This is a genomic window from Pseudomonas sp. S3(2024) (assembly GCF_036861315.1).
Taxonomy (GTDB): domain Bacteria; phylum Pseudomonadota; class Gammaproteobacteria; order Pseudomonadales; family Pseudomonadaceae; genus Aquipseudomonas; species Aquipseudomonas putida_A.
This window is the reverse complement of the sequence record NZ_JAZAQQ010000002.1, coordinates 228911-344253: the sequence shown is the minus strand read 5'-3', so window position 1 is coordinate 344253 and position 115343 is coordinate 228911. Positions and strand designations below refer to the sequence as shown.

General features: G+C 60.5%; 93 protein-coding genes. 54 read left to right on the top strand and 39 right to left on the bottom strand.

Annotated features, from left to right (window positions below; genetic code table 11):
• The first annotated feature begins 51 nt into the window (after window positions 1-51).
• The gene (locus VLA07_RS06250; protein WP_225136145.1) at window positions 52-1569 is read left to right on the top strand and encodes an MDR family MFS transporter; all 1518 of its coding nucleotides are present in this window, start codon (window positions 52-54) and stop codon (window positions 1567-1569) included.
• A 125-nt stretch (window positions 1570-1694) separates the two neighbouring features.
• Here the strand turns inward: VLA07_RS06250 and VLA07_RS06245 are convergent, their stop codons facing one another.
• From VLA07_RS06245 to VLA07_RS06230, 4 genes are all read right to left on the bottom strand, one after another.
• Window positions 1695-2543 (bottom strand): cache domain-containing protein, encoded by an 849-nt coding sequence (locus tag VLA07_RS06245; protein ID WP_333988613.1) that lies wholly within the window; start codon window positions 2541-2543, stop codon window positions 1695-1697.
• A 234-nt stretch (window positions 2544-2777) separates the two neighbouring features.
• Window positions 2778-3632, bottom strand: a complete 855-nt coding sequence (locus VLA07_RS06240) for an ATPase (protein WP_096795122.1) — start codon at window positions 3630-3632, stop codon at window positions 2778-2780.
• A gap of 116 nt (window positions 3633-3748) precedes the next feature.
• Window positions 3749-4741 (bottom strand): NAD-dependent epimerase/dehydratase family protein, encoded by a 993-nt coding sequence (locus VLA07_RS06235; protein WP_098965333.1) that lies wholly within the window; start codon window positions 4739-4741, stop codon window positions 3749-3751.
• A gap of 53 nt (window positions 4742-4794) precedes the next feature.
• A complete protein-coding gene (locus tag VLA07_RS06230; protein ID WP_103367388.1) occupies window positions 4795-5688 on the bottom strand; it encodes a LysR family transcriptional regulator ArgP in 894 nt (297 codons plus the stop codon).
• A 96-nt stretch (window positions 5689-5784) separates the two neighbouring features.
• Here VLA07_RS06230 and VLA07_RS06225 point away from each other — a divergent pair, with 96 nt between their 5' ends.
• The 10 genes from VLA07_RS06225 (at window position 5785) to VLA07_RS06180 (ending at window position 19821) form a co-directional block, all read left to right on the top strand.
• The gene (locus VLA07_RS06225; protein WP_027612477.1) at window positions 5785-6186 is read left to right on the top strand and encodes an ACT domain-containing protein; all 402 of its coding nucleotides are present in this window, start codon (window positions 5785-5787) and stop codon (window positions 6184-6186) included.
• 5 nt (window positions 6187-6191) lie between these two features.
• Entirely contained in the window at window positions 6192-6794 is a 603-nt protein-coding gene (locus VLA07_RS06220) for a LysE/ArgO family amino acid transporter (RefSeq protein ID WP_027612476.1), read from the top strand.
• Window positions 6795-6970: 176 nt separating this feature from the next.
• Window positions 6971-7567 (top strand): superoxide dismutase, encoded by a 597-nt coding sequence (locus VLA07_RS06215; protein ID WP_003227660.1) that lies wholly within the window; start codon window positions 6971-6973, stop codon window positions 7565-7567.
• Between the two features lie 354 nt (window positions 7568-7921).
• On the top strand, window positions 7922-9973 hold the full coding sequence (locus VLA07_RS06210) for a putative bifunctional diguanylate cyclase/phosphodiesterase (RefSeq protein WP_096795124.1): 2052 nt from the start codon (window positions 7922-7924) through the stop codon (window positions 9971-9973).
• A 139-nt stretch (window positions 9974-10112) separates the two neighbouring features.
• Window positions 10113-11456, top strand: a complete 1344-nt coding sequence (locus VLA07_RS06205; protein WP_027612472.1) for an imelysin family protein — start codon at window positions 10113-10115, stop codon at window positions 11454-11456.
• A gap of 317 nt (window positions 11457-11773) precedes the next feature.
• The gene (locus VLA07_RS06200) at window positions 11774-13201 is read left to right on the top strand and encodes a di-heme oxidoreductase family protein (RefSeq protein ID WP_333988612.1); all 1428 of its coding nucleotides are present in this window, start codon (window positions 11774-11776) and stop codon (window positions 13199-13201) included.
• 26 nt (window positions 13202-13227) lie between these two features.
• Window positions 13228-14292 (top strand): imelysin family protein, encoded by a 1065-nt coding sequence (locus VLA07_RS06195; protein WP_134787218.1) that lies wholly within the window; start codon window positions 13228-13230, stop codon window positions 14290-14292.
• A gap of 14 nt (window positions 14293-14306) precedes the next feature.
• Window positions 14307-15407 carry a DUF1513 domain-containing protein gene (locus tag VLA07_RS06190; RefSeq protein ID WP_007964021.1) on the top strand — a complete coding sequence of 367 codons (1101 nt, stop codon included), beginning with the start codon at window positions 14307-14309 and terminating at the stop codon, window positions 15405-15407.
• 225 nt (window positions 15408-15632) lie between these two features.
• Entirely contained in the window at window positions 15633-16781 is a 1149-nt protein-coding gene (locus VLA07_RS06185) for an efflux RND transporter periplasmic adaptor subunit (protein WP_096795128.1), read from the top strand.
• 13 nt (window positions 16782-16794) lie between these two features.
• Window positions 16795-19821, top strand: coding sequence for a multidrug efflux RND transporter permease subunit (locus VLA07_RS06180; RefSeq protein WP_097086029.1), 3027 nt, complete (start codon window positions 16795-16797; stop codon window positions 19819-19821).
• A 774-nt stretch (window positions 19822-20595) separates the two neighbouring features.
• On the opposite strand, the gene VLA07_RS06175 is transcribed toward VLA07_RS06180, so the two are convergent.
• From VLA07_RS06175 to colR, 5 genes are all read right to left on the bottom strand, one after another.
• Entirely contained in the window at window positions 20596-20823 is a 228-nt protein-coding gene (locus VLA07_RS06175; protein ID WP_025111684.1) for a hypothetical protein, read from the bottom strand.
• Between the two features lie 2 nt (window positions 20824-20825).
• A complete protein-coding gene (locus VLA07_RS06170; RefSeq protein WP_330207968.1) occupies window positions 20826-21539 on the bottom strand; it encodes a lipopolysaccharide kinase InaA family protein in 714 nt (237 codons plus the stop codon).
• Between the two features lie 4 nt (window positions 21540-21543).
• Window positions 21544-22212 (bottom strand): class I SAM-dependent methyltransferase, encoded by a 669-nt coding sequence (locus tag VLA07_RS06165; protein WP_027612050.1) that lies wholly within the window; start codon window positions 22210-22212, stop codon window positions 21544-21546.
• Window positions 22213-22352: 140 nt separating this feature from the next.
• Complete coding sequence (locus tag VLA07_RS06160; protein WP_247268015.1) at window positions 22353-23636, bottom strand: sensor histidine kinase; 1284 nt, start codon at window positions 23634-23636, stop codon at window positions 22353-22355.
• Window positions 23626-24309 (bottom strand): two-component system response regulator ColR, encoded by a 684-nt coding sequence (colR, locus tag VLA07_RS06155; protein WP_041068401.1) that lies wholly within the window; start codon window positions 24307-24309, stop codon window positions 23626-23628. Before colR ends, VLA07_RS06160 begins: the two co-directional genes overlap by 11 nt.
• Before the next feature lie 203 nt (window positions 24310-24512).
• Here colR and VLA07_RS06150 point away from each other — a divergent pair, with 203 nt between their 5' ends.
• Entirely contained in the window at window positions 24513-26462 is a 1950-nt protein-coding gene (locus tag VLA07_RS06150) for an LTA synthase family protein (RefSeq protein WP_247268016.1), read from the top strand.
• 258 nt (window positions 26463-26720) lie between these two features.
• Here VLA07_RS06150 and groL read toward each other — a convergent pair whose 3' ends face one another.
• From groL to VLA07_RS06130, 4 genes are all read right to left on the bottom strand, one after another.
• The gene (groL, locus tag VLA07_RS06145) at window positions 26721-28367 is read right to left on the bottom strand and encodes a chaperonin GroEL (RefSeq protein WP_039765873.1); all 1647 of its coding nucleotides are present in this window, start codon (window positions 28365-28367) and stop codon (window positions 26721-26723) included.
• A 51-nt stretch (window positions 28368-28418) separates the two neighbouring features.
• Entirely contained in the window at window positions 28419-28712 is a 294-nt protein-coding gene (locus VLA07_RS06140) for a co-chaperone GroES (protein ID WP_007916610.1), read from the bottom strand.
• Window positions 28713-28970: 258 nt separating this feature from the next.
• The gene (locus tag VLA07_RS06135) at window positions 28971-29447 is read right to left on the bottom strand and encodes an FxsA family protein (RefSeq protein ID WP_096795133.1); all 477 of its coding nucleotides are present in this window, start codon (window positions 29445-29447) and stop codon (window positions 28971-28973) included.
• A gap of 65 nt (window positions 29448-29512) precedes the next feature.
• A complete protein-coding gene (locus tag VLA07_RS06130; RefSeq protein ID WP_096795134.1) occupies window positions 29513-30244 on the bottom strand; it encodes a HugZ family pyridoxamine 5'-phosphate oxidase in 732 nt (243 codons plus the stop codon).
• Between the two features lie 164 nt (window positions 30245-30408).
• Here VLA07_RS06130 and VLA07_RS06125 point away from each other — a divergent pair, with 164 nt between their 5' ends.
• Entirely contained in the window at window positions 30409-31167 is a 759-nt protein-coding gene (locus VLA07_RS06125) for an SDR family oxidoreductase (protein WP_333988611.1), read from the top strand.
• A 129-nt stretch (window positions 31168-31296) separates the two neighbouring features.
• Here the strand turns inward: VLA07_RS06125 and apbC are convergent, their stop codons facing one another.
• Window positions 31297-32391: an iron-sulfur cluster carrier protein ApbC gene (gene apbC / locus VLA07_RS06120; RefSeq protein WP_047599405.1), complete on the bottom strand. Its 1095-nt coding sequence runs from the start codon at window positions 32389-32391 to the stop codon at window positions 31297-31299.
• A 342-nt stretch (window positions 32392-32733) separates the two neighbouring features.
• Here apbC and metG point away from each other — a divergent pair, with 342 nt between their 5' ends.
• The 8 genes from metG (at window position 32734) to VLA07_RS06080 (ending at window position 39770) form a co-directional block, all read left to right on the top strand.
• Window positions 32734-34785 (top strand): methionine--tRNA ligase, encoded by a 2052-nt coding sequence (gene metG, locus VLA07_RS06115; RefSeq protein WP_102620754.1) that lies wholly within the window; start codon window positions 32734-32736, stop codon window positions 34783-34785.
• A 132-nt stretch (window positions 34786-34917) separates the two neighbouring features.
• A complete protein-coding gene (locus VLA07_RS06110) occupies window positions 34918-35487 on the top strand; it encodes an Rnf-Nqr domain containing protein (protein WP_097086036.1) in 570 nt (189 codons plus the stop codon).
• Window positions 35484-36698, top strand: coding sequence for an electron transport complex subunit RsxB (rsxB, locus tag VLA07_RS06105; protein WP_027612059.1), 1215 nt, complete (start codon window positions 35484-35486; stop codon window positions 36696-36698). The genes VLA07_RS06110 and rsxB overlap by 4 nt, the downstream gene beginning before the upstream one ends.
• Entirely contained in the window at window positions 36685-37668 is a 984-nt protein-coding gene (locus VLA07_RS06100; protein WP_333988610.1) for an RnfABCDGE type electron transport complex subunit D, read from the top strand. The genes rsxB and VLA07_RS06100 overlap by 14 nt, the downstream gene beginning before the upstream one ends.
• Complete coding sequence (locus VLA07_RS06095; RefSeq protein ID WP_333988609.1) at window positions 37665-38270, top strand: RnfABCDGE type electron transport complex subunit G; 606 nt, start codon at window positions 37665-37667, stop codon at window positions 38268-38270. Before VLA07_RS06100 ends, VLA07_RS06095 begins: the two co-directional genes overlap by 4 nt.
• Window positions 38267-38848, top strand: a complete 582-nt coding sequence (locus VLA07_RS06090; protein ID WP_027612062.1) for an Rnf-Nqr domain containing protein — start codon at window positions 38267-38269, stop codon at window positions 38846-38848. Before VLA07_RS06095 ends, VLA07_RS06090 begins: the two co-directional genes overlap by 4 nt.
• Complete coding sequence (nth, locus tag VLA07_RS06085) at window positions 38845-39483, top strand: endonuclease III (protein WP_333988608.1); 639 nt, start codon at window positions 38845-38847, stop codon at window positions 39481-39483. Before VLA07_RS06090 ends, nth begins: the two co-directional genes overlap by 4 nt.
• A gap of 107 nt (window positions 39484-39590) precedes the next feature.
• Complete coding sequence (locus VLA07_RS06080; protein ID WP_027612063.1) at window positions 39591-39770, top strand: PA3496 family putative envelope integrity protein; 180 nt, start codon at window positions 39591-39593, stop codon at window positions 39768-39770.
• 87 nt (window positions 39771-39857) lie between these two features.
• On the opposite strand, the gene VLA07_RS06075 is transcribed toward VLA07_RS06080, so the two are convergent.
• The gene (locus VLA07_RS06075) at window positions 39858-40484 is read right to left on the bottom strand and encodes a response regulator transcription factor (RefSeq protein WP_003227711.1); all 627 of its coding nucleotides are present in this window, start codon (window positions 40482-40484) and stop codon (window positions 39858-39860) included.
• A 505-nt stretch (window positions 40485-40989) separates the two neighbouring features.
• On the opposite strand from VLA07_RS06075, the gene VLA07_RS06070 reads away from it, so the two are divergent.
• On the top strand, window positions 40990-41697 hold the full coding sequence (locus tag VLA07_RS06070; protein WP_096795142.1) for a hypothetical protein: 708 nt from the start codon (window positions 40990-40992) through the stop codon (window positions 41695-41697).
• 150 nt (window positions 41698-41847) lie between these two features.
• Here the strand turns inward: VLA07_RS06070 and VLA07_RS06065 are convergent, their stop codons facing one another.
• Together VLA07_RS06065 and VLA07_RS06060 are read right to left on the bottom strand one after the other, a co-directional pair.
• Window positions 41848-43065 (bottom strand): argininosuccinate synthase, encoded by a 1218-nt coding sequence (locus VLA07_RS06065; RefSeq protein WP_027612065.1) that lies wholly within the window; start codon window positions 43063-43065, stop codon window positions 41848-41850.
• A 129-nt stretch (window positions 43066-43194) separates the two neighbouring features.
• Complete coding sequence (locus VLA07_RS06060; RefSeq protein ID WP_333988607.1) at window positions 43195-44103, bottom strand: flagellar protein MotY; 909 nt, start codon at window positions 44101-44103, stop codon at window positions 43195-43197.
• A 160-nt stretch (window positions 44104-44263) separates the two neighbouring features.
• On the opposite strand from VLA07_RS06060, the gene pyrC reads away from it, so the two are divergent.
• Complete coding sequence (pyrC, locus tag VLA07_RS06055) at window positions 44264-45310, top strand: dihydroorotase (protein WP_333988606.1); 1047 nt, start codon at window positions 44264-44266, stop codon at window positions 45308-45310.
• Entirely contained in the window at window positions 45307-45984 is a 678-nt protein-coding gene (gene rnt, locus VLA07_RS06050) for a ribonuclease T (RefSeq protein ID WP_007963973.1), read from the top strand. The genes pyrC and rnt overlap by 4 nt, the downstream gene beginning before the upstream one ends.
• Before the next feature lie 74 nt (window positions 45985-46058).
• Here the strand turns inward: rnt and VLA07_RS06045 are convergent, their stop codons facing one another.
• A complete protein-coding gene (locus VLA07_RS06045; RefSeq protein WP_007963972.1) occupies window positions 46059-46661 on the bottom strand; it encodes a peroxiredoxin in 603 nt (200 codons plus the stop codon).
• A 313-nt stretch (window positions 46662-46974) separates the two neighbouring features.
• Between VLA07_RS06045 and VLA07_RS06040 the strand changes: the two genes are divergently transcribed.
• Both VLA07_RS06040 and bfr read left to right on the top strand, forming a co-directional pair.
• Complete coding sequence (locus VLA07_RS06040; RefSeq protein WP_003227725.1) at window positions 46975-47193, top strand: bacterioferritin-associated ferredoxin; 219 nt, start codon at window positions 46975-46977, stop codon at window positions 47191-47193.
• 200 nt (window positions 47194-47393) lie between these two features.
• Window positions 47394-47867, top strand: a complete 474-nt coding sequence (gene bfr / locus VLA07_RS06035) for a bacterioferritin (protein WP_003227727.1) — start codon at window positions 47394-47396, stop codon at window positions 47865-47867.
• 132 nt (window positions 47868-47999) lie between these two features.
• On the opposite strand, the gene grxD is transcribed toward bfr, so the two are convergent.
• The 3 genes from grxD to VLA07_RS06020 all read right to left on the bottom strand — a co-directional run bounded on the left by grxD (window position 48000) and on the right by VLA07_RS06020 (window position 50969).
• Window positions 48000-48341: a Grx4 family monothiol glutaredoxin gene (grxD, locus tag VLA07_RS06030; RefSeq protein ID WP_003227729.1), complete on the bottom strand. Its 342-nt coding sequence runs from the start codon at window positions 48339-48341 to the stop codon at window positions 48000-48002.
• A gap of 97 nt (window positions 48342-48438) precedes the next feature.
• Window positions 48439-50544, bottom strand: a complete 2106-nt coding sequence (locus VLA07_RS06025; RefSeq protein ID WP_333988605.1) for a molybdopterin oxidoreductase family protein — start codon at window positions 50542-50544, stop codon at window positions 48439-48441.
• 134 nt (window positions 50545-50678) lie between these two features.
• A complete protein-coding gene (locus VLA07_RS06020; protein ID WP_027612069.1) occupies window positions 50679-50969 on the bottom strand; it encodes a hypothetical protein in 291 nt (96 codons plus the stop codon).
• Window positions 50970-51373: 404 nt separating this feature from the next.
• On the opposite strand from VLA07_RS06020, the gene argF reads away from it, so the two are divergent.
• Both argF and VLA07_RS06010 read left to right on the top strand, forming a co-directional pair.
• A complete protein-coding gene (argF, locus tag VLA07_RS06015) occupies window positions 51374-52294 on the top strand; it encodes an ornithine carbamoyltransferase (protein WP_333988604.1) in 921 nt (306 codons plus the stop codon).
• Window positions 52291-53400 carry an ABC transporter ATP-binding protein gene (locus VLA07_RS06010; protein ID WP_333988603.1) on the top strand — a complete coding sequence of 370 codons (1110 nt, stop codon included), beginning with the start codon at window positions 52291-52293 and terminating at the stop codon, window positions 53398-53400. Before argF ends, VLA07_RS06010 begins: the two co-directional genes overlap by 4 nt.
• 121 nt (window positions 53401-53521) lie before the next feature.
• Here the strand turns inward: VLA07_RS06010 and VLA07_RS06005 are convergent, their stop codons facing one another.
• The gene (locus tag VLA07_RS06005) at window positions 53522-54304 is read right to left on the bottom strand and encodes a PhzF family phenazine biosynthesis protein (protein WP_027612072.1); all 783 of its coding nucleotides are present in this window, start codon (window positions 54302-54304) and stop codon (window positions 53522-53524) included.
• A 95-nt stretch (window positions 54305-54399) separates the two neighbouring features.
• On the bottom strand, window positions 54400-54870 hold the full coding sequence (ybaK, locus tag VLA07_RS06000; RefSeq protein WP_003227741.1) for a Cys-tRNA(Pro) deacylase: 471 nt from the start codon (window positions 54868-54870) through the stop codon (window positions 54400-54402).
• Window positions 54871-55232: 362 nt separating this feature from the next.
• On the opposite strand from ybaK, the gene VLA07_RS05995 reads away from it, so the two are divergent.
• The 11 genes from VLA07_RS05995 to VLA07_RS05945 all read left to right on the top strand — a co-directional run bounded on the left by VLA07_RS05995 (window position 55233) and on the right by VLA07_RS05945 (window position 67916).
• Window positions 55233-56084 (top strand): MIP/aquaporin family protein, encoded by an 852-nt coding sequence (locus VLA07_RS05995; protein WP_027612073.1) that lies wholly within the window; start codon window positions 55233-55235, stop codon window positions 56082-56084.
• 77 nt (window positions 56085-56161) lie between these two features.
• Window positions 56162-57664 carry a glycerol kinase GlpK gene (gene glpK, locus VLA07_RS05990; protein WP_095136946.1) on the top strand — a complete coding sequence of 501 codons (1503 nt, stop codon included), beginning with the start codon at window positions 56162-56164 and terminating at the stop codon, window positions 57662-57664.
• A gap of 238 nt (window positions 57665-57902) precedes the next feature.
• Entirely contained in the window at window positions 57903-58658 is a 756-nt protein-coding gene (locus VLA07_RS05985) for a DeoR family transcriptional regulator (protein ID WP_333988602.1), read from the top strand.
• 322 nt (window positions 58659-58980) lie between these two features.
• Window positions 58981-60516 (top strand): glycerol-3-phosphate dehydrogenase, encoded by a 1536-nt coding sequence (glpD, locus tag VLA07_RS05980; RefSeq protein ID WP_097086058.1) that lies wholly within the window; start codon window positions 58981-58983, stop codon window positions 60514-60516.
• A 493-nt stretch (window positions 60517-61009) separates the two neighbouring features.
• Window positions 61010-61936 carry a glutamate/aspartate ABC transporter substrate-binding protein gene (locus VLA07_RS05975; RefSeq protein WP_115988990.1) on the top strand — a complete coding sequence of 309 codons (927 nt, stop codon included), beginning with the start codon at window positions 61010-61012 and terminating at the stop codon, window positions 61934-61936.
• 190 nt (window positions 61937-62126) lie between these two features.
• Complete coding sequence (locus tag VLA07_RS05970) at window positions 62127-62873, top strand: amino acid ABC transporter permease (protein WP_027612077.1); 747 nt, start codon at window positions 62127-62129, stop codon at window positions 62871-62873.
• The gene (locus tag VLA07_RS05965) at window positions 62873-63544 is read left to right on the top strand and encodes an amino acid ABC transporter permease (protein ID WP_007963949.1); all 672 of its coding nucleotides are present in this window, start codon (window positions 62873-62875) and stop codon (window positions 63542-63544) included. Before VLA07_RS05970 ends, VLA07_RS05965 begins: the two co-directional genes overlap by 1 nt.
• The gene (locus tag VLA07_RS05960) at window positions 63541-64275 is read left to right on the top strand and encodes an amino acid ABC transporter ATP-binding protein (RefSeq protein WP_007963947.1); all 735 of its coding nucleotides are present in this window, start codon (window positions 63541-63543) and stop codon (window positions 64273-64275) included. The genes VLA07_RS05965 and VLA07_RS05960 overlap by 4 nt, the downstream gene beginning before the upstream one ends.
• 76 nt (window positions 64276-64351) lie before the next feature.
• Window positions 64352-66253, top strand: a complete 1902-nt coding sequence (locus VLA07_RS05955) for a sensor histidine kinase (protein ID WP_097086060.1) — start codon at window positions 64352-64354, stop codon at window positions 66251-66253.
• Complete coding sequence (locus VLA07_RS05950) at window positions 66250-67578, top strand: sigma-54-dependent transcriptional regulator (RefSeq protein ID WP_027612079.1); 1329 nt, start codon at window positions 66250-66252, stop codon at window positions 67576-67578. Before VLA07_RS05955 ends, VLA07_RS05950 begins: the two co-directional genes overlap by 4 nt.
• A gap of 8 nt (window positions 67579-67586) precedes the next feature.
• Window positions 67587-67916 (top strand): GlpM family protein, encoded by a 330-nt coding sequence (locus tag VLA07_RS05945; protein ID WP_333989073.1) that lies wholly within the window; start codon window positions 67587-67589, stop codon window positions 67914-67916.
• Between the two features lie 178 nt (window positions 67917-68094).
• Here the strand turns inward: VLA07_RS05945 and VLA07_RS05940 are convergent, their stop codons facing one another.
• The gene (locus tag VLA07_RS05940; protein ID WP_027612081.1) at window positions 68095-69114 is read right to left on the bottom strand and encodes an alpha/beta fold hydrolase; all 1020 of its coding nucleotides are present in this window, start codon (window positions 69112-69114) and stop codon (window positions 68095-68097) included.
• A gap of 313 nt (window positions 69115-69427) precedes the next feature.
• Between VLA07_RS05940 and VLA07_RS05935 the strand changes: the two genes are divergently transcribed.
• Both VLA07_RS05935 and metR read left to right on the top strand, forming a co-directional pair.
• Window positions 69428-74593, top strand: a complete 5166-nt coding sequence (locus tag VLA07_RS05935) for a dermonecrotic toxin domain-containing protein (protein ID WP_333988601.1) — start codon at window positions 69428-69430, stop codon at window positions 74591-74593.
• Between the two features lie 120 nt (window positions 74594-74713).
• Window positions 74714-75631, top strand: a complete 918-nt coding sequence (gene metR, locus VLA07_RS05930) for a transcriptional regulator MetR (protein ID WP_007968856.1) — start codon at window positions 74714-74716, stop codon at window positions 75629-75631.
• 125 nt (window positions 75632-75756) lie between these two features.
• Here metR and VLA07_RS05925 read toward each other — a convergent pair whose 3' ends face one another.
• The 4 genes from VLA07_RS05925 to VLA07_RS05910 all read right to left on the bottom strand — a co-directional run bounded on the left by VLA07_RS05925 (window position 75757) and on the right by VLA07_RS05910 (window position 78782).
• Entirely contained in the window at window positions 75757-76254 is a 498-nt protein-coding gene (locus VLA07_RS05925; RefSeq protein ID WP_103367367.1) for a GNAT family N-acetyltransferase, read from the bottom strand.
• 2 nt (window positions 76255-76256) lie between these two features.
• Window positions 76257-76895 carry a LysE family translocator gene (locus tag VLA07_RS05920; RefSeq protein ID WP_333988600.1) on the bottom strand — a complete coding sequence of 213 codons (639 nt, stop codon included), beginning with the start codon at window positions 76893-76895 and terminating at the stop codon, window positions 76257-76259.
• 23 nt (window positions 76896-76918) lie between these two features.
• A complete protein-coding gene (locus VLA07_RS05915; RefSeq protein WP_223008030.1) occupies window positions 76919-77353 on the bottom strand; it encodes an NUDIX hydrolase in 435 nt (144 codons plus the stop codon).
• Window positions 77354-77420: 67 nt separating this feature from the next.
• The gene (locus VLA07_RS05910) at window positions 77421-78782 is read right to left on the bottom strand and encodes an HD domain-containing phosphohydrolase (protein WP_333988599.1); all 1362 of its coding nucleotides are present in this window, start codon (window positions 78780-78782) and stop codon (window positions 77421-77423) included.
• A 241-nt stretch (window positions 78783-79023) separates the two neighbouring features.
• On the opposite strand from VLA07_RS05910, the gene VLA07_RS05905 reads away from it, so the two are divergent.
• The 5 genes from VLA07_RS05905 to VLA07_RS05885 are packed head-to-tail and all read left to right on the top strand — an operon-like array spanning window position 79024 to window position 87364.
• Complete coding sequence (locus tag VLA07_RS05905; protein WP_333988598.1) at window positions 79024-81288, top strand: GGDEF/EAL domain-containing response regulator; 2265 nt, start codon at window positions 79024-79026, stop codon at window positions 81286-81288.
• Window positions 81285-83159 carry a putative bifunctional diguanylate cyclase/phosphodiesterase gene (locus VLA07_RS05900; protein ID WP_333988597.1) on the top strand — a complete coding sequence of 625 codons (1875 nt, stop codon included), beginning with the start codon at window positions 81285-81287 and terminating at the stop codon, window positions 83157-83159. Before VLA07_RS05905 ends, VLA07_RS05900 begins: the two co-directional genes overlap by 4 nt.
• A gap of 40 nt (window positions 83160-83199) precedes the next feature.
• Window positions 83200-84153: a cytochrome-c peroxidase gene (locus tag VLA07_RS05895; protein ID WP_333988596.1), complete on the top strand. Its 954-nt coding sequence runs from the start codon at window positions 83200-83202 to the stop codon at window positions 84151-84153.
• A complete protein-coding gene (locus tag VLA07_RS05890; RefSeq protein ID WP_333988595.1) occupies window positions 84150-85964 on the top strand; it encodes a DAHL domain-containing protein in 1815 nt (604 codons plus the stop codon). The genes VLA07_RS05895 and VLA07_RS05890 overlap by 4 nt, the downstream gene beginning before the upstream one ends.
• The gene (locus VLA07_RS05885) at window positions 85961-87364 is read left to right on the top strand and encodes an ATP-binding protein (RefSeq protein ID WP_183783970.1); all 1404 of its coding nucleotides are present in this window, start codon (window positions 85961-85963) and stop codon (window positions 87362-87364) included. Before VLA07_RS05890 ends, VLA07_RS05885 begins: the two co-directional genes overlap by 4 nt.
• 6 nt (window positions 87365-87370) lie before the next feature.
• On the opposite strand, the gene VLA07_RS05880 is transcribed toward VLA07_RS05885, so the two are convergent.
• A complete protein-coding gene (locus tag VLA07_RS05880; RefSeq protein ID WP_097086084.1) occupies window positions 87371-88696 on the bottom strand; it encodes an APC family permease in 1326 nt (441 codons plus the stop codon).
• Window positions 88697-88942: 246 nt separating this feature from the next.
• Entirely contained in the window at window positions 88943-89764 is an 822-nt protein-coding gene (locus tag VLA07_RS05875) for a carbon-nitrogen hydrolase family protein (RefSeq protein ID WP_333988594.1), read from the bottom strand.
• Between the two features lie 125 nt (window positions 89765-89889).
• Here VLA07_RS05875 and VLA07_RS05870 point away from each other — a divergent pair, with 125 nt between their 5' ends.
• A complete protein-coding gene (locus VLA07_RS05870) occupies window positions 89890-90690 on the top strand; it encodes a helix-turn-helix transcriptional regulator (RefSeq protein WP_027612094.1) in 801 nt (266 codons plus the stop codon).
• A gap of 241 nt (window positions 90691-90931) precedes the next feature.
• On the top strand, window positions 90932-92551 hold the full coding sequence (locus VLA07_RS05865) for an FMN-binding glutamate synthase family protein (RefSeq protein WP_333988593.1): 1620 nt from the start codon (window positions 90932-90934) through the stop codon (window positions 92549-92551).
• A 6-nt stretch (window positions 92552-92557) separates the two neighbouring features.
• Here the strand turns inward: VLA07_RS05865 and VLA07_RS05860 are convergent, their stop codons facing one another.
• Entirely contained in the window at window positions 92558-94045 is a 1488-nt protein-coding gene (locus VLA07_RS05860) for a glucosyltransferase domain-containing protein (protein ID WP_333988592.1), read from the bottom strand.
• Window positions 94046-94209: 164 nt separating this feature from the next.
• Window positions 94210-95628, bottom strand: coding sequence for an amino acid permease (locus tag VLA07_RS05855; protein WP_027612097.1), 1419 nt, complete (start codon window positions 95626-95628; stop codon window positions 94210-94212).
• A gap of 624 nt (window positions 95629-96252) precedes the next feature.
• On the opposite strand from VLA07_RS05855, the gene VLA07_RS05850 reads away from it, so the two are divergent.
• The 3 genes from VLA07_RS05850 to VLA07_RS05840 all read left to right on the top strand — a co-directional run bounded on the left by VLA07_RS05850 (window position 96253) and on the right by VLA07_RS05840 (window position 104971).
• Window positions 96253-96711: an REP-associated tyrosine transposase gene (locus VLA07_RS05850; RefSeq protein WP_027612098.1), complete on the top strand. Its 459-nt coding sequence runs from the start codon at window positions 96253-96255 to the stop codon at window positions 96709-96711.
• Window positions 96712-97008: 297 nt separating this feature from the next.
• Entirely contained in the window at window positions 97009-100122 is a 3114-nt protein-coding gene (locus tag VLA07_RS05845; RefSeq protein ID WP_333988591.1) for a transglycosylase domain-containing protein, read from the top strand.
• Window positions 100123-100288: 166 nt separating this feature from the next.
• Window positions 100289-104971, top strand: coding sequence for an NEL-type E3 ubiquitin ligase domain-containing protein (locus tag VLA07_RS05840; RefSeq protein ID WP_333988590.1), 4683 nt, complete (start codon window positions 100289-100291; stop codon window positions 104969-104971).
• A 48-nt stretch (window positions 104972-105019) separates the two neighbouring features.
• Here VLA07_RS05840 and VLA07_RS05835 read toward each other — a convergent pair whose 3' ends face one another.
• The 5 genes from VLA07_RS05835 to VLA07_RS05815 form a co-directional block, all read right to left on the bottom strand.
• The gene (locus VLA07_RS05835; RefSeq protein ID WP_333988589.1) at window positions 105020-105511 is read right to left on the bottom strand and encodes a CS1 type fimbrial major subunit; all 492 of its coding nucleotides are present in this window, start codon (window positions 105509-105511) and stop codon (window positions 105020-105022) included.
• Between the two features lies 1 nt (window position 105512).
• Window positions 105513-106271 (bottom strand): molecular chaperone, encoded by a 759-nt coding sequence (locus tag VLA07_RS05830; protein WP_333988588.1) that lies wholly within the window; start codon window positions 106269-106271, stop codon window positions 105513-105515.
• Window positions 106272-106330: 59 nt separating this feature from the next.
• Window positions 106331-107587, bottom strand: coding sequence for a hypothetical protein (locus VLA07_RS05825; RefSeq protein ID WP_333988587.1), 1257 nt, complete (start codon window positions 107585-107587; stop codon window positions 106331-106333).
• A gap of 28 nt (window positions 107588-107615) precedes the next feature.
• Window positions 107616-110138, bottom strand: coding sequence for a CS1-pili formation C-terminal domain-containing protein (locus VLA07_RS05820; RefSeq protein WP_333988586.1), 2523 nt, complete (start codon window positions 110136-110138; stop codon window positions 107616-107618).
• 105 nt (window positions 110139-110243) lie between these two features.
• Complete coding sequence (locus VLA07_RS05815; protein ID WP_178085222.1) at window positions 110244-110720, bottom strand: CS1 type fimbrial major subunit; 477 nt, start codon at window positions 110718-110720, stop codon at window positions 110244-110246.
• Window positions 110721-111235: 515 nt separating this feature from the next.
• Here VLA07_RS05815 and VLA07_RS05810 point away from each other — a divergent pair.
• Entirely contained in the window at window positions 111236-111817 is a 582-nt protein-coding gene (locus tag VLA07_RS05810) for a PadR family transcriptional regulator (protein ID WP_096795541.1), read from the top strand.
• Complete coding sequence (locus VLA07_RS05805; RefSeq protein ID WP_333988585.1) at window positions 111814-112599, top strand: siderophore-interacting protein; 786 nt, start codon at window positions 111814-111816, stop codon at window positions 112597-112599. Before VLA07_RS05810 ends, VLA07_RS05805 begins: the two co-directional genes overlap by 4 nt.
• A 106-nt stretch (window positions 112600-112705) precedes the next feature.
• On the opposite strand, the gene VLA07_RS05795 is transcribed toward VLA07_RS05805, so the two are convergent.
• Together VLA07_RS05795 and VLA07_RS05790 are read right to left on the bottom strand one after the other, a co-directional pair.
• On the bottom strand, window positions 112706-113344 hold the full coding sequence (locus tag VLA07_RS05795) for a Pr6Pr family membrane protein (protein ID WP_330207624.1): 639 nt from the start codon (window positions 113342-113344) through the stop codon (window positions 112706-112708).
• Window position 113345: 1 nt separating this feature from the next.
• On the bottom strand, window positions 113346-113576 hold the full coding sequence (locus tag VLA07_RS05790) for a VF530 family DNA-binding protein (RefSeq protein ID WP_003227831.1): 231 nt from the start codon (window positions 113574-113576) through the stop codon (window positions 113346-113348).
• A gap of 300 nt (window positions 113577-113876) precedes the next feature.
• Between VLA07_RS05790 and VLA07_RS05785 the strand changes: the two genes are divergently transcribed.
• A complete protein-coding gene (locus tag VLA07_RS05785; protein WP_333988584.1) occupies window positions 113877-115238 on the top strand; it encodes a carbohydrate porin in 1362 nt (453 codons plus the stop codon).
• The last annotated feature ends 105 nt before the right edge of the window (window positions 115239-115343 follow it).

Below are 115343 nucleotides of genomic sequence, written 5' to 3'. Positions count from 1 at the left end.
CCACCCGCGCGCAATGGCCGTGCGGGTCCATCACTGCCCGCAGGCTCGCCCGTGACCAATCTCAATCACCCTGAAACGCCCAAACCGGCCATTCGCAGCGTGCTGGTCGCGTTGATGATGGCGATTTTTCTCGGCGCGCTGGACCAGACCATCGTCGCCGTCTCGATGCCCGCCATCTCCGCACAGTTCAAGGACGTCAGCCTGCTGGCCTGGGTGATTTCCGGGTACATGGTGGCAATGACCGTGGCCGTGCCGATCTACGGCAAACTCGGCGATTTGTACGGGCGACGCAAACTGATGCTGTTCGGCATGGGCCTGTTCACCCTCGCCTCGCTGTTCTGCGGCATGGCGCAAAGCATGGAACAACTGGTGCTGGCGCGGATTCTCCAGGGCATCGGTGCCGGCGGGATGATTTCGGTCAGTCAGGCAATCATCGGCGACATCGTCCCGCCGCGCGAACGCGGGCGTTATCAGGGTTACTTCAGCAGCATGTACGCGGTGGCCAGCGTCGCCGGGCCAGTGCTCGGCGGCTACATGACCGAATACCTGTCGTGGCGCTGGGTGTTCCTGATCAATCTGCCACTGGGACTGGGCGCCTGGTGGGTTGCCAATCGCAATCTGCGCGGGCTGCCGATTCCGCAGCGCAAACCGATCATCGACTACCTCGGCACGCTGTTGATGATCATCGGTTTGACCGCCCTGCTGCTGGCCATCACCCAAGTCGGTCAGGGTCATTCGTGGCGCAGCAGTGAAGTGCTCGGTTTGTTCGCCTGCGCGGTGCTGGTGCTGGCGGTGTTCGTGTGGCATGAACGCCGGGCGCGTGAGCCGCTGCTGCCGATGCACTTGTTCACCAACCGCAACGCGTTGCTGTGCTGGTGCACGATTTTCTTCACCAGTTTTCAGGCAATCTCGCTGATCGTGTTGATGCCGCTGCGCTTCCAGAGCGTCACCGGCGCCGGGGCCGACGCGGCGGCGTTGCACTTGCTGCCGCTGGCGATGGGCCTGCCGATTGGCGCTTATTTCGCCGGACGCCGTACTTCGGTGACCGGTCGCTACAAACCACAGATTCTGACCGGCGCGCTGCTGATGCCGATCTCGATTCTCGGCATGGCGTTCAGCCCACCCGATGCGACGCTGGTCAGCAGCCTGTTCATGCTGCTCAGCGGGATTGCCGGCGGCATGCAGTTCCCGACTTCACTGGTGGGTACGCAGAACTCGGTGGAGCAACGCGACATCGGCGTCGCCACCAGCACCACCAATCTGTTCCGTTCGCTGGGCGGCGCAGTGGGTGTGGCGTTGATGTCGGCGCTGTTGCTGGCGTTGTTGCAGGATTCGAGTTTTGCCCATCTGGCGAGCAACTCGCTGCTCAGCGAGGGGCATTCGGGCAACGTGCTGCTCGACGGTTTGAACGCCGCACCGGGTGATGCGCAGAACGCCTTGCGCGCCGAGCTTTCGGTGACGTTCCGGCATCTGCTGTGGGTGAGTACGGCGGTGTCGCTGCTGGGGCTGGCGGCGGCGATTGCGATGCCGAACAAGTTGCTGCGCGGGCGCGAGCACGGCGCCAAATAACAGCAACACCTTAAAACCCTGTGGGAGGGGGCTTGCTCCCGAAAGCGGTGGATCAGCCAACATCTTTGTTGAATGACATACCGCTTTCGGGAGCAAGCCCCCTCCCACAGTAGCGAATGTTTCAATCAGGGGCTGTAGTAACCCACCGCCACCAGAAAATGCCCGACCTTCTTCAGGTAGGCATGCTTGTCCTCGACCTTGCCGGTCACCGGGTTTTTCCAGCGGTATTCGTATTCGCCGTCGTCCTGTTTGGCGATCAGCGCCAGAATCGGCTCGCCCACCGGTTTGCCTTCCGGGTCCTTGATCTTGCTGAAATCGGTGTTGATCAAGCGCAGGTTGGTTCCGTGGGCAACGTAGCGTTGGTTGTCCAGATCGACCACGAACACATACAGGTCATCCTGCAGATAACCGCCCTTGAGCGAGTTGATGGCCGTCAGGGTGCCCTTCTCGTTTTTTCCCAGATCGGTTGCAGCCTTGTCGAGAAGTGCCTTGGCCTGCTCGGCTGAAGCGCGCGGCAGGTAATAACCGACGGCCAGAATCCGCTGACCGATGCGCTGGTAATAAACATGTTTGCGCTCGACCTTGCCGTCCGCCCAGTTCTGCCAGCGGTATTCGGCCTGTTGAATGCCGTTGCCTTCCGGCACCAGCAAGGCGTCCTTGAAGGCCTTCTGCAAATCCGGCGCAAGCACTTCGCTGACGTCACGGCCGATCAAGGCTGAGGACGGCCCGCCGCTGGCGAGCATCACGCCTTTGGTGTCGACCACGAACACGTAGCGATCCTTGTCGACGAACTCGCCCTGACGGCTGAACGCGGCGAAGGCCTTGTCGCCATTGTCGTGGTAATAGGCCAGAGCCTTTTCCAGCAAAGCGATGGCAGCCTTGCTGTCGTCCTTTTGTGTAGTGGCGGCGTTGACCTGCCCCGTCCCCACAAAAAGCATCACCCCGAGCCACGCCACTTTATGCAAAAACCCCATAACGCATCCCTCGTTCTTGTTGGTGTTTCAAGAGCGTAGACGGATTGGGGTCGGACGGAGGTCGAAGATGAATCCAGAAGTTGCCGCATTCCCTGTGGCGAGGGAGCTTGCTCCCGCTCGGCTGCGAAGCAGTCGCAAAACCTGCAAATACGCTCTACCTGAACGAAAGCAGGGGAGCGCTTCGCACTCCAGCGGGAGCAAGCTCCCTCGCCACAAGATATCCTGACTCAGGCCCTATGGCCGGGCATTGATCTGCTGCTGCAGGTTCTGGATCTGCGCCTGCAGGGTGTTGAGGTTGCGGGTCATCTGCCCGCGGAATGCGTCGAACTCGGCGGTATTGCCGCCACCCTGCGCAGCGGCCGGGCGGTTGTCCTGCTCACTCTTGAGAACGACGATTTCCTGCTCCAGACGCTCGATCGCCGCGCTCGGATTGCCTTGCTTTTTCAGCGCGGTGATATCAGCGCCGAGGCTTTTCAGCTGCGCGTCATAACTCTTGAGCTGCGCATCGACCTTGCCGGTGTCGGCCGGGGCGCTCTTCAGGGTCGCCAGTTCGGCGCTCAAGGCTTTGACCTGAGCCTGCAACTGGGTATTGGCGTTCTGTTGTTCGGTGGTCTGCGCGGTCATCTGCGCCAGACGCTTGTCCAGATCGCTGGCCTGACCGACCACGCCTTGCTGCTGTTTGCTCTGATCCAGCAACTGGGTTTCCAGCTGTTTGATCTGCAGCTTCAACGCTTCGCTGTCGCTGTTGACGTTGCTCTGGCTGGCGACGACCTTGCCGGAAATGTCCTGCAGGCGCCCCGCCGCTTCCTCGCTGATGCGCGCAAAGCTTTCCTGGGTCGCGACCAATTGCTGCTCCATCAGCGAAATCTGCTGGAAGCTCCACCAGGCCAGACCGATGAAGGCGAAGAACAACGCGCCGACCAGTGCCCACAGCGGCCCGGTACTCGCAGCCTTGACCTTGACCACCGGCGGCGTGCGCGAGTGCACCGAGGTGCGAGCGGAGGGCGGAATGTCATCGTCGTCAAAGGTGTCGGCCCGCAGGCTCGGTACATCGTCGAAATCGTCGTTGGCATCGTTACGCATGGACATTGAGGCAACCTTTGTGGAACGCGGTGATGGCTAAATGCTGCGAAGTATAACCGCCGCAGCCGCAGGGATTGACCCTCAAGCGGCAGTGCGGTTCATTGCCGGCCGGGCTACTTGTATCAACGGATGTCCTGAGCTTTCCACCAGCCACAGAACTCGTCGAGGGCCGACCACAGGCTGACTTTCGGATCGTAGTCCAGATAATGCCGGGCGCGGCTGATGTCGAGGGTGAAATTTTTCTTCATGACTTGCATGCCCAACCGCGACAGGGTCGGCTCCGGGCGGCCCGGCCAGAGTTTGCACACGCCTTCGTTGAGCGCAGCAACGCTGTAGGCCAGACCGTACGAGCGGTATTTGCTGACCTGCGGCACTTCCATCTTGCGCATCACATAATTGACCACATCCCACAGCGGCACCGGCGCGCCATTGCTGATGTTGTAGGCCTTGCCCAACGCGGAACCGGCTGCCAGCAGACTACTGAGCAGCGCTTCGTTGAGGTTCTGCACGCTGGTGAAATCGACCTTGTTCAGGCCGTCGCCGATGATCGCCAGACGCCCCTTGCGCTGCATGTTCAGCAGGCGCGGGAAAATGCTCATGTCGCCGGCGCCAGTGACGAAACGCGGGCGCAGGGCGATGGTTTCCAGACCGAATTCCTGTGCGCCAAAGACCTTTTGCTCGGCCAGGTATTTGGTCGCCGCGTAGTGATGTTTGAAGCGCTTGGGCACTTGCTCTTCAGTCAGGCCGAGGTGATCGCGGCCATCGAAATAGATCGACGGCGACGACAGATGCACCAGCCGCCGCACGCGCTGCTTGAGGCAGGCTTCGACGACGTTTTCGGTGACCTGCACGTTGCCCTGATGAAAGTCCTGATAGCGCCCCCACAAGCCGACGGCGCCGGCGCAGTGCACCACGGCTTCGACGTCGGCGCAGAGGTCGCGCACCAGATCTGCATCGGTGAGATCGCCCGGGACGAACTCGGCGCCACGGCGCACCAGATGCTCGACGCTCTCGGCCCGGCGACCGTTGACCCGCACGTCCAGGCCCTGCTCCAAAGCGAAACGCGCAAAGCGTCCGCCAATGAAGCCGCTTGCGCCGGTGACCAGAATTTTCATGTAACGCTCCGATGTCTTTCGTTTACCTGATACGTCTGTCTTGACGCTGACCGTCAGCCCAAGGGCACCAGCCAGCGCGGTGAAGAACGTAGCAATTGCTCGGTCAGCAAGGCCAGCAGCTGACCGCCATTGCGCCAATGATGCCAGTACAACGGCACATCGATCGGTTTATCTGGCAACAGTTCGCGCAATACGCCGCGTTGCAGTTGATCGCGCACTTGCAGTTCCGGCACCAGGCCCCAACCAAACCCGGCTTCGGTCAGACGCACAAAACCTTCGGAGGACGGGCACAAATGATGCTCGAAACCACCATCGACACCGAGCGATGCGAGGTAGCGATGCTGGAGAAAATCGTCCGGGCCGAACACCAGCGCCGGGGTGCGCGGCAGCTGCTCGGCGCGCACCCCGTCGGGGAAATGCCGCTCGATAAACGCCGGACTGGCCAGCGCTCGATAGCGCATCGCCCCGAGCAACACGCTGCGCGCACCGGCCACCGGGCGTTCGCTGGCGCAGACACACGCCGCCACTTCCCCGGCCCGCATGCGCTTGAGGCCGACGGTCTGATCCTCCACCACCAGATCCAGCAATAAATGCTGCTCGGCGCAGAAATCGCCCACGGCTTCGGCCCACCAGGTGGCGAGGCTGTCGGCGTTGAGGGCGATGCGCAGACGCTCCGGCAGGCCTTCTTCGTCGAGCGCTGGCACCAGGGTCTGCAAGTCACGTTCGAGCAGGCGCACCTGCTGCACATGGTTGAGCAGCCGCCGGCCAATCTCGGTCGGCGATGGCGGCGTGCCGCGTACCAGCACCGGTTGGCCGACCCGCGCTTCCAGCAATTTGATCCGCTGGGAAATCGCCGATTGCGACAAGCCCAGCACCTGCGCAGCGCGCTCGAATCCAGCCTGCTCGACCACGGCGGCCAGAGCGGAAAGCAATTTGTAGTCGAACATCAGTTTTCCTAATGAGCGATCAGCACTATTGGTTTTTCTTATACCGTTTTCGACCGGAGAATAGCCAGCAAGCACTCTTTATCAAGGAACACGGCGATGGCTGGCGAAACCTCTCTCACGACGCTGCTGCGCAGCATGAGCCCGCAGCTCAATGCCGGCGAGTACGTGTTCTGCACCCTGCGTGACGGCCAGTTGCCGAGCGGTGTGGAGATTGTCGGCAGCTTCCGCGAGCAGGAAGGCCTGACCGTGATTCTGGAGCGCTCCCAGGCTGAACGTGCCGGGTTCGCTTTTGATTATGTGGCGGCGTGGATCACCCTCAATGTGCATTCGGCGCTCGAAGCCGTTGGCCTGACCGCCGCGTTCGCCAGCGCGCTGGGCAAGGCCGGAATCAGTTGCAACGTGATCGCCGGTTATTACCACGACCATTTGTTTGTCGGTCAGGCCGACGCCGAGCGTGCCATGCACGTGCTGCGCGATCTCGCAGCCAACGCGGAGTAAATCTTATGTGGCAAAGCTATGTGAACGGCCTGCTGGTGGCCTTGGGGCTGATCATGGCGATCGGCACCCAGAACGCTTTTGTGCTGGCGCAGAGTCTGCGCCGCGAACATCACCTGCCGGTGGCAGCGCTGTGTGTGGCGTGCGATGCGCTGCTGGTGGCAGCCGGGGTGTTTGGCTTGGCCACCGTGTTGGCGCAGAACCCGACATTGCTCGCGGTGGCACGCTGGGGCGGCGCGGTCTTTCTGATCTGGTATGGCAGCCAGGCACTGCGAAGGGCGTTCTCGAAACAGAGTCTGGATCAGGGTGAAAACCACACCGTACGCTCGTTGCGCGCGGTGATGCTCAGCGCGCTGGCGGTGACGCTGCTCAATCCGCACGTTTATCTCGATACGGTATTGCTGATCGGCTCGCTCGGTGCGCAACAGTCAGTGCCGGGCGCTTATGTCGTGGGCGCCGCGAGTGCGTCGCTGCTGTGGTTTTTCACCTTGGCGCTAGGTGCCGCGTGGCTTGCACCGTGGCTGGCTCGGCCGAGTACCTGGCGGATTCTTGATCTTCTGGTGGCAGTGATGATGTTCACCGTGGCGGGCCAATTGATTATCGCCAACTGATTTATTCCAAAAGGCTCTGGAACCTCTATCCCACACAGTTGTTGCGTGGTTAAGCCTTGACCCCGGTGCTATGATCCGAACCCTGCGCCGCAAAGAGTAAAAACTCGTCGGTGCATTTCTGGCCGCCCGTGATCGGCCTTGCGCTCACCGCAACAGACCTGATTAGGAGAATCATCATGGCTTTCGAATTGCCGCCGCTGCCTTACGCACACGATGCCCTGCAGCCGCACATTTCCAAGGAAACCCTGGAATTTCACCACGACAAGCACCACAACACCTATGTCGTGAACCTGAACAACCTGGTGCCAGGCACCGAGTTCGAAGGCAAGACCCTGGAAGAGATCGTCAAGACTTCCTCGGGCGGCATCTTCAACAACGCCGCTCAGGTCTGGAACCACACTTTCTACTGGAACTGCCTGGCGCCAAACGCCGGCGGTCAACCAACCGGCGCGCTGGCTGAAGCCATCAACGCGGCTTTCGGTTCGTTCGACAAGTTCAAGGAAGAGTTCAGCAAAACCTCTATCGGCACCTTCGGTTCCGGCTGGGGCTGGCTGGTGAAAAAGGCTGACGGTTCTCTGGCCCTGGCCAGCACCATCGGCGCCGGCAACCCGCTGACCAGCGGCGACACCCCGCTGCTGACCTGCGACGTCTGGGAACACGCTTACTACATCGACTACCGCAACCTGCGTCCGAAGTACGTTGAAGCGTTCTGGAACCTGGTCAACTGGAAGTTCGTCGCTGAGCAGTTCGAAGGCAAAACCTTCACCGCTTAAGCTGCGCGCCAGTCAAAAAACCCGGCTATGGCCGGGTTTTTTTATGCCCGAAGAATGCCGCACCGCATCGAATTCCATTCAGGCCGTTTTCCCACAACTAAAGCAGCCTTCGCCCTCTTGCCGCCGCGCCGTAGCGGGCTACCATCAAATCAGCGAAAATTTGTTCCTGACTGCTCAAGTTGAGGGTCGAAACTACCGACACAGTACAAATAGAGCTGAGGCTCCAGACAGCAGTATTTCGGTCAAGGCAACGGGCAAATGTTCCGAGGCTTGATTGTCCCTTTGACTGCCAACACGGGATTGCCAATACTCATGGCAACTTGACGCTACCCGCACGGAACAAGGAATAACCCTTTGAAGCTGGAACTCAAGAACAGCTTGTCGGTGAAGTTGCTCCGGGTCGTGCTCCTTTCGGCATTGATCGTCGGCGTGGTCTTGAGCTGCGCCCAGATCGTTTTCGATGCCTATAAAACCCGCCAGGCGGTGGCCGGCGACGCTCAGCGTATCCTCGACATGTTCCGTGATCCCTCGACTCAGGCGGTCTACAGCCTGGACCGGGAAATGGGCATGCAGGTGATCGAAGGCCTGTTCCAGGACGACGCCGTGCGCCAGGCTTCTATCGGCCATCCCAACGAGGCGATGCTCGCGCAGAAGTCCCGTGAGTTGCAGCACTCCAACAGCCGCTGGCTGACTGACTTGATTCTCGGTCAGGAACGCACCTTCACCACTCAATTGGTCGGTCGCGGCCCGTACAGCGAGTATTACGGCGACCTGAGCATCACCCTCGACACCGCCACCTATGGCGAGAGTTTCATTGTCAGTTCGGTGATCATTTTCATTTCCGGCGTCTTGCGCGCCCTGGCCATGGGCCTGGTGTTGTATCTGGTTTATCACTGGCTGCTGACCAAGCCGCTGTCGCGGATCATCGAGCACCTGACCGAAATCAATCCCGATCGCCCCAGCGAGCACAAGATTCCACAGCTCAAGGGTCACGAAAAGAATGAACTCGGCATCTGGATCAACACCGCCAACCAGTTGCTCGAATCGATAGAACGCAATACCCATCTGCGCCACGAAGCGGAAAACAGCCTGCTGCGCATGGCCCAGTACGACTTCCTCACCGGTCTGCCGAACCGCCAGCAATTGCAGCAGCAACTGGACAAGATTCTGGTCGACGCCGGCAAGCTGCAACGCCGGGTCGCGGTGTTGTGTGTGGGGCTGGATGATTTCAAAGGAATCAACGAGCAGTTCAGCTACCAGACCGGCGACCAGTTGCTGCTGGCGCTGGCCGACCGCCTGCGCGCCCACAGCGGTCGCCTCGGCGCCCTCGCCCGTCTGGGTGGCGACCAGTTCGCGCTGGTGCAGGCCGATATCGAACAGCCTTACGAAGCGGCAGAGCTGGCGCAGAGCATCCTCGATGATCTGGAAGCGGCGTTCGCCCTCGACCATCAGGAAATCCGCCTGCGCGCGACCATCGGCATCACCCTGTTCCCCGAGGACGGCGACAGCACCGAGAAGCTGTTGCAGAAGGCCGAGCAGACCATGACGCTGGCCAAGACCCGCTCGCGCAACCGCTATCAGTTCTACATCGCCAGTGTCGACAGCGAGATGCGTCGCCGTCGCGAACTGGAAAAAGACCTGCGCGATGCGCTGATTCGCGACCAGTTCTACCTCGTCTATCAGCCGCAGATCAGCTACCGCGATCACCGCGTGGTCGGGGTCGAAGCGCTGATTCGCTGGCAGCATCCGGAACACGGTCTGGTGCCGCCGGACCTGTTCATTCCGCTGGCCGAACAGAACGGCACGATCATCGCCATAGGCGAGTGGGTGCTGGATCAGGCCTGCAAGCAATTGCGCGAATGGCACGATCAGGGCTTTGTCGATCTGCGCATGGCGGTCAATCTGTCCACCGTGCAACTGCACCACGCCGAGTTGCCGCGAGTGGTCAACAACCTGCTGCAGATCTACCGCCTGCCGCCGCGCAGCCTGGAGCTGGAAGTCACCGAAACCGGCCTGATGGAAGACATCAGCACCGCCGCCCAGCATCTGCTGAGCCTGCGCCGCTCCGGCGCGCTGATCGCCATCGACGACTTCGGCACCGGCTACTCATCGCTGAGTTATCTGAAAAGCCTGCCGCTGGACAAGATCAAGATCGATAAGAGCTTCGTTCAGGATCTGCTGGATGACGACGATGATGCGACCATCGTTCGCGCGATCATCCAGCTGGGCAAGAGCCTGGGCATGCAGGTGATTGCCGAAGGCGTGGAAACCGCCGAGCAAGAGTCCTACATCATCTCCGAAGGCTGCCACGAAGGTCAGGGTTACCACTACAGCAAGCCGCTGCCTGCCCGGGAGCTGACGGCCTACCTCAAACAGGCGCAGCGCAGCAACGCGGCGATCCTTTGATGCCGCGCATAACAACCGGCTAAATAAGAAATATTTCCAGCCACAGCCCTTTACACATAATGCGAAAGATTTGCATTATGTCGCAGCTTTGCGCACCCCCGCGCCCTGTCCATTCCATTACCGAAGCAGGATGTTCGCCATGATTCGTATGCCTCTGGCTACCGCCAGTCTGCTGGCCATCGCTATTTCCCTCGCCGGTTGCGGCGAAGGCAAAGACAAGGCTGCCGCCCCGGCCGCGCCGACGCCGGCCGCCAGCACCGCCGCCGCTCCAGCACCTGCCGCTGCCGGTAAAGTCGATGAAGCCGCCGCCAAGGCTGTGGTCGCGCACTACGCCGACATGGTCTTCGCCGTCTACAGCGATGCCGAATCCACTGCGAAAACCCTGCAAACGGCGGTCGACGCGTTCCTCGCCAAACCGAACGCCGACACCCTGAAAGCCGCCAAGGCTGCCTGGGTCGCTGCGCGCGTGCCTTACCTGCAGAGCGAAGTGTTTCGCTTCGGCAACACCATCATCGACGACTGGGAAGGTCAGGTGAACGCGTGGCCGCTGGACGAAGGCCTGATCGACTATGTCGACAAATCCTACGAGCACGCGCTGGGTAACCCGGGTGCCACCGCCAACATCATCGCCAACACTGAAGTGCAGGTCGGCGAAGACAAGGTCGACGTGAAAGACATCACCCCGGAAAAACTCGCCAGCCTCAACGAGCTGGGCGGTTCCGAAGCCAACGTCGCCACCGGCTACCACGCCATCGAATTCCTGCTCTGGGGCCAGGACCTGAACGGCACCGGCCCGGGCGCCGGCAACCGTCCGGCGTCGGACTACCTGGAAGGCGCTGGCGCCACCGGCGGTCACAATGATCGTCGCCGTGCCTACCTCAAAGCCGTGACCCAACTGCTGGTCAGCGACCTGGAAGAAATGGTCGGCAACTGGAAGCCGAACGTGGCCGACAACTACCGCGCTACCCTGGAAGCCGAGCCGGCTGAAAGCGGCCTGCGCAAAATGCTCTTCGGCATGGGCAGTCTGTCCCTGGGCGAACTGGCGGGCGAGCGCATGAAGGTTTCCCTGGAGGCCAACTCCCCGGAAGACGAACAGGATTGCTTCAGCGACAACACCCACAACTCGCACTTCTACGATGCCAAAGGCATTCGTAACGTGTACCTGGGCGAGTACACCCGGGTTGATGGCACCAAGATGACCGGCGCCAGCCTGTCGTCGCTGGTGGCCAAGGCCGACCCGGCTGCCGACACCGCGCTGAAAGCCGATCTGGCCGCTACCGAAGCTAAAATCCAGGTCATGGTCGATCACGCCAACAAGGGTGAGCACTACGACCAGTTGATCGCTGCGGGCAACACCGCCGGCAACCAGATCGTGCGTGACGCCATCGCCGCACTGGTCAAGCAGACCGGCTCGATCGAAGCCGCCGCCGGCAAGCTGGGCATCAGCGACCTGAACCCGGACAACGCTGATCACGAATTCTGATCACGCGCGTTCGACTGAAAAAGGCGACCTGCGGGTCGCCTTTTTCATGCCTGCCGTACACAAAACCCTGCTCCATGGTGTGTTTGATATCAGGTACACCACCAAATCCTGTGGGAGCGAGCCTGCTCGCGAAGGCGTCATCTGGCGCAACATCGTCAGCGCGGCGGACACCGCTTTCGCGAGCAGGCTCGCTCCCACAGGGTTTGCATGAGTTTCAAGGCTTGCGCCATATCAAGCAAACGATAATTCCTCTTATTCAAACTCACTCGCCCTGTTAGACTTTGCGCCTTTGTTTTCGCCCGTCCGCAGGATGTCTGATGCCCTCGCTGCCGCTTCGCTTGTCCGCACTGTTTCTGGCCCTGGGCCTGAGTGCCTGCGATGACGCCCCGCGCTTTACCAAGGCTGAGCCGGGTGAAGCGCGTTCGGGCGGGGCGGCGACCGTGCGCAAGACCGATCAGAACGCATTCTCGCTACCTTCGGCCAATCTGCCGCCGTCGCGCCGGGTCGACTTCAGTGTCGGCAACAGCTTCTTCCGCAGTCCGTGGGTGATCGCCCCGTCAACCACCACCGCCCGCGATGGCCTCGGCCCGCTGTTCAACACCAACGCCTGCCAGAACTGCCACATCAAGGACGGTCGCGGACACCCGCCAGCGCCGGATGCGACGAACGCGGTGTCGATGCTGGTGCGCCTGTCGATCCCTGATTCGCCGGCCTATGCCAACGTCATCGAGCAACTCGGCGTGGTGCCGGAACCGGTCTACGGCGGCCAGTTCCAGGACATGGCCGTGCCCGGGGTCACGCCCGAAGGCAAGGTGCGCGTCGAGTACACCCCGGTGCCGATCCGTTTCAAGGACGGCACCGAAGTCGAGCTGCGCAAACCGGTTCTGCAATTCACTCAGTTGGGCTACGGCCCGATGCACCCGGACACGCGTTTCTCGGCCCGCGTCGCACCGCCGATGATCGGCCTCGGCCTGCTCGAAGCTATTCCCGAAGAAGCGATCCTCGCCAACGCCGCCGCGCAGGCCAAAGAGAACAACGGCATTAACGGCCGACCGAATCAGGTCTGGGATGACGCGCAGCAAAAAACTGTCATGGGTCGATTCGGCTGGAAAGCCGGACAACCGAATCTCAATCAGCAGAATGTCCACGCGTTTTCCGGAGACATGGGCCTGACCACCAGCCTGAGACCCTTCGATGACTGCACCGACGCGCAAACCGCGTGCAAGCAGGCGCCGAACGGCAATGGCCCGGACGGCGAGCCGGAAGTCAGCGACAACATCCTGCGTCTGGTGCTGTTCTACACACGCAACCTCGCAGTGCCGGCACGTCGTGGCGTCAACGACCAACAAGTGCTGGCCGGCAAGAATCTGTTCTTCCAGGCTGGCTGCCAGTCCTGCCACACACCGAAATACACCACCGCCGCCAACGCCGCCGAACCTGAACTGGCCAATCAAGTGATTCGCCCGTACAGCGACCTGCTGCTGCACGACATGGGCGACGGCCTGGCCGACAACCGCACTGAATTCCAGGCCTCCGGCCGCGACTGGCGCACCCCGCCGTTGTGGGGCATCGGTCTGACGCAGGCAGTCAGTGGCCACACTCAGTTTCTGCATGACGGCCGCGCCCGCAACCTGCTCGAAGCCGTGCTCTGGCATGGCGGCGAAGCGCAGCAGGCGCAGCAACAGGTTTTGTCTTTCAACGCCGAGCAGCGTGCTGCGCTGCTGGCGTTCTTGAACTCACTTTAAACACTTAAAAGAATCGGGAGCCCGACATGTTCCGTCCCAAGTTGTTGTTCACCAGCCTTGCCGCACTCGCCCTCGGCGCCTGTTCGCCGCAGGACCCGCAAGCAGTCACGTCGGCGGCCATCGCCAAATCGGTGATCCTGCCGACTTACACCCGCTGGGTCGAAGCCGACAAGCAACTGGCGGTCAGCGCCCTCGCCTACTGCCAAGGCAAGGAAACCCTGGAAACCGCCCGCGCCGACTTCCTGCACGCGCAGAAAGCCTGGGCCGAGCTGCAACCGCTGCTGATCGGCCCATTGGCCGAGGGCAACCGTTCGTGGCAGGTGCAGTTCTGGCCGGACAAGAAAAACCTCGTCGGCCGTCAGGTCGAGCAACTGGTGGTCGCCCAGCCGCAGATCGACGCCGCCGCTCTGGCCAAATCCAGCGTGGTGGTGCAGGGCCTGTCGGCTTACGAGTACATCCTGTTCGATGAAAAACCGGACGTCGCCAACGCTGATCAGAAGGCCAAATACTGCCCACTGCTGATCGCCATCGGCGAGCGCCAGAAGCAACTGGCCGAAGAGATTCTGCAGAGCTGGAACAACACCGACGGCATGCTCGCGCAAATGAGCAAATTCCCTAACCAACGCTACGCTGACTCCCACGAAGCAATCGCCGATCTGCTGCGTGTGCAAGTCACCGCCCTCGACACCTTGAAGAAAAAACTCGGCACGCCGATGGGCCGTCAGAGCAAAGGCGTGCCGCAACCGTTCCAGGCCGATGCGTGGCGCAGCCAGTCGTCGCTGACCGCGCTGGAAGCCAGCCTCGCTGCAGCCAAAACCGTCTGGGAAGGCGTCGACAACAAAGGCCTGCGCGGTCTGCTGCCGGCCGAGCAGAAACCGTTGGCGGACAAGATCGACGCCGCTTACGCCGCGTCGCTGAAACTGTTCGACAGCAGCCAGCGCTCGCTGACCGAAATGCTCCAGGACGACGCCGGTCGTCAACAACTCAACGATCTTTACGACAGCCTCAACGTCGTCCATCGCCTGCACGAAGGCGAACTGGCCAAGGCGCTGGGCATCCAACTGGGCTTCAACGCCAACGACGGTGACTGATGAGGGCAAGTGCCATGCTGCGACGCCAGGCTCTGACTTTAGGTAGTTTGCTGCTGGGAGCAGTGACACTGGGCGGCTGGACGCTGTTCAAGCGCAAGGATCAGAGCCCGTTGTTGCTCTCGGCGCGCGACGACACCGACGGCAAGCATTACGCCGTCGGTTATCGGCTGGACGGTACGCGGGTGTTCGCCACCGAGGTCGGCCAGCGCTGCCACGACATCATCAACCACCCGACGCTGCCGATCGCGCTGTTCGTCGCCCGCCGCCCGGGCACCGAGAGCTACCTGATCGATCTGCGCGACGGGACGTTGCTGCAAACCGTGACTTCGCAGCCGAACCGGCATTTCTACGGTCACGCCGTGGTGCACAAGGACGGCGAATACCTGTACGCCACCGAGAACGACACCACTGATCCGGGGCGTGGCCTGCTCGGGGTGTACAAGTTCGAAGGCGAGCGGCTGGTGCACAGCGGTGAGATTTCCACCCATGGCCTCGGCCCGCATCAGGTGTCGTGGATGCCCGATGGCGAAACCCTGGTGGTGGCCAACGGCGGGATCCGCACCGAGGCCGAAAGCCGCGTCGACATGAACCTCAACGCCATGGAACCGAGCCTGGTGCTGATGCAGCGCGATGGCACCCTGCTGAGCAAGGAAACCCTTGCCCAGCAGATGAACAGCGTGCGTCACTTGGGCATCGCCAGCGACGGCACCATCGTTGCCGGCCAGCAATTCATGGGCGCCTCGCATGAGCGCTCCGAGCTGTTGGCGATCAAGCGTCCGGGCCAGCCCTTCGTGGCATTTCCGGTGCCGGAGCATCAGTTGCAGTCGATGGGTCATTACACCGCCAGCGTCGCAGTGCACAGCGAACTGCGGCTGGTGGCGCTGACCGCGCCGCGCGGCAATCGCTTCTTCATCTGGGACCTGGACAGCGGCGAAGTGCGCCTCGACGCGCCGCTGCCCGATTGCGCCGGTGTTGGTGCGGTGAAGGATGGCTTCGTCGTGACCTCGGGTCAGGGCCGTTGCCGTTACTACGATTGCCGCCAGGATGAGCTGCTGGCCAAGCCGCTGGAATTGCCGGCGGGGCTCTGGGATAACCATCTGCACCTGATGGCCTGAATCAACGCTGTAACTGTGGCGAGGGAGCTTGCTCCCGCTGGGGCGCGAAGCGGACCCGCTTTTTCACTCAAAAGCATGGGACTGCTGCGCAGTCCAGCGGGAGCAAGCCCCCCCGCCACAGGGGTTTTATTCGTCCTCACTGTAATAACTGCCAGTTGGAATCCCCACCTGACTCGGAGTAATGTGCCCGCCTGTCTCACCTGATTTATCCAAGGAACTGGAAATATGCTGCGTCGCCGCATGCTGATCATGTTGGGTGTTGTCTTGCTGGTCGTCCTGGTATTGGGCGGGTACAAAGCCTTTTCGATCTACACCATGATCCAGGGCTTCTCCAAACCGAAACCGCCGATCAGCGTCGCCGTGGCCCGCGCCAGCGAACAGCCGTGGCAGATGCGTCTGCCCACCGTCGGCTCACTGAAGGCCTTGCAAGGCGTCGAGCTGAGTCTGGAAGTCGCCGGCACCGTCACCGAGCTCAAATTCGAATCCGGACAGAAGGTCAAGGCCGGGCAGCCACTGCTGCAACTCGACAGCGCGGTCGAGACCGCCCTGCTGGAAACCGCCAAGGCTGACCTGGGACTGGCGCAACTGGATTTCGGTCGTGGCAGTCAACTGGTCGATAGCCGCGCGATCTCCAAAGGCGAGTACGACCGTCTCTCCGCCGTGTTGCAAAAGAACAAGGCCACGGTCAATCAGCTCAACGCTTCGCTGGCGAAAAAACGCATCCTTGCGCCGTTCAGCGGCACCATCGGCATCCGTCAGGTGGATGTCGGCGACTACCTCGCCAGCGGCAGCAAAATCGCCACCCTGCAGGATCTGAGCAGCCTCTACGCCGATTTCTATGTGCCGGAGCAATCGGTGCCGAAACTAGCCATCGGGCAACCGGTGCAGATCGGTGTCGCAGCCTATCCTGGGCAGAACTTCCCCGGCGCCATCAGTGCGATCAACCCGATTGTCGAGAGCACCACACGCAATATTCTGGTGCGCGCGACCTTGGCCAACCCCGACGGCAAATTGCTGCCGGGGATGTTCGCCAGCCTCAACGTGTTGCTGCCCGACCCGCAGAAACACATCGTGGTACCGGAAAGCGCGATCACCTACACCCTCTACGGCAACTCGCTGTACGTGGTCGGGCAAAAGAAGGCCGAGGACGGCAGCGTCGAAAAAGACGACAAGGGCCAACCGGTACTGATCGCCGAACGTCGCTTCATCGAGACCGGTGAGCGCCGCGATGGTTTGGTGATGATCAACAAGGGCGTACAGAGCGGCGAACAAGTGGTAACTGCCGGCCAGATCAAACTGGACAACGGCGCACACATTGCCATCAGCGACGACAAGACCCTCGGCGAGCAGAACAGTCCGCCTCGCGCCGACTGATCAAGGAATCCCCATGGCCTTTACCGATCCGTTCATCCGCCGCCCGGTGCTCGCCACCGTGGTCAGCCTGCTGATTGTGCTGCTGGGTTTCCAGGCCTGGAGCAAGCTGCCGCTACGCCAGTACCCGCAAATGGAAAACGCTCTGATCACGGTGACCACCGCCTACCCCGGGGCCAACGCCGAAACCATTCAGGGTTACATCACCCAGCCGATGCAGCAGAGCCTGGCCAGCGCCGAAGGCATCGACTACATGACCTCGGTCAGCCGGCAGAACTTCTCGGTGATCTCGATCTACGCGCGCATCGGTTCCAACACCGACCGTTTGTTCACCGAACTGCTGGCCAAGGCCAACGAGGTCAAGAACAAGCTGCCACAGGACGCCGAAGACCCGGTGCTGAGCAAGGAATCGGCCGACGCCTCGGCGCTGATGTACATCAGTTTCTTCAGCAAGGACTTGAGCAACCCGCAGATCACCGACTACCTGTCGCGGGTGATCCAGCCGAAACTGGCGACCCTGCCGGGTATGGCCGAAGCGGAGATTCTCGGTAATCAGGTATTCGCCATGCGCCTGTGGCTCGACCCGGTGAAGCTCGCCGGTTTCGGCCTCAGCGCCAGCGACGTGACCAACGCGGTGCGCCAGTACAACTTCCTCTCCGCCGCTGGCGAGGTGAAGGGCGAATATGTGGTCACCAGCATCAACGCCAACACCGAACTGAAATCCGCCGAAGCCTTCGCGGCGATTCCGCTCAAGGTCAATGGCGACAGCCGCGTGCTGCTCAGCGATGTCGCGCGGGTCGAGATGGGCGCGGAAAACTACGACTCGATCAGCTCGTTCGGCGGCACGCCGTCGGTGTACATCGGCATCAAGGCCACACCGGGGGCCAACCCGCTGGACGTGATCAAGGAAGTACGCAAGCTGATGCCGGAGCTGGAAGCGCAGTTGCCGCCCAACCTCAAGAGCGAGATTGCCTACGACGCCACCCAGTTCATTCAGGCCTCGATCGACGAAGTGGTGAAAACCCTGTTTGAAGCGGTGCTGATCGTGATCGTCGTGGTGTTCCTGTTCCTCGGCGCGTTGCGCTCGGTGGTGATCCCGGTGGTGACCATCCCGCTGTCGATGATCGGCGTGATGTTCTTCATGCAGATGATGGGCTATTCGATCAACTTGCTGACCCTGCTGGCGATGGTGCTGGCCATCGGTCTGGTGGTAGATGACGCGATTGTGGTGGTGGAGAACATTCACCGACACATCGAGGAAGGCAAGACGCCGCTGGAAGCCGCACTGGAAGGTGCGCGGGAAATCGCCATGCCGGTGGTGTCGATGACCATCACCCTGGCGGCGGTGTATGCGCCGATCGGCTTCCTCACCGGGCTGACCGGGGCCTTGTTCAAGGAATTCGCCCTGACCCTGGCCGGTGCCGTGGTGATCTCCGGGATCGTCGCCCTGACCCTGTCGCCGATGATGTGCGCCCTGCTGTTGCGCCACGAAGAAAACCCCAGTGGCCTGGCGCACCGCCTCGACCGCATTTTCGACGGTCTCAAGCGCCGCTACCAGAGCATGCTCCACGGCACATTGAACACGCGGCCGGTGGTGCTGGTGTTCGCGGTGATCGTGTTGTGCCTGATCCCGGTGTTTCTCAAGTTCACCAAGTCGGAACTGGCGCCGGACGAGGATCAGGGCATCATCTTCATGATGGCCACGGCCCCCCAGCCGACCAACCTCGATTACCTGAGCACTTACACCGACGAATTCATCAAGATCTTCAAGGAGTTTCCGGAGTACTACTCCTCGTTCCAGATCAACGGCTACAACGGCGTGCAGGCGGGCATCGGTGGCTTCCTGCTCAAGCCGTGGAACGAGCGCAGCCGCACGCAGATGCAGATCCTGCCCGAGGTGCAAGGCAAACTGGCGAGTATCCCCGGCCTGCAGATTTTCGGTTTCAACCTGCCCTCCTTGCCCGGCACCGGTGAAGGTTTGCCGTTCGAATTCGTGGTCAATACCGCCAACGACTACGAATTGCTGCTGCAAGTGGCCGACCGGATCAAGAAACGTGCGATGGAGTCGGGCAAGTTCGCCTTCGTCGACCTCGACCTGGCGTTCGACAAGCCGGAAGTGGTGGTCGATATCGACCGTGCCAAAGCCGCGCAGATGGGCGTGTCGATGCAGGATCTGGGCGGCACCCTGGCGACGCTGCTGGGTGAGGCGGAAATCAACCGTTTCACCATCGAAGGCCGCAGCTACAAGGTGATTGCCCAGGTCGAGCGACCGTACCGCGAAAACCCCGGCTGGCTGAACAACTACTACGTGAAGAACACCCAGGGCGAGCTGCTGCCGCTGTCGACCCTGATCAAGGTCAGCGACCGGGCGCGACCGCGCCAGCTTAACCAGTTCCAGCAACTCAACGCGGCGAAGATTTCCGGATTCCCGTTAGTCAGCATGGGCGAGGCCATCGACACCGTGCTGCAGATCGCCCGGGAAGAAGCGCCAGCCGGGTTTGCCTTCGACTATGGCGGCGCCTCGCGCCAGTACGTGCAGGAAGGCAGCGCACTGTGGGTAACCTTCGCCCTGGCGCTGGCGATCATTTTCCTGGTGCTGGCGGCGCAGTTCGAGAGCTTCCGTGATCCGCTGGTGATTCTGGTGACGGTGCCGCTGTCGATCTGTGGTGCGTTGATTCCGCTGTTCCTTGGCTGGTCGAGCATGAACATCTACACCCAGGTCGGACTGGTGACCCTGATCGGGCTGATCAGCAAGCACGGGATCCTGATCGTCGAGTTCGCCAACCAGCTGCGCAAGGACAAGGGCCTGACCGCGCGCGAAGCGGTCGAGGAAGCGGCGGCAATCCGCTTGCGCCCGGTGTTGATGACCACGGCGGCGATGGTGTTCGGCATGGTGCCGTTGATTCTGGCGACCGGTGCGGGCGCCGTGAGCCGGTTTGATATCGGCACCGTGATTGCAACGGGGATGTCGATCGGGACGTTGTTTACGCTGTTTGTGCTGCCGTGCATCTACACCCTATTGGCGAAACCCGATCCGAAATAACAGCGATTTACCTTTGTGGGAGCGGGCTTGCTCGCGAAAGCGCCAGGTCAGTCAACAGCAATGCTGAATGTGCCGGCCCCTTCGTGAGCAAGCCCACTCCCACCCTTGATCGCGGCAAGCCCCCCAATCCTTCATCCACCACAGTCCCTGTGGGAGCGGGCATGCGCGCGAAAGCGTCAGGTTAGTCAACAGCAATGCGGAAGGTGCCGGCCCCTTCGTGAGCCAGCCCACTCCCACCCTTGAGCGCGGCAAGCCCCCCAGTCCTTCATCCACCACAGTTCCTGTGGGAGCGGGCATGCGCGCGAAAGCGTCAGGTTAGTCAACAGCAATGCGGAAGGTGCCGGCCCCTTCGTGAGCCAGCCCACTCCCACCCTTAGTCGCGGCCAGCCCCCCCAATCCTTCATCCACCACAGTCCCCTGTGGGAGCGGGCTTGCTCGCGAAAGCGTCAGGTCAGTCAGCAGCAATGCTGAATGTGCCGGCCCCTTCGTGAGCAAGCCCACTCCCACCCTTGATCGCGGCCAGCCCCCCAAAAATCCTTCATCCACCACAGTCCCCTGTGGCAGCGGGCTTGCTCGCGAAAGCGTCAGGTCAGTCAACAGCAGTGCTGAATGTGCCGGCCCCTTCGTGAGCAAGCCCACTCCCATCCTTGATCGCAACCAGCCACAAACCTGCCATCCATCGCCGATCCCACAGGTGAATGGTGTGATCCCTGGAACACGCGCAATAAAAAAGGCCTCGCATCTGCGAGGCCTTTCATTTTGGCTTCAATCGGTTCAACTCTGTGGCCTCATCCCTTGAGAAAGTCCGAACATGAACAACAACAGATCATGGTCAGGTTTAGTCGCCACGGAGGCTTTCGCCACCCGTGGTACTGCGCAGTGAGCATCGCCTGTGGTAGCACCGATCACCTGCATGCGGGGCTGCTCCCAGGCCGCCACCGCCAATGAAGCAACTGCCAAGGCTCCAACCAAAAACAAACCTCGTGCAATTTCGAGTTTCATCGCTATAAACCTTTGATAGCGCTGCCAAACGCCGTCTCATAAAAGTAGACGAGTTTTTTCCAGTCCGTGTCGCTGAACGACGAATGGCGACGCAATTGCTTCATGTCATGGGAGGCCGCGCGATAAGCGGTCAGACGCTGACGGCATTTCTCCAGATCGATCAATGCCACTTCGACCTGAGCCGAATCACCTTCGCCGGTCACCCGTACAAAAACGTGTTTGATGTAGATACAGCTGTGCTGCCAACGGCCCTTGTGCATGCGCGCGAGGTTTTCGGCCAGGTCTTTGAGGACGCGCTCGTAAACCGCTTCGCCATATTGGGCACGGCCACCGGCGGCTTCCCACTTCTCGAGTTCGTCGAAACCGTCCAGCGACTTGGTCACCAGCAGCGCACGCCACTTGTGTTGCGGATCGGGCTGCGCACCGCAGAAGACGATTTGCGGGACGCGTACGCCGAGGCGGCTGACACCGGTCAGGGCATCCAGCTCTCGCAAGACTGTCGGCCGGCCGAAAGGATGCAGCCAACTGCGATAGATATGTCCGGTCTGGCGCTTGGCATACAGTAACTGGCCGTCACGGCCCACGACTCGTTGCACACCACTTTCCCCGCCACGGCGCACGTTGGGTTCTTCCACCCATTCACCGCGCTGGTTCCAGTAGTAGTCGAAGCGATCCTGGGGAGCGACTTCCGTTTCTGCTGCTGTTTGCACCGCCATCCTGTTACCTCTTGCGTAATACGTAAACCCGCCACATGGCATAGAGCGGAATGAAGTCCAGTTGTTCCTGAATGCGAAAACCTGCGTCTTCGAACTCTTTTTCTACTGTCACAGCCGGTAACACAAACCGGTTTTGGTAACCTTCCTGCCCACGGCGCTGTTCAGCGCGTTTGCGTTTCCAGGCCTTGAAATTACCGTCCACCCACAACGAAATGATTACGCTGTCACGGGTGACACGCTCGAATTCGCGCAAAATCGTCCGCCGATGTTCGGCTTCACCGATGTGATGCAGCAAACGCATGCAGAAAATGCTGTCGACGGCGTTATCCGGCAAGGCAATATCGAACGCTGACGTGTGCAAAGGTTGTACCCGTTTCACCACGTCAGCCGGCTGCGCCTGCATCGCGGTCTTGATCATAGACTCGGAATTGTCCGCGCCAATGATCACCCGATTGGGTTTTTCCGCCAGCAACGGCCAGAAACGCCCTGCACCACACGGCAGATCCAGAACCAGCCCCGGCTCGCCCGCCAGTGTCAGTGCCTTGCGGGCCAGTTGCTCGTCCCGCCAATGTGACAACCGACGACCGAGACCGTCCTGGTGCTTGCGCAAATATTTTTGTGCATGCTGGTCATCATACTTTTCGGAAAAATCGAGCTTGATCGGACTGCTCATTTCAGGACTCCTGAATAACTGATGCCCCTACCATAGGTAGTGGCATGTCAGCGTCAGGTCGTCCCTTTGTGAAAATTACGTCAGGTAAACCGGCAAACTATTACAGGGTTTTACAGGGAGAAAGCAATAGCGCGGGGCCATCAGCGACCGTCAGCACGGCCCAGCGTCACCTCAAAGCGGCAGCCATTGGGCTGCATGGTGCTCAATGTCACCTCCCAGCCCTGGTTTTCACAGATCCGCTGCACCAGCGACAAGCCCAGGCCCAGGCCTTCGCCGCGCTTCTCATTGCCGCGCACGAAGGGCTGGAACATGGCCTCGCGTTTTTCCTCGGGAATGCCGACGCCCGAGTCCTCGACGACGAATCCATTGTCGTTGAGCGTCAGGCGGATGAATCCGTGCTCGGTGTAGTGGCAGGCGTTGCGCAACAAATTGCCCATGACCGCGCTGAGCAGAGTCGCGTTGAAGCGAGTGTCCGGCGGATTGCCCGGCTCGAACATCAGCCGCAGCCCTTTCGATTCGATCGGTTCACGCCAGATACTCAACAAGCCATCGGCCACCTGACTGATGTTCTGCTGCGGCGCCGAACCGGCGTCTTCACGCTGGGCGCGGGCGAGCATCAGAAAGGTCTGCACCAGTTCACGCATTTCTTCGCTGGCGCGGGCGATGCGCTCGACCTGGGCACGACCGCGTTGATCCAGCCCCGGATTTTCCAGCAGCAGTTCACAGGAACTCGCCAGCACCATTAACGGTGTGCGCAGCTCGTGGCTGACGTCACTGGTGAACAGCCGCTCCCGAGTCAGTGCCTGACGCAGGCGCCCCAGCGTGGCATCGAACGCCACCGCCAGTTCGCCGACTTCGTCAGCCGCATAGTCCGGCGCCAGTGGCGGCGCCAGACCGAGCAACTGATCGCGATGCCGTACTTGCCGTGCCAGGCGCACCACCGGCGCCATGACCTTGCGCGCCAGCACCCAGCCGAGGAATACCGCCAGCGCCAGACTGAGCACAAAGCCCACCAGCACCACGGCGAACAGCACGCGTTCACGTTCTTCGAAATCGCTTTGATCCTGCAGCAGCACGTAGCGGCGACCGTCGACGATCTCGACCATCGCGTGATACGACAGCTGCTCGCGGAACACTTCGTGGAACCCCGCATCGAGGTGACGCAGATCCTTGGGCAGCTCGAAATCACCCGGTCCGCCGCTGAAATAGAACAACTGGTCCGGTTCCGGGCGATGGCTCCAGTCCGAGACGTTGTCCATCAGCAGCAGACGCTGCAGGTCGCCGCCCAGCCCCGCCGAAATCAGTTTCTCCTCCACCAGGTGCACGGTCGCCACGATGCCCATGGCGAAGGCCCCGGCCACCAGCGCACTCATCAGCGCAAAGGCGATGATGATCCGCTGGGAAAGGCTTTGCTTAAACTCCATCACGCCCCTCGGCCAGGCGGTAACCCACGCCGTGCACGGTTTGCAGCAACGGTTTGGCAAATGGCTTGTCGATCACCTGACGCAATTGGTGGACGTGGCTGCGCAGGCTGTCGCTGTCCGGGCAGTCATCGCCCCACAGCGCTTCTTCGAGAATTTCCCGGCGCAGGACATGCGGGCTCTTCTGCATCAAGACCGCCAGCAGCTTGAGGCCGACCGGGTTGAGTTTGAGCAACTTGCCCTCGCGGGTCACTTCCAGCGTGTCGAGGTCATAGGACAGGTCGCCGACCTGCAGCGCACGGCGGCCGCCACCCTGAGTCCGGCGCATGACCGCCTCGACCCGCGCCGCCAGCTCGGACAGGGCAAACGGTTTGACCAGGTAATCATCAGCCCCGGACTTGAAGCCCTGCAGACGGTCGTCCAGTTGATCGCGGGCGGTGAGCATGATCACCGGCGTATCGCGCCGGGCATCTTCACGCAGGCGCTTGCACAGGGTGTAGCCGTCGATCCCCGGCAGCATGATATCGAGCACGATCAGGTCGTAATGCTCGGTGGCAGCCAGATGCAGGCCCGACAAGCCGTCCTGGGCACAATCGACGGTATAGCCTTTGAGCCCCAGGTAATCGGCCAGGTTGGCCAGGATATCGCGGTTGTCTTCGACCAATAGAATTCGCATTGGCATCTCCTCCGTACACAGTGACGGCCGTCATGGCCCGCGCAGCTTAAGGCCAACGCCGGTTCAGGGCTAGGGCCGACAGGCGTGCAAATCAATTTGCCCAGGCAAATTAAATGTTTAACAAAGTTTTCACTATCGATTCACAACCTGACTACAGTGACGCCGCGAAACTCGCGCGCCATTGATATAAGGAAAACTAGACAATGGACCCTCTCAAGACCGCGCCCGTGCGCTTTCTGCTGCTCATCACCGGCGCCTGGCTGGTCATCTTTCTTCTGACTCGAGCGGTACTGCTGCTGACTCACCTGGATGAGGCCGGCGGCTTCGCCCTGTCGGTGTTCGGCATCGGCGCGCTGTACGACCTGGGTTTCCTGGCCTATGCGGCATTGCCGATGGGCTTGTACCTGCTGCTCTGCCCGCCAGGCCTGTGGCGGCGTCGTGGACATCGCGGGTTTCTGCGCGCCCTGCTGACCATCAGCCTGTTCGCCATGCTGTTCGTGGCGGTGGCTGAATGGCTGTTCTGGGACGAGTTCGGCGTGCGCTTCAACTTCATCGCCGTCGATTACCTGGTGTACTCGGACGAAGTGCTGAACAACGTCCTCGAGTCGTACCCGATCGGCAAGCTGCTGAGCCTCCTCGCCGTGCTGGCCGTGGTGATCAGCTTTGCCTTGGGCAAGCCGTTCAATGCTGCCATGAATGCCCCGCTGCCAGCGCTGCGCGGACGTCTGCTCAGTGCTCTGGGCTTGTTGATCGTCGCGGGCCTCAGCCTGCAACTGCTCAGCCAGGACGCCCCGCGTGCCCAGGGCGGCAACGCCTACCAGAACGAACTGGCCAGCAACGGCCCGTATCAGTTCTTCGCCGCGTTCCGTAACAATGAACTGGACTACACCCAGTTCTACAAGAGCCTGCCGGCGGAAAAAGTCGCCAGCCAGATCCGCGCCGAGCTGAGCGAAAGCGACGCGCGTTTCATCGGCAAGGATCCCCAGGACATCCGCCGGGTGATCGACAACCCGGGCACCCCGCGCAAGCCGAACATTGTGCTGGTGACCATCGAAAGCCTGAGCGCCAAGTACCTGGGCAGCAATGGCGACGGTCGCAACCTGACGCCAAACCTCGACGCGTTGCGCAAGCAGAGCCTGTACTTCAATAACTTCTACGCCACCGGCACCCGCACCGATCGCGGTCTGGAAGCGATCACCCTGGCCATCCCGCCGACGCCGGGCCGCTCGATCGTCAAACGCATCGGCCGTGAAAGCGGTTTCGCCAGCCTTGGCCAGCAACTGAGCGCGGTGGGTTACGACAGCGTGTTCGTCTACGGCGGCCGCGGCTACTTCGACAACATGAACGCGTTCTTCAGCGGCAACGGCTATCGTGTCGTCGACCAAAGCAGCGTCGATGAAGCCGAGATCCACTTCAAGAACGCCTGGGGCATGGCCGACGAAGATCTGTATCGTCAGACCCTGAAACTGGCGGATGCCGACTACGCCAAACAGCAGCCGTTTCTGCTGCAACTGATGACCACCTCCAACCATCGCCCTTACACCTACCCCGACAACCGGATCGACATCAAATCCGGCAACGGCCGTGATGGTGCGGTGAAGTATACCGACTATGCGATTGGTCAGTTCCTGGAGCAGGCGCGGCAAAAGCCGTGGTTCGACAATACGATCTTCATCTTCGTCGCCGACCACACCGCGGGCAGCGCCGGTAAAGAAGACTTGCCGATCGCCAACTATCAGATCCCGCTGTTCATCTACGCGCCGAAAATGATCGAAGCCCGCGAAAGCGCGCAACTGGCCAGTCAGATCGATCTGGCGCCGACACTGCTGGGCTTGCTCAACCTGGATTACACCTCGACGTTCTTCGGTCGCAACCTGTTGCAGGACAACCCGCTGCCACCGCGCGTGGTGGTCGGCAACTATCAGCACCTGGGTCTGTTCGATGGCAAGGATCTGGCGATCCTCAGCCCGCGCCAGGGCTTGCGCCGGCATGACGATGCGTTGACCGAGAGCCGTGAATCGCGAGTTACCAGCGACGATCCGCTGGTCAGTCGGGCCATTGCGTATTACCAGGCGGCCAGTTATGGCTTCAAACAGCAGTTGTTGAGCTGGAAGCCGGCGAAGGACAGCACTGTCCAGGTCAGCGAACAGTAACCGTCAATAGAAACGCCCCGGGCTGATGCACCGGGGCTTTTTTTTGCGCAACCGGTTATCACAGGAAATCCAGATCCCAATGTGGGAGCGAGCCTGCTCGCGAATGCTGTGCATGCGTCACAGCGGTAGTGACGGGGTGATTGCTTTCGCGAGCAGGCTCGCTCCCACAGGGGACGGTGTGAAGCCTGGAGTCCGGGCAATAAAAAACCCCGCCTGCTCATCGCAGGCGGGGTTTTTCGTTACAGGGGTAAGGCTGGCTTACATCATGCCGCCCATGCCACCCATGCCGCCCATGTCTGGCATACCGCCGCCAGCTGCACCTTCTTTCTTCGGTGCATCAGCAACAGCCGCTTCGGTGGTCAGGATCAGACCGCCGATCGAGGCTGCAGCTTGCAGAGCGGAACGGGTTACCTTGGTTGGGTCCAGGATGCCCATTTCGATCATGTCGCCGTATTCGCCCGAAGCAGCGTTGTAACCGAAGTTACCTTTGCCGTTCTTCACTTCGTTGACGACTACGCTTGGCTCGTCACCGGAGTTGGCAGCGATCTGGCGCAGCGGCGCTTCAACAGCGCGACGCAGCACAGCAATACCAACGTTCTGGTCAGCGTTGTCGCCGGTCAGTTCGGTCAGGGCTTCCAGAGCACGGATCAGCGCAACGCCACCGCCAGGTACCACGCCTTCTTCAACGGCTGCACGGGTTGCGTGCAGGGCGTCTTCAACGCGGGCCTTCTTCTCTTTCATTTCAACTTCGGAACCAGCGCCAACCTTGATCACTGCAACGCCGCCGGACAGCTTGGCCAGACGCTCTTGCAGTTTTTCACGGTCGTAGTCCGAGGAAGTTTCGGCAACCTGGGCGCGGATCTGAGCGATACGGGCTTCGATGTCGCCTTGTACGCCAGCACCGTCAACGATGATGGTGTTTTCCTTGGACAGGGTCACGCGCTTGGCGTTACCCAGGTGCTCCAGGGTGGTGCTTTCCAGGCTCAGGCCGATCTCTTCGGAGATCACGGTACCGCCGGTCAGAACGGCGATGTCCTGCAGCATGGCCTTGCGACGGTCGCCGAAGCCTGGAGCCTTGACGGCTGCAACCTTGACGATGCCACGCATGTTGTTCACGACCAGAGTCGCCAGGGCTTCGCCTTCAACGTCTTCGGCAACGATCAGCAGTGGACGGCCGGCTTTGGCAACGGCTTCCAGCACTGGCAGCATTTCGCGGATGTTCGAGATCTTTTTGTCGACCAGCAGGATCAGCGGGCCGTCGAGCTCGGCAACCATGGTGTCCGGCTTGTTGACGAAGTACGGGGACAGGTAGCCACGGTCGAACTGCATGCCTTCTACAACCGACAGTTCGTTTTCCAGGCCCGAGCCTTCTTCAACGGTGATCACGCCTTCTTTACCGACTTTTTCCATGGCTTCGGCAATGATGTCGCCGATGGAGTTGTCGGAGTTGGCAGAGATGGTGCCAACCTGAGCGATAGCCTTGGTGTCAGCGCATGGCTTGGACAGGGCTTTCAGCTCTTTGACGATGGCGATGGTCGCCTTGTCGATACCGCGCTTCAGGTCCATCGGGTTCATGCCGGCAGCGACGGCTTTCAGACCTTCGTTGACGATCGACTGAGCCAGAACGGTCGCAGTGGTAGTACCGTCACCAGCATCATCGTTGGCACGGGAGGCAACGTCTTTGACCAGCTGCGCGCCCATGTTTTCGAAGCGATCTTCGAGTTCGATTTCCTTGGCGACGGAAACGCCGTCCTTGGTGATGGTCGGAGCGCCGAAGCTCTTCTCGAGAATCACGTTACGGCCTTTCGGGCCCAGGGTCGCTTTTACCGCGTCAGCCAGAACGTTGACGCCTTTGAGCATCTTGGAGCGAGCGGCATCGCCGAACTTAACTTCTTTAGCAGCCATGATCGATATTCCTTAAATACTTTGTAGTAACGGGAAAATGAACGGGGGGTATCAGCCTTCGATAACAGCGAGGATTTCGTTCTCGCTCATTACCAGCAGGTCTTCGCCGTCGACTTTCACAGTGTTGCTGCCGGAGTAAGGACCGAACACAACCTTGTCGCCTTCCTTCACGGACAGTGCACGCACTTCACCGTTTTCCAGAGCCTTGCCCGGGCCTACAGCGAGAATCACACCGTGGTTGGCTTTTTCAGCAGCCGAACCTGGCAGGACGATACCGCCAGCGGTTTTCTTTTCTTCTTCGCTGCGACGGATGACGACGCGGTCATGCAGAGGACGAAGCTTCATTGTCGATCTCTCCTAATTGTGGTTTTCATCGGCCGGTGTAGTCCCGGCGGGTTTAACAAATCCGGCCTGCGCCGGTTGCGGTTCGTCGAGCAAACCGCGGAAGTCTGTCCGGCTTGAATGCCGGAAACCTTTCGGTGACCGATACATAAGGGCGCATAAGCTTATTACAAGGGCGGGGGCAGAAAATTTTTCATCAATTGCCCCTTGAATGCCGCGCATAAACAAACGGCACCCGAAGGTGCCGTGTCGAAGCAGGGGTTACTTGCTGTCGCGATGTTCGAACTCGCCTTCGATCACATCACCCTCGCGGCCCAGAGGCTGACGCGGTGCAGGACCGCCACGGGGTTGCAGGTCGTCGGCGAAGGCCCGCTGACGAATTGCCTGTTCTTCGGCGCGCTGGCGCATCTTGTTCGCCAGCAGGCGACGGGTAAACGGCAGCAGCATCACCAGACCGACCACGTCGCTGATGAAGCCCGGCAGGATCAACAGGCCACCGGCCAAGGCTAGCATCAAGCCTTCAAGCATGGTCTGTGCGGGCAACTCACCGCGATTCAGGCTTTCACGGGCACGCAGTGCCGTGGCCAGACCGGCGACGCGCAGTACGAACACACCGAACATCGAGCCGAGAATGATCAGCAGCAGGGCCGGGAAAAACCCGATCGCCCCTGCCACTTTGACGAATACGAACAGCTCCAGCACCGGAAACAGCAGAAAGAGCAACAAAAAAGGGCGCATCAAAGATTCCTCAACGCAAGAAATGCCTTGCAGTAAGCCTTAGATGACGTCGCCCTTTCGTGAATTCAAGCGTCAGCCACCGCATTTTTTGGCCAGACCTCGGCGTGAGCCAGAGAAACCAAGGCTTCGCGCACTTGTATCGGCGTATGACAAGGCGCTGGAAACGGCAGCCAATACAGTGCCTGACCGATACGCAAGTGCATGCCTTCGCTGTCGATTCCGGCCAGTTGCGCCGGTACGGTTTTCGGCAACCCGCTGAGCTCCACGTAGTGGGCGATGGCTTTGGCGTGATCGCTGTTCATGTGCTCGACCATGCTGATTTCCGCCTTGCCGGCAAACGGGTTGGCCAGGGTTACTTGATCGACCCAGTGAATCGCACCGAAACCACCGATGTAGCGGTGACGCACCGGGTTGAGCACCCAGAAATCAAAGTCGTGGGCCTTGTGGTAGTTCTGCGAGTCGGGGAAATACCGGTAATAACGCTCGGCGGCGGCCTCGATGGCCGCCGGGTCTTCGAGCTTCTGCGCTTCGGCCAGATAGGTCAGGCGACCAACGGCCTGCACGTCGTCGGCTTCGCGCTCACCTACCAGCAGCGAACATTTCGGATCTTTCTGCAGGTTGTGGGTGTGCTGGGCGATGCGGCTGATCAGGATCAGCGGGCGGCCCTGCTCATCCAGGCAATACGGCACCACTGAGCCAAACGGGAAACCGGGCATCGATTTGGAGTGGGTGGACAATACGCCACGGTATTCCTTGAGAAGCAATTCTCGGGCATTCTTGGCCGCTTCAACGCTCAATTTATGACTCCTTAAATAGAATCCGTCGAAAAAACGGACAGGCGCCTGGGGATAAGTCCCGGTCACGCCATCGGGCAATGCTCATGTGCAATCCGGCCATAACCGGTACGGATCGAGCGTCGCCAATAACAAAAACCACTCAGACCGGCTATCGGGGCATGCGAATGCAACTCAACGACAAAGTAATCATTATCACCGGCGGTTGCCAGGGTTTGGGCCGTTCCATGGCCGAGTATTTCGCCGGCAAAGGCGCGAAGCTGGCCTTGGTGGATCTCAATCAGGAAAAACTCGACGACGCGGTGGCCGCCTGCAAGGCCAAGGGCGTGGAGGCGCGCAGTTATCTGTGCAACGTGGCCAATGAAGAACAGGTCGAGCACATGGTCGCGCAGGTTGCCGAAGATTTCGGCGCGATCCATGGCCTGATCAACAACGCCGGGATCCTGCGGGATGGTCTGCTGCTCAAGGTCAAGGACGGCGAAATGACCAAGATGAGTCTGGCCCAGTGGCAGGCGGTAATCGACGTCAACCTGACCGGCGTGTTCCTGTGCACCCGTGAAGTGGCGGCGAAAATGGTCGAGCTGAAGAACGGCGGCGCGATCATCAACATTTCTTCGATCTCCCGAGCCGGTAACGTCGGCCAGACCAACTACTCTGCCGCCAAGGCTGGCGTGGCCGCAGCCACTGTGACCTGGGCCAAGGAGCTGGCGCGCTACGGCATTCGCGTGGCGGGCATTGCGCCGGGCTTCATCGAAACCGAGATGACCCTGGGCATGAAGCCGGAAGCGTTGGAGAAGATGACTTCGGGGATTCCGCTCAAGCGCATGGGCAAGCCGGAAGAGATCGCCCATTCGGCGGCGTACATCTTCGAGAACGACTACTACACCGGGCGGATTCTGGAGATGGATGGCGGCTTGCGGATCTGACTGCCAACACAGAAACCTATGTGGGAGCGAGCCTGCTCGCGAAAGCGGTGGATCAAACAACTCATCGGTTGAATGACACGCCGTATTCGCGAGCAGGCTCACTCCCACATTAGATTGTGTTTCTACTTATCAATCGTCGCTGATGCTGATATTAGGCATCGCCGGCGTCGCCGCTTCCTGCAACACAATGCGCGCGCCGACGTGGCGGGCCAGTTCCTGATAGACCATGGCAATCTGGCTGTCCGGTTCGGCGATCACCGTTGGCTTGCCGCCATCGGCCTGCTCGCGGATCAGCATCGACAGCGGCAGCGAGGCCAGCAGTTCGACGCCATATTGGGTCGCCAGCTTTTCGCCACCGCCCTCACCGAACAGATGTTCGGCATGTCCGCAGTTCGAGCAGATGTGCACCGCCATGTTTTCCACCACGCCCAGCACCGGAATGTTGACCTTGCGGAACATTTCCACGCCTTTGCGCGCGTCCAGCAACGCCAGATCCTGCGGGGTAGTGACGATCACCGCACCGGCCACCGGGACTTTCTGCGCCAGGGTCAACTGGATGTCACCGGTACCTGGCGGCATGTCGATGACCAGATAATCCAGGTCACCCCACGCGGTTTGCGTAACCAGTTGCAGCAGTGCGCCGGAGACCATCGGCCCGCGCCAGACCATCGGCGTGTTGTCGTCGGTCAGGAACGCCATCGACATGACTTCGACACCGTGGGCCTTGAGCGGCACGAACCACTTCTGATCCTTGACCTCGGGGCGGGTGCGCTCGGGGATGCCGAACATGATGCCCTGGCTCGGGCCATAGATGTCGGCGTCGAGAATCCCCACCTTGGCGCCTTCACGGGCCAGCGCCAGCGCGAGGTTGGCCGCCGTGGTCGACTTGCCCACACCGCCCTTGCCCGAAGCCACGGCGACCACGTTCTTGACGTTGGCCAGCCCCGGGATCTGCGCCTGGGCCTTGTGCGCGGCGATCACGCTGTTGACCTCGACCCTGGCGATCGTCACCCCATCAAGATTTTCGATGGCCAGCTGCAGCAACTGTGCCCAGCCGCTCTTGAACAGACCGGCGGCGTAGCCGATTTCCAGCTGCACATTGACGCGATCACCGACGATCTCGATGTGCTTCACGCAACCGGCGCTGACCGGATCCTGATTCAGGTAGGGGTCGGTGTATTGGCTGAGGACGGCTTCCACCGCTGCGCGAGTGACGGCACTCATGGGCAACTCCGATAACAAGACTGGGAAAAGATGGCGGGTATCGTACCCCGCAGATTGATTTGTGGTCAGGCGATTTATGCTTTGACTCGACTTTGTGGCGAGGGAGCTTGCTCCCGCTCGACTGCGCAGCAGGCGCAATCAGGCTTAGCAGGTCTATCCGACATTACCGGGATGGGGCGGCTTCGCCACCCAGCGGGAGCAAGCTCCCTCGCCACAATGTATTGCGGTCAGTCCATCCGGTTATTGCAGTGGCCGCATCCGGAAACAGGTGCACAGGGTGAAAAATATGCGCCAGCGCTTTATAGTGGCCGACCTCCGTTTCATCAAGTAGCGAAGCCCCACATGTCCGAACCACGCAAGATCCTCGTCACCAGCGCCCTGCCCTACGCCAACGGTTCGATTCACCTTGGCCATATGCTGGAATACATCCAGACCGATATGTGGGTGCGCTTCCAGAAGCATCGCGGCAATCAATGCATCTATGTCTGCGCCGACGACGCCCACGGTTCGGCGATCATGCTGCGCGCGGAAAAGGAAGGCATCACCCCGGAACAACTGATCGCCAACGTACAGGCTGAACACAGCGCCGACTTTGCCGAGTTCCTGGTCGATTTCGACAACTTCCACTCCACTCACGCCGAAGAAAACCGTGAGCTGTCGAGTCAGATCTACCTGAAGCTGCGCGACGCAGGGCACATTGCCCAGCGCTCGATCACTCAGTATTTCGACCCGGAAAAGAAAATGTTCCTGGCCGACCGCTTCATCAAGGGCACGTGCCCGAAATGCGGCACCGAAGACCAGTACGGTGACAACTGCGAAAAATGCGGTGCGACCTACGCTCCGACCGATCTGAAGGATCCGAAGTCGGCGATCTCCGGCGCCACCCCGGTGCTCAAGGATTCCCAGCATTTCTTCTTCAAACTGCCAGACTTCCAGCAGATGCTGCAGACCTGGACCCGCAGCGGCACCCTGCAGGACGCCGTGGCCAACAAGATCGCCGAGTGGCTGGACGCCGGCCTGCAACAGTGGGACATCTCCCGCGATGCGCCGTACTTCGGTTTCGAGATCCCGGGCGAACCAGGCAAGTATTTCTACGTGTGGCTGGACGCGCCGATCGGCTACATGGCCAGCTTCAAGAACCTGTGCAACCGCACGCCGGAGCTGGACTTCGACGCGTTCTGGGGCAAGGACTCCACCGCCGAGCTGTACCACTTCATCGGCAAGGACATCGTCAACTTCCACGCCCTGTTCTGGCCGGCGATGCTTGAAGGCGCGGGTTTCCGCAAGCCGACGGGGATCAACGTGCACGGCTACCTGACCGTCAACGGCCAGAAGATGTCCAAGTCCCGCGGTACCTTCATCAAGGCCCGGACCTACCTGGATCACCTGTCGCCGGAATACCTGCGCTACTACTACGCGGCCAAACTGGGCCGTGGCGTGGACGACCTCGACCTGAACCTCGAAGACTTCGTGCAGAAGGTCAACTCCGACCTGGTCGGCAAAGTGGTCAACATCGCCAGCCGTTGCGCCGGTTTCATCCAGAAGGGCAACGCCGGCCTGCTGGTGGACAACAACGCCGCACCGGAACTGACCGACGCATTCCTCGCCGCTGCACCGAGCATCGCCGACGCCTATGAAGCCCGCGACTTCGCCCGTGCCATGCGCGAAACCATGGCCTTGGCCGACCGCGCCAACGCCTGGATCGCCGACAAGGCACCGTGGTCGCTGAACAAGCAGGAAGGCAAGCAGGATGAAGTCCAGGCGGTCTGCGCCACGGCGATCAACCTGTTCCGTCAGTTGGTGATCTTCCTCAAGCCGGTGTTGCCAGTGCTGGCCGCCGATGCCGAGGCGTTCCTCAACGTCGCCCCGCTGACCTGGAACGACCACACCACGCTGCTGGCCAACCACCAGTTGAACGAATTCAAACCGTTGATGACCCGCATCGACCCGGTAAAAGTGCAAGCCATGACCGACGCCTCGAAAGAAGACCTGACCGCCAGCCAGACCGACACCGGCGCCGCCGCGCCTGCCGGCAATGGCGAACTGGCCAAGGATCCGCTGTCGCCGGAAATCGACTTCGACACCTTCGCCGCCGTCGACCTGCGCGTCGCACTGATCGTCAAGGCCGAACACGTTGAAGGGGCGGACAAGCTGCTGCGTCTGACCCTCGACATCGGTGACGAGCAACGCAACGTGTTCTCGGGAATCAAGAGCGCCTATCCGGATCCGTCGAAACTCGACGGTCGCCTGACCATGATGATCGCCAACCTCAAGCCACGGAAAATGAAGTTCGGCATCTCCGAAGGCATGGTGATGGCGGCCGGCCCTGGCGGTGAAGAAATCTACCTGCTGAGCCCGGACAGCGGCGCCAAGCCGGGTCAGCGCATCAAGTAAGACCCAGCGCTGAAACGATCCCACAGGCATGTTCTGCAGGCCTGTGGGATTTTTCATATCTGGCCCACCCATCGCGGGTGCCGGATAATGCCTAACCTTAAGTGACACCCGCCCGTTGCTGCCGGCAGAACCATGACCGAACTTGCGCTTACGCTGATCAGTGCCGCCCTGCTCAACAACTTCGTGTTGCACTGGCCGCTGGGTGTCGATCCGCTGCTGGCCGGCAGTCGGCGCCAGGTGCATGCGCTGGGGTTGGCGACGGCGTGCCTGATGCTGAGCGTCGGCTTCATCGGGTACGTGCTCTGGCACTGGCTGCTGGTGCCGCTGCAATTGCAGGCACTGCAGCTGTTTGTGTTCTTGCCGCTCAGCGTGCTGCTGATCGCGCCGCTGCTGAAGCTGTTGGCTCGTGCGCTGCCAGACTGGCCGTTCGACGGACTGTGGCCGCTATTGCTGGGTAATGCCGGCGTACTGGGGCTGGCCTTGATCAACGCGCAAAATGATCGCGGCCTGCTGCAAGCAGCAGCGCTGAGCATCGGCGCCGGGCTGGGTTTCTGGCTGGTGCTGAGCCTGTTCAGCGACTTGCGTGAACGCACGGCGGACAACGACATTCCCCTGCCCTTTCGCGGCTTGCCGATCGACCTGATCGGCGCCGGACTGATCGCAGTGATTTTTCTCGGATTCAGTGGACTGATCAAAACATGAGTCTGATTCAACTCATCGATGCCCTCCTGCCGCAGACCCAATGCGGCAAATGCGGCCACCCCGGGTGCAAGCCGTATGCGCAAGGCATCGTCGATGGCGAACCGATCAACAAGTGCCCGCCCGGCGGTGACGAAACCGTCGCCGCCTTGGCTGAACTTTTGAACGTGCCGGTGCTGGAACTGGACGTCAGCCGTGGCTCGGCACCGCCACAAGTGGCGTACATCCGCGAGGCCGAGTGCATCGGCTGCACCAAGTGCATCCAGGCCTGCCCGATCGACGCCATCGTCGGCGCGGCGAAACTGATGCACACCGTACTGATCGACGAATGCACAGGTTGCGACCTGTGCGTGGCGCCGTGCCCGGTGGACTGCATCGAGATGCATCCACTGCCGCTCGGCACCTTGCCTGTGGTCGGTGGTCTGGCGTTGAGCCTTGAAGAGCAGCGCGCGCGCGCAGCCAAACGCGATCATGCGCGCCAGCGGTTTGAACGCCGCAACACCCGCCTGCAACGCGAGGAACAGCAGAAACAGGCTGAGCGCGAAGCCCGGGCGCAGCGTGCAGCGCAACCGGCGGTGGTTACTCTCGATCCGGTGCAGGCCGCTCTGGAACGGGTGCGCGCGCAGAAAGCCGCAACCGCCGACGCGGCATTGAAAAAAGCCAAGATCGATGTCGCCATGAGCCGCGCGCAATTGCACAAATCGCTGAAAGCCTTCGGCCATCCGCCGACCTTCGAACAGCAATCGCAACTGATCGTGTTGCAACAGCAGTTTGAAGCCGCCGAACAGGCATTGGCGAAACTCGAAAGCAGCGCCGCCACCGCTCCAGCCGCTGCGGCCCCGGTTCCGGCGAAAGACGCCGACCTGAAACGGGCGAAAATCCAGCTGGCCATGCGGCGCGCCGAATTAAAAAAGGCCCAGACCGCCGAAGCGCCAGCCGAGCAAATTGCCACGCTGGAACAGGCACTGCGTGATGCCGAGCAAGCCCTTCACGCCGCCGAGACGGCGAGCGAGCAGCCTGCGCCTGACCTGGTGCGGGTGGAAAAGCGCCCGCTCGACAACCAGCTTCGCCAGTTGAAAACCGAACTGGCCTACGCCCGCGCCGACCTGAGCAAACTCGAACGCCGCGCCGACACGCCGAACAACATCCTCGACAAGGCCCGCGCCCGCCTGCAGGCCGCCGAGCGTCAGGTGCAAGATCATGTCGCCCCGTGAAGCACCGGATGATCGCCTGCAACAGGCGATGATGCGGGTGCTGCTGGCCACGCTGCCGGGGCTGTTGGCGTTGTTCTGGTTTTACGGCTGGGGCGTGTTGATCAACCTGATCCTGGCGGCGAGCACCGCGCTGCTGATCGAGGCTGGCGTCGCCCGCCTGCGCCGACAACCACTGCAACCAACGTTCAGCGATGGCAGCGCACTGGTCAGCGCGACACTGCTGGCCGCCGCCATGCCACCTTATTGCCCATGGTGGCTGACAGTTACGGCGGTGGCTTCGGGCCTGCTGTTCGGCAAACATTTATACGGTGGCATCGGCAAGAATCCGTTCAATCCGGCCATGCTCGGTTTCGCCCTGGCGATGCTGCTGTTCCCGCAGCCAATGACCCACTGGCCGGCGCATGGCATGAGTCTGCAGGCCGCTTTTGCACAGGTCCTGAATCTGGGCCAGGCCCCGGACGCCTGGGCTCAGGCCACCGCGCTAGACAGCCTGCGCATCAACAAAAGTCTGACCATGGATGAATTGTTCGCGGCCAATCCGGCGTTCGGCCGTTTCGGTGGACGCGGCGTGGAGTGGATCAATCTGGCGTTTCTCGCCGGTGGACTGTTTTTATTGCAGCGCCGGGTGATTGCCTGGCAAGCGCCAGTTGGCATGCTGGCCAGCCTGTTTTTCGTCAGCCTGCTCTGCTGGAACGGTTCGGGTTCGGATTCCCACGGCTCGCCGCTGTTTCATCTGCTGAGCGGCGCGACCATGCTCGGTGCGTTTTTCATCATTACCGAACCAGTATCCGGCGCCAAAAGTTCGCTGGCCCGACTGCTGTTCGGCGTGGGTGTCGGCTTGCTGACCTACCTGATCCGCACCTGGGGCGGCTACCCGGACGGTGTCGCGTTTGCCGTGTTGCTGATGAATCTGTGTGTACCGGCTCTGGAACGTTTTGCCGCTGCCCGCCAGACGCAGGTGCAATCATGAGCCGCGCAGCTGCTTTCGTGGCGCTTGTGCTGCTGGCCGGTGCCGGTCTCGGCCTGACCTATGTCGTGCAGCGCGCCAGTGCGCCGCAGATTGCCAGCGAGCAACGCCTGCTCGACAGCCGCAAATTGCTGGATCTGATCGCGCCCGATGCCTACGACAATCAGCCGCTGGAGCAGCCGCTGGCGCTGACTGATACAACGTTGAGCCACAGCACGCTGCTGACAGGTTACCGCGCAAGCAAATCCGGTCAGCCAGTGGCAGTGTTGTTGCGCACCCAGACCGAGGGCTATGCCGGCGCTATCGAACTGCTGATCGCCATCGATGCCAACGGCAGACTGCTGGGGGTAAAAACCCTGCGGCACAACGAAACCCCGGCGCTCGGCGGACTTATCGGCGACTGGCCGAACCAATGGCTGGCGACTTTTACCGGCAAGTCGCGCAACTCACCTGACGACGCAGGCTGGGCGCTGAAAAAAGATCAGGGACAGTTCGATCAACTGGCCGGGGCAACCGTCACTTCCCGGGCCACCGTCAATGCCATTCATGACGCCCTGCGTTACTTTGATGAGCACCGCGCAACCTTGCTGGGGAGCGGATCATGATCCGGCCAACGAATCTGACAAACACGTTGATGCTGATGCTGCTGCTTGGCACCAGCGCGACCTTGGCTGGCGCGCTGGGCATGCTGTTGATGTCGGGCGTTGTGGTGGTGGTTTACGGCGCATGCATCGGCCCGCTGCGCTCGCGGTTGTCTGGCAACAACCTGATGCTGGCCAGTCTGCTGCTGGCCGCCACCCTGACCAGTTGCGCCAATATCCTCGCGCAGCGCTGGGCGTTGCAGTGGCAACAGTCACTCGGGATCTATGCCGGGCTGATCGCCTTGCAATGCGTAGTGCTGGAATACAATGGATTCTTTCGTCAGGCATTTGGCCTGCGCCTGACGTTTTTTGGCCTGTCGAGCGGGCTGCTACTGGCGCTGGCGGTACTGCGTGAACTGTTCGGTCAGGGCCACATCGGCCGTGGCCTGTCGGAACACTGGCAAGGCCTGGTTCTGTTCAGCGACGGGCTGCACTTGCTCACCCTGGTTCCCGGCGCCTTCATCGTGCTCGGACTACTGCTTGCCGCCCGCCAGGCCTGGACCCGCTCGACCGCTCTCTCCAAGGAAACACATCACCCATGAATGCCGCCAAACGTCTGGAAATTTTCCGCAGACTTCATGAAGACAATCCCGAGCCGAAGACCGAGCTGGCCTATTCCTCACCGTTCGAGTTGTTGATCGCGGTCATTCTTTCGGCGCAGTCAACCGACGTCGGCGTCAACAAGGCTACGGCCAAACTGTTCCCGGTGGCCAATACCCCGGCGGCGATCCACGCGCTGGGCGTCGAAGGGCTGTCCGAATACATCAAGACCATCGGCCTCTATAACAGCAAAGCGAAAAACGTGATCGAGACCTGTCGCATGCTGGTCGAGTTGCACAATGGCGAGGTCCCGCAGACGCGTGAAGAACTGGAAGCGCTGCCCGGCGTCGGTCGCAAGACGGCCAACGTGGTCCTCAATACCGCTTTTCGCCAGTTGACCATGGCGGTCGACACGCACATTTTTCGCGTGAGCAACCGCACCGGCATTGCCCAGGGTAAAAATGTGGTTGAAGTGGAAAAGAAGCTGATGAAGTTTGTGCCAAAAGACTACCTGCTGGACTCCCACCACTGGCTGATTCTGCACGGTCGCTATGTGTGCCTGGCGCGCAAGCCACGCTGTGGCAGCTGCCGCATCGAAGATTTGTGTGAGTACAAACACAAAACCTCGGACGATTGATTGGCTATTGGAATAATTGATTCTTCGATTGAAAAAATCTTTTTTACCCGCAGCAGGAATATCGATATAAGGGGCGCCAAAGGCAGTCTTAGCCTGGAGTTCACCTTATGACTGACAGCAAAGAACAACTGGACGTAGATGAAGATTTTACCGTTGTGGATACCGACGACGCCGAACCGGTGGTCGAGGTCGCCAAGACCAATCTGAGTAAACGTCGCACCATCGATAACCTGCTTGAGGAGCGCCGACTGCAAAAGCAGTTGGCCGATTACGACTTTGATCTCTGACACTTGAAAGCCTCCCGAACCGGAGGCTTTTTACTTTCTGCTGAATCCGACACTGAGCGGCCCATGCCCCGTCGGTATTCCTGATCATCAGACCAGTCCGTTGCGTTGTGCCAATTCAATCAGATCCACCAGCGAGCGGGCATTGAGCTTCAATAACAGACGGGTCTTGTAAGTGCTGACCGTCTTGTTGCTGAGAAACATGCCGTCGGCGATTTCCTTGTTGGTCTTGCCACGCGCCAATTGCTGCAACACCATCATTTCCCGCCCGGAGAGGCGATCCACCATATCGGCCTCACTGGCATTACCAAGACTGGTACGCACGGTGTGCAGGGCCTGGTTTGGAAAATAGCTGTAGCCGGACAGTACCGCTTTGATCGCACTGAGCAACTCAGTCAAATCCTGTTGCTTACATACATACCCGGCAGCACCTGACTGCATGCAGCGCATTGAAAAATGACCCGGTGCCTGGGAGGTCAACACCAGTACTTTCAACGGCATGGGTGTCGAGTTCAGACGCGCAATAACTTCAAGACCATCGAGTTTCGGTATTCCAATATCCAGAATAACGATATCCGGCATCTGTTCACGCGCAAGTTGCAAAGCATCCACACCATTATCCGTTTCTGCAATGACTTCGTAGCCATGACGCTCCATCAGCATACGCACAGCAAGACGAATGACGGGATGATCATCCACGATCAGCACTTTATTCATGGGCAAGTCCAGTTTCGCTGTTCGAATTTTTAGAGCACGCACAATAGCCCAGTCACTTCTGACATGGCACAAGAGAGTTTCATTGCAATCCCAGCAAAAGACATTCCCTACAGCAAATAAAGATTATTCCTACAAAAAAACCCATACGGCAGATTTTCAAATGGGATGACGTATCTTCTGGCCTTCACATCGACGCAAAAAACATGACGTCCTGAAAGCCACGCGAACTCTACTTTCGAGGCAGACGGCTCAGCGAGCGGCTGAAAAAACACGATAATCCATTGACTGCACATCGCTACACAGCGCCAGCCCCGGCAGCTTATAAGTTTAAATAAACAACGTGAAAACAATCAAAAACCCTTTGATAGATCAACATCTGAAACAAGATACTTCTATCCAAACGTTATCATTTAATATAAAAATTATCTCGACCAGCAAGTTGCAACACCCCATACAAAACAACTCAACATACGTATTGGAAATACACAATTAATGAGCACCTTCCATGATAAAAATCAGAAGAAAAATTACCAATCCCATGACTGTAATTGCGATATTTGCATTTATTTCCGAATCATCGGCTGCCATTTCCTTACCCTTTCTTGATAACGCCGAAAGAGAAGTCTACATCTGGTTCCTGATCAGCTTTCCGTTTTACTTGCTATTGCTATTCTTTTTAACGCTGAACTTCAACTACCGTTCGCTCTATGCGCCCTCGGACTTCGATAAGGACGACAGTTTTCTAAAAAGTTTCGAGGAGTTGAAACAGCCCGAGCTCCACTCCTGTTCGCCTCCAGCAAGAGCGTTTGTGGTAGCAGGTGAAGTATCAGCTGCCAACGGATTGGAGTGGACGTTGTCTGTTCAACGCGTTGACCTCAGGCAACTCCCTCCTTGCAGCGCTGGCGAATCCTGCCCGGAGCGACCGTGGATTGAGCACAACATTCAGCTGCCTAAATCCATCGGCACATTGTGCGCCATAGACGTACGTCGGTTGGGTAGCGCACAGGCGTTCAATGCGCTGGCAGAACACTTTCCGCATCTTGGCAAACACTCAGCCAAGGCAGTGGTATTTTTGACCGACTCTGCGTGCGACGTTTTGCTCAAGCAAATTATCCCGAGCCTTATCAAACAGTCGAAAAAAAGCGGAGGCGCCAAACTTCTCGTCGCTTACAACGTGAGCACACAAAGCACCACGGTTTTGAGAGGAGCATGAGCGCAGAGTAGATGCCTGAAGTGAACATTCAAGAAAATGCTGGAGTTGGCGGCAATGACCAAAGCTCTGGATTAACGTCAGACAAACACAGAAAAGAAAATGGCGGCATTGTCATTGAGACAAGCCGCCATTTTTACAGCCCTGCAAGACTTAGAACAGCTTGCGGCCTTTGTTGGCAGCAATGCGCATGCGCAGCGCGTTGAGCTTGATGAAGCCCGCCGCGTCGGCCTGATTGTAGGCGCCGCCGTCTTCTTCGAAGGTCGCGATATTGGCGTCGAACAGCGAATCGTCGGACTTGCGGCCGGTAACGATCACGTTGCCCTTGTACAGTTTCAGGCGAACCACACCGTTCACGTTGACCTGCGAAGCGTCGATCATCTGTTGCAGCATCAGACGCTCCGGGCTCCACCAGTAACCGGTGTAGATCAGGCTGGCGTATTTCGGCATCAGCTCGTCTTTGAGGTGAGCGACTTCGCGGTCCAGGGTGATCGATTCAATGGCGCGGTGCGCGCGCAGCATGATGGTGCCGCCCGGGGTTTCGTAGCAGCCACGGGACTTCATGCCCACGTAACGGTTTTCAACGATGTCCAGACGACCGATACCGTGAGCGCCACCGATCTTGTTCAGCGTTGCCAGTACGGTGGCCGGAGTCATTTCGACGCCGTCCAGCGCGACGATATCGCCGTTGCGGTAGGTCAGTTCCAGGTATTGCGGGGTGTCAGGAGCCTTCTCCGGGGAGACGGTCCAGCGCCACATGTCTTCTTCGTGCTCGGTCCAGGTGTCTTCCAGCACGCCGCCTTCATAGGAGATGTGCAGCAGGTTGGCGTCCATCGAGTACGGGGACTTCTTCTTGCCGTGACGCTCGATCGGGATCGCGTGCTTCTCGGCGTAGTCCATCAGCTTCTCGCGCGACAGCAGGTCCCACTCACGCCATGGCGCGATCACTTTGACGCCAGGCTTGAGTGCATAGGCACCCAGTTCGAAACGCACCTGATCGTTGCCCTTGCCGGTGGCGCCATGGGAAATGGCGTCGGCGCCGGTTTCGTTGGCGATTTCGATCAGGCGTTTGGCGATCAGCGGACGTGCGATGGAAGTACCCAGCAGGTACTCGCCTTCGTAAACGGTGTTGGCGCGGAACATCGGGAACACGAAGTCACGCACGAATTCTTCGCGCAGGTCGTCGATGTAGATTTCTTTGACGCCCATGGCCTGAGCCTTGGCGCGAGCCGGCTCGACCTCTTCGCCCTGACCCAGGTCAGCAGTGAAGGTCACCACTTCACAGTTATAAGTATCCTGCAGCCACTTGAGGATCACCGAAGTGTCCAGGCCGCCGGAATACGCCAGAACGACCTTGTTTACGTCCGCCATGCCATCACTCCACGGGGTTCTACGGAAAGCCGAGGAGTCTACCGCTCAAATCCGATAATTTACAGAGGCGCGACAGCTTAAGACGACAAAGCGACAGAATCTGTCGACAGCGCGACGATGACCGACGGGTCAGGAAGTCGCCGCAGCGTTGGCAGAAGTGCTGGCTTGCGGTGCTGGCGCGGTAGTCGGCGCGACTCGCGCGAGCTTCACACTGACCCGACGATTCTTCGCCCGGTTGGCCGCATTGTTGTTCGGCACCAGCGGGTATTGCTCGCCGTGGAAACGCACGGTGATCTGCGATTCGGCGATGCCGTTGGCCTTGAAAAAGTCGACTACCGCCAGCGCTCGACGGCGTGACAGCTCACGATTGGTCAGACGATTACCGCTATTGTCGGAGTAGCCATCGAGTTCGATGTGATTGACCGTCGGATCGGCCTTCATGAACTCGAGCATCACCTGCAGCCTGGCTTTGGCGGCGGCATCCAGATCGGTGCCTTCGCCGGGGAAGCCGATCTGCGATTGCTTCACCTGATCGAAATTCTGCGGCAGCAACTTCGCCACACACGTCTGGTAATCATTGAACGCTTTGCTGAACTTCACCGGCAGCAGACGCACTTCCGAAACCCGGCCATCGCCGGACGCACGGCGCACCACCGGACTGCGACCGTCGAGTAAACCACTGATCAGCCCGCCGGCCTGGGATTGCGAACTGTTGAACAGCACGTTGCCGGTGCCGATCCTGACGCTGCCCAGATTGATGTCGTTGCGCCCCGGCTGCCATGGCGCCGCCGCGGCAAGCAACGTCGCCGAACCGCCGCCGAGCATGGCGTTGTAGGCATTGAGGCGGAATATCGCCTGCTCGCCGGCTTTCCGCACGAACTGGCCCGAGCCGAAATCGGTGATCGGCTGGGTCAGGCGGCACTCGAACTTGTCGCCCTCGACCGTCCACTCAATGTTCTCCAGACGCGTCTGGTAGGTCAGCGCCATCGCGGGGAGGCTGGCGAACACACTGAGCAAGGCTAAATATCGCTGGCGCACGGGAGGCTCCATTGGCTTCTGTAACACAAAGACCGATTCACACTATGTTTACGGCATACCTACGGGATATCGGAAGGTTCCTGCAAAACTTGATAGCGGGTGCCTGCAAGAGTCTTTTCCGGTAGCATTCCCCTCAGTTTGACCCGCCTGGAATCCCCTCATGTCCGACCGCCTGACCCTGCTGCGTCCCGACGACTGGCACATTCATCTTCGCGATGGTGCCGTGTTGACCAATACCGTTGCCGATGTTGCGCGCACCTTTGGCCGCGCCATCATCATGCCCAACCTGGTACCACCGGTGCGCAACGCCGCTGAAGCCGACGGCTATCGCCAGCGGATTCTCGCTGCCCGCCCGGCCGGCAGTCGCTTCGAACCGCTGATGGTGCTGTACCTCACCGACCGCACCCAGCCTGAAGAAATTCGTGAGGCCAAGGCCAGCGGTTTCGTGCACGCCGCCAAACTGTACCCGGCCGGCGCCACCACCAACTCCGATTCCGGCGTGACCAGCATCGACAAGATCTTCCCGACGCTGGAAGCCATGGCCGAAGTCGGCATGCCGCTGCTGATCCATGGCGAAGTCACCCGTGGCGATGTCGACGTCTTCGACCGCGAAAAGATTTTCATCGATGAACACATGCGCCGTGTCGTCGAGCGTTTCCCGACGCTCAAAGTGGTGTTCGAACACATCACCACCGGCGACGCGGTGCAGTTCGTCAACGAGGCTTCGGCCAACGTCGGCGCCACCATCACCGCGCATCACCTGCTGTACAACCGCAACCACATGCTGGTGGGCGGGATCCGGCCGCACTTCTATTGCCTGCCGATCCTCAAGCGTAATACCCATCAGGAAGCCCTGCTCGACGCCGCCACCAGCGGCAGCGCGAAGTTCTTCCTCGGCACCGACTCGGCGCCGCACGCCCAGCACGCCAAGGAAGCCGCCTGCGGCTGCGCCGGCTGCTACACCGCGTACGCCGCCATCGAGCTGTATGCCGAAGCGTTCGAACAGCGCAATGCGCTGGACAAGCTCGAAGCGTTCGCCAGCCTCAACGGTCCGCGCTTCTACGGCCTGCCGGTCAACACCGATCGCATCACCCTGGTTCGCGAAGAATGGACCGCCCCGACCAGCCTGCCGTTTGGCGAGCTGAACGTTATCCCGCTGCGCGCCGGTGAAAAACTGCGCTGGCGCCTGCTGGAGGAACACGCGTGAGTGAAGACCATTTCGACGACGAACTGGACGGTCAAGGTGGCGGCGGCGGTTCCCGTCACCCAATGGCAGCACGTTTTCGCGGTTACCTGCCGGTAGTCGTCGACGTAGAGACCGGTGGCTTCAACTCGGCCACCGACGCTCTGCTGGAGATTGCCGCGACCACCATCGCCATGGATGAAAAGGGTTTCGTCTACCCGGATCACACCTACTTCTTCCGCGTCGAACCGTTCGAAGGCGCCAACATCGAAGCGGCGGCCCTGGAGTTCACCGGTATCAAACTCGATCACCCGCTGCGCATGGCCGTCAGCGAAGAAACCGCGCTGACCGACATCTTCCGTGGCATCCGCAAGGCGCTGAAGGCCAACGGCTGCAAGCGCGCGATTCTGGTCGGCCACAACAGCAGCTTCGACCTCGGCTTCCTGAATGCTGCGGTTGCGCGTCTGGACATGAAGCGCAACCCGTTCCACCCGTTCTCCAGCTTCGACACCGCGACGCTGGCCGGTCTGGCTTACGGTCAAACCGTGCTGGCCAAGGCCTGTCAGGCAGCGGACATCGACTTCGACGGCCGTGAAGCGCATTCGGCGCGTTACGACACCGAGAAGACCGCCGAGCTGTTCTGCGGCATCGTCAACCGCTGGAAACAGATGGGCGGCTGGGAAGACTTCGACGACTGATCCTCGTCGGGTATTTCCCGCGCATAAAAAAACCGGCCACATGGGCCGGTTTTTTTGTACCGCGACGTTGCGCCTTACAGGGCAGCAGCGTTCTCGGTCAGGTAAGCCGCAACGCCTTCTGGCGAAGCGTTCATGCCTTTGTCGCCTTTTTTCCAGTTGGCAGGGCAGACTTCGCCGTGCTCTTCGTGGAATTGCAGCGCGTCGACCAGACGGATCAGCTCTTCCATGTTACGGCCCAGCGGCAGGTCGTTGATGATCTGCGAGCGGACAACGCCCTTGTCGTCGATCAGGAACGCGCCACGGAAAGCCACGCCGCCTTCGGACTCAACGTCGTAGGCCTTGGCGATTTCGTGCTTCATGTCGGCAGCCATGGTGTATTTCACCTGGCCGATGCCGCCATTGTTGACCGGAGTGTTGCGCCAGGCGTTGTGGGTGAAGTGCGAGTCGATCGACACGGCAACCACTTCCACGTTGCGCGCCTTGAAGTCGGCCATGCGGTTGTCCAGAGCGATCAGCTCGGACGGGCAGACGAAGGTGAAGTCCAGTGGGTAGAAGAACACCAGGCCGTATTTGCCTTTGATGGCCGAGGACAGGGTGAAGCTGTCAACGATCTCGCCATTGCCGAGTACGGCCGGGACGGTGAAGTCTGGGGCTTGTTTGCCTACGAGTACGCTCATGGATATCTCCTGGTGAATAACTTGAAGTTCAGGGCCCGGGCCAGCCTGCCACCTTGAGGCGACAGCCCTGTGACACGAACCCTCTTCGCAAGGGCCGACCATCATACACTGCGTTTTTCGCCTGTCCTTAACGGTTTTTTGCCCAAGGCGGATAACGGACCAGCATTTTCGGGGCCAGGCAATTCGCCATTAATCACCGTTCGTCAGTGACCGGCTTTTCGATCGAAAACCATTCAGAAAGCACTTTGACAATCATTCTCGTTAACATTAAGATCCATCGCAATTGAGTCACAACCAGCGACGGTTCTCACTTATGTATGTTTGTCTCTGCACTGGCGTCACCGACGGACAAATCCGCGAAGCGATCTATGAAGGTTGCTGCAGCTACAAAGAAGTCCGCCAGGCCACCGGCGTCGCCAGCCAATGCGGCAAATGTGCGTGCCTTGCCAAGGAAGTGGTTCGCGAAACCCTGACCAAGCTGCAAACCGCTCAGGCTGCGATACCCTACCCCGTAGAATTTACCGCGGCATAATCACCCCTATTTCAAAAAACCGGGCATATGTCCGGTTTTTTTATGCCCGCAAATCAAGCGCTTAGGCGCTAGACGCGGAACACAAACATTCTTATTCAGATTTAATTTCATTTATTATTCAATAACTTAGGTTTGACACTTATAAATACCAAGCTCAAACTCCGCCTTATATACAGCTAATACAGGGCAGGACTCCCATCATGAAAGGCGACATTACAGTCATCCAGCATCTCAACAAGATCCTTGCCAATGAACTGGTCGCGATCAATCAGTACTTCCTGCATGCGCGCATGTATGAAGATTGGGGCCTGAACAAGCTGGGCAAGCACGAGTACCACGAATCCATCGACGAGATGAAACACGCGGACAAGCTGATCAAGCGCATTCTGTTCCTCGAAGGCCTGCCGAACGTGCAGGATCTGGGCAAGCTGCACATCGGCGAGCACACCCAGGAGATGCTGGAATGTGACCTGCGTATCGAGAAGACCGGCCACGCCGATCTGAAAGCCGCCATCGCCCATTGCGAATCGGTTGGCGACTTTGGCAGCCGTGAACTGCTCGAAGACATTCTCGAATCCGAAGAAGAGCATATCGACTGGCTGGAAACCCAACTGGGCCTGATCGATAAAGTCGGTCTTGAGAACTATCTGCAATCGCAGATGGGCGAAGAGTAAATAAGCGCCCGCTGAATTCGCGACACTAAAAAGCCCCGCCCTCTTTCGAGGTGCGGGGCTTTTTATTGGCAAATCCCGGATCAGATGCAGATCCCTGTGGGAGCGAGCTTGCTCGCTCCCACAAAAACCGGATCAGGCTTCGGACTTGGCCGCAGCAGCCTTGGCCGATGCTTCCTTGACCAGAGTCTGCAGCTCACCGTTGGCGAACATTTCAGCCATGATGTCGCTACCGCCGACCAGCTCACCGCCGACCCACAGTTGCGGGAAAGTCGGCCAGTTGGCGTACTTTGGCAGGTTGGCGCGGATTTCCGGGTTCTGCAGGATGTCGACGTAGGCGAACTTCTCGCCACAGCCCATTACAGCCTGCGCAGCTTTCGCGGAGAAGCCACACTGCGGGGCATTCGGCGAGCCTTTCATGTAAAGCAGAATGGTGTTGTTGGCAATCTGCTCTTTAATCGTTTCGATGATATCCATGGAGCACCTCGGCTGAACTTTCCGACTCATGGGTCGGCACGGTGACGCATTGTAACGGAATCCCGAGCGCCATGCTCGGTCTCCCCGACGGTCTCGTTCAGGCCGCTGCCACGGTCACCGGCACGCCATTGAGCGCGGCGTTACCCGACAACTCGTCGAGCTGGCATTCATCGGTCAGGTCGTTGGCACTCGATCCCGGCTGCCCACTGGCGATTGCCATTTGCACGCCCGGCCGAGCATGTCCCCAACCGTGCGGCAGGCTGACCACGCCCTTCATCATGTCCAGACTGCCGAGCACCTCGACCTCGATCTGCCCTACCCGCGAGCTGACGCGAACTAACTGACCATCGTTGAGCCCCCGGCTGGCGAGGTCATCCGGGTGCATCAGCAATTGATGCCGTGGCTTGCCCTTCACCAGACGATGGTAGTTATGCATCCACGAATTGTTGCTGCGCACATGGCGCCGGCCGATCATCAGCAGCTCATCGGCCGCCGGCGCCTGCAAGGCCGCAAAGCGTGCGAGATCGGCGAGAATTTCCGGCGGCGCAGCCTGCACTCGTTGATTCGGCGTCTTGAGGCGTGCAGCCAGATTAGGCTTCAACGCCCCAAGATCTATCCCGTGCGGATGATCGAACAATGTCGCCAATGACAGCTTTTGCTCGGACGCATCGCCATACAGGCCCATGCGCAGGCCCATGTCGATCATCTTCGCCGGCGGCATCGTCGGTTTCAGCTCCTTGCCGGTCTTCTCGGCAAACGCCTTGGCCAGACCGACAAAGATCTCCCAGTCGTGTAATGCGCCCTCGGGCTTGGCGAGAATCGCGCGGTTGAAGCGGGTGACGTTGCGTACCGCGAACAGATTGAAAGTAGTGTCGTAATGATCGTTCTCCAGCGCTGAGGTCGACGGCAGAATCAGATCGGCGTAGCGCGTGGTTTCGTTAATGTACAGGTCGATGCTGAGCATGAACTCCAGACCATCGAGCGCCTGCTCCAGTTGCCGGCCGTTTGGCGTCGACAACACCGGATTGCCGGCCACAGTGATCAGCGCGCGAATCTGCCCTTCGCCTTCGGTGAGCATCTCTTCCGCCAGCGCCGATACCGGCAGCTCGCCGCCGTACTCGGGCCGCCCGGATACCCGGCTCTGCCATTTGTTGAAATGCCCGCCCGAGGTCGATGCCACCAGATCCACCGCTGGCTCTGTGCACAAGGCACCGCCGACGCGATCGAGATTGCCAGTCACCAGATTGATCAACTGCACGACCCAATGGCATAGCGTGCCGAAGGCCTGAGTGGAAACGCCCATCCGGCCGTAGCAAACAGCGCTTGGTGCAGCGGCGAAGTCCCGGGCCAGTTGGCGGATCTGTTCAGCGGGAACGGCGCACAGCGGGCTCATGGCTTCGGCAGTAAACGTGGCGACGGCTGCGCGCACTTCATCAAGGCCATCAACCGGCAAGTGACAGTCACGGGTCAGCCCTTCGCTGAAAAGCGTATTGAGTAAGCCAAACAACAGCGCCGCGTCGCCACCCGGCCGCACAAACAAGTGCTGATCGGCGATAGCTGCCGTTTCGCTGCGCCGTGGATCGACCACCACCACTTTGCCGCCGCGCGCCTGAATCGCCTTCAGGCGTTTCTCGACATTGGGCACGGTCATGATGCTGCCGTTCGATGCCAGCGGATTACCGCCCAGGATCAGCATGAAATCGGTGTGATCAATGTCCGGGATCGGCAACAGCAAGCCGTGGCCGTACATCAGGTAACTGCTCAGGTGATGCGGCAACTGATCGACCGAAGTCGCCGAGAAGCGATTGCGCGTCTTCAGCAGGCCGAGAAAGTAGTTGCTGTGAGTCATCAGCCCATAGTTGTGCACGCTCGGGTTGCCCTGGTAGACCGCCACCGCATTCTGCCCGTGACGCTGCTGAATCGCCGCCAGACGCTCGGCCACCAGTGCGAAGGCTTCGTCCCACTCGATCGGCAGCCATTCGCTGCCGACCCGGCGCATCGGCTGGCGCAGGCGGTCGGGATCATTCTGGATGTCTTGCAGGGCCACGGCCTTGGGGCAGATGTGCCCACGACTGAACGTGTCGAGCGCGTCCCCCTTGATCGAGGTGATCGCGACGTTGCCATCGGTTTCGGTGGTCTCGATGGTCAGGCCGCAGATGGCTTCGCACAGGTGGCAGGCACGGTGATGGAGAGTCTTGGTCATGGCCAGTCTCTGTCTTGTTCTGGGCAGGCAATCAGGCCCGCGGGAACAAAACTATGGCCCCGGCGCAGATCCTGCGCCAGCGACGTTCGTCTTGTGAATCGACGGTTATCAGGCGAGCCGATACACCGCCATGTTCAGTTCGACGGCAGCTGCGGCGGCGCGGCCAACTGAATTTCCTGAATGGTTTCGATCTGCTCGTGGGCGACGTGCACGCCGGTGAGTTCGCCGATCAACCGCCAGTGCTCGTCGAGCCCGGCACTGATGGTCGCCATGCGATCGATCATGTGGCGGCCCGCGGTCTTGACCACTTCGTCCTCGCTGCGCAGCAGCTCGAAAGACATCGAAGTGACCGACGCGGTGAGATGGGTCAGTGAGCGAGCTGTGTGGCCCAGCAGTTCCATTAACAGTTTTTCTTTCGATTCCATGCGGAGGCTTCCTGCGTCGCTCGAAACTTATTTATAACCCAGCACTTTGCTTTAGCAAATGTTTCAGTCTGAGCATCCGACCAAGTGATGGCATGGCGCCACGGTCGCAAACCGACCTGATCCACATGATCCCCGCCACGCCGCATTGCCAAGCCCGGCGAGGCCGGTGTACAAAGAGGCTCGCTGCTGTCCTGAACCCGGCTTCAAATGCGCGGCTGTAACATCCAGTGTGCTCTCCGAATCCCGCAAAAACCGTAGCCTATTGGCGTAACGCGACATTTAGTGTCAATATCGCGCCTTCCCCTATTTCGTCGCCCCGTGCGGCTTACGCCGCAGGTCTCGCCCGTTGTTCCGTTAAACAAGGCTTTGAGCATCTGCGGTCTGTAGCAAAAAGGTAGTCAATGATGAGCGCAAGGCACTTTCTCTCCCTGATGGATTGCACGCCCGAAGAGCTGGTCAGCGTGATCCGTCGAGGCGTTGAGCTCAAGGACCTGCGTAACCGCGGCGTACTGTTCGAGCCGCTGAAAAACCGCGTCCTGGGGATGATCTTCGAGAAGTCCTCGACCCGTACCCGGATCTCCTTCGAGGCCGGCATGATCCAGCTCGGTGGCCAGGCGATCTTCCTCTCGCCACGCGACACCCAGCTGGGCCGTGGCGAGCCGATCGGCGACTGCGCCATCGTCATGTCGAGCATGCTCGACGCGGTGATGATCCGTACCTTTGCCCACAGCACCCTGACCGAATTCGCCGCCAACTCGCGCGTGCCGGTGATCAACGGCCTGTCCGATGACCTGCACCCGTGCCAGTTGCTGGCCGACATGCAGACCTTCCTCGAACACCGCGGCTCGATCCAGGGCAAGACCGTGGCCTGGATCGGCGACGGCAACAACATGTGCAACAGCTATATAGAAGCGGCGATCCAGTTCGACTTCCAGTTGCGCGTTGCCTGCCCGCAGGGCTACGAGCCTAATCCGGAATTTGTCGCCCGCGCCGGCGATCGCGTGAACATCGTCCGTGATCCGCAGGATGCCGTGCGCGGTGCGCATCTGGTGAGCACCGATGTCTGGACTTCGATGGGTCAGGAAGAGGAAACTGCCAAGCGCCTGAAGTTGTTCGCTCCGTTTCAGGTGACCCGCGCCCTGCTCGATCTGGCGGCCGAAGATGTGCTGTTCATGCACTGCCTGCCGGCGCACCGCGGTGAAGAAATCAGCCTCGACCTGCTTGATGACCCGCGCTCCGTCGCCTGGGATCAGGCAGAAAACCGTCTCCACGCACAGAAGGCCCTGCTCGAGTTCCTCGTCGAACCGGCATATCACCACGCATGAGCCATGAATTACTGCTGAATCTGCGCAACCTCGCTTGCGGCTATCAAGATCAACGCGTGGTGCAGAACCTCAATCTGCACCTCAACGCCGGTGACATCGGCTGCCTGCTCGGCTCGTCCGGCTGCGGCAAGACCACCACCCTGCGCGCGATTGCCGGTTTTGAACCGGTGCATGAAGGGGAAATCACCCTGGGAGGTGAAACCATCTCCAGCGCCGGTTTCACTCTGGCACCAGAGAAACGCCGGATCGGCATGGTGTTTCAGGATTACGCGCTGTTCCCGCACCTGAGTGTTGCAGACAACATCGCCTTCGGTATCCGCAAGCACCCGAACAAGGAGCGCGTCACCGAGGAGCTGCTGGAACTGGTCAACCTGAAGAACCTCGGCAAGCGCTACCCGCACGAGCTGTCCGGCGGCCAGCAACAGCGCGTTGCCCTCGCCCGCGCCCTGGCGCCGGAGCCGCAATTGCTGCTGCTCGACGAGCCCTTCTCCAACCTCGATGGCGAACTGCGGCGCAAGCTCAGCCACGAAGTGCGTGACATCCTCAAGGCCCGTGGCACCAGTGCGATTCTGGTGACTCACGATCAGGAAGAAGCCTTCGCCGTCAGCGATCATGTTGGTGTATTCAAGGAAGGTCGCCTGGAGCAATGGGATACGCCCTACAACCTTTACCATGAGCCGGCGACGCCGTTTGTCGCCAGCTTCATCGGTCAGGGTTATTTCATCCGCGGCCAGCTCGGCAGCCCGGAGTCGGTGCAGACCGAACTCGGCGAACTGCGCGGCAACCGCGCCTACACCTGGCCGGTGGGTGGCGCAGTGGATGTGTTGCTGCGTCCGGATGACATCGTTTATGCGCCGGACAGCGGGTTGAAAGCGCGGATCGTCGGCAAGACGTTCCTGGGTGCCTCGACCCTGTATCGCCTGCAACTGCCGACCGGTGCGCAACTGGAATCGATCTTCCCCAGCCATGCCGACCATCAGGTGGGTGCGGAGGTGGGAATTCGCGTAGCGGCTGAACATCTGGTGTTGTTCCAGGCATCGGGCAGCACTGCCGCGCAAATCCCGGCTGCGGAAAACGGCGTCCGCCGCTACAGCACCGCCCTCTGATCCGCCCCGGATCAAAACTGTGGGAGCGGGCTTGCTCGCGAATGCGGTATATCAGCCACCATCATCGTTGACTGACACCCCGCATTCGCGAGCAAGCCCGCTCCCACAGTTGGTTTTGGGTTCAACCCAGGATCAGAGTGCCGCTGGCCACCAGCGTCGCATTCCCGCCGATCTTCACCCGCTCCCCCTCCAGCCGACAGAACAACTCCCCGCCCCGCGCCGAACGCTGGCACGCGGTCAGACTGGACTTCCCCAGACGTTTCGACCAGTACGGAATCAGGCTGCAATGCGTAGATCCAGTGACCGGATCTTCATTGATGCCGATCGCCGGGGCGAAGTAGCGCGAGACGAAATCGTGCTGATTGCCGCGCGCGGTCACGATGGCGCCGAGCCACGGCAGTTTTGCCAGTGCAATCATGTCCGGCGTGCAGTCGAGCACTGCCTGCTCCGACTCCAGCACCACAAACAATTCATTGGAACCGAGCACATCCACCGCCTCGACGCCCAGCGCACGCTCGACATCCAGCGTCACGCCAATTTCTGACGGCACAATCGACGGGAAGTCCAGCCACAGGCGATCGCCCTCGCGGCTGACGCTAAGCGGCCCGGACTTGCAGATGAAGTCCAGTCGTTCGGCATTTTCCTTGTAGACCTCGAACAACACATAGGCGCTGGCCAGTGTGGCATGCCCGCACAGCGGCACCTCGGTGGTCGGGGTGAACCAGCGGATGTGCCACGCCGCGCCTTCGCGCACCACGAACGCGGTTTCTGCCAGATTGTGTTCGGCAGCGATCTTCTGCATCAAATCGTCCGCGAGCCATGCATCGAGCCGATACACCATCGCCGGGTTGCCACTGAACGGCCGATCACTGAACGCATCAACCTGATGAAATTCGAGCTGCATAACCTTCTCCCTGAGTGAGTCGGCAGAGCATGCAGCCACGCTGCGCTCAGCGCCAGTGACAGAACCGGGCAATTTTCTTCATACAGAACGCAAGTTCATGCACGACCGATGTCGGCAAATTTGGCTTGCGTGTGTTCAGCCAGAACCGCCGGCGCCAATTCGACTTCCAGGCCACGTCGGCCAGCACTGACATAAATAGTCGCAAAGCCTTGGGCCGAGTTATCGATGAAGGTGCGCAGACGCTTCTTCTGCCCCAGCGGACTGATGCCGCCCAACAGGTAACCGGTGGAACGCTGCGCCGCAGCCGGGTCAGCCATTTCGACTTTCTTGACGCCCGCCGCGTGTGCCAGACCTTTGAGATCAAGACTTCCGACGACCGGCACCACCGCGACCAGCAATTCACCTTTTTCGCTGGCAGCGAGCAGCGTCTTGAACACCTGCGCCGGCTCCAGCGCCAGTTTCTCGGCGGCCTCCAGCCCATAGGACGCGGCCTTGGGGTCATGTTCGTAACTGTGCACGCGATGTTCGGCACGAACTTTTTTCAACAAGTCCAACGCAGGGGTCATGGCAGCTCCAGGCTCGGTATCAACAGAAAAATCCTGCGCCGGATTCTAGGCCATCACCTCGCAAAAGGCTCTAGCGCAGGCCCCGTTTTCCGGGCGTTGCAGGTGAATCACCGGGCTATCGCCCCCGTCCTCCGCAGGATCATTCAGCAGGCTGATAGTTTAATTGTGACCGATGGTTCACTTTCGACCTTTGACAGGTTTGTTTCTTGTCTATATTTTTTCGAATCTGAATAATGTAAGAATTATCATCACCGCAGCACCCAGCAGTAAACCGGGAACAGGATGGGGATCCTGCCCCGGGGAAAATCGCGCCTTGCCCTGACGGCAAACGCGCCAGACAACAACAAAAATCGAGGTTTTCAATGACAACTGCTTTACAGCAACCATCGCTTTCCGGCCAATGCCTGGCCGAGTTTCTGGGGACTGCACTTCTGATCTTTTTCGGCACTGGCTGTGTCGCCGCGCTCAAAGTCGCGGGCGCCAGCTTCGGTCTGTGGGAAATCAGCATTATCTGGGGCGTCGGCGTGAGCATGGCGATCTACTTGACCGCCGGGGTTTCCGGCGCGCATCTGAACCCCGCCGTGAGCATTGCCCTGAGCATTTTCGCCGACTTCGAAAAGCGCAAACTGCCGTTCTATATCCTGTCGCAGATCGCCGGCGCGTTCTGCGGTGCGCTGTTGGTGTACACGCTGTACAGCAATTTATTCTTCGATTACGAACAAACTCACCACATGGTGCGTGGCACCGCCGCCAGCCTTGAGTTGGCCTCGGTGTTCTCGACCTTCCCCAATCCGGTACTGTCCACCGCTCAGGCATTCCTGGTCGAGATGATCATCACCGCGATCCTGATGGGCGTGATCATGGCCCTGACCGATGACAACAACGGTCTGCCGAAAGGCCCGATGGCTCCGCTGCTGATCGGTTTGCTGATTGCCGTAATCGGCAGCTCGATGGGCCCGCTGACCGGTTTTGCGATGAACCCGGCGCGTGACTTCGGTCCGAAACTGATGACTTTCTTCGCCGGCTGGGGTGAAATTTCCTTCACTGGCGGCCGCGATATTCCGTACTTCCTGATTCCGATTTTTGCACCGATTGTCGGTGCCTGCCTCGGCGCTGCCGGGTATCGCGGGCTCATCGCCCGTCACCTGACCGGCGCCACACCTGCTACAAAGGATGCAGAACCGGCCATTGACGGCAAACCAAGAACTTCTTGAAACAGTCGGCGCGGGTTCCTGCCCTTTAGAGCCCGCGCCACGGCCCACTCTCCCTTATTTCGTCCAAGGCAATCGACATGACCGACATTCAGAATAAGAACTACATCATTGCCCTCGATCAGGGTACGACCAGCTCCCGCGCGATCATTTTCGACCGCGATGCGAACGTGGTCTGCACCGCCCAGCGCGAATTCGCCCAGCACTACCCGCAAGCCGGCTGGGTCGAACACGATCCAATGGAAATCTTTGCGACCCAGAGCGCGGTGATGGTCGAAGCGCTGGCACAGGCCGGTCTGCATCACGATCAGGTCGCCGCCATCGGTATCACCAACCAGCGTGAAACCACCGTGGTCTGGGACAAGACCACCGGTCGTCCGGTGTACAACGCCATCGTCTGGCAGTGCCGCCGCAGCACCGAGATCTGCCAGCAGCTCAAGCGCGATGGCCACGAAGAGTACATCCGCGACAACACTGGTCTGGTCACCGACCCGTACTTCTCCGGCACCAAGCTGAAGTGGATCCTCGACAACGTCGAAGGTAGCCGCGAGCGTGCGCGCAATGGCGAACTGCTGTTCGGCACCGTCGATAGCTGGCTGATCTGGAAATTCACCGGTGGCAAGGTACACGTCACCGACTACACCAACGCCTCGCGCACCATGCTCTTCAACATCCATTCGCTGGAGTGGGATTCGAAGATGCTGGAAATCCTCGACATCCCGCGCGAAATGCTCCCGGAAGTCAAAGCCTCTTCGGAAATCTACGGTCGCACCAAGAGCGGCATCGCCATCGGCGGTATCGCCGGTGATCAGCAAGCGGCACTGTTCGGCCAGATGTGCGTCGAGCCGGGCCAGGCGAAAAACACCTACGGCACCGGCTGCTTCCTGCTGATGAACACCGGCGACAAAGCGGTGAAATCGCAACACGGCATGCTCACCACCATCGCTTGCGGCCCGCGTGGCGAAGTGGCTTACGCTTTGGAAGGCGCGGTGTTCAACGGCGGTTCGACCGTGCAGTGGCTGCGCGATGAACTGAAGATCGTCAACGACGCTCACGACACCGAATACTTCGCCAATAAAGTGAAGGACAGCAACGGCGTGTACCTGGTACCGGCCTTCACCGGTCTGGGCGCTCCGTACTGGGACCCGTATGCCCGCGGTGCACTGTTCGGTCTGACGCGCGGCGTGCGCGTGGATCACATCATCCGCGCTGCGCTGGAATCGATCGCCTACCAGACCCGCGACGTACTCGACGCCATGCAACAGGACTCCGGCGAACGCCTCAAGGCCCTGCGCGTGGACGGCGGCGCGGTCGCGAACAACTTCCTCATGCAGTTCCAGGCCGACATCCTCGGCACCCAGGTCGAGCGTCCGCAAATGCGCGAAACCACCGCGCTGGGCGCAGCGTATCTGGCCGGTCTGGCGTGCGGTTTCTGGGGCAGCCTCGACGAACTGCGCGGCAAGGCCGTGATCGAGCGTGAGTTCGAACCGAGCCTGGAAGAAGTCGAGAAAGAGAAACTGTACAAAGGCTGGAAAAAAGCCGTCAGCCGCACCCGTGACTGGGCGCGTGAAGACGCTGAATAAGCCAGTCTGAAGACTGACTTAAGCTGTCCAAACAGCGTGAAAGCGTAGCGAGCGAAGGCAAGACAAGGCAAAAACAGGCGAGGACGCGGAGTTTACGGGTTTGTAAATGAGCAGTCCGAGCCTGTTTTTAACGCAGGATTGCCGAGCGCAGTAGCTTTCACGTTGTTTGGAAACTGGTCGGGAGGAGATTCCTGCGTCATCATGGGCAAATTTTGCACGGCAGCCCAAAGGAAGCCCCATGAATCTGCCTCCCCGTCAGCAGCAAATCCTCGAGCTGGTCCGCGAACGCGGCTATGTGAGCATCGAGGAAATGGCCACGCTGTTCGTTGTTACCCCGCAAACCATCCGCCGCGATATCAATCAGCTCGCGGAAGCCAATCTGTTGCGCCGCTACCATGGCGGCGCGGCCTATGATTCCAGCGTCGAAAACACCGCCTACGCGATGCGCGCCGACCAGATGCGCGACGAAAAACAACGCATCGGCGAAGCCATCGCCGCGCAGATCCCCGATCACGCCTCGCTGTTCATCAACATCGGCACCACCACCGAATCGATTGCCCGCGCCCTGCTCAATCACAACCATCTGAAGATCATCACCAACAACCTGCACGTCGCCTCGATGCTCAGTGCCAAGGATGATTTCGATGTGCTACTGACTGGCGGCAACGTGCGCCGTGACGGCGGTGTGGTGGGTCAGGCGAGCGTGGACTTCATCAACCAGTTCAAGGTCGATTTCGCGCTGGTGGGTATCAGCGGCATCGACGAAGACGGCAGCCTGCTCGACTTCGATTATCAGGAAGTGCGCGTGTCGCAGGCGATCATTGCCAATGCGCGGCAGGTGATTCTGGCGGCGGACTCGAGCAAGTTCGGGCGCAATGCGATGATTCGATTGGGTCCGATCAGCCTGATCGACTGCCTGGTGACCGATCAGCAGCCAGTGCCGGCACTGCCGCAACTGCTGAGCCAGCACAAGATTCGTCTGGAAGTCGTTTAAACCCTCAACATTCCCATGTGGCGAGGGGATTTATCCCCGATGGGCTGCGAAGCAGTCCCAAAACCATCCAATGCGGTGTGCCTGATACCCCACGGTAGTTGATTGAGGGGCCGCTACGCGGCCCATCGGGGATGAATCCCCTCGCCACAAAAAGCATCCCTCGACTCAATAATGTTCGAAAATTTTCTTTTAGCCGCCCTTCGATGAGTTTTTTCAATCGAACGCGACTGGCTGCGCGCGTCTTTATGGGCTACCATTTTCGCAAATGAACATTTATGTTCGATTTCCAAGACAGAAAATCAAAAGAGCCCGAGGCCAGCCGATGTCCACATCTACCTTGCGTACGCCCCCTATCTCCGAGATCTACGACGTTGCCGTGATTGGCGGCGGGATCAATGGCGTGGGGATCGCAGCAGATGCCGCCGGTCGCGGTCTCTCGGTGTTCCTTTGCGAAAAGGATGACCTGGCCAGCCACACCTCGTCGGCCAGCAGCAAGCTGATCCACGGTGGCCTGCGCTACCTCGAACATTACGAATTCCGTCTGGTGCGTGAAGCGCTGGCCGAGCGCGAAGTGTTGCTGGCCAAGGCGCCACACATCGTCAAGCCGATGCGTTTTGTGCTGCCGCACCGTCCGCACCTGCGTCCGGCCTGGATGATCCGCGCCGGTCTGTTCCTTTATGACAACCTCGGCAAGCGTGAAAAGCTGCCAGGTTCGAAAAGCCTGAAGTTCGGTGCCGACAGCGCACTGAAAAGCGAAATCACCAAGGGCTTCGAATATTCCGATTGCTGGGTCGATGACGCCCGCCTCGTCGTTCTGAACGCCATGGCCGCCCGGGAAAAAGGTGCCCACGTACACACCCAGACCCGTTGCGTCAGCGCCCGCCGCGCCAAGGGCCTGTGGCACCTGAACCTGGAACGCGCTGACGGCAGCCTGTTTTCGATCACCGCCAAAGCACTGGTGAATGCGGCCGGCCCGTGGGTCGCCAAGTTCATTCGTGACGACCTGAAAATGGAATCGCCGTACGGCATCCGCCTGATTCAGGGCAGCCACATCATCGTGCCGAAACTGTACGAAGGCGATCACGCGCACATCCTGCAAAACGAAGATCAGCGCATCGTCTTCACCATTCCGTACCTGAACCACTTCACCCTGATCGGCACCACCGACCGTGAATACACCGGCGATCCGGCGAAAGTGGCAATCACCGACGGCGAAACCGATTACCTGCTGAAAGTGGTCAACGCTCACTTCAAGAAGCAGATCAGCCGCGACGACATTCAGCACAGCTACTCGGGCGTGCGTCCACTGTGCAACGACGAATCCGACAACCCGTCCGCCGTGACCCGCGATTACACCCTGGCATTGTCTGGCGGTGGCGAAGAAGCACCGCTGCTGTCGGTGTTCGGCGGCAAACTGACCACCTACCGCAAACTCGCCGAGTCAGCGATGGCCCAGTTGATGCCGTACTTCACCCAGATGCGCCCAAGCTGGACCGCCACCGCGACCCTGCCCGGCGGCGAAGACATGACCACCCCGCAAGCCTTGAGCGCGCAGATCCGCGACAAGTTCGACTTCGTCCCGACCGAGATCGCCCGCCGCTGGGCCACCACCTACGGCAGCCGCACCTGGCGCATGCTCGAAGGCGTGGAAACCCTCGCCGACATGGGCGAACACATTGGTGGCGGGCTCTACACCCGTGAAGTCGATTACCTGTGCAGCGAAGAATGGGCCACCACGGCGCACGACATCCTGTGGCGTCGCAGCAAACTGGGCCTGTTCACTACCCCGGCCGAGCAAGAGAAACTGGCGGCCTACCTGGGCAAGGTCGAGCAGAACCGCAAGACTGAAGCGGCGTGATTTGAACATCGCTTAAACGAAAGCCCCTGAATTGAGAGATTCAGGGGCTTTTTGCTGCGTGACTTACTTTGCCTGCCACTAACCCTGTGGCGAGGGGATTTATCCCCGATGGACTGCGAAGCGGTCCTCGCCTTTGCGCTGAAAGAAGGCCGCTTCGCGACCTATCGGGGATAAATCCCCTCGCCACAAGGGAATGTGGGCTCGAACGATCATCAATATGAGGGCAGCGATTAAAAGAGCGTTCGGATTTCCGAACGCGACCTCCCGGTCGATTCGGATAACCGGATCAGTTTCATCGAAAAACACCGACACAAAACTTTAATCACCTTATAAATCAAGCCATTAGCCACTATCGACTGCTCTGGCACGACTCATGCTCTACACTCTCTCGACGAATGCCTGCCGTGCCAACACTTCAGGAGCCGTCAGGCATTCGAAGCACAAAAGGGCCGACGAACTGGCTCCATAAAAAAAACAATTCGAGGAAAATTTGATGCGCATCGTTCCCCATATCCTGGGCGCAGCCATTGCGGCCGCTCTGATCAGCACTCCAGTTTTCGCTGCCGAGCTCACCGGCACCCTGAAGAAAATCAACGATTCCGGCACCATCACCCTCGCTCACCGCGACAGTTCCATTCCGTTTTCCTATATCGCGGATGCTTCCGGCAAGCCAGTGGGCTACTCCCACGACATTCAAATGGCCATCGTTGAAGCCCTGAAAAAAGACCTGAACAAGCCAGACCTGCAGGTCAAATACAACCTGGTGACCTCGCAAACCCGTATCCCGCTGATCCAGAACGGCACCGCGGATATCGAGTGTGGTTCGACCACCAATAACGCCGAGCGCGCCCAGCAAGTCGACTTCACCGTCAACATCTTCGAAATCGGCACCCGTCTGCTGGTCAAGAAAGACAAGGATGGCAACCCGTCCTACAAAGACTTTGCCGACCTCAAAGGCAAAAACGTCGTGACCACCGCTGGCACCACGTCCGAGCGCATCATCAAAGCGATGAACGCCGACAAGCAGATGGGCATGAACATCATCTCCGCCAAGGACCACGGCGAATCCTTCAACATGTTGGAAAGCGGCCGTGCCGTTGCCTTCATGATGGACGACGCCCTGCTGGCCGGCGAAGAAGCCAAGGCCAAGAAGCCGGACGACTGGGTCATCACCGGTACTCCGCAATCCTTCGAAGCCTACGCGTGCATGGTTCGCAAAGACGACCCGGCCTTCAAGAAGGCTGTGGATGACGCCATCGTCGGCCTGTACAAATCCGGCAAGATCAACGAGATCTACAAGAAGTGGTTCGAAACCGCGATTCCGCCAAAGGGCCTGAACCTCAACTTCCCGATGAGCGACAAGGTCAAGGAACTGATCGCCAACCCGAGCGACAAGCCGGCGCCTGACGTAAAAATCTGATTCCTGACTAACCTTATCCCCTGAGGGAGCCACCCTCCCTCAGGCGTCTGTTACCTGCTGGTTTTACAGTGGAACACTCGACCTGGCGGTTTTCGAGCCGATCGCGTGTGCCCGGCGTTCAACGTCGGACGGGAAAGGATCTTCCCCAAGCGGGTGCTTGTACATCGATCGATTTCGAGGGGAGACCCTAATGAATTACAACTGGGACTGGGGCGTGTTCTTCAAGTCCACCGGCGTGGGCAGCGAGACTTATCTCGACTGGTACATCGCCGGCCTGGGCTGGACCATTGCCATCGCCATCGTGGCATGGATCATCGCCTTGCTGCTGGGCTCCATTCTGGGGGTCATGCGCACGGTGCCGAACCGCCTCGTATCGGGCATCGCGACCTGCTACGTCGAACTGTTTCGCAACGTGCCGCTGCTGGTGCAGCTGTTCATCTGGTACTTCCTGGTGCCCGATCTGCTGCCGCAAAACCTGCAGGACTGGTACAAGCAGGATCTGAACCCGACCACCTCGGCCTACCTGAGCGTGGTCGTGTGCCTGGGCCTGTTCACCGCCGCCCGGGTCTGCGAGCAAGTGCGCACCGGCATCCAGGCGCTGCCACGCGGCCAGGAATCCGCCGCCCGCGCCATGGGTTTCAAGCTGCCGCAGATCTATTGGAACGTGCTGCTGCCCCAGGCCTACCGCATCATCATTCCACCGCTGACCTCGGAATTCCTCAACGTGTTCAAGAACTCCTCCGTGGCGTCCTTGATCGGCCTGATGGAACTGCTGGCGCAAACCAAGCAGACCGCCGAGTTCTCGGCCAACCTGTTTGAAGCCTTCACCCTGGCCACGCTGATCTACTTCACCCTGAACATGAGCCTGATGTTGCTGATGCGCATGGTCGAGAAGAAAGTCGCAGTGCCCGGCCTGATCTCCGTGGGGGGTAAATAATGGACTTCGATTTCAGCGGCATCATCCCTGCGATCCCGGGCCTGTGGAACGGCATGGTCATGACCTTGCAACTGATGGTCATGGGCGTGATCGGCGGTATCGTGCTGGGGACGATCCTCGCGCTGATGCGCCTGTCGTCGAGCAAACTGCTGTCGCGCGTCGCCGGCGCCTACGTGAACTACTTCCGCTCGATCCCGCTGCTGCTGGTGATCACCTGGTTCTACCTGGCGGTGCCGTTCGTGCTGCGCTGGATCACCGGCGAAGACACCCCGATCGGCGCGTTCACCTCCTGCGTCGTGGCTTTCATGATGTTCGAAGCCGCGTACTTCTGTGAGATCGTCCGGGCTGGCGTGCAGTCGATCCCCAAAGGCCAGATGGCCGCGGCCCAGGCGATGGGCATGACCTATGGCCAGACCATGCGGCTGATCATCCTGCCCCAGGCGTTCCGCAAGATGACCCCGTTGCTGCTGCAACAGTCGATCATCCTGTTCCAGGACACCTCGCTGGTCTACACCGTGGGCCTGGTGGACTTCCTCAACTCCGCCCGTTCCAGCGGCGACATCATCGGTCGTTCCAACGAGTTCCTGATCTTTGCCGGTGTCGTCTACTTCATCATCAGCTTTTCCGCCTCGCTGCTGGTCAAGCGTCTGCAAAAAAGGTTTGCCGTATGATCTCCATCAAGAACATCAACAAGTGGTATGGCGACTTCCAGGTGCTGACTGATTGCAGCACCGAGGTCAAGAAAGGCGAAGTGATCGTGGTCTGCGGTCCGTCGGGTTCGGGCAAGTCGACCCTGATCAAGTGCGTCAACGCGCTGGAGCCGTTCCAGAAAGGCGACATCGTCGTCGACGGCACTTCGATTGCCGACTCCAAGACCAACCTGCCGAAACTGCGTTCGCGCGTCGGTATGGTGTTCCAGCACTTCGAGCTGTTCCCGCACCTGACCATCACCGAGAACCTGACCATCGCGCAGATCAAGGTGCTGGGCCGCAGCAAGGAAGAGGCGACCAAGAAAGGTCTGCAACTGCTGGAACGCGTCGGCTTGTCGGCGCATGCGCACAAGCACCCGGGGCAACTGTCCGGCGGTCAGCAGCAGCGTGTGGCGATTGCCCGTGCACTGGCCATGGACCCGATCGTCATGCTGTTCGACGAACCGACCTCGGCGCTCGACCCGGAAATGGTCAACGAAGTGCTCGACGTGATGGTGCAACTGGCCCACGAAGGCATGACCATGATGTGCGTGACCCACGAAATGGGCTTCGCGCGCAAAGTGGCTGATCGCGTGATCTTCATGGACGCCGGCAAGATCATCGAAGACTGCCCTAAAGAGGAGTTCTTCGGCGACATCAGCGCCCGCTCCGAACGCGCGCAGCACTTCCTCGAGAAAATCCTGCAGCACTAAAAAACCACACACCGCTCCCACATTGGATCGATGATGATCCAGAGATTTGTGTGGTGGTTGACCCAAGGCAACTGTGATGAAATGCGACCCCAATCTCTATCGCGCAGCGCCGCCATCACTTGCCGTGAAGCCCCGTCTGATTCGCCATCTGTTCCTGCCGCCGCTGATCATCATCCTGATGATCGGACTGGGTTACATCGGCTTCTGGACCAGTGAACATTTCGGCATCCGCAGCCTCAGCGAGAACGGCCAGCGTCAGCTCGAACTGCACGCGCGCACGGTCGAAAGCGAGATCAGCAAATACACCTACCTGCCCAGCCTGCTGGAACTGGAAACCAGTGTCCCGCAACTGCTGGCCGACCCGACCCCGGAACACCGGCAAACGGTCAATGCTTACCTTGAAGGCCTGAACCGGCGCAGCCGCAGTCGGGCTATCTACGTGATGGACACTACCGGCCGCGTCATGGCCACCAGCAACTGGCGCGACGTCGACAGTTACCTCGGCGAAGACCTGTCCTTTCGCGCCTATTTCCAGAACGCCGTGCGCGGCGAGCCCGGACGTTTCTACGGCATCGGCAGCACCAGCGGCGAACCCGGTTATTACCTCGCCCACGGTCTGGAAGAACACGGCAAGATCATCGGCGTCGCCGTGGTCAAGGTGCGCCTCGAAGCGCTGGAAGAGCGCTGGCAACGCGCCCGCCTGGAAGCCTTCGTCAGCGACGAGAACGGCATCATCATTCTTTCCAGCGATCCGGCGCGGCGCCTGAAATCGGTGGTCCCGCTGAGCGATGAAACCAAAGAGAAGCTCGCCCGCAGCCTGCAGTACTACTGGTTCCCGCTCAACGAACTGCAACCGCTGGCCCGCGAAACCCTGGCCGACGGTGTGGAGAAACTGACCTTCCCGGCCAACAGCGAACTGAGCGCCGATGACGACAGCATCAGCTATCTGGCGCAGACCCGGCCGCTGAGCGACACGCCATGGAATTTCACCCTGCTCACGCCGTTGCAGGACTTGCGTCGTGAAGCGATCAATCAGGGGATCCTGGTGGCCGTGGCCTTCGCGCTGGTGGCGTTCCTGCTGATCGCCTGGAACGAGCGGCGCAAGGTCATCGCCACCCGCCTCGCCGCCCGCGAAGCCTTGCAGGAAGCCAACAATCAACTGGAGCGTCGGATTACCGAACGCACCGGCGATCTGCGCGCCAGCAACGAACGGCTGAAGAGCCAGATCCGCGAACGGCGCCAGGCCGAAGAAACCCTGCGCCGCGCCCAGGACGAACTGGTGCAGGCCGGCAAACTCGCGGCCATCGGCCAGATGTCGACCAGCATCGCCCACGAACTGAACCAGCCGCTGGCGGCGATGCGCACCCTGTCCGGCAACACCATTCGCTTTCTGGAACGCGGCCAGCTCGACGTCGCCAGCACCAACCTCAAGACCATCAACGACCTGATCGACCGCATGGGCCGGATCACCGCCAGCCTGCGCTCGTTCGCCCGGCGCGGCGACAATGAAGGCCAGGCCAGTCTCGGCAAAGCGGTGGACGCGGCCCTGCAACTGCTCGGCGCGCGGGTCGAGGGCATGGCGCTGCAACTGCACCGGCAGTTCAGCGACGTACAGGTGCAGATCGACCAGACCCGCCTCGAACAGATTCTGGTCAACCTGATCGGCAACGCCCTCGACGCCATGCAGACGCAACCTTCACCGCAGCTGTGGCTGGAAGGCGAAGAGTTCAACGGCAAATATCGCCTGCGGGTGCGCGACAACGGCCACGGTGTCGACGCCGAAGCACGCAAGCATCTGTTCGAGCCGTTCTTCACCACCAAACCCGGCGAACAGGGTCTGGGCCTCGGCCTGACCCTCTCCGCCAGCCTCGCTGCCGCCACCGGCGGACACTTGGGAGTCGAACACCCGGTCAGCGGTGGCACCACCTTCGTCCTCAGTTTACCGTTGGTAAGCCCTACTCCTGCCGAGCCAATATGAACCACGACCTTAGTGTGCTGATCGTCGAAGACGACCCCCATGTGCTGCTCGGCTGCCAGCAGGCGCTGACCCTGGAAGACATTCCCTGCATCGGCGTCGGCAGTGCCGAAGAAGCGCTGGAGCGGGTCGGCGACAACTTTGCCGGGATCGTCATCAGCGACATTCGCTTGCCCGGCATCGATGGCCTGGAACTGCTGACCCGCCTCAAGGCACGCGACCGCAGTCTGCCGGTGGTGCTGATCACCGGTCATGGCGATATCTCCATGGCGGTCGGCGCGATGCAGAAAGGCGCCTACGATTTCATGGAGAAACCGTTCTCGCCGGAACGTCTGGTGGATGTCGCCCGCCGCGCACTGGAGCAACGCAGCCTCGCCCGCGAAGTCTCCTCGCTGCGTCGGCAACTGGCCGAACGCGATTCCCTCGAAGGCCGGATCATCGGGCGCTCGCCAGCCATGCAGAACCTGCGCGAACTGATCGCCAACGTCGCCGACACCTCGGCCAACGTATTGATCGAAGGCGAGACCGGCACCGGCAAGGAACTGGTCGCCCGTTGCCTGCACGACTTCAGTCGCCGGCATGCCAAGCAATTTGTCGCGCTGAACTGCGGCGGCCTGCCGGAAAACCTCTTCGAAAGCGAGATCTTCGGCCACGAGGCCAACGCCTTCACCGGCGCCGGTAAACGGCGCATCGGCAAGATCGAACACGCCGACGGCGGCACGCTGTTCCTCGACGAGGTGGAAAGCATGCCCCTGCCCCTGCAGATCAAATTGCTGCGGGTGTTGCAGGAACGCACCCTCGAACGCCTCGGTTCGAACCAGAGCGTGGCGGTGGATTGCCGGGTGATTGCCGCAACCAAATCCGACCTCGACGAAGCGAGCAAGGCCGGCGAGTTTCGCAGCGACTTGTACTACCGCCTCAACGTGGTGACCCTGGAACTGCCGCCGCTGCGCGAGCGCCGTGAAGATATCCTGCAACTGTTCGAACACTTCACCCAGCAGTCGGCGCTGCGTTTCGACCGGGTATTGCCCGAGCTGGACAACCAGACCCTGTCGAACCTGATGAGCCACGACTGGCCGGGCAACGTGCGTGAGCTGCGTAACGTCGCCGAGCGCTTTGCCCTCGGCCTGCCGGCGTTCAAGAAGTCCGGCGCCAGCAGCGGCGGTCAGGGGCTGGCGTTCGCCGAAGCGGTGGAAGCCTTCGAGCGCAACCTGCTCAATGACGCCTTGCAACGCAGTGGCGGCAACCTGACCCAGGCCAGTCAAGAACTGGGCATGGCCAAGACCACGCTGTTCGACAAAGTGAAAAAGTACGGGTTGAGCCATTGATGGATCTGATACTCAAAGCGGCACTCGGCGCGGCGGTGGTGGTGATCCTCGCCGCGCTGTCGAAGACCAGAAACTATTACATCGCCGGACTGGTGCCGCTGTTTCCGACCTTCGCCCTGATCGCCCACTACATCGTCGGCAACAGCCGTTCGATCAATGATCTGAAGGCGACGATTGTGTTCGGCATGTGGTCGATCATTCCGTACTTCATCTATCTGGCGACGCTGTACGTGATGGTTGACCGCATGCGCCTGGAAGCTTCACTGGCGGTGGCGGTGGTCGCGTGGCTGATCGCGGCGACCGTGCTGGTCACGGTCTGGGTGCGCCTGCACAGCTGATCACAGCATTGGCTTCACTCAGGATCTGCCGGCTCGCCCCGGATACACCTGCCTACTCTTTGAGTAACAGTGATGGCCCCTTCGCGAGCAAGCCCGCTCCCACATTCGGAATACGGTTCCCCTTGTGGGAGCGGGCTTGCTCGCGAAGAGGCCCGAATCAACAACGCCAAAACCTCAGCTACAGCAGGTTGCCGCTTGCCACCGGCTCGATCTGCGCCCAGTGCGAGGTGTCTTCACGGTGCTCTTGCAAATACGGCAACACCGCCGCCAGCAAGGGCGCCTTGAACGCCTCCTGAAAGCGATGAGCCAGCCCCGGAATCAGCTTCAACTGACTGCCACGAATGTGCGCCGCCAGATGCACGCCGTGCATCACCGGCAACAGCGGATCGGCCGTGCCGTGCACCACCAGGGTCGGCACCCGCAGTTGATTGAGCAAGGCCACCCGGCTCGGCTCGGCAAGGATCGCCATGATCTGGCGCTTCACGCCCTCAGGGTTGAACGCCCGGTCGTAGGCTACCGCCGCCTGATGCAGCAACGCTTGCCGGTCATCGGTCACCGCGGGGCTGCCAAGCGCCGCCAGCAGATCGGCCTGCTGCTCCAGCGCCACCTCGCGATTCGGCGCACCACGCCGCGCCAGCAATTGCACGAGCGCCGCACTCGGTGCCGGCAAACCTTCAGCGCCGGAACTGGTCATGATCAGCGTCAGGCTTTCCACCCGTTGTGGCGCCATCGCCGCCAGATGCTGGGCGATCATTCCGCCCATGCTCGCGCCCAATACGTGAAACTGGTCGATGTGCAGCGCGTCCATCAAGCCCAGCGCATCGTCGGCCATGTCCGTCAGCGAATAGGGCGCCGACACCGGCAAGCCGAGTTTGTAGCGCAGCACTTCAAAGGTCAGGTTGGCCTCGACCGGGGCCTGCCGCCAGGTCGACAGGCCGACGTCGCGGTTGTCGTAGCGGATCACCCGAAAGCCCTGCTGACACAGCGCAACCACCACTTCGTCCGGCCAATGGATCAACTGACCACCCAGGCCCATGACCAGCAACAGCGCCGGATCCGAGGCACGGCCGATGCTCTGGTACGCCAGGCTCACCTGTGCCAGATCGACCCGTTCAGTCGGTACATTGACGTCGCAACGCGAAGCCGCCATCGACGGCAGGCCGAACAACAGCGCGGCCAACAGAAAAAATAAACGCATGAAGAAACACCGAAACGCAGAACCCCAGTAGAGCGCGAGTCTGATGAAGTTTGTTCAAGCGCGCTGCCACAGTTGCGTGACAGTTTGATGAAGATTGCCGAGCGGTCATCCTGCACAGCGTTCCGACGTCCGACACGATCTTCTACGCCAGCGCGATGAAGGCAACGAATCAGGCCGGAGCGGTCTGTACATCCTCTGAAACAAAACCACTACCCAGCGATAACCATGTACCGCATGGGGCTGTGAGAGCGCGCCTCTAATAGGCACGAAGGCCGGGATTGCCCGGTCTGCATGCCCTCTGGAGCCTTGTCGCATGTCCCACGCACTGCCCTCTGCAACGGCCGACTTCGGCCTTGATCAACGATTACAGCCATACGTCGATCAAACGCTTTACCTGTTGGCGACGGCTCGTTTGAACGACTGTCACCAGCAATGGCTGGATCTCCTGGCCCACCATCCCCAACAACCCGAAAGCGCTTGGTGGGATGTCCGCGCGCCCGGCACTGCGCTGTCGCGGCGCGAGCATGCCCTGAGCCTCTATCACCGGCATTTCGAGGCCGCGCTTCATTGGGCGGGGGCCGAAGGCAGGCTCGACGCCACACAACGACAGAGGCTGTCGCAGCTCCTCCCCCCTTCGAACAAGGTCGCGGCGGACCTGCGGGTCGCGCAACCGGTACTCAACCGCGTCGATAACAGCCGCCTGCGTGTGTACGGCACGTTGCTGATCAAGCTGGAGGAAACGCTGCTGCTTTATCTGCCCACGCACTCGCAACCGTTGATCCGTTTCGAACAGCAGACCGCGCTGGAACGCTGGCTGATTGACCAGCAGCCGGATCCGTTACGCATCACCTCGCTGGACTTCATCGAGTTCGGTAGCGATCCACTCACACGCGCAATTGAACCACTGCTGTCCACATCGGCAAGCAGCGGTGCCAGTTGGGCCGCGCTCGACAAATTTTTCCCGGTCGCGCCCACCCTGCCGGAGAGTGCCGGGCAAACCGTCGATGAAGTTGCGCCCTTCGGTTTGCTGGTTGCCGATATTCCCCTGGACGCGCGCCGGCAGACGCTGGCGCTTGAACAACGTGCGCTCGACCGCTTGTTTGGCGACGCCGAGCTGAACAGCCCGCAACGTCAGCAACTGGCGCAACGATTCGACGCTTTGAGCGAGGCGCAGCAAGCCAGTCATGACGCGGCATCCGCCCTGCTCGACAGCCACCATCCGCTGACGATGCTCGAACTGCGCCAGGCCAGCAACCAGCACTACCACGCCCTGCTTCAGGCGCGTATCGCGGGACTGCGCGCCGAGGTCGAACTGCAACGGGCGCTGGAGCAACTGTCCATCGAGGAGCATCGGCGCGTCATCGCAATGCTGGACGCACCGGGGCGCAACCTGCCGACAGCGGACGGGGTTATCGCGCGCGTATCGTTGGCGGCGACAAATGAGGGCGTTACCGCCGTCGAGGAGCTGCATGGCGTGCTGATCATCGCGACGACTGCGGCGCTGGCGCCCGACTCGAGCGACAGCCTGTTGCTTTACTGGCCCGGCCACTTCGGCGGACTGCAACGTTTTACTTCGCGTGCGGCGCTGGAGCAGAACCTGTTCAAACGCTCGCCCAACGACGGCGGGCTGACCTTGCACCTGACGCCACTGGCTGGCGATTCGCTCGTTTGGTCGCTTGATCAGCAACTCTATGACTGCGAACAGCAAGCCGCGCAGATCCTGCGTGACAACCCGCTGCCCGGCCAGGCCGACGAACGCCGGGCCGAGATGGAAAAGCTGCGCGAACAACACCTGCCGCGCCTGACCGTAGCGGTCGCGCAGGCCCGTGAACGGGCATTTACCGAACGTCAGGCGCAAGACCGCAGCGCAGCGCTGGCCGGCAAACTGCCTGAATGGTTTGAAAAACTGGACGACGCGCCACGTGCACGGATCAAAACGCTGATCCGCCAGTACCTCGGCGCCATGCAACGCGCTCATGCGTTGCTCGAACGGGAATTACCGCCGCGCCAGGCCTTCGCCGAACAACGCATCGACGCCCGCTTGCGCGCAGACTTCGCGCTCAAACAACGCGTGAGCGTGAGCCTCGACCTGCCCGACTCGACCTTCTGGCAAAAAACCGTGATGGAAGGCGCCGCGCCTGGCACACCGCAACGCAATATCCTGACCGCGAGCGACAAGCGCGGCGACCTCACCCTTGAACAACTGGCACAGGAAAACATCGATCAGGAGGTGCACTGGCGCCTGTCCTTCATGCGGGCCAGGATCCGCGCCGAGAACCCCACTGATCGACAGCGCCTGGAAGCCGGGATCACCCCGGCCTATTTGCGCAATCTGGTAACAAAGCTGGATCTGCCCGGACGTTACGAAGAACTGATTCGCCAGGCATTTTTCGGCGCGCCGGGAGAACCGGCGTTTCAGCAGGCCTGGCGCCGTGAATGCCTGAGCGAACCGTGGCGGCTGATGCTCCGGTTGCAAGGTGAATTCGCCCTGCTGCAACGGCACATCGACAGTGCCGGCCATGCCGTGCTGAAGGTCGCCATCGAGGCGACTAAACCTCAGGCGTATGCCGAGGATGGACAACGCATCGCGCTGCTGCCGGTGCACCTGACGGTCGGAGGAGAAGACACCGCGCATCAGGGACCGAGCACGCTCGCGGGTGTCACGTTCATTGTCGAGCAGACCAGTGGCCTGACGCTGCTGTACCAGCCCGACAGCCCCGACGCGATCTTCCTGCGTCAATACGAAACACTGGAACAGGCGCGGGTGGATCTGTTCAAGCGTTGTGTGGACAGCAAAATGGTCAGCTACCTGGCCGGACGCGCGGTAAGCGGCGATTTTGCCAGCCATGTCAGCCGGATCAACCAGGCCCAACTGCGCAATTTCGATGCGCTGATCGGCGTCGGGATGGCCTGGCCGGCGACCACATCACTGGCCATTCATTTATTGAACGTGCACATGGGCCGGTTGCTGGAGGCCCATCGCAGCAGTTCACGTTCCAACGATGCGTTGTATCTCGAACGCTGTGCACTGAAGTCCGGGGCGTTGTTCAACTATCTGAAAATGGCTATCGGCATGTTGCCGTTCGTGGGCGCGGCCGTGGCCCTGTATGACGCCTGGAACAGTGCCAATCTGGCGGTCGCGGCGTTCTTGCGCGGCGAGCTCGGACATGGTCTGGCGGAGGTGGAAGCGGTGCTGCTGTCGCTGATCGACGCGGCAATGGATGTGCTGCCCGGAACTGTCTCGGCACCCGCAGCCGCTCGTCTGGCCAGCCGCCAGCGGCAACGCGCGGCATTGGGCAGATCCGCCGCGATGTCGACGTCCTGGCAATGGGCACGGCAGTCGCTCGAGCGCTTCAAGGGTTACGAGTACGAATTCGACATCTCCCTCGCCGGCCTGCACCCGGCCACCCATGGGGTCTATCGCAACGTCTATCGTCACGCCGATGGTGACTTCATCATTCGTCAGGGCCGCATCTATCGGGTTCAGCTCAGCGATGCGCCGCGTGGCTGGAGGCTTTATGGCTCACGGATGCGCAGCTACAAACAACCGATCGCCCTCGACGAAAACGGCCAGTGGAACACCCATTACGCGGTGTACGGCACCGTTATGGACGGTGGCGGTGCCGGCGGCGGCGCAGTGCTCGGACATCTGGCCGACGGCATGGACCCGCTCTGGCCCGCGCCAATTCGCCAGTGGTTACCGCGCTGGTGGACCGATCGGCAACTGCGCAGGCAATTGACCCTGACCAACACCGCCGACGCCTATACCCGGCGCCTTGATACCCAGACACGCGCTTCCAACCAGCTGCTGGAGAACTACCAGAAACTCGACGTTGCCCAGCGCAAGCCACTACACACAGCAGTCGACGCAGCATGCCTGAATGACATCGACCTCGCGATCGCCCAATACGACAACCTTGCCGAACTGTTGCCCTTGAGCCATGGCCGCAAGCGTCTGCAGATCGAAGACATCCGCAGCCGCTGTGCCTGGATCGTGGTCGACCGCGCCGTGCAGCGCGTCACCGTCGCCCGCGACCGCTTGCTGGAACACCTGAACCGGATCGACGCACTGGTCGCCGAGTCCGATGCCACCCCTTTCGGCAATACAGCGGCCCATATAAAGCTCATGGCCCGGCGCAAGCAGGTGCGCAAGGATTTCCTCATGGAGTTCGATCAACTGCACGCAATCACCGAGCAGGCCAACCTGTGGAACAACCGCATCAGCAATCGCGCGCAGAAAACCCAGATGGCGAAAGACATGACCGCGCTCAACCGCAACCTGGGCGACAACACGCACCACTACCTGAGGACTGCGCATCTGCTGGAGATCATTACTCGTTACGACGCAGTCACCGACCTGTCCTGGGTGTATTTTCATACCCAGCTCAAAGACGCCCGGGTCAAAGTCGGGCGCGCACTGCTGACCCAGCATCACCTGCCAGAGGTCAGCGCCAGCCTGGTCGAGCGCAAACAAGTGATCGAGGATTGCCTGCAGATCTATGCCGGCTTCCGTCGTCAGCTCAACGCCTGGACACTGGGTTATGCGCAGCATCTGGATCTGGAACAGGTCGGGCCATTCCTCGATGGCCTGACCAAGGTCGAAGCACACGCGCGGCACTCGATCAAACAGCGCCCGCCGATCAAACCGAGAGAGCCGGGCGGCAGGCAACTGTTCGAAACCGAGGACAACCAGTTGCTGATCGGTACCGAAAGCATTGACCCCGGCACCCGGGAAAAACGCTTCACCGTCGAAGGCATCGACGGTTTCCGCGAAACCTGGCTACAGCGCTCCAGCGGTAAATACCATCTGCAAGCCCAACCCGCGCCAGCCGCTGCACCACTGCCGACCGATGTTCAGCCGTTGCTGGCCGAGGCGCGAAAACGTCTCGCGGCGGTTCCGGCCTACAGCAACCGGGTTCAGGCCTACGCCCCTCAGGACATGCTGCCGGTGGATCTGGAACACATGCTCGTCAGCGAAGCGACCGAGCTGAGTACCCGCGCGCAGGTCATCGAGCGATTGTCACCGACTGAACCTGTAGTGCGACAACTGCACGACACGGCCGCTGAACTGCGGCGTACCGGCCGCACGCTGCGCATTGATCAGTCACGGCGCAGCAAGACGCCTACCGAAGGCTATCTGGATTATTTGCTGCAACAGCAGGTGGTAGAGATTCGCAAGGAAGGATCGCTGCGGGCGCTGGGCAAACGCGCTGACGGGCGCAAGGATTTCCTTCAGGAATACCAGGTGCGCGACCTCACCAGCACGCCGCCGCGCACGTTGTGGTATGCGCACTTTCACTACACCTCGGACAAGGTGCCGTTCGCCGACTTCGTCAAAGCCCATCTGAAATTGCCGGAGCAACGCAATCTCGGCCTGCAATGGCAGCAGGCCCAGGCCGCCGGCGGTGCGCAGGTCGAGGCGATCTGGCGTGGCGATATCGGCAAACCGCTGGGGATCCGGCATTTCGCTGATCTCTAGCGCAAAACCAGCGGGGCACTGACTGTGCTCCGCTGCTGCTTGAGCGGTCGACAGCGCCGTCAACATGAGACAAACTCACCGTTTTCGTCATGATCACAAATTTTCTTCATGGGGCCAGCAGTGCTTGAAATCCGTCATCTGAAAACCCTGCACGCCCTGCGCGAGGCCGACAGTCTGGTCGATGCCGCCGACCGCCTGCACCTGACCCAATCGGCGCTGTCGCACCAGTTCAAGGAACTGGAGGAGCGCCTGGGCATGCCGTTGTTCGTGCGCAAGACCAAACCGGTGCGTTTCACCAGCGCCGGCTTGCGCCTGCTGCAACTGGCTGACGCGACCCTGCCGCTGCTGCGCGCCGCCGAACGTGACATCAGTCGTCTGGCCGGGGGTACCGCCGGGCGTTTGCACATGGCGATCGAATGCCACAGCTGTTTCCAGTGGCTGATGCCGACCATCGACCAGTTCCGCGACGCCTGGCCGGAAGTCGAACTCGACCTCGCCTCGGGCTTCGCCTTCGCCCCTTTGCCGGCACTGGCCCGCGGCGATCTGGACCTGGTGGTGACCTCCGATCCGCTGGACATCGCCGGCATCACTTACGTGCCGCTGTTCACCTACGAAGCGATGCTCGCGGTGGCCAACCAGCACCCGCTGGCGAGCAAACCGTACATCGTCCCCGAAGACCTGCTGACTGAAACCCTGATCACCTACCCGGTAGAACGCGATCGGCTGGACATCTTCACCCGCTTCCTCGAACCGGCCGACATCGAACCGGCGCAAGTGCGCACCTCGGAGCTGTCGGTGATGATGATGCAACTGGTCGCCAGCGGCCGTGGCGTCTGCGGCATGCCGCACTGGGCGCTGCACGAATACAGCTCGCGTGGTTACGTGAAGGCCAAGCGCCTGGGCGAAAAAGGTCTGTTTGCCACGCTGTATGCGGCGATCCGCGCCGACATGCTCGATGCGCCGTACATGCGCGATTTCCTGCTGACCGCCAAGGACACCTCGTTCTCGACACTGGATGGGGTTAGCGCGGTTCGTTGAATTGCATATGCCAGCAACCCTGTGGGAGCGGGCTTGCTCGCGAATGCGGTGTCTCAGTCACAGGGATATCAACTGACCGATTGCCTTCGCGAGCAAGCCCGCTCCCACAAGGGCTCAGTGAGAAATCAGAGTTGTCGCCACATGTGAATCTTGTCGAAGTAGTCTTCGCCGACCCGCACCGCCAGCGGCTCAAGGCCGAACTGGATGAAGCCGCAGCGTTGGTACAGGGAGAACGCGGCGGCGTTGCCGGCGGTGACGGTCAGTTGGATGAGTTTCAGTGCAGGATGGGTGTGTGCTTCGGCGATGGCGGCCTGCACCAATGCATGGCCCAGGCCGTGCTGGCGAAAATCGGCTGAGACGTACATGCCGAACAGGGTCGACTTATGGCGGGCCTTTTCTCGCGGCTCGAATGCCAGGCCGACGATGCCGGCCAGTGTGCCTTCCTCGAACGCACCGAGCACCACGTCGAGCTTGCTGGTCAGCCGCGCTTCCCACCAGCTCAGCGGCATCACCGCGCGCTCGCGCACGCTGGAGGTGAAGGCCTGCGGATGGCGGTCGTAGGCTTCGAGCATCAGCTCGCGGTAAGCCAGGGCATGACTGGCGTCGAGGCGTTCGATCCACATGCTCAGGCCGTCCTGCGTTGTTCAAGCATCAGGCGCACCGCCAGACCGGCGAGTACAAATCCCATGAAGTAACGCTGCAGCGCCAGCCATGTCGGATTGCGCACGAACCAAGACGCAATGCCCGCCGCGAACAGCGCGATCAGCAGATTGACGCTGAAACTGACGCTGATCTGGGTCAGGCCAAGAATGATGCTCTGGGTGAACACAGAACCTTGTTCGGGGCTGATGAATTGCGGAAACACCGAGAGGTAAAACACGGCAATTTTCGGGTTCAGTGCGCTGGTAAGAAAGCCCATGGTGATCAGTTTGCGCGACGAATCCGCCGGCAGTTGCTGCGCTTCGAACGGCGAGCGCGCACCGGGTCTGACCGCTTGCCAGGCCAGCCACAGCAGATACAGCGCACCGGCCCACTTCAGCACTTCATAAGCCAGCGGCACCGCCAGAAACACCGCGGTCAAGCCGGCGGCAGCGGCAAACATGTGCACGAAAAATCCGGCGACCACACCGAGCAACGAGGTGACCCCGGCCTTGCGCCCCTGACAGATCGAACGCGAGATCAGGTAGATCATGTTCGGCCCCGGCGTCAGTACCATCAACAGCGCGGCGGCGGCGAAGATCAGCAGGTCTTGAAGCGGGATCATGGCAATGTCCTTTGCGTGAATGATCAGGCGAGCGCCGTCAGTGAGCTGCGATAAAACGGCAGGATCAGGTCGCGTGTCAATGGCGCCAGAACCACAGCAGGATCAGTGGCGGGATCGATCCAGATCACTTCCTCGATTTCGGCCGCGGGCGTCACATCGGCGTCGATGGTCAGCTGAAAAATCTCCGCTTGCACGACGAATCCCGGCTCGTTGGCTGCCGGCGCCGAGAACTGGCCAAGGAAGCAGGCCTGCGCCGGGTCGATTTGCAGGCCCAGCTCTTCTTCCAGCTCGCGGGCCAGTGCGTGCACCGGCAACTCATGGGCTTCGATCTTGCCGCCCGGTTGCATGAACGCCGTGGTGCCGCGCTTGCGCACCAGCAGAGTCTGGCCTTCGGCGTTGAGCAACAGCGCCGCGGCGATACGGATGAGGTTTGGAGCGACAACGGATGCAGAGGTCATGGGTCAGCCACCGGCCTGGAAAAACCGCAAGGATCCCATGCCCGGCCTGATTCAGTCACCTCACAGGTCACTCCCCCTGAGCCTTGAGCGCGGTTTCATCCTCCTCGGGCAGCTTGACGAATATCTTGTATTTGCCGCCCTCCATGGCTTCGAAGGCAATCAGCTTTTCCACCAGCAGTGCGCTGAGCACCTTGCCGGCGTTGAGCAGCAGCATGCCGTTATCGGCATTGAGATTACGCGCCAGAATCATCCCTGCCGCCAGGTCCCGGGTGGTCAGCACCTTGACCGACGGGTCGGCGAGGGTGACGTCGCCCAGAAATGCCGCGCACACCTGAATGAAATCTTCGACCAGCTCGGGATCATACAAACGCCCGGCGTACTGCCGCAGGTAGAGCAGGGCTTCGTCGCTGTTCAAATGCCGTTCGAGGATCAGGCCGCGTTGCAACTCGACGAAATCCACTGCCAGTTTCAGCAACCGCGACCCCAACGGAATCGCCTCGCCCTTGAGCCGGTCAGGAAAACCGCTGCCGTCCCAGCGCTCCTGGTGATGCAGGATCAGACGGGCCGCGTCCTTCATCGGGTCAAGCGTCATCAACAGCGATTCGCTCTGCTTCGGATAGCTGCGATAACGCTCGCGATCGGTATGGCGCAGCAAGTCCGAAGGCGTGGTCATCATGCCGTCGGTCCAGCTCAGTTTGCCAATGTTGTACAGCGCGGCGGCCATGGTCAGATCACGGCTGGTGGCCTCGTCCAGACCGTGCTGTTTGCAGTAGCTGCGCACCAGTTCGATGATCTGCCGATTGGTCTGCTTGGCAGGCGGCAGACGCAAATTGGCCAGCAGCGAGAACACTTCGGTGCCGGTGACATAGCTGTGTTTGAGTTCTTCGTAGGCCAGGTCAAGCATGTCGGCGGTCTGCTGCAGTTCGGCAGTGCGCGCCGCGACGTGCTTTTCCAGGGTGCTGTTGAGCAGCTTGAGCTGGTCGTTCTGCACCTGGGTCAAGCGCTCCAGACGTAGGCGCTCCTGCTCGGAATGCTGATGTTCGAGGGCTTGGCGCAGGATCAGCAGCAACTCCTCGTCATTCCACGGTTTGCTGATGTAGCGGTGAATCTGCCCGTCGTTGATCGCCTTGATGATTGCCGACGGGTCGGCATAACCGGTGAGCATGATGCGCACGGTCGCCGGATAGCGTTGACGGACATGCGCCAGTAACGAGGCGCCATCCATGTTCGGCATGCGCGCATCGCTCATCACCAGGTCCACTGGCTGTTGCTCCAGCATCTCCAGCGCCTGGGCACCGCTGGTCGCCAACAGGACGTCATAGGGTTGTCCCCGCAGCAGACGGCGCAGGCTGTTGAGGATCGATTCCTCGTCATCGACCAGCAACACCTTGGGTCGATGTACCGGCAACGGGGTGGATTGCTCTTCCATGGCTTGGCCTCAAGAAACAGGGTTAACGACACATCGACCGACCGCCTCACTGGCCCGCGCCTGAGTCCAAGGCTAGATGATTTTTGACTGCATTCACGCAAATCTTCACTCACAGGCCACGGCGTCGCGCCGGGACGACTATGCTGAACACGGTGCAATACTCCATCGGTTGAACCGACAAGTTGCGAGGGAAAAGGATGCCCCGGATGACACCCGCCAGCGGCCTCATGGGCGGCGCGGCATGAACCAGCCAGCAGCGCAGATCAATCGTCGGGTGCTTATCGTCGACGACAGCCCGTCGATTCATGGCGATTTCGCCAAGATTCTCTGCCCGCTCGTCCCCGCTGACGACGGCCTGGGCGAAACCGAGAATCTGTTGTTTGGCACCCCGTCCGCGACACCGTCCCAGCATTTCGAGCTGGACTCGGCCTTTCAGGGCCGCGAAGCGCTGGAAAAACTCGAAGCCGCGCTGGCTGAAAACCGCCCCTACGCCATGGCGTTCATCGACATGCGCATGCCGCCAGGCTGGGATGGCCTGGAGACCATCGAACGGCTGTGGCAAGTCGACCCCAAGCTGCAAGTCGCGCTGTGCACGGCGTATTCCGACTATTCCTGGGAAGACATCGACCAGCGTCTGGCACTGAATGACCGCTTGCTGATTCTGAAAAAGCCGTTCGACGCGATCGAGATCCGGCAGATGGCCAGCGCGCTCACGGTCAAATGGCAGATGACCGAAGACGCCGAGCTGAAAATGAACCAGCTGGAACAGGCGGTTCAGGAGCGCACCCGCGAGCTGTCCGACGCCAACATGATTGTGCAGAACAGCCCGACCATCCTGTACCGGCTGCGCGGCGATCCGTCGTTTGCCCTGATGTACATCTCCCACAACATCACCCGCTACGGCCATGTCGCCGCCGACCTGCTGCGCTCGCCCAACTGGGCGCAGGAACTGATTCATCCGGACGATCAGGCCAGCGTCGATGCCGCCATGGCCCGGGTGCTGGATCGGCATGCGTCAGGCGCTTCGATCGAGTTCCGGATGCGCACCGGCCAGGGCACCTGGCGCTGGGTGGAAAACCGCTACATCCCGGTGCGCGATGATGACGGCCGTCTGCTGGAAGTCGAAGGCATCATCCTCGACATCACCGAGCGCCGCGTGGCCGAGGAAAAACTGGCGTTACTGGCGCGCTCCGACGGCCTGACAGGCCTGGCCAATCGCGCCACGCTGATCGAACGCCTGCATCAGGCCTTCGCCGCCGCGCGTCGGGGGGCCGCGCCGTTTGCGGTGTTTTACCTGGATCTGGACCACTTCAAACGGATCAACGACACCTTGGGCCACCCGGTGGGCGATCTGCTGCTGCAGGAAGTCGCCCGCCGCATCAAATCAGGCGTGCGCGAAAGCGACGTGGTGGCGCGCCTGGGCGGCGATGAATTCGCGATCCTGCAACTGGACGTCAGCGATCCGACCCAATCAGCCGCCATGGCGGCCAATATCCGCGACACGCTGCTGGCGCCCTACAACCTGGCCGGCAATGCGTTGCACATTTCGGTGAGCATCGGCATCAGCAGTTACAGCGAGCTCAGTCTCGACGCCGACAGCCTGCTCGGGCAGGCCGACATGGCGCTGTACCGCGCCAAGGAAATGGGGCGCAATCAGTATCACTTCCACTCCGAGGACATCTCGCGGGAAGTGGCCGAACGCATGACCCTGGTCGACGAATTGACCAGCGCCCTTCAGGGCAATCAACTGTTGCTGCATTACGCACCGGAGATTGACCTGCACAGCGGCAGGATCCTGGGCATGGAGGCGCAAATCCTCTGGCAACATCCGCGCCTCGGCCTGCTGCCGGCCTCCGCTTTCGTACCGATAGCGGAGAAAACCGGCGCGATCATTCCGCTCGGGCGCTGGGTACTGAATCACGCCTGCCACCAGATGCACCTGTGGCGAAATGACGGAGTCGCCCCGCCAGTGATGGCGATCAAGATTTCCCTGGCACAGCTCAAAAGTGGCCCCGAACTGATCTACGACGTTCTGCGCACCACCGCACGCTGGGAACTCGCCCCCTGGGACCTGCGATTCGATGTCACCGAAGCCACGCTGGCCCAGACCAAGTGGACCCACAACGATGCATTGCCGCGCCTGCGTGAGCTGGGCGTGGCGATTGCCATCGATGATTTCGGCACCGAATATTCCTCGTTCGATTACCTGAAAACCTACCGGGTCAATCACCTCAAACTGGCCCAGGGCTTTATCGCCAGCGCGTCCCAGGATGCGGCCGGAGCCAACGCCCTGCGAGCGATCGTCAATTTCGCCCGGGATCTGGACATCGGCATCATCGCAGAAGGCCAGACACCCCTGAATCGACCTGATGTTCCCCGTGCCGAAGCACCGCTGCCCAGCGCACAGGGGTTGTATTTCAGCGAAGCGGTCAGCGCCGAACAGGCGGGCCGGTTGCTCCGGGACGTGCCCCGCGCGGCGCCCTCCCCCAAGGAGGATGAGGCATGAAAACGGCCTTCCCCCAGACCAACCGGCGCATCCTGATCATCGATGACACGCCAGCGATTCATGAAGACTTTCGCAAGATTCTGGCCCCGCAGGCGCAGGACGACGTCGACTTGCATCAGTTGGAACAGACGCTGTTCGGTACCCGCCAATCGCCGCACCTGACCTTCCAGCTCGACTCCGCCTATCAGGGCCAGGAAGCCCTGGCCCTGGTCAAACAGGCGCTGAGCCATGGCAGTCCGTATGCCCTCGCCTTCATCGACATGCGCATGCCACCGGGCTGGGATGGCCTGGAAACCATCGAACAGCTATGGCGTGTCGATCCAAATCTGCAGGTTGCCCTGTGCACCGCGTACAGCGACTACAGCTGGGAGGCGATGGCCGAACGGCTGGAATTCGGCGACCAGTTGCTGATCCTGAAAAAGCCGTTCGACAGTCTGGAAATCCGTCAGATGGCCAACGCCCTGACCTGGAAATGGCAACTGGCGCAGGACGCGGCGCTGAAGATGCTCAGCCTTGAGCAGACCATCGAGGCGCGGGTTCACGAATTGCTCAAGGTCTCGCATCTGTTGCAATACGACAGCCTCACGGAGCTGCCCAACAGCACCCTGCTGGGTGATCGCCTGAGCCAGGCCATGGCTGTCTGCCGGCGCCATGACAAGCAACTGGTGGTGATGTTTCTCGGCCTGGATCGCTTCAAGCGCATCAACAATGCGCTGGGCCATCCGGCGGGCGATGAAATGCTCAAACGCACCGCCCGCCAACTGCTGTCATGCGTGCGTGATTCCGACTCGGTGTTTCGCTATGGCTCGGACGAGTTCGTGGTGATCCTCGGCGACATCAACCATCCCCAGCAAACCCACGGCGTCGCGGAAAAACTGCTGGCTGCCATTCGTCTGCCGCAGACGATAGCCGGGCATGACGTCAGCGTCACCGCCAGCGTCGGCATCAGCGTGTACCCCGATGACGGCCTCGAAGCCATCGAGCTGATCAAGAAAGCCGAGACGGCGATGCGCAACGTCAAGGAACACGGCCCTGACAGCGTTGGCTTCTTCATCGAAGCCATGAACCAGCACGCCCGCGAGCAGCACAGCATCGAGTCGGGCATTCGCCGCGCTCTGCACGAGCACGAGTTTGTCCTGCACTATCAGCCGAAAATCGACCTGCGCAGCGGCACCGTGGTCGGCGCCGAAGCGCTGATACGCTGGCAGAAACCGGGACACGGCTGGATCTACCCGGCGCAGTTCATTCCAGTGGCCGAAGACACGGGGCTGATCGTTCCCCTGAGCAAATGGGTACTGGGCGAAGCCTGTCGCCAGACCCGCGCCTGGCAAACAGCCGGTCTGCCGCCGATCCGCATGTCGGTGAACATGTCGCCCATCGATTTTCGCCAGCGTGACTTCGTTGCGGGCGTCGAACGCGTGCTTGAGCAGACAGGCCTGGCCCCTGACTGGCTGGAGATCGAGATCACCGAAGGTGTGCTGATGCAGAACGTCGAAACAACGATGGTAGCGCTCAATCGTTTGAAGGCGCTGGGCACCCGCCTGGCCATCGATGACTTCGGCACCGGCTATTCCAGCCTGAGTTACCTGCGCCGGTTTCCGATTGATGTGCTGAAGATCGACCAGTCGTTCATTCGCGGTCTGTGCAACGACAGCAACGATGCGGCACTGGTCAGCGCCATCATCAGCCTGGGCAGGAGTCTGGGGCTCAACGTCATCGCCGAAGGCATCGAAACCGCCGAGCAACTGGCGTTCCTCAAGGCCCACGACTGCGAAGAAGGTCAGGGCTACTTTTTCAGCAAGGCATTACCGGCTGACGACTTTGCGCACTGGCTGGCCAGCGCAGCCCCGCCACCGTGGACAGCGCGATGAACGCCTCGATACCGGCGTTGAGTCAAGGAGACGATTGCCGATGAACCTGTTCCGTCACGCCATGGCGCTGCTGCTGTGCGGACTCTGCGCCGGGGCCAGTGCCGACCCGCTGGACGAGCCGCTCAAACCGTTGCCCGCCGTGCCACAGCAGGACGCCCGGCGCGTGGAACTGGGACGTCGCTTGTTCCACGATCCTCGGTTATCGATCAACAACACGCTGTCCTGCGCCAGCTGCCACCAACTGGACAAGAACGGCGCCGACAGCCGGGCGCTCTCGCTGGGATTCGACGGCAAACCGGTGGCGGTCAACACGCCGACCGTGTTCAACGCCAGCCTCAACTTCCGCCAGTTCTGGGATGGCCGCGTCGAGACGCTGGAAGAACAGAGCAATGTCGTCATCACCAGCCCCCATGAAATGGGCAGCGACTGGAGCACGGTCGTCGAGCGGATCGCCAACGACGCCGATTACCGCCGCGATTTCGCCGCCACCTACCCGGACGGCGTGACCAAGACCAACATCCAGCAGGCGCTGGCCAGTTTCGAACGTACCTTGCTGACCCCCGACTCACGCTTCGATCAGTACCTGCTGGGCAATACCGACATCCTCACGCTGGACGAAAAATACGGTTATCAGCGCTTCAAGGAGTACGGCTGTATCGCCTGCCATCAGGGGGTGAACATCGGCGGCAACATGTTCCAGAAATTCGGCGTGTTCGGTGATTACATTGCCGATCGCGGCAACCCGACCGTGGCCGATCAGGGTCGTTTCAACGTGACCGGCGACGAAGTCGACCGGGCGGTGTTCAAGGTGCCGAGCCTGCGCAATGTCGCGATCACCGCACCGTATTTCCACGACGGCTCGGCGCCCACCCTCGAACGGGCCGTGGATGTGATGTTCCAGTATCAGTTGGGGCGCATGCCCAGCGAAGAGGACAAACGGCTGATCATGCTGTTTCTCACAACCCTGACCGGCCAACGGGAAGACAAACCATGATCAACATCTCGCGGCGACGCAGCCTGCTGTTGCTGACCCTGGTCGCCCTGGCACTGGCCTCGATCCTGCTGTTTCTGTACTTCAAGTCCAGCTCCGACCAGACCATGACGTACACCGAGTCGCGGGATCTGATCCGGCAGATCAAACAGCAGAACTCACTGTGGGAAAACGAGATCCTCAAGGCCAGGGTGGCACTGACCCACAACTACGATCCGTTGGTGTCACCGATGAACGAGATGAACCGGCTGTGGGCGCGCTTCGACGCAATCGAATCCGGTCATGGTCGCAGCGACTCGGCGCAATGGAACGAAGCTCACGAGGGTTTTCTGCAGGCGATGCAGGAGAAAACCCGTCTGGTCGAACAGTTCAAATCGCACAACGCGCTGCTGCGCAATTCCCTGGCGTTTTTGCCCACCGCCGAAGACGACATCCAAGAGCAGCTCGCCAACCTGGCGGACCTGGATAAATTACAGCTGCAGAACATCACCACCGACACCTATGACCTGCTGCTCAGCGCCTTGGAATTCGCCCAGGTCACCTCCGACGACAGGGCCGCCGACATCGAGGTCGGCCTGAACAAACTGAAGGTCAACGCCCAACGCCTTCCGCCGGCGTTTGAAGTCCCGATCAAGATCATGAGCAATCACATCAGCCTGATCGCTCGCGAGCAGCCACTGGTCAATCAGTTGCTCGAAAGCATCGAAAACATTCCCGTGGCCGAGCGCCTGGACACCCTCACCACCATGCTCGATCGCGATCAACAGCGCGTCGATCAGGTCGACCGCCAATACCACTTCTATCTGCTGCTGTTCTCGGTGCTGCTGATGTTGTCGCTGGTGTGGCTGGCCATCCGCCTGATCGGCAGTTTCGCCGAGATCAATCGGGTCAATACGGCCCTGCAAACCGCCAACGATGCACTGGAGCAACGCGTCGAGGAGCGCACCCGGGAACTCAAGAACGCCCAGAGCGAGCTGCTCGACGCTGCACGTCAGGCCGGCATGGCGGAAATCGCCACCAACGTGCTGCACAACGTCGGCAACGTGCTCAACAGCGTGAACATTTCCAGCGACCTGATCGCGCGCAAGCTGCGCAGCAGCAAGACCCAGGGCCTGGGCAAGGCGATGCAGCTGATCAACGAGCACCCGCACGACCTCGGCGCCTTTCTCAGCGAAGACGCCAAGGGCAAATTGCTCCCCGGTTATCTCAACCAGTTGGTCGGAGCCATCGCCCAGGAACAGCAGGAAATGATCGACGAATTGAACCAGATGAACAAAAGCGTCGATCACATCAAGGACATCGTCGCCACCCAGCAATCCTATGCCGGCGCCAACAGCATGACCGAGCCGCTGTTTATCAACGAGCTGCTCGAAGATGCGTTGCGCATGAACGCCGGGGCCCTGACCCGGCATCACGTCACGGTGGTCAAGGAGTACGCCGAGGTGCCGCAGGTGATGGGCGACAAACACCGTTTGCTGCTTATCCTGATCAACCTCATCAGCAATGCCAAATACGCCATGTCTGACCTCAGCAACCGCCCCCGCACCATGACCCTGGCGGTAAGAATCGTCGATGACAACTTCCTCGAAATCAGCGTCAGGGACGACGGCGAAGGCATCGCGCCGGAAAACATGACGCGGATCTTTGCCCACGGTTTCACCACCCGCAAGGAAGGTCACGGCTTCGGTCTGCACAGCTGCGCGCTGGCGGCCATCGAGATGAACGGGCACCTCACCGCGCACAGCGACGGACCGGGCAAAGGCGCGCTGTTCACATTGCAGATCCCCCTGATCAGCGTCACGGAGAACGCATGAGCGAGCTGTCGAACCGCCGCATTCTGCTGATCGACGACATGCCGTCGATTCATGAAGACTTCCGCAAGATCCTCGCGCCACCGGCAGCACAGTCAGTGGAACTGGACGAGATGGAAGCAGCACTGTTTGGCGCTCAGATTCGCGCCGAACGTCCGCCGTTCGAGCTGGACTCGGCCTATGGCGGCGAGGAAGGTCTGGGCAAACTGATGCAGGCCTTGCAGGAACAACGCCCTTACGCACTGGCCTTCGTCGACATGCGCATGCCCGATGGCTGGGACGGCGCAAAAACCATCGAGCATCTATGGCAGCAGGATCCGCTGTTGCAGGTGGTGGTGTGTACCGCCTACTCGGATTATTCCTGGGATGAACTGCTCGAACGTCTGCAGGCGCATGACCGATTACTGATCCTGAAAAAGCCGTTCGACAACATCGAAGTGCAGCAGATGGCCAACACCCTGCTGACCAAATGGCAGATGACCGAACGCGCCTCGTTGCAGATGCATCATCTGGAACATCTGGTCGATCAGCGTACCGCGCAGTTCAAGCAGGCCAGCGAAGAACTGCAGCGCGAAATAGATGAACGCAAGCAACTGGAAAGTCAGTTGGTGCAGTCGGAAAAGCTTGCTTCATTGGGGCAAATGGCGGCCGGCGTGGCCCATGAAATCAATAACCCGATCGGATTCATCTCCTCCAACCTCGGCACCCTCGACGGCTACTTCAACCAATTGTTGAGCGTACTCGATGCCTGGCAGACGCTGGGGCCCACGCCGGACAGCGAATCCGTGGCCCGGCTTGAGCAACTGCGCAAAGACGCCGATCTGGATTTTCTGCTCGAAGACATCCCGGTGTTGATCCGCGAATCCAAGGAAGGCATTGGCCGGGTCGGACAGATCGTCAAGGATCTGAAGGATTTCTCCCGGGTCGATACCCATCAGCAATGGCAGTGGGCCAATCTGCAACAAGGCATCGACTCGACGCTGAACATCGTCGCCAGCGAACTCAAGTACAAGGCCGATGTGATCAAGGAATATCAACCGTTGCCGGACATCGAGTGCCTGCCCTCGCAAATCAATCAGGTGATCATGAACCTGGTGGTCAACGCGGCGCAGGCCATGGGGCCCGAGCGCGGCACCATTACTTTGCGTACCGGGCAGCAGCAGGACACGGCCTGGGTGGAAGTCGCGGATACCGGCGCGGGAATCGCGCCGGACATCCTGCAGAAAATCTTCGATCCGTTTTTCACCACCAAACCGGTCGGTCAGGGCACCGGGCTGGGCCTGTCCCTGTCCTACGGCATCGTGAAAAAACACGGTGGCGACATTTCAGTCCGCAGCGAACCGGGCGTGGGCACAACCTTTCGCGTCGAGTTACCGATGCGCCAAAGCCGACCCGCAGCCTGAGGTGTCTCAGGTCGCTTCCTGAAAATCCATCTCCGGCGGCTGACGACGAAAGCCGCCCGTGAGCACCGCCAGATACACCACGCCAATCGCCAGCCAGCTCAGGCCCAGATACACCGCCAGGTGATCCAGGCTGACCATCAGCCACAAGTCCGCCACCAACCCGATGAACGGGAAGAGCAGAAACAGCACCAGCTCACGCGGGCCCTTTTTCTCGCCGCCGATCCAGTAATGAAAGATCACCGACAGGTTGACCAGACTGAACGCCAGGAACGCGCCGAAGTTGATGAACGAAGTGGACGTGGTCACGTCGAGTTTCAGCGCCAGCAACGCCACCACTGCACACAGCAGGATGCTGTTGACCGGTGTGCCGAAGCGCGCATGCAAGGTGCCGAAAAACGACTTGGGCAACACGCCGTCGCGGCCCATCGCAAACAGCAGGCGCGAACCGCTGGCCTGGGCCGACAATCCCGAGGCGAACTGGCCGACGATCAGGCCGATGAGGAAGATCGAGACGAACAGATCGCCGCCGATGTTGCGCGCAATTTCATAGGCCGCCGAGTCGACGCTGTCGAACTGGAATGACGGGTGGGCGATCTGCACAAAGTACGACACCCCGACGAAGATCAGCCCGCCGATCAGCGTGATCAACATGATCGCCCGTGGAATGGTGCGGCGTGGGTCGCGGGTCTCTTCGGTCAGCGTGCTGACCGCGTCGAAACCGAGGAACGAATAACAGGCGATGGCCGCGCCACTCATGATCAGCGGCATCTGCATGTCGCCATTGAAGAACGGTTTGATCGACCACAACGGCGTGCGCGCATCGCCGCCAACGTAGTGCACACACAACGCGACGAAAGCGATCAGCACCAGAAATTGCACCAGCATCAGCAAGGCGTTGATGCCGTTGGCCAGTTTCAGACCGATGATGTTGATCGCGCTGGTGATGCCGATGAACGCCAGTACCCAGATCCACTGCGGGATCGACGGGAACGCCGAAGCGAGGTACGCCGCGCCGATCAGCCAGATCGCCATCGGCAAAAACAGGTAATCGAGCAGCACCGCCCAACCGGCGATGAAGCCGAGCTTGGGGCTGATCGCCTTGCGCACGTAGCTGTAGGCGGAACCGGCGACGGGGAACGCGGCGGCCATGCGCCCGTAGCTCATGGCGGTGAAGAACATCGCCACCAGTGCTGCCAGGTACGCGGCCGGGACCATGCCGGCGGTGGATTGCGCGAGAATGCCAAAAGTGCCGAGGACAATGATCGGCGTCATGTAGGCGATGCCGAACAGCACCACCGACCCTAATGAAAGGGTGCGTTGCAAACGAGCCATGGGCGACTTACTCCGAATGTTATTGGATTTATGGCAGAGCCGAGTTCGGCGAATGTTTCGGGTGTGGCTTTGTTGTTTTTTGGATCAAGCAGGTGTGTTGTCTGGACTGGCCTCTTCGCGAGCAAGCCCGCTCCCACAGTGACCGCGCTCCCCTGTGGGAGCGAGCTTGCTCGCGCAGTGACCGCATTCCCCTGTGGGAGCGGGCTTGCTCGCGAAGGCGTCAGCCCGACCGACACAGAACCCGGATCAGCGCGCAGGAATCAGCAACTCACGCAATCCAGAAGCGTGCTCCACCACCTCCCCCGGCAGTTTCAAACGCTGATCATCCAGGTAGCGGTAATCCTTGCGCGCAATCACCAACCGGTCGAAATCCAGCTCGACGCTGAACTGCCCCTCTTCCCGCCCCGCTTCGAACAGCAATTCCCCCAACGGATCCACCAGCGCACTGCCGCCGGCAAACATCAAACCGTCATCCCCGGCCTCGACGCGGTTGACCATCAGCGCAAACGCCTGGTTTTCCTGGGCGCGGGCCATGATCGCGGTACGGTGAGTCGGGGCGTATGGGTCCATGTTGCCGTTGGTCACGATCAGCAATTCGGCACCCAGTTGCGCCAGTGCGCGGGCGGATTCGGGAAACTCGATGTCGTAGCAGATCAGCAGGCCGACGCGCACGCCGTTCCACTCGCAGGTGGCATAGCGGTCGCCGGGCTCGAACACGCCGCGATCCGAAGCCCAGAGGTGGGTCTTGCGATATTTGAGCGCGATGCCTTCCGGGGTGATCAGCAGCGTGGTGTTGTAGAAGTGCCCGTTGTCGCTTTCGGCCATGCCGATCACCACGGCGATATTGCGCTCGCGGGCGGCGGCCAGCACGGCGCGGACGGTCGGGCCATCCAGCGGCTCGGCTATCTTCGCCACGGTTTCTGCTGTCGGGAAGCCCATCAGGTGGGTTTCCGGGAATACGATCAATTGCGTGTCGGCCGCGCACGCGGCAATCGCCGCGAGGGCACGTTCGAGGTTGTATGCGGTGCCATTGTCACGGCCCGCCAGTTGGGCGAGTTCGACTTTCATGAGAATTCCTTGTGATGGGCAGCGGGCGCTGAAAGATTGCCCGGTGGCTGTCTGTGGGCCAGTATGCGCAGCAAGCAACCGGCCAGGGAATCACGCGGCCGGGGTAACCCGATAGGGGTAGATCCATGACCGTTTCGTTTGATGACATCACCTGGCACCGCGCCGTCGGGCAACTGATCGACGCGCTCGACAAGCCGAATTTCTGGGCGCAACTGGTGCGCCTGCTCGACCAGTACGTGGCGTTCGATAGTTGGGTGGTGCTGCTGTTCAGTGCCGATCAGCACCCGCAGGTGTTCGCCGAATGCCCCGGCGAGGACGGCAGTCCCGACCCGCTGTTTCAGGATTATCTGCGCGGGTTGTACCTGCTCGACCCGTTCTACATCGCCTGCCGCGAGCAGTCGCGCACCGGGCTGTACCGCCTGTCCGAGGTGGCACCGGAGCATTTCGAGCTGACCGAGTATTACCAGCGATACTTTCGTCTGAATGTGGTCGCCGACGAAATCCAGTTCAATTGCCAACTCGAAGGCGAGCGCACGCTGTGTCTGTCGCTGGGCAGTGAAAAACGTTTCACTGGCGAACAGATTGCCTTGCTGTCATTGATCCAGCCGTGGGTGCTGGGCCTGTTGCGTCAGCGTCTGCCGTACGAGATCAACCAGACCGTGGCCCTCGCTGCCGCACCTGCACCCGCTGACTGGCGGGTGCAACTGGAAGCGTCGGTGCAACAACTCAAGGGCGCGCAACTGACCGCCCGGGAGCTGGATGTCGGGCGTTTGATGCTCAGCGGTTGCTCGAGTAAAGAAATCGCCCGTAAGCTGGAAATCTCCGTAGAAACCGTGAAAGTCCATAAGAAACATATGTACAGCAAGCTGGGGATCAAATCCCAGTCGGAGCTGTTTTCGATTTTTCTCCAGGCGCAGAACGCCTGATAACGCGTGGAAATGCTTTCCTGTGTCGACAGATTCTCTGTGGTGAGGGGATTCATCCCCGATGGGCTGCGCAGCAGCCCCAAGTCTATGCATGCGGTCTTTCAGTTAAACCGCAGTGAATGGTTTTGGGGCGGCTTCGCCACCCATCGGGGATAAATCCCCTCACCACAATAAATCTCATCAACAGGCCCGCCTGCTGCCACAGGTTTGCAAACCATTGAGTCCGAACCAAGGAAACCGTATGAGCCTGTCACTCCTGAGCCGCTACGCCTTCTTTGCCGTCTGCGTGATTTTCACCCTCGCCAGCCTGCCCTTTCTCGAACACGACTGGCTGTGGCCGATCACCGCCGTCACCGGCGTGTTGAGCCTGCTCGGTCTGTTCGACCTGCTGCAAAGCCCGCACGCGGTGCGCCGCAACTACCCGATCCTGGGCAACATCCGTTATCTGGTCGAAGGCATCCGCCCGGAGATCCGCCAGTACCTGCTGGAATCCGACAGCGACGCCCTGCCCTTCTCACGTGCTCAACGCTCGCTGGTCTATTCGCGGGCGAAGAACGAAACCGCCGACAAACCCTTCGGTACGCTGATCGACGTCTATCAGTCCGGCTTTGAATTCATCGGCCACTCGATGCGCCCGGCGCCGTTGAGCGACCCGAGCAGTTTCCGCGTCACCGTCGGCGGCCCGCAGTGCACCCAGCCGTATTCGGCCTCGGTGTTCAACATCTCGGCGATGAGCTTCGGCTCGCTCAGCGCCAACGCCATCCGCGCGCTGAATCAGGGCGCCAAGCTCGGCAACTTCGCCCACGACACCGGCGAAGGCAGCATCAGCCCGTATCACCGCGAACACGGCGGCGACCTGACCTGGGAACTGGGCAGCGGCTACTTCGGCTGCCGCACCAGCGACGGCCGTTTCGACCCGGAACGCTTTGCCACCCAGGCGCAGAACCCGCAGGTGCGGATGATCGAAATCAAGATGAGCCAGGGCGCCAAACCCGGCCACGGCGGGATCCTGCCCAAGCACAAGGTCACCCAGGAAATCGCCGACACCCGCGGCATCATGATGGGCGAAGACTGCATCTCGCCGTCACGCCACAGCGCGTTTTCCACGCCAATCGAAATGATGCACTTCATCCAGCAACTGCGCGAACTGTCCGGCGGCAAACCGGTGGGCTTCAAGTTCTGCCTCGGGCATCCGTGGGAATTCATGGGCATCGCCAAGGCCATGCTGGAAACCGGCATCCTGCCGGACTTCATCGTGGTCGACGGCAAGGAAGGTGGCACCGGCGCCGCGCCCGTGGAGTTCACCGACCACATCGGCGTACCGATGCGCGAGGGTCTGCTGTTTGTGCACAACACCCTGGTCGGCCTGAATCTGCGCGACAAGATCAAACTCGGCGCCAGCGGCAAGATCGTCAGCGCCTTCGACATCGCCAGCGTGCTGGCCATCGGCGCCGACTGGGCCAACTCGGCACGCGGTTTCATGTTCGCCATCGGCTGCATCCAGTCGCAAAGCTGCCACACCAACAAATGCCCGACCGGCGTCGCCACCCAGGACGCTCTGCGCCAACGCGCCCTCGTCGTCCCGGACAAGGCTCAGCGCGTCTACAACTTCCACCGCAACACGCTCAAGGCGCTGGCAGAAATGCTCGCCGCCGCAGGCCTTGAGCATCCGTCGCAACTGTCGGCCAAGCACCTGGTGCGCCGCATGTCGGCGACCGAGATCAAACTGTTCTCGCAGTTGCATGTGTTTCTGAAACCGGGGGAATTGCTCACGGGTGAGGTGAATGGCGAGTTCTATTCGCGGATGTGGCAGATGGCGCGGGCGGACAGCTTTGAGCCGCAGGAAGTGGCGGCAGCCTGAGCCTCGTCACCAACTGAGCAGGCGGTGAGGCGGCGGCTCTTTCATGACGATGAAACCGTAATCGCCAATCAGGTAAATCCGGTAATACAGGCTGTCCACCAGCGCTGGAAACCCCTGATAGCCGACGCGGGTGGCGTTGCGCCGCTCGCGTTCGGCGACCACGTTGGTAATGCCTGCTGACGGCAGATTTTCCGCGAGCATGAAGTAGTCGACGTTGAGCAAATACTTCAGAACCGGTAGCCGTTTGAATGAACCGGTCGCACTGACCAGCCAGCGATCGGAGTAGCTCACCGAGAGATAGATCCGCTTGGCTTCACGCAACTCGCGATGGGCGGCGATGTCGTGGCTCAGGCTGTACAGCGCGCTGTTGGCGAAGGTTTTCTGCAGGCTCAGCACCCGGCCGTAGGCGAAGGACAGCGAGAGTGTCGCCAGCAGCGGAATAATCAGCAGCAAGGGCAAGCGACGGTGCGCGGATGCCAACGCAACGTGAGACAGATAGAACAACCCCAGCAACAACACGCCGAAGCCCATCAGGGTGCGCGCGCCCTCATTGAAATCACGGAACAGCAGCGTGATCCCCGGCACCAGCAAGACCAGCACTGGCAGCGTGAGCAAGCACAGCAGCAAGTCTGGCCAACGGTGCGGGCGGCACTGAACCAGTCGCACACTGCCAGCGATCGCACACAACACCAGCGCAGCGAAAACCCACGGGTAGCCGCCGTGAAACAACAGCGCAACTTTATCCAGTATCCGAGCGAAATTGATGCCGATCTGCAACAGCGGGTTGGCGTCCAGGTTCAACAGATCCGTTTTTCGCAACGTTTCCATGAATGGGTACGCCGTGGCGCTGTAGATCAGGATGCCCAGGCCCGCTTGTGCGAGTTTCCAGCCCAGCATCCGCAGAATCTCCGGCCACTGAGTTCGCCGCTGAACAGCCCTGATCAACTCGACACAACACAGCCCGAGAAACACATTGAAGCTGATCTGATAAAGACCGATTGCCAGCGCCAGCAACGCCGCCGGCACCAGCCAGCGCCGCACCCGCGATGAACCTTCGAATGTGATGGCGTAGATCGCCGCGACCATGCTCAGGGCCATGATCGGGCCGTCGTATTGATAGGACAGGTTCTGCAGCAGGAACGGGTTATACCAGAGCGGCAACGGCACCAGACAGCAGGCCAGCGTCGGTTCTGCAAAGTAGTGAAAGGTCAGGCGCGTCAGGGCCAGACTCATCGCTACGACGGCGAGCAACAGCGGCAACGGAAAGATGTTCGGCGCGGCGCCGGTGAACGTCAGCGCTTGATAAAACCAGTCGGCAAACAATCGCCCCTGCCCGGCCCAGGCATTGCCGGCGGCCAGCGTGCGCCAGTTGTCGTCGGTGTAGGGGAAGTCGGCGAGGATCAGGGGCAGGACGTACAACGCGGTAGCCAGCAGGAAGAACAGCGCGACCTGACGCTGACTGAGTTCTCGTTGGAGAAATGCGCTCGTTCTCATGTGCGCGCCCCGTTTCAATGCCGCGCGAAATGGCGAAGTGATACAGGTTTGAGCCTTGCTTCGAGGTTTTTATCGCGCTTTCAGACCGGCGGTTACAGCTTCTGAAACGCCCATAAAAAACCCCGACCAATAGGCCGGGGCTTGTTTGTTACCTTACCGTTGACTTACGAGACCGAACGCACCGCACCCTGCGTTTCACCGGTCGGCTGCAGCTTGAACACGTAGAACAACACGGTCAGCAGCACCAGGAACACCGGCCCCACATATAGCGCCACGCGGGTGTCCGGGAAGTACGCCATCAGGCCGACCACCAGCACCAGAAACGCCAGCGCGAAGTACGAGCTGACCGGGTACAACCACATCTTGTATTTCAAGCCGGCACGTTCGCTGGCGCTCAGGCCTTTGCGGAATTTCAGTTGCGCCAGCAGGATCATCACCCAGGTCCAGATCGCGCCGAAGGTGGCAATCGACGTCACCCAGACGAAGACTTTCTCCGGCACTAGGTAGTTGAGCAGCACGCCGATCAGCAGCGCGAAAATCGACAAGAGCAATGCCCGACGCGGCACGCCGTTGGAGGTCTTGGCGAAACCGGCCGGGGCCTGGCCGTTCTGCGCCAGGCTGTAGAGCATGCGCCCGGTGCTGAAGATGCCGCCGTTGCACGACGACAGCGCCGCAGTGATCACCACGAAGTTGATGATGCCGGCGGCGGTCTTGATGCCCAGACGCTCGAAGGTCATCACGAACGGGCTGCCCTGAGTGCCGATTTCGTTCCACGGGTAGATCGACAGGATCACGAACAGCGCGCCGACGTAGAACAGCAGAATGCGCCAGAACACCGAGCCGATCGCATCGGGAATGGTCTTCTGCGGGTTCTTCGCTTCACCGGCGGTGAGGCCGATCATTTCGACACCGAGGTAGGCGAACATGACCATTTGCAGGGACATCAGCACACCGGTCACGCCGTTGGGCATGAAGCCGCCGTGGGCCCACAGGTTGGAAATCCCCAGCGCCACGCCGTCGTTGCCGAAACCGAAAGCAATGATGCCGACGCCGCCGATGACCATGGCGATGATGGTGACGATCTTGATCAGGGCGAACCAGAACTCGAATTCACCGAAGGCTTTTACCGCGATGAGGTTGATCGAGCCCATGCTGATCAGCGCCGCGAGGGCCCAGATCCAGCGCGGTACATCGGGGAACCAGATGCCCATGTACACGGCGACGGCGGTGATTTCCGCGACGCAGGTCACCAGCCACAGGAACCAGTAGTTCCAGCCGGTGAGAAAGCCCGCCAGCGGGCCGAGGTAGTCCTGGGCGTAGCGGCTGAACGAACCGGCCACCGGGTTGTGCACGGCCATTTCACCGAGGGCGCGCATGATCACCAGGATCGCCAGGCCGCCGAGAATGTACGACAGCATGATCGCCGGGCCGGCCATTTCAATGGCCTTGGCCGAGCCGAGAAACAGGCCGACGCCGATACAGGCACCGAGTGCCATCAGGCGAATATGCCGTTCGCCGAGTTCGCGTTTAAGCGGGCCGCCGTGAGCGGTCTCGCCATGGGGCAGGTGATTGCCGACTGGCATAGGGATACAACCTCGTCTTGTTATTGGATATGACCACCGTGTGTCGAAGCCTCGACCGATAGGCCTCAGCTTCCCGACACCGCGCCTGCTTCGTGGGCAGACACGTCATGCAGGACCCTGCCTGCAAGATCAGCGGGGCGTGCAGTATAGAAAGCTTGTCACAGGGCTTTTCACTCTATAATCGACAACATTCAGCTAGAAGTCTCGGCAAAAAGCCGCTTTGCGGAGAGATATTACCTGATATGCGTAGGAATATTCACCACAAAAATCCCGGCGAGTATTGCACGATGATGGTGCACCGTCATGGCCCTGCTTTGGTGGTCTTGAAGATTAAACAGCTCTAAACCGGTACTCCTCAGTTCATATGGCCTATTGCGTTGAAAGCTTTCTGTGGTGAGGGGATTTATCCCCGATGGACTGCGCAGCAGGCCCAAGCTCTTAAAATGTGATCACCCTTGGTCAGGGCCGCTTCGCGCCCCATCGGGGATAAATCCCCTCGCCACACGTGACGTCAATATTCCCCGCCCCGCCTGAAAAACGAAAATTCCTACGGCATTTACAGACCCGGCTCAAGTAATCCGCCACTAGCCTTCAGGCCTTGATGACTGAACGCAGGGAGCGAACATGCCAGTCAAACCAAATTCCTACCGTCTTCGTTTAGGACGACATTCCGAAACAGACCGAGCCTATTTCGTCACTTCAGTGGTGTATGACCGCCACCCCGTATTTTCCGACTGGCGCACAGGCCGTTTATTGGTTGCAGAGTTTCGCCACGCCCATGAACAAGGCTTAGTAGAGTCCATCGCCTGGGTGGTCATGCCTGATCACTTTCATTGGTTGATGCAGTTGAAAAGCGACAATCTTGGCAAAATCGTTGGCGCGGTAAAGGCGCGCTGCACCCAAGCCGTTAACAGGAAAACCGGTCGTCGCGGTCGATTGTGGCAAACCGGCTATCACGACCGCGCCATCCGTGATGGCGAAGACTTGAAACCGTTCGCCCGTTACATCATCGCCAATCCGCTACGGGCAGGATTGGTGGAGCGGATTGGCGACTACCCGCTTTGGGACGCCTGCTGGCTCTAGGTCCATTACTGAAACTAAATCATGTCAATTCATCTGTGGCGAGGGGATTTATCCCCGATGGCCTGCGCAGCAGGCCCAAGCTCTTCAAATGCGGTCATCATTGGTGAGGGGCCGCTTCGCGCCCCATCGGGGATAAATCCCCTCACCACAGATAAATCCCCTCGCCACAGATAACCTCCACAGCCAGCGACTTCAGTTTTGTTCAGATGGCTTCCCCGCACTTTTTTTTCCCCATCACCAACCACCGTCTAAGCTTCAGTCAAGTCCGATCAATCTGCGTGAATGGATCAATCGACTATGGGCGCTTTGTGGCAAACCGATTCGAGTAAAGCCGTGGTTCCGACTGAACGTGTGGATGAAGCGCCTGTCCCCCCCAAAAAACGCCGCAGCCGGCATGGCTGGAAGGCGTTCTGGTTATTGCTGCTGATTATTGCCATCGTGGTGGGTCTGGCCGCGAGCAAGGAGATGCGTACCTCGCGTTTCCAGTCCCGGGAGCTGAGCCAGTACGCCGCCTCGCTCAAATATCAGCTGGAGCCCGGCCCCAGCGAAGCGATCCGCTATCCGGGCAACGGGCCGTTCGATCTGCGTCTGGGCTACAGCTCTCTCGATGAATTCCTGCCACGCCTGCTCAAGCGCAATTACGTGATCACCGAGCAGACGCGATTTTCACCCGCGCTGTTGAGCTACACCGACAAGGGCCTGTTCGTGCCCTATTCGGAAAAGATCCAGGCCGGGCTGTCGATCACCGATTGCCGCGCTGCGCCGTTGTATCAGTACAAGTATCCGCAGCAGCTGTATTCGAGTTTTGCGGCGATTCCGCCGGTGGTGGTCAGCAGTCTGCTGTTCATCGAAAACCGCTTTCTGCTCGACCCCAAGCAACCGTTGGCCAACCCGGCGGTGGACTGGCCGCGCTTCGGCATGGCCGCGTGGTCGCAGGTGGCGAAACTGCTGCACCTGCCGGGGCAATCGGCGGGCGGCAGCACCCTGGCGACGCAACTGGAGAAGTACCGGCATTCGCCTGATGGCCTGACGGTGTCGGGCGCCGAGAAGATCCGCCAGATGTTGTCCGCCAGCGTGCGCGCCTATCAGCCCGGCCCGGAAACCCTCGGCGCGCGCCAGAACATCATCCGCGACTACCTCAACAGCGTGCCGCTCTCCGCCGTGCCGGGGCATGGTGAAGTACACGGCATGGCCGAAGGTTTGCGGGTCTGGTACGGCAGCGATTTCAACCAGGCCAATGCGCAGCTGAACAGCCCGGCCACCGATCCGAAAATCATGGCCGACAAAGGCCTGGCCCTGCGCGAAATGCTCTCGCTGATGATCGCCCAGCGCCGCCCTTCGCATTACCTGACCAAGGGCCGCGAAGAACTCGCCGACCTTACCGACAGCCACTTGCGCCTGCTCAAACAGGGCGGCGTGATCGACAGCGCCCTGGCCGATGCCGCACTGGCGAGCAAGGTCACTTACCGCGACTGGCAGACCCAGCCGACCCTTCAGCCGATCGAAACCAACAAGGGCATCAGCGTCGCCCGCAGCCGTCTGGCGAGTATGCTCAACCGTCCGCTGTACGACCTCGATCGCCTCGACCTCTCAGCCACCAGCACCTTGCAGGGCGAGTTGCAGACCCAGGCTACCGATTACCTGAAAAAACTCGCCGACCCCACGTTTGCCGGGCAGATCGGCCTGATTGGCGAACGCCTGCTCACCCCCACCAGCACCACCCAGGTGCGCTACAGCTTCACGCTGTTCGAACTGACCCCGGACGGCTCGCGAGTACGCGTACAGACCGACAGCACCGACCAGCCGTTCGACATCAACGAGGGCAGCAAGCTGGAGCTCGGCTCGACGGCGAAGATGCGCGTGCTGACTACCTACCTGCAGATCATCTCCGAACTGCACGACAAGTACGGCGCCATGAGCGTGCCGGAACTGAAGAAGGTCGAAGTACCGGATCAGGACCGCCTCAGCCAGTGGGTGATCGATTACCTGATCCAGAACAAGGACCACGACCTGTCGAAAATGCTCGGCGCCGCGCTCGACCGCAAATATTCGGCCAGCCCCGGCGAGGCGTTTTTCACCGGTGGCGGCCTGCATGTGTTCCACAACTTTCGCAAGGAAGACAACGGCCGCCTGCCGACCCTGCGCGATGCGCTGCGCGAGTCGATCAACCTGCCATTCATTCGCCTGATGCGCGACGTGGTGCGCTACGTCACCTACTCCGGCCCCAACAGCAGCGCCGAACTGCTCAAAGACGACCGCGATCCGCGACGTCAGGAATACCTGGCCAATTTCGCTGACCGCGAAGGCACCTCGTTCCTGCTCAAGTTCTGGAAGAAATACAAGAACAAGGACACCCAGGCGCGCCTCGACACCTTCCTCGACAGCATGCGCCCGACCCCGATCCGCATGGCCGCCGTGCATCGTTATCTGCTGCCCAATGCCAGTCAGGAAGATTTCAACAGCTTCGTCCGCGCGCACCTCAAAGGCGCCAAGCTCACTGAAAAACTCACCGACGATCGCCTGATCCGGCTATACGACGCCTACGGCCCGGGCACCTACGATCTGCCGGATCAGGGCTTCATTGCCAAGGTCCATCCGCTGGATCTGTGGTTGATGGGCTATCTGCTGCACAACCCGGACGCCACCTTCAGCCAGGTGGTCAAGGCCAGCCAGTTCGAGCGTCAGGAAGTCTATAGCTGGCTGTTCAAGAGCAAGCACAAGGGTGCCCGTGACAGCCGCATCCGCACCATGCTCGAGATCGAAGCGTTCCTGGAAATCCACCAGCGCTGGCAGAAAGTCGGCTATCCGTTCGACCATCTGGTGCCGTCGCTGGCCACCGCCATCGGCAGCTCCGGCGATCGTCCTGCCGCGCTGGCCGAACTGATCGGCACCATCCTCAACGACGGCGTGCGCATGCCGACCCTGCGCATCGACAGCCTGCACTTTGCTGCAGACACCCCGTATGAAACGCGTCTGACCAACGACCCGCATGTGGGCAAACGGGTGATGCCATCGGAGGTCGCCACAGCGATGCGCGAGGCTCTTTCACAAGTGGTGGACTCGGGTACGGCGAAACGGGTGTCCGGCAGTTTCAAAACCGCCGACGGCACCCCGCTGGTGATGGGCGGCAAGACCGGCACCGGCGACAACCGCATCGAAGCGATTGGCTCCGGCGGGCGGATTCTCAGTTCGAAGTCGATCAACCGTACCGCGACCTTCGTGTTCTACATCGGCAACAACCACTTCGGCACGCTCACCGCGTTCGTCCCCGGGCGCTCGGCGGAGAACTTCAAGTTCACCTCGGCGCTGCCGGTGCAGGTGCTCAAGGGCATGGCGCCGATCCTTTCGCCATACCTGCAACCAGGCACGCACACGATGTGCCAGGCGCCCGAGGTCACCGCCGCTCGCTAAGCCACGAAAGCAGCGTGGCGTGGTGGTAACTGTGTATTTTTCGCTCCGTGTTTTTCGAAGGCTCCGCGCGCAACCCCGGCGATTTCAACCGGGTATTTGCGCTTTTTTCACCCACTGTCCTTGCCTAGGCTGATCGCTCCATTTTTTGATCAAGGACGATCCAGCAATGCCCACCCTTTCCCCGCAGGGGCAACCGCCACGCACGGCGCACCTCGTCTCACCGGATGTCAGTGTTCATTATCAGACGATCGAAAAAGCCATCCCGGCCTGGCTGCGCGCAAGCTCAGCAAAGCGGGTCAATGAATTGCAGCTGCACCGACTGAAACTGCCGGCCTGGTATCAAGAGGTATCGGACGCCGAACACCTGCGCCTGCAACAGCAGATGGAAAGTGCCTGGAAGGCGCAAAACCAAGTGGACAAGGCCTTGAGCAGCCTGCAAGACGTCTACGCCTTCGCCAAACCGTTATTACAGCAGGCGCTGCAACAGCGCTTCGGTGTCGAAGACGACGTCGAGAACACCTGGCTGCGCCTGTACGCCCCCGTCAACAGCGCGTGGTGGGCCCATGACTTTGCCGGCGCAACCACCAGCCGCACCGTCTCGCTGCTCGACGCTGCATTGCATAATTTCGCTTGGGATGAGGTGTTCAGTCCGGACTCGGAGTTCATCACCCGCCCCGATGCCAACGGCCACTTCACGGTCAGGCCGCTCAAGCACAAAGTGAGTATCGAGCAGTTCAAGTCACTGTGCCGCGAGCTGAATATCGGCGCCCGATACGAGCAGCATCTGAACGATTTTCTGCGCTCGGGCAACCGTGTGGCCCGCCAGGTTTTGCAGTACCGGGTCATCTTCAGTCAAAAAAGTACATTGAGCGTCTGTGCCCAGTTGGCTCTGGCAAAAAAGGACATTGACCGCGACGCCTACGAGGTCATCCAGGGCATGCTCGATGACCGGCGCAACCTGCGCTGGCGCGGGCGTGCGATCAACTACTACAACCTCGCCATGATGGATACGGCGCTGACCGGTATCACCCTAATCGCCCCTGACGTGGACACCGCCAACGCCCCGGTCCCGGTGATTGCCTATGTGCCCCACGACCCGGAACACCCGCTCAAACAATACCCCTCGACGCTGGACTTCATGGCAGAACTGACGCGGCAACTGCGTGACCGCGACGCTACCGGCAGCTATCAGCGGTTTTTCAGCCAGTTCGTCAACCATCAGCAGCGCGGGCATTTTTTTGCAGGGTTGAACGCCCGCCTGAGCACCGTGAAATGGCACGCCGTACCACCGGGAACCCACCTGCCCAGTTGGCGCGAAACGCCTGTGGATCACCCCGACCTGCGCTTTCGTCTGACGAAAGTCCAGGACGACCGCGATACCCGCTACACCGGCAGTCTCTGGGCTTACTTCCACCAGCAGAAGCTCAACAAGATTTTCAATGACGCCCGGGAGATCGCCATTTCCACCGAGTATGCCGACCGCATGGCCCGCTGGGCCTGGTGGGACAATCTGGGGAAAATCCTCTCGGATATCTTCAACGTGGCACTGCTGGTGGTGACCCCGCTGGTGCCGGGGCTCGGCGAATTGATGCTGGCCTACACCACGTATCAACTGCTCGACGGCGTCTTTGAAGGCATCGTCGACATGGCCGAAGGGCATTTGGCCGAAGCGGGTGAGCAAGCCATTGGCGTGCTGCAAAGCATCGTCCAGCTCGGCGCCTTCGCCGCTGGCGCCAGCCTGGGACGTGTCGCACGGGTCAAGCTGTCGTCGTTTGTCGAAGGCCTGAAACCGGTGCAGTTGGCCGATGGCCAGACCCGCCTGTGGAATCCGGATCTGGCGCCCTATCGCCTACCGGAACAGACCCTGCCGAGCCCGGCCCGCCCCGATGCGCACGGCGTTCATACGCTGGGGGACAAACACCTGTTGCGCCTGGATCAACACCTGTTCGAGGTGACCAAGGATCCGGCTTCCGGGAAACACCGCCTGCGCCATCCGCGACGTCCCCGGGCCTACGCACCGACGCTTGCGCACAACGCCGACGGGGCCTGGGTCTGTGAAACGGAAAACCCGCGTCTGTGGGACGGACCAAAACTGATGCGACGCATCGGCCATCGCACCGATGGTTTCAGCGACGCGCAACTGGAGCACATGCGCCTGCTGACCGGCACCGACGAGGACATGCTGCGCCGCATGCACGTCGACAACACCCCGCCGCCGCCATTGCTCAGCGATACGCTGGATCGACTTGGCCCAGCGCGGCCGGTGCAGCCCGACACGCCACTGTCGCCGGCGGCCAGCCAGGTGCTGGTGGATTGTCCACAGTTGACGCCGGTTCTCGCCGAACGGGTGGTGTCTCATGCCCGGCCGCTGGAACAGCAGCAAGCCACGGCGCAACGTCGTTTGCCCTTGCGTTTGCGCACGACCGCCCGCGAGGTGCAGTTTGAATTGCAGTCCGTGCGCGCCGCCCAAGGTCTGCAGCAGGAAGCCCTGAGCAATATCGACAGCGAACGGCTGATCCTCGGCGCGCTGCGGCATTACAGCGATACCTTCGGGGCGCTGCGGATTGAAATCCGTGAAGGCACGTTCGATGGCGAGTTGCGTTGCGAAGCCGGTGCCGCGGTCGCCGAGCGCGTCCGGGTGCTGGTGCGGGTCGCTGCCGATCGCTATCAAGTGCGCGATGGCGCGGACCTGCCGATCCACCCCGCCAGTGGCCTGTACGAGGCAATCCTGCAGGCGATCAATCACGATGGCCGCAGTGCCCTGGGGTATCGAACCGACGACATCGAACCGTTCAAGCAGTGGATCATCGCCAGAACCCAGGCCCCCAGCGAGCGGCGCACGCTACTCGCCAGTCCGCCGATCCGCCCGATCGCTGAATACAACACCCTGTTTCTGGTGCGCGGCCCGGGCCTGAGCCGCAATGCCGCCACGCTGGAGCAACGCATCCAGGATCTGCATCCGCATTTCAGCCCGAGCGAGGTCGAAGCGTTTGCCAATGCCCTGACCGAACGCGGCGAGCCGCTCAAGGCCATCGAGGCACATGAAGACGAACTCGATGAACTGCGGGTCATCGTCCATCGCTGGCGCTATCAGCAACCGGAGAGCTGGGGGCCGGGCAGTCAGGGGTTCCGTGACGGTGGCGGGCTGCATATCTACGAAAGTCTGCTGGACTGCTTCGAACGCAAGAACGCGCACCTGGGCAACCGTGCCGATCCGTCCGCCTATGCGCTGGATCTGTCGCGGGAACTGCTCTCCACGAATCTGGAAACCTGGTGGGCGAAACGTCCACCGCTGAAGAAGTTTCTCGACAAGGTCACGCTGCTCAATCTCGACAACGCGCGGTTTTCCCCCGACGCCAACGGCCTGCTCAAAGACTTTCCGAACGTGGTCGAGCTGAGCGCCAAATACTGCGAGCTGACGCGCTTGCCGGACCGCATCGGAACCACAATGCGCCGCCTCGAACGTCTGCGCCTGAACAACAACCACATTGTGCTGGACCGCGCCGCCGTCGAACGGCTGGGCAGCCTGACCTACCTCGAAGTGCTGAGAATGGACGACAACCCGCTGGGGCTGTCGCCTGATCTGTCACGCATGCCGCGCCTCAAAGTGGTGGCGCTGAAGAACACCGGCCTGACCACCTGGCCGGACGGCATTCTGGCCAAGCCACGGCCACGCGGTCTGCTGCTCGATCTGCGCGGCAACCCGCTGACGGTAATCCCCGACGTGCCGAGCGGTTCCGATGCGCAATGGCTGGTGGCGCGCACGCGTCTGGACGTCGCCGCCCTGTCGGACCTCAACCAGTTGCGCTACCAGGACAGCCGCCGTTCGATGGCACTGCCACCAGAGCCGATCATGCCGGTCGCCATCCCGGGCACCTCGATCATCTCCAACTATGGCGCTGACTACTGGTCCGACGTGCCGGGCTGGGGCATTGATCGCGAAACACCGTGGACAGAACTGGTGGAAGATCCCATGGCCGCACCGTTCATGGCGACGTTGCTCAGTGTGCGTGAGTTTGCCGATTTCCGTGCTGGTGGAACGGCGCGCGAGGAGTTGATGCAACGCGTCTGGCGCATGCTCGACGCCGTGCACGTCGACAGTCGCTTGCGCGAAAAACTGTTCACCATGGTGGTGGCGCCGGTGGATTGCGCCGATGCCGGTGCGCAGCTGTTCAACCACATGGGGGTGAACGTGCTGGCCTACGAGGCGCATGCCTATTCGGTCGAGCCGAAGGAACTGGAACTGAAGCTGGTGACGCTGGCCAAAGGCGCGGCGCGCCTGGAACAGGTCAACGAAATCGCCCGGGCCGATGTTGCCAGCCGTGGCGGCAACCCCGACGACGTGGAGGTTTATCTGGCCTACCAGACCGGCCTGGCCAAACGTCTCGGCTTGCCCTGGCAGTCCGAGGGCATGCTGTATCGGCCGGTGTCCGGCGTCACTGACGCGATGATCGATCAGGCCTACGACACGGTACTGGCGCTGGGAGAAGGCGATGGCCTGGTCAACCAGATGCTTGAGCTCGACTTCTGGAAAGAGTATCTGAGCGAGCGCTATCCCGTGCGCCTGGAAAGCAACAAGCGTCTGTTCCAGCACCGCTACGAAGCCCTTGAATCGCTGCGCGAGATCCAGCGCCAGTGGGTGCAATCGACCGTGGCCGAGGAACGCGCAGCCTTGCGCGAACAGCTCAAGACGTTGATGAACGATCTGCCGGCGCCGGCAACCGTGGTGTTCAATGAAGAACCGATCAGCGACGCGCTGTTCGAGCGGCTGCTGGTCGATCTGGCGGATGACGAAAAAGAGCTCGCGCGTCGCCTGACCCGTGAAGCCCTGACCCGCGCCGGGCTTTGATAACGGCGTGCCGGCCTGCCCGTTGCACATCGGGCAGGCCGGGCAACCTCAGGGTGCCGCCGCATTGAAGATCAGGTGCACGTTGCCATAGTAATTCCCCGGCTTATAGCCGCCGGCGGGCGTGATCGGCTGGATCTCCAGCGCATAACGCCCGCCGGCCCTGGCCTGCTCCGCAGAAACCACCTGACGCGGCGTCTCGTGAGTCAGCACGGTATCGGCGAAGCTGACGCGCAGATAAATGTTCTGCTCCTCGCGACCATTGGACAGAAACGCTACGTTCTCCAGGCGGGCCTCGATGGCACTGGTGTCGTGCCTGAGGTCGAAGTGTTTGCGCATTCCGCCGAGGCTCTTGGTGCTGATATTCCACGGCAGAATCTGTTCACGATGAATCCAGTCCGTTTCGGCCGGTATCACATAAAAACCCAGCGTCGGAATATCCACCGACACCTCGAACCGGTGCTCTTCGCGTGCCGCAAACGATTCTGCACTGAACAGGGTCAGAACGCCCGCGCACAGGATCATCAACGATGGCTTGATCATTTCAGGCCCCCCCTGATGATTGGCCGGCTACGCGCTGGGACTTCTTGCTGTCGCCTTCCACCAGATTGAAGCGGTATTCACGTCCGGCCTGCTTGTCGAACTCGAAACTGTTGCCTGCGCGGATGTGGTGTTTGGTGGTTGGCTCGCAGGCGGTTTCGTCTTTCAGCGCACAATTACGGAACTCGTCGATCAGCACCACGGTGTTGCCGTTATTGCGCACTCGATAGCTTGTCGGGGTGTCTTCGATCACGCTGTCGAAACGGCTGTCTTTCGGGCGCACAAAGAACACCGTACCGAAACCGGTCATGACGTTGACCCCGGCCGACAAGGTGGTTTTGTATTGCTCACGCTCCTCGGCGGACACGGCGAATTCGTCTTCCTTTTCCGGGACAACGGGGATGAACCGCACGCGGAAATAGCGCTCCCGGTCACGCTCGCCCATCATCAACAAACGCGTACCCTGCATGCCGTTGGCCGGCACGATCATCCGCGCGGGGCTGGCCATCAGGCCGTCTCGACTGCTCATGTCGGCCTGGCTCCTGACCTCGATTTCCCGCGAGGTGCCGTCGGCGTCGTAGAGGATTTCGAGGATGTTGACCTTGACGAATGCAGTGCTGTCGCCGCTGTTGAATACCCGCTTGAGGTACGTGCTCTTGTCGCCGTCGAGATAGTCGTAGACCGTCCCGACATTGATCTGCGGGCCGGCCTGCAGGGCAAAGGGCAGCCCGCTCAAAACCATCAATAACACCAGACGCTTCATCACCTTGATTCCTTGGTCGTTGAACACAATGCCGACTCGACTCATCGCTGAATGGCCCATCAGATATCCGAATCCCAGACCACAATGACAGTGCCGGAATAGCTGTCGCTCACGCCGGGCTGCAGCATGCTTTCCATCGAATGCGGCGGAACTTCGAAATGCAGGGTTCCCGGGGCTCGATCCACATAAAAACCCGGTTTGAAATACAGGGCACTCCCAACGCCGGGCTTCAACGGCATGCGCCGCACCGGCTGTCCGGCAAGATCGGTTATGCCATTGGGCATGCTGACGCTGACGTGCAGCTCGACTCGACGGTAATTATTACTGTCCTGCAATCCGCACTCGGCACCTACTCCGGGACCGCAATTGATCAGCATCTTGAAACGCGATGACGCCGAGATGTTGAAAGTCTGGTCGCGAAACAGGCTGACCGGCCGACGTCCGGCCTGCAGCCAGCTCTGCCAGCCACCGTTGGGAACCAGGCGGACTTTCTCGCCACCGGGCGGGATGTCGACCTTGAGGGTGTGCTGTACATTCAGATTGAAATTCAAGGTCAGAGACGAACTCGACGGCAACATCACATCGCCAAAATCGAAATCCGCATTCGGCCCGACGCTGTAGGTCAGCGAACCGCTGTAGTCCCCCGACGACATGCCCAGCGGATCGGGGGTGACCAGTTCATAGGCAAAATCGAGGTGTTCCAGACGCAACCACGGCACATCGAACTTCGCCTGTTTGGTACAGGCAGTGGCCGCTGGCGTTTTCCAGAAAAACGAGTATGAATCGGGGGAGTACCAACCCACACCGCTGTACTGACAGGGTTCGGGTGCATAGACCCAACTCAAGCCCCACAACAGGTTGTGGGCGCTGCGATCGTCTTCGGCGCCCTCCACCAGTTTCATCACATTCTCGGTCACATAGCGCGAACCGATACCGACGATCCGCACCTTGACGATTTTTGGCTCGCGGGTGGTCTCGTGATAGACCGTCAGCTCACGCCACTGCACGGGTACCTGAAATGTTGCCCCTTGCCGCGGCGAAGGGTGATTCGCCGCAATCGGCGCACGAGCGTTGAACTGAATCGGCACCTGCAAGCTGAAGATTTCGTGCTGCTCGCACTGCGCCGGATCGTAGGTGCAGTAACCACTGGAGGGCGTGGTGTTCTGGAACTTGTTGCGGTGCGGATAAGATGAGTCCGGCTTGAACTCGGCGGTGATCGACACCTGTTCGGCGTGAGCCGCAGATACCGTGCCGGCGACCAGCACAACAGCGGCCAGCCCGCGACGCAGGTATGTAGCCAAGGGTGAGACGTTCATGTCTGCAAATCTCCTGAAGCAGGCCGCATCAACCCGCGGTGTGGGCCTTTTGGGTGACGTCGGCCAACGTGTCCGGCGAGCAGCGCAAATCGCCGATCATCAGTACGTTGTTTTCGCTACGGTGTTGGTCGGGGTCGAGCCGGAACTGGCACAGCAGTTGATCGGCGTAGCGCACTTCGAGGGTCGGGGAGCCGGCGTGCATTTCCATCGAGAAAAACCCGTCGACTTCGCTGACCCCGCGACTGGCGTGATTGATCACGTGGTGGCCTTTGAGCGGCTGGCCCTGCGGGTCGAGCAGGCGTCCGAGTACGGTGACGGTTTTCATCACCCGCACCTTGCGGTACTCCACGCCGCCCTTGTTCAGGTGATAGCGGGCGCGAGACGGTTCGATGTTGGCGGCCGGAACGTGATTGCCTTCGAAATCAAAGCCCACCGAGCTGTTGCGGTACGCCGTGAGCGGGATGAAATTGCGCCCCGGCCGTAGCGCTGAACTGCCGCCGCTGAGGTCGTCGGCGCGCAGGGTGATGTCGGCGATATCCGACTCGACATCGACGATCATTCCGGCGCCACGGCCCTGATGCTGGCTGGTCATGACCAGTCGCTGACCGCCGACGATCACACTGCTGTCGAGGTTCACGCCACCGGTGAAGTTGCCGTTATAGGACGAGCGCTGCACGAAGCCGTCGCCATTGACCCAGTCGGTACGGAAGTTGGCCAGGCTCGAAAGACCGACGCCGTAGGTGTCGGTCAGCGCCGTGACCGAAACGCTTTGCAGAATGTGATTCTGCAGATCCTTGCGATAGCCGATCGAGCCATTGTTGTCGCGCCCGCCATCGCGGGCGGTGCGGCTGCCGATGCTGCCGGAAATCTGCTGCCCCGGCCCGCCCAGCGCCATGTTGATGCTCAGGTCGATCCCGCGATTACGCGCCTCGCCACTGCTGTAGCTGCCCGGCCGGTCGAACAGCGACAGCCGCCAGTTGGCATCACTGCCAAACAGCTCGGTGCGTTGCGTCCAGCCCAGGTCCATGCCCACGCCTTCGACGTTGCCTGTGCTGTGCGAGACCCGCGCACTCAGCGAATCCTTGCGGCTGATACGGTGGTTGAGCGCCAGCGACGAGTTGCTGGTTTCGCCGGTGAACACATTGCGCTGCCGTACGCGGGTGCCGTCGGGCAGCGTGTCGTAACTGTTGCGGGTGTCGAGCCAACTGCGGTTGTGGCTGACCACCAGGCTGCCGGCGCCGTAGTTGTACAGGCCTTGCACATCGGCGCCGGTGCCGTGGTCTTCGGTTTGATAGAGGTTGGCGAAGAGGCTGATGCTGTCGGCCAGGCTCCAGTCGATCGAAGTGCCGTACTGCAAGGTATCGCGTACCTGACGCGCCGACAGGCCAAGGATCACGCGCGGGTGCAGCAGGTAGTTGAGCGCGGCGCCGGCAGTGAGATCACCGCTTTGCTGTTCCTCCCAATTGCTCAGCAGTTTGCTTTCCTGCCCGGCGAACACGTTATAGCGCCAGCGCTGGTCGAGGTTTTGCCAGTTCACCGGTTTGTAGACCAGCTCCTGTGTGGTCGCGGTGGTCTGGCCATCCTCGATCAGGCGCACTTCGACTTCGTAGATGCCACCGGGCAAGGGCCGGGTATCCAGCGTCTGTAAACCGGCCGACACGGCTTGCGTGTTGATCAACAGGCCATCGCGATAGATCTCCACCGACGCCTGGCGATTGGCCGTGACGAAAATCGGGTAGACGCTGGGCCGCGGGCTGTCGACCGCCAGGCTGTCGGAGCTGCCATACATCACACCCACCGCCGTATCGGGGCTGGTGCCGAACGATCGGGGCTGACGGGTCAGGCCTTCGGAATTGGGGGTGAAATAGCCCAGGCGGAATAAACTGCCCTGCAGTTCGCGCTGGGTGTAGAGCTCGTGTACCGCATGATAGGTCTTGGTGTCCGGCCCGCCGAGGCGCGCCAGTTGCATATTGAAGGCCTGGCTCCAGTTGCCGAGACTGGCACTGGCTTCCAGACCGAAACGTCCGCCCAGATCCTGGTTCTGGCCGCCATTGAGGTTCAACTGATTACGCAGCATCAGACCGCTGCTGCCGCCCTCGGGCTGCTCATGGAAGCGTTGTGTCTGCAGATCGCGCTCGGCGTTTTCGGTGGCGATCGAGAGCAGTGAGTTTTCCAGGTTGTAATGCACCGCCAGCAGTTGCTCGGGGCATTGCCCGCTGCAGTTGCCCAGGGCTACGCCGGATTTGAGGAGACTGGCCCAGGTTTCACGCTCGGCGGCGCTGATACGACTGTCACTGGTGTCGGTGAAGTCGAGCAAGGTAATGCGGTCATCGCGCGACAATATAATCATTGCCTCGCCCAGCGGTTGTTGATCAAGTTCGACACGAACCGCCAAAGGCACATCAAAGAAATGCTCTTCAAAGTCTGCCGGAAGACCTTTCGCCTGAGCCAGCAAACTTCGCGGGGTATTATCGACTGGAGGCGGCGCCGCCAGTACGCTGCTGCTCAAAAGCAACGCAAGCGCAGCCGCGATGGGCGTCATCGGATACATGGATTAATACTCTGATTACCGGAAGTAAAAGCCCGGCCGGGCAACTTTAAAGTTGCCGGCCGGTTACGTTACTGGACAAGTAACGTCAGGTATTGCCGTTATGAATCAAACCGAAGGTTCGACGACCAGCATGACCACACCGGTGTAGTCGCCCGCAGCCGGTTTGCCACCGGTAGCGCTGATCTTGAAGGGCGCGCGATAACGCGTATTGGACTCGGTATCGCCGACCACTTCCTGCGAAGTGGTGGTCAGCGTCTTGCCGTTGAGTTCGACTTTCAGGTCGATGGTGTTGCTGCCGCCAATCAGCTTCGGCACCCCTTCCAGACGTGCATGAACCTTGCCGGCAGTGTGCAGCACGTCGAAGTGTCCGTTGACTTCACGCATCGAATCGGTGGCCGGGTTGTAGCTCATGTCCTGATCCTTGTTGACCAGATCGGCATCCACCGGCACCGCATAGAAGTCGTCAGCCGGTACGTGCGCCACGAGACTGATGGAGTGCTTGGCTTCAGTGGCGGCAAACGCCATCGAGGCGCTCATGGCCAAGACAGTCAGAGGGGCGGCAAAGGCGAGTTTCTTGAGCATCATTGAATACCTGTCTTATATAAATTAGTTGAGTCGTCGAGCAGTCACGGCGAACTGAACAGTCACGAGCAGTCAGTGCTAACCGTTAACTTTCAACGCCGAAGAATGTTCAACCAATTTATCTTTAAAGTAAGCAGGCAACGTCCTGCGACCTTGTAGCCTGGACGCCATTAGATGGGAAAGAAAAAACCGTGAAATTCAGGAAAGTTCCTGTCCAACTGTAAGATAAAGACTACAGTGCGCCAGCCGAATGACTGCACGCGCCACAACTTCATAGCAACTTCCGTAAGACATGTACCACACTTTCCCGGAAATAAAGGGCGAAACGGAATATTAGAGAACCAGCACTAATCTGCGCCTTTGCCAGGGGATTTAATACTGCTTTTTCTTGATCATTTTCCGGTTTTTTCGACCGCAGATTCGATCGGTCAGGTGAGCGCCGTTGGTCAGGAACCCTTGTCAGCGCGTAAAGATATATCTTAAGTTGTATCTAAACACGACGAGAGAGCAGGAAAATGAGAGACCATCATTCCCCCCATCATCACCGCGAACACGGCGACGGCCGTGACGGCTTCGAAAAACGCCCCGGCCGCGAACGCGGTGGACGCGGCCCACGGGTCTTCGCCCCCGGTGATCTGAAATTGTTGCTGCTGGCGCTGATCGCCGAGCAGCCGTGCCACGGTTATGACCTGATCCGCCAGATCGAAGGCATGTTCGACGGCGCCTATAGCCCCAGCCCCGGCGTGATCTACCCGACCCTGACCTTCCTTGAAGAAAGCGACCTGATCAGCGGCGACGCCGAGGCCGGCAAAAAACGTTACAGCGTGACCGACGCCGGTCGTTTGTCCCTAAGCGAACAAGCGGTAGCGCTGGACGGCGTGCGCATGCGCATCGACGTCAGCAAACGCTCGTTGCGCGGCCATGACCGGCCGCCGGAAATCCACGAGGCGGTGCACAACCTGCGCCACGCCTTGCAACTGCACCACGGACGCTGGAGCGCGGAAGAAATCCAGCGGGTTGCCGCGCTGCTCAACGACACCGCCAAAGCCATCGTCGACGGCCCCGCCGTTCAAACTGCCCCGGAGAAAGCCGAATGACTGCAGTCGATACGCAAACCATTCACCGCGTGATGCACGAAATCAAACGCCGCAAACTCGAAGTCCTGCGCGTGGTCGACCTGACCCCGCGCATGCGCCGCATCACCCTCGGCGGGCCAGAGCTGGCCGGGTTCATCAGCCTGGGCACCGACGATCACGTGAAATTGCTGTTCCCGCAGAATGCCGAACAGGCTGCGGCGCTGGAAACCATGGTGCTCGGCGCCGGCAAGGACAACGGACCGCTGCCCGAGATGCGCGACTACACCCCGCGCCGCTATGACCTGGACAAACTCGAGCTGGACATCGACTTCGTCCTGCACGGCGACGGCCCTGCCTCGACCTGGGCTGAACAGGCCAGACCCGGGCAATTCCTGCACATCGGCGGGCCGCGCGGTTCGATGATCGTGCCGGACATCTTCGACAGCTACCTGCTGATCGGCGACGAAACCGCCCTCCCCGCCATCGCCCGCCGCCTTGAAGGTCTGGCGGCCAATCGCAAGGCGCTGGTGGTGATCGAAGTGGAGAACGGTGCCGAGCAACAAGTGCTGGAAAGTAAGGCGCAGGTCAATGTGATCTGGGTCCTGCGCGACGGGGGCAAGGACAACCTGCTGACCACCGTCAAACAGTTGCAGGCGCCCAAGGGCAATCTGTATGCGTGGGTAGCGACCGAGACCAGGGTCTCGCGACAGATTCGCCGGGTGCTGCTGGATGAGCATGGACTCAATGAGCAACTCGTCAAAGCCGTCGGCTACTGGCGCGCCGAGGGTTCGGCAGAAGAGTGATTTACCCTTGTGGGAGCGGGCTTGCTCGCGAATGCGGTCGATCATTCAACCATGATGTTGACTGACCTGACGCCTTCGCGAGCAAGCCCGCTCCCACATTGACCTTTTAACTTCGTCCTGACTGCCAGCGGTCGATGCCGATCACCAGCAAGCCAATCAGCACAACCCCCACCAATATCCCTCCGGCATTGATGAACACCTGTGCATAACCCAGCAGCGCCACATCGATGAACGGATACGCATACGCGCCAAGCAGATGCCCGCGCAGCAAGGCGTAAATGAAATACACCAACGGGTAAATCAGCCACAGCGGCAGGTGCCAAAGGCGCAACGTGCCTTTGGGTACGCAAAACCACCAGTAACCGAGAAACAGCAGCGGCATCACGTCGTGCAGCAGTTCGTCAGCGATAAACTGCCAGCCCTGCGGGTGCCACAAATGCCGCAGCAAAATGCTGTAGGCCAGCCCCACCACAGCAATGCTAACTGCCACCCCGCTACTGACCCACGGTTGCAGAAACCAGCGCTGCGCAGCGGATTCACGCCGGGTGACCGCGCAGGTCAGCACCGTTGCCACCAGCGTGTTGGTCAACACCGTGAAGTAACTGAAGAAACTCACCAGCCCGCCCAACAGGCTGGCATCGACACTCAGCCGCGCAAGGAAAATCAGGTACAGCTGGATACTCAGCCCGGCCCAACCGAGCGTGGCGATGAGCGTGATCAGGCGTCGCCGCGTAACGGCGTCCATCTCAGAGCGGACGCTTGGTGCGCATCAGTTTCACGTACAAGCGCTCGACCTTCTCCCGCGCCCACGGGGTTTTGCGCAGGAAGGTCAGGCTCGACTTGATGCTCGGATCGCTCTTGAAGCAGCGGATATCGATGCGCTCGGCCAACCCCGACCACTCGTAATGCGCCACCAGCGCATTGAGGATCTGTTCGAGGGTTACGCCATGCAGCGGATCGGGAGTGTGGTCGTTCATGCCAGGCCTTTGGACGGAGGGAAAATGCACAAGCCGCGCACCTTAGCCGAGGGGCCGGTCAGGTGGAAGGCCTTGGATCAAATGTAGGCCAACCCGAGAAGATCGCAGCCTGCAGCCATCGCCACAATGCGCCCGTTTGCCGCACTGTTACCGAATCAGAAATGCTGCATGTCTGCAAAAGCCCTTTGTCTTTTTGTTACAGATCATTATCCTGCCGCCCTTCAGCTGAATCGCTTCACTGCCTGCGTCAAATTGAAGCGCTCGGTTTACCCCCGTAAAACACCAAAAAAAGACTGACCCATGCCTGATTTTTCCTTCTCCCGAGACAGCGCTATCTCAGCCCTGCGCCTGCTCGGCGGCTGCACCGCGCTCGGCTTCGCCACCTACGCCCAGGCGGCCCCCGCCTCCGACAGCGACTCACCATGGATGCTCGGTGACTGGAACGGCACGCGTACCGAGCTGGCGGAAAAAGGCTACGACTTCAAACTCGACTACACCGGCGAAATGGGCAGCAACTTGCACGGCGGCTACGACCACGATCGCACCGCGCGTTACAGCGATCAGTTCGGTCTGGGCACGCACCTGGACCTGCAAAAAATCCTCGGCTGGGACGATGCCGAGTTTCAGCTGACCATCACCAAGCGCAGCGGCAACAACATCAGCAACGACCGGATCAACGATCCACGCGTTGGCGGCTTCACCTCGGCCCAGGAAGTCTGGGGCCGTGGCCAGACCACGCGCCTGACGCAGATGTGGTACCAGCAGAAATTCTTCGACCAGAAGCTCGACATCAAGGTCGGCCGCTTCGGTGAAGGCGAAGACTTCAACAGCTTCCCGTGCGATTTCCAGAACCTGGCGTTCTGCGGCTCGCAGGTCGGCAACTGGGTCGGCGGCATCTGGTACAACTGGCCAGTCAGCCAGTGGGCGCTGCGGGTCAAATATCACCTGACCCCAGAGCTGTACGCGCAGGTCGGCGCCTACGAGCAGAACCCGTCAAACCTCGATCGCGGCAACGGCTTCAAACTCAGCGGCAGCGGCACCCAGGGCGCCGTGCTGCCGGTGGAGCTGGTGTGGACGCCGAAACTCAACGACCTGCCGGGTGAATACCGCGCCGGTTACTACTACAGCAGCGCCAAGGCCTCTGACGTCTATAAAGACCAGAACGGCCAGCCTGCTGCACTGAGCGGCGAAGCCTACCGCAGCGCGTCGAGCAAACACGGCGTGTGGTTCAGTGCGCAGCAGCAAGTCACCAGCATCGCCAGCGACCACTCGCGCGGTTTGAGCGTGTTTGCCAACGCGACGATGCACGACAAGAAAACCAACGCGATCGACAACTACGTGCAGGCCGGCGTGGTCTACAAAGGCCCGTTCGATGCCCGCGCCAAAGACGACATCGGTTTCGCCCTGGCCCGCGTCCACGTCAACCCGGCCTTCCGCAAGAACGCCGAAGCGAGCAATCAGGCGCACGCCGTCTACGACTATGACGACCCGACCTTCCTGCCACCGCAGGACACCGAATACAGCGCCGAACTGTATTACGGCGTGCACGTCGCCAACTGGCTGACCGTGCGCCCGAACCTGCAGTACATCCGCCATCCGGGCGGTGTGGACAAGGTCGATGACGCACTGATCGCGGGGATCAAGATCCAGTCCTCGTTCTAAACGACTGACGCAAATCCATTGTAGGAGTGAGCCTGCTCGCGATAGCGGTGTTTCAAGCGACATTACCAGTGACTGAAACACCGCTATCGCGAGCAGGCTCACTCC

Coding starts and splice junctions, on each gene's coding strand:
- VLA07_RS06245 (WP_333988613.1), bottom strand. CDS start 2,543: ATGGGGTTTTTGCATAAAGTGGCGTGGCTCGGGGTGATGCTTTTTGTG.
- VLA07_RS06240 (WP_096795122.1), bottom strand. CDS start 3,632: ATGTCCATGCGTAACGATGCCAACGACGATTTCGACGATGTACCGAGC.
- VLA07_RS06235 (WP_098965333.1), bottom strand. CDS start 4,741: ATGAAAATTCTGGTCACCGGCGCAAGCGGCTTCATTGGCGGACGCTTT.
- VLA07_RS06230 (WP_103367388.1), bottom strand. CDS start 5,688: ATGTTCGACTACAAATTGCTTTCCGCTCTGGCCGCCGTGGTCGAGCAG.
- VLA07_RS06225 (WP_027612477.1), top strand. CDS start 5,785: ATGGCTGGCGAAACCTCTCTCACGACGCTGCTGCGCAGCATGAGCCCG.
- VLA07_RS06220 (WP_027612476.1), top strand. CDS start 6,192: ATGTGGCAAAGCTATGTGAACGGCCTGCTGGTGGCCTTGGGGCTGATC.
- VLA07_RS06215 (WP_003227660.1), top strand. CDS start 6,971: ATGGCTTTCGAATTGCCGCCGCTGCCTTACGCACACGATGCCCTGCAG.
- VLA07_RS06205 (WP_027612472.1), top strand. CDS start 10,113: ATGATTCGTATGCCTCTGGCTACCGCCAGTCTGCTGGCCATCGCTATT.
- VLA07_RS06200 (WP_333988612.1), top strand. CDS start 11,774: ATGCCCTCGCTGCCGCTTCGCTTGTCCGCACTGTTTCTGGCCCTGGGC.
- VLA07_RS06195 (WP_134787218.1), top strand. CDS start 13,228: ATGTTCCGTCCCAAGTTGTTGTTCACCAGCCTTGCCGCACTCGCCCTC.
- VLA07_RS06190 (WP_007964021.1), top strand. CDS start 14,307: ATGCTGCGACGCCAGGCTCTGACTTTAGGTAGTTTGCTGCTGGGAGCA.
- VLA07_RS06185 (WP_096795128.1), top strand. CDS start 15,633: ATGCTGCGTCGCCGCATGCTGATCATGTTGGGTGTTGTCTTGCTGGTC.
- VLA07_RS06180 (WP_097086029.1), top strand. CDS start 16,795: ATGGCCTTTACCGATCCGTTCATCCGCCGCCCGGTGCTCGCCACCGTG.
- VLA07_RS06175 (WP_025111684.1), bottom strand. CDS start 20,823: ATGAAACTCGAAATTGCACGAGGTTTGTTTTTGGTTGGAGCCTTGGCA.
- VLA07_RS06170 (WP_330207968.1), bottom strand. CDS start 21,539: ATGGCGGTGCAAACAGCAGCAGAAACGGAAGTCGCTCCCCAGGATCGC.
- VLA07_RS06165 (WP_027612050.1), bottom strand. CDS start 22,212: ATGAGCAGTCCGATCAAGCTCGATTTTTCCGAAAAGTATGATGACCAG.
- VLA07_RS06160 (WP_247268015.1), bottom strand. CDS start 23,636: ATGGAGTTTAAGCAAAGCCTTTCCCAGCGGATCATCATCGCCTTTGCG.
- colR (WP_041068401.1), bottom strand. CDS start 24,309: ATGCGAATTCTATTGGTCGAAGACAACCGCGATATCCTGGCCAACCTG.
- VLA07_RS06150 (WP_247268016.1), top strand. CDS start 24,513: ATGGACCCTCTCAAGACCGCGCCCGTGCGCTTTCTGCTGCTCATCACC.
- groL (WP_039765873.1), bottom strand. CDS start 28,367: ATGGCTGCTAAAGAAGTTAAGTTCGGCGATGCCGCTCGCTCCAAGATG.
- VLA07_RS06140 (WP_007916610.1), bottom strand. CDS start 28,712: ATGAAGCTTCGTCCTCTGCATGACCGCGTCGTCATCCGTCGCAGCGAA.
- VLA07_RS06135 (WP_096795133.1), bottom strand. CDS start 29,447: ATGCGCCCTTTTTTGTTGCTCTTTCTGCTGTTTCCGGTGCTGGAGCTG.
- VLA07_RS06125 (WP_333988611.1), top strand. CDS start 30,409: ATGCAACTCAACGACAAAGTAATCATTATCACCGGCGGTTGCCAGGGT.
- apbC (WP_047599405.1), bottom strand. CDS start 32,391: ATGAGTGCCGTCACTCGCGCAGCGGTGGAAGCCGTCCTCAGCCAATAC.
- metG (WP_102620754.1), top strand. CDS start 32,734: ATGTCCGAACCACGCAAGATCCTCGTCACCAGCGCCCTGCCCTACGCC.
- VLA07_RS06110 (WP_097086036.1), top strand. CDS start 34,918: ATGACCGAACTTGCGCTTACGCTGATCAGTGCCGCCCTGCTCAACAAC.
- rsxB (WP_027612059.1), top strand. CDS start 35,484: ATGAGTCTGATTCAACTCATCGATGCCCTCCTGCCGCAGACCCAATGC.
- VLA07_RS06100 (WP_333988610.1), top strand. CDS start 36,685: ATGTCGCCCCGTGAAGCACCGGATGATCGCCTGCAACAGGCGATGATG.
- VLA07_RS06095 (WP_333988609.1), top strand. CDS start 37,665: ATGAGCCGCGCAGCTGCTTTCGTGGCGCTTGTGCTGCTGGCCGGTGCC.
- VLA07_RS06090 (WP_027612062.1), top strand. CDS start 38,267: ATGATCCGGCCAACGAATCTGACAAACACGTTGATGCTGATGCTGCTG.
- nth (WP_333988608.1), top strand. CDS start 38,845: ATGAATGCCGCCAAACGTCTGGAAATTTTCCGCAGACTTCATGAAGAC.
- VLA07_RS06080 (WP_027612063.1), top strand. CDS start 39,591: ATGACTGACAGCAAAGAACAACTGGACGTAGATGAAGATTTTACCGTT.
- VLA07_RS06075 (WP_003227711.1), bottom strand. CDS start 40,484: ATGAATAAAGTGCTGATCGTGGATGATCATCCCGTCATTCGTCTTGCT.
- VLA07_RS06070 (WP_096795142.1), top strand. CDS start 40,990: ATGATAAAAATCAGAAGAAAAATTACCAATCCCATGACTGTAATTGCG.
- VLA07_RS06065 (WP_027612065.1), bottom strand. CDS start 43,065: ATGGCGGACGTAAACAAGGTCGTTCTGGCGTATTCCGGCGGCCTGGAC.
- pyrC (WP_333988606.1), top strand. CDS start 44,264: ATGTCCGACCGCCTGACCCTGCTGCGTCCCGACGACTGGCACATTCAT.
- VLA07_RS06045 (WP_007963972.1), bottom strand. CDS start 46,661: ATGAGCGTACTCGTAGGCAAACAAGCCCCAGACTTCACCGTCCCGGCC.
- VLA07_RS06040 (WP_003227725.1), top strand. CDS start 46,975: ATGTATGTTTGTCTCTGCACTGGCGTCACCGACGGACAAATCCGCGAA.
- bfr (WP_003227727.1), top strand. CDS start 47,394: ATGAAAGGCGACATTACAGTCATCCAGCATCTCAACAAGATCCTTGCC.
- grxD (WP_003227729.1), bottom strand. CDS start 48,341: ATGGATATCATCGAAACGATTAAAGAGCAGATTGCCAACAACACCATT.
- VLA07_RS06025 (WP_333988605.1), bottom strand. CDS start 50,544: ATGACCAAGACTCTCCATCACCGTGCCTGCCACCTGTGCGAAGCCATC.
- VLA07_RS06020 (WP_027612069.1), bottom strand. CDS start 50,969: ATGGAATCGAAAGAAAAACTGTTAATGGAACTGCTGGGCCACACAGCT.
- argF (WP_333988604.1), top strand. CDS start 51,374: ATGAGCGCAAGGCACTTTCTCTCCCTGATGGATTGCACGCCCGAAGAG.
- VLA07_RS06010 (WP_333988603.1), top strand. CDS start 52,291: ATGAGCCATGAATTACTGCTGAATCTGCGCAACCTCGCTTGCGGCTAT.
- VLA07_RS06005 (WP_027612072.1), bottom strand. CDS start 54,304: ATGCAGCTCGAATTTCATCAGGTTGATGCGTTCAGTGATCGGCCGTTC.
- ybaK (WP_003227741.1), bottom strand. CDS start 54,870: ATGACCCCTGCGTTGGACTTGTTGAAAAAAGTTCGTGCCGAACATCGC.
- VLA07_RS05995 (WP_027612073.1), top strand. CDS start 55,233: ATGACAACTGCTTTACAGCAACCATCGCTTTCCGGCCAATGCCTGGCC.
- glpK (WP_095136946.1), top strand. CDS start 56,162: ATGACCGACATTCAGAATAAGAACTACATCATTGCCCTCGATCAGGGT.
- VLA07_RS05985 (WP_333988602.1), top strand. CDS start 57,903: ATGAATCTGCCTCCCCGTCAGCAGCAAATCCTCGAGCTGGTCCGCGAA.
- glpD (WP_097086058.1), top strand. CDS start 58,981: ATGTCCACATCTACCTTGCGTACGCCCCCTATCTCCGAGATCTACGAC.
- VLA07_RS05975 (WP_115988990.1), top strand. CDS start 61,010: ATGCGCATCGTTCCCCATATCCTGGGCGCAGCCATTGCGGCCGCTCTG.
- VLA07_RS05970 (WP_027612077.1), top strand. CDS start 62,127: ATGAATTACAACTGGGACTGGGGCGTGTTCTTCAAGTCCACCGGCGTG.
- VLA07_RS05965 (WP_007963949.1), top strand. CDS start 62,873: ATGGACTTCGATTTCAGCGGCATCATCCCTGCGATCCCGGGCCTGTGG.
- VLA07_RS05960 (WP_007963947.1), top strand. CDS start 63,541: ATGATCTCCATCAAGAACATCAACAAGTGGTATGGCGACTTCCAGGTG.
- VLA07_RS05955 (WP_097086060.1), top strand. CDS start 64,352: ATGAAATGCGACCCCAATCTCTATCGCGCAGCGCCGCCATCACTTGCC.
- VLA07_RS05950 (WP_027612079.1), top strand. CDS start 66,250: ATGAACCACGACCTTAGTGTGCTGATCGTCGAAGACGACCCCCATGTG.
- VLA07_RS05940 (WP_027612081.1), bottom strand. CDS start 69,114: ATGCGTTTATTTTTTCTGTTGGCCGCGCTGTTGTTCGGCCTGCCGTCG.
- VLA07_RS05935 (WP_333988601.1), top strand. CDS start 69,428: ATGTCCCACGCACTGCCCTCTGCAACGGCCGACTTCGGCCTTGATCAA.
- VLA07_RS05925 (WP_103367367.1), bottom strand. CDS start 76,254: ATGTGGATCGAACGCCTCGACGCCAGTCATGCCCTGGCTTACCGCGAG.
- VLA07_RS05920 (WP_333988600.1), bottom strand. CDS start 76,895: ATGATCCCGCTTCAAGACCTGCTGATCTTCGCCGCCGCCGCGCTGTTG.
- VLA07_RS05915 (WP_223008030.1), bottom strand. CDS start 77,353: ATGACCTCTGCATCCGTTGTCGCTCCAAACCTCATCCGTATCGCCGCG.
- VLA07_RS05910 (WP_333988599.1), bottom strand. CDS start 78,782: ATGGAAGAGCAATCCACCCCGTTGCCGGTACATCGACCCAAGGTGTTG.
- VLA07_RS05905 (WP_333988598.1), top strand. CDS start 79,024: ATGAACCAGCCAGCAGCGCAGATCAATCGTCGGGTGCTTATCGTCGAC.
- VLA07_RS05900 (WP_333988597.1), top strand. CDS start 81,285: ATGAAAACGGCCTTCCCCCAGACCAACCGGCGCATCCTGATCATCGAT.
- VLA07_RS05895 (WP_333988596.1), top strand. CDS start 83,200: ATGAACCTGTTCCGTCACGCCATGGCGCTGCTGCTGTGCGGACTCTGC.
- VLA07_RS05890 (WP_333988595.1), top strand. CDS start 84,150: ATGATCAACATCTCGCGGCGACGCAGCCTGCTGTTGCTGACCCTGGTC.
- VLA07_RS05885 (WP_183783970.1), top strand. CDS start 85,961: ATGAGCGAGCTGTCGAACCGCCGCATTCTGCTGATCGACGACATGCCG.
- VLA07_RS05880 (WP_097086084.1), bottom strand. CDS start 88,696: ATGGCTCGTTTGCAACGCACCCTTTCATTAGGGTCGGTGGTGCTGTTC.
- VLA07_RS05875 (WP_333988594.1), bottom strand. CDS start 89,764: ATGAAAGTCGAACTCGCCCAACTGGCGGGCCGTGACAATGGCACCGCA.
- VLA07_RS05870 (WP_027612094.1), top strand. CDS start 89,890: ATGACCGTTTCGTTTGATGACATCACCTGGCACCGCGCCGTCGGGCAA.
- VLA07_RS05865 (WP_333988593.1), top strand. CDS start 90,932: ATGAGCCTGTCACTCCTGAGCCGCTACGCCTTCTTTGCCGTCTGCGTG.
- VLA07_RS05860 (WP_333988592.1), bottom strand. CDS start 94,045: ATGAGAACGAGCGCATTTCTCCAACGAGAACTCAGTCAGCGTCAGGTC.
- VLA07_RS05855 (WP_027612097.1), bottom strand. CDS start 95,628: ATGCCAGTCGGCAATCACCTGCCCCATGGCGAGACCGCTCACGGCGGC.
- VLA07_RS05850 (WP_027612098.1), top strand. CDS start 96,253: ATGCCAGTCAAACCAAATTCCTACCGTCTTCGTTTAGGACGACATTCC.
- VLA07_RS05845 (WP_333988591.1), top strand. CDS start 97,009: ATGGGCGCTTTGTGGCAAACCGATTCGAGTAAAGCCGTGGTTCCGACT.
- VLA07_RS05840 (WP_333988590.1), top strand. CDS start 100,289: ATGCCCACCCTTTCCCCGCAGGGGCAACCGCCACGCACGGCGCACCTC.
- VLA07_RS05835 (WP_333988589.1), bottom strand. CDS start 105,511: ATGATCAAGCCATCGTTGATGATCCTGTGCGCGGGCGTTCTGACCCTG.
- VLA07_RS05830 (WP_333988588.1), bottom strand. CDS start 106,271: ATGAAGCGTCTGGTGTTATTGATGGTTTTGAGCGGGCTGCCCTTTGCC.
- VLA07_RS05825 (WP_333988587.1), bottom strand. CDS start 107,587: ATGAACGTCTCACCCTTGGCTACATACCTGCGTCGCGGGCTGGCCGCT.
- VLA07_RS05820 (WP_333988586.1), bottom strand. CDS start 110,138: ATGTATCCGATGACGCCCATCGCGGCTGCGCTTGCGTTGCTTTTGAGC.
- VLA07_RS05815 (WP_178085222.1), bottom strand. CDS start 110,720: ATGCTCAAGAAACTCGCCTTTGCCGCCCCTCTGACTGTCTTGGCCATG.
- VLA07_RS05810 (WP_096795541.1), top strand. CDS start 111,236: ATGAGAGACCATCATTCCCCCCATCATCACCGCGAACACGGCGACGGC.
- VLA07_RS05805 (WP_333988585.1), top strand. CDS start 111,814: ATGACTGCAGTCGATACGCAAACCATTCACCGCGTGATGCACGAAATC.
- VLA07_RS05795 (WP_330207624.1), bottom strand. CDS start 113,344: ATGGACGCCGTTACGCGGCGACGCCTGATCACGCTCATCGCCACGCTC.
- VLA07_RS05790 (WP_003227831.1), bottom strand. CDS start 113,576: ATGAACGACCACACTCCCGATCCGCTGCATGGCGTAACCCTCGAACAG.
- VLA07_RS05785 (WP_333988584.1), top strand. CDS start 113,877: ATGCCTGATTTTTCCTTCTCCCGAGACAGCGCTATCTCAGCCCTGCGC.